General features: G+C 73.2%; 108 protein-coding genes, 2 tRNA genes, 1 other RNA gene, 1 pseudogene and 1 riboswitch (1 of these 113 only partly in view). Of the genes and pseudogenes, 38 read left to right on the top strand and 74 right to left on the bottom strand.

The features are described from left to right. A protein-coding gene (locus ACFV04_RS07100; RefSeq protein ID WP_360253264.1) for a YidC/Oxa1 family membrane protein insertase crosses the window boundary here: on the top strand, window positions 1–238 show its 3' portion. The gene continues 455 nt to the left of window position 1, outside the view; 238 of the gene's 693 nt are visible here — the last part of the coding sequence; its start codon lies beyond the left edge, outside the window; it ends in the stop codon at window positions 236–238. 93 nt (window positions 239–331) lie between these two features. On the opposite strand, the gene ACFV04_RS07095 is transcribed toward ACFV04_RS07100, so the two are convergent. Beyond that, the gene (locus ACFV04_RS07095; protein WP_380339264.1) at window positions 332–1,018 is read right to left on the bottom strand and encodes an HAD family hydrolase; all 687 of its coding nucleotides are present in this window, start codon (window positions 1,016–1,018) and stop codon (window positions 332–334) included. A 100-nt stretch (window positions 1,019–1,118) separates the two neighbouring features. Continuing rightward, window positions 1,119–1,694, bottom strand: a complete 576-nt coding sequence (locus tag ACFV04_RS07090; protein WP_380339267.1) for an NUDIX hydrolase — start codon at window positions 1,692–1,694, stop codon at window positions 1,119–1,121. A 381-nt stretch (window positions 1,695–2,075) separates the two neighbouring features. Here ACFV04_RS07090 and ACFV04_RS07085 point away from each other — a divergent pair, with 381 nt between their 5' ends. From ACFV04_RS07085 to ACFV04_RS07065, 5 genes are all read left to right on the top strand, one after another. Continuing rightward, on the top strand, window positions 2,076–2,843 hold the full coding sequence (locus tag ACFV04_RS07085; protein ID WP_380339268.1) for a CDP-alcohol phosphatidyltransferase family protein: 768 nt from the start codon (window positions 2,076–2,078) through the stop codon (window positions 2,841–2,843). 219 nt (window positions 2,844–3,062) lie between these two features. After that, entirely contained in the window at window positions 3,063–3,686 is a 624-nt protein-coding gene (locus tag ACFV04_RS07080) for a hypothetical protein (protein WP_380527344.1), read from the top strand. Between the two features lie 104 nt (window positions 3,687–3,790). After that, a complete protein-coding gene (locus tag ACFV04_RS07075; protein WP_380527342.1) occupies window positions 3,791–4,444 on the top strand; it encodes an RNA polymerase sigma factor in 654 nt (217 codons plus the stop codon). Continuing rightward, entirely contained in the window at window positions 4,441–5,178 is a 738-nt protein-coding gene (locus ACFV04_RS07070; RefSeq protein ID WP_380339277.1) for a hypothetical protein, read from the top strand. The genes ACFV04_RS07075 and ACFV04_RS07070 overlap by 4 nt, the downstream gene beginning before the upstream one ends. A 101-nt stretch (window positions 5,179–5,279) precedes the next feature. Then, window positions 5,280–7,097: a phospholipid carrier-dependent glycosyltransferase gene (locus ACFV04_RS07065; RefSeq protein ID WP_380527340.1), complete on the top strand. Its 1,818-nt coding sequence runs from the start codon at window positions 5,280–5,282 to the stop codon at window positions 7,095–7,097. Window positions 7,098–7,102: 5 nt separating this feature from the next. On the opposite strand, the gene ACFV04_RS07060 is transcribed toward ACFV04_RS07065, so the two are convergent. Next, on the bottom strand, window positions 7,103–7,510 hold the full coding sequence (locus tag ACFV04_RS07060; protein WP_380527337.1) for an ArsR/SmtB family transcription factor: 408 nt from the start codon (window positions 7,508–7,510) through the stop codon (window positions 7,103–7,105). A 121-nt stretch (window positions 7,511–7,631) separates the two neighbouring features. Between ACFV04_RS07060 and ACFV04_RS07055 the strand changes: the two genes are divergently transcribed. Beyond that, window positions 7,632–8,618, top strand: coding sequence for a zinc-binding alcohol dehydrogenase family protein (locus ACFV04_RS07055; RefSeq protein WP_380527335.1), 987 nt, complete (start codon window positions 7,632–7,634; stop codon window positions 8,616–8,618). 4 nt (window positions 8,619–8,622) lie between these two features. Here the strand turns inward: ACFV04_RS07055 and ACFV04_RS07050 are convergent, their stop codons facing one another. Continuing rightward, window positions 8,623–9,414 carry an MBL fold metallo-hydrolase gene (locus tag ACFV04_RS07050; RefSeq protein ID WP_380527332.1) on the bottom strand — a complete coding sequence of 264 codons (792 nt, stop codon included), beginning with the start codon at window positions 9,412–9,414 and terminating at the stop codon, window positions 8,623–8,625. A 293-nt stretch (window positions 9,415–9,707) separates the two neighbouring features. Between ACFV04_RS07050 and ACFV04_RS07045 the strand changes: the two genes are divergently transcribed. Next, entirely contained in the window at window positions 9,708–10,292 is a 585-nt protein-coding gene (locus ACFV04_RS07045) for a hypothetical protein (RefSeq protein WP_380527330.1), read from the top strand. A 41-nt stretch (window positions 10,293–10,333) separates the two neighbouring features. Then, a complete protein-coding gene (locus ACFV04_RS07040) occupies window positions 10,334–11,170 on the top strand; it encodes an SDR family oxidoreductase (RefSeq protein WP_380339295.1) in 837 nt (278 codons plus the stop codon). Between the two features lie 67 nt (window positions 11,171–11,237). On the opposite strand, the gene ACFV04_RS07035 is transcribed toward ACFV04_RS07040, so the two are convergent. Next, window positions 11,238–11,825 (bottom strand): TetR/AcrR family transcriptional regulator, encoded by a 588-nt coding sequence (locus ACFV04_RS07035; RefSeq protein ID WP_380527357.1) that lies wholly within the window; start codon window positions 11,823–11,825, stop codon window positions 11,238–11,240. Window positions 11,826–11,922: 97 nt separating this feature from the next. On the opposite strand from ACFV04_RS07035, the gene ACFV04_RS07030 reads away from it, so the two are divergent. Next, on the top strand, window positions 11,923–12,768 hold the full coding sequence (locus ACFV04_RS07030; protein ID WP_380339298.1) for an SDR family oxidoreductase: 846 nt from the start codon (window positions 11,923–11,925) through the stop codon (window positions 12,766–12,768). A gap of 55 nt (window positions 12,769–12,823) precedes the next feature. Here the strand turns inward: ACFV04_RS07030 and ACFV04_RS07025 are convergent, their stop codons facing one another. Continuing rightward, the gene (locus tag ACFV04_RS07025) at window positions 12,824–14,299 is read right to left on the bottom strand and encodes an MFS transporter (RefSeq protein ID WP_380527327.1); all 1,476 of its coding nucleotides are present in this window, start codon (window positions 14,297–14,299) and stop codon (window positions 12,824–12,826) included. On the opposite strand from ACFV04_RS07025, the pseudogene ACFV04_RS07020 reads away from it, so the two are divergent. After that, window positions 14,298–14,639, top strand: a pseudogene (locus tag ACFV04_RS07020) (MarR family winged helix-turn-helix transcriptional regulator); the annotation flags it as partial. The gene ACFV04_RS07025 and the pseudogene ACFV04_RS07020 sit on opposite strands and share 2 nt — an antisense overlap. Window positions 14,640–14,696: 57 nt before the next feature. On the opposite strand, the gene ACFV04_RS07015 reads toward ACFV04_RS07020, so the two are convergent. From ACFV04_RS07015 to ACFV04_RS07005, 3 genes are all read right to left on the bottom strand, one after another. Beyond that, the gene (locus ACFV04_RS07015; protein WP_380527324.1) at window positions 14,697–15,032 is read right to left on the bottom strand and encodes an NIPSNAP family protein; all 336 of its coding nucleotides are present in this window, start codon (window positions 15,030–15,032) and stop codon (window positions 14,697–14,699) included. Between the two features lie 106 nt (window positions 15,033–15,138). Next, window positions 15,139–15,393, bottom strand: coding sequence for a hypothetical protein (locus ACFV04_RS07010; protein WP_380527322.1), 255 nt, complete (start codon window positions 15,391–15,393; stop codon window positions 15,139–15,141). Then, window positions 15,390–15,758 carry an ATP-binding protein gene (locus ACFV04_RS07005; RefSeq protein ID WP_380339310.1) on the bottom strand — a complete coding sequence of 123 codons (369 nt, stop codon included), beginning with the start codon at window positions 15,756–15,758 and terminating at the stop codon, window positions 15,390–15,392. Before ACFV04_RS07005 ends, ACFV04_RS07010 begins: the two co-directional genes overlap by 4 nt. 226 nt (window positions 15,759–15,984) lie before the next feature. On the opposite strand from ACFV04_RS07005, the gene ACFV04_RS07000 reads away from it, so the two are divergent. From ACFV04_RS07000 to ACFV04_RS06985, 4 genes are all read left to right on the top strand, one after another. Then, a complete protein-coding gene (locus tag ACFV04_RS07000) occupies window positions 15,985–16,836 on the top strand; it encodes a DUF5753 domain-containing protein (protein WP_380527319.1) in 852 nt (283 codons plus the stop codon). 3 nt (window positions 16,837–16,839) lie between these two features. After that, window positions 16,840–17,025: a DUF397 domain-containing protein gene (locus tag ACFV04_RS06995; protein ID WP_380527317.1), complete on the top strand. Its 186-nt coding sequence runs from the start codon at window positions 16,840–16,842 to the stop codon at window positions 17,023–17,025. Window positions 17,026–17,130: 105 nt separating this feature from the next. Then, complete coding sequence (locus ACFV04_RS06990; RefSeq protein ID WP_360253302.1) at window positions 17,131–17,511, top strand: PadR family transcriptional regulator; 381 nt, start codon at window positions 17,131–17,133, stop codon at window positions 17,509–17,511. After that, entirely contained in the window at window positions 17,508–18,113 is a 606-nt protein-coding gene (locus tag ACFV04_RS06985) for an HAAS signaling domain-containing protein (protein ID WP_380527315.1), read from the top strand. Before ACFV04_RS06990 ends, ACFV04_RS06985 begins: the two co-directional genes overlap by 4 nt. Before the next feature lie 44 nt (window positions 18,114–18,157). On the opposite strand, the gene ACFV04_RS06980 is transcribed toward ACFV04_RS06985, so the two are convergent. After that, window positions 18,158–18,454 carry a hypothetical protein gene (locus ACFV04_RS06980; protein ID WP_380527313.1) on the bottom strand — a complete coding sequence of 99 codons (297 nt, stop codon included), beginning with the start codon at window positions 18,452–18,454 and terminating at the stop codon, window positions 18,158–18,160. Then, entirely contained in the window at window positions 18,451–19,179 is a 729-nt protein-coding gene (locus ACFV04_RS06975) for a DUF6193 family natural product biosynthesis protein (protein ID WP_380527311.1), read from the bottom strand. Before ACFV04_RS06975 ends, ACFV04_RS06980 begins: the two co-directional genes overlap by 4 nt. A 190-nt stretch (window positions 19,180–19,369) precedes the next feature. Here ACFV04_RS06975 and ACFV04_RS06970 point away from each other — a divergent pair, with 190 nt between their 5' ends. Continuing rightward, the gene (locus ACFV04_RS06970) at window positions 19,370–19,765 is read left to right on the top strand and encodes a hypothetical protein (RefSeq protein WP_380527310.1); all 396 of its coding nucleotides are present in this window, start codon (window positions 19,370–19,372) and stop codon (window positions 19,763–19,765) included. Window positions 19,766–19,846: 81 nt separating this feature from the next. Here the strand turns inward: ACFV04_RS06970 and ACFV04_RS06965 are convergent, their stop codons facing one another. The 12 genes from ACFV04_RS06965 to ACFV04_RS06910 all read right to left on the bottom strand — a co-directional run bounded on the left by ACFV04_RS06965 (window position 19,847) and on the right by ACFV04_RS06910 (window position 31,394). Continuing rightward, window positions 19,847–20,335 carry a hypothetical protein gene (locus tag ACFV04_RS06965; protein ID WP_380527308.1) on the bottom strand — a complete coding sequence of 163 codons (489 nt, stop codon included), beginning with the start codon at window positions 20,333–20,335 and terminating at the stop codon, window positions 19,847–19,849. Between the two features lie 124 nt (window positions 20,336–20,459). Next, window positions 20,460–21,047, bottom strand: coding sequence for a hypothetical protein (locus ACFV04_RS06960; protein WP_380527306.1), 588 nt, complete (start codon window positions 21,045–21,047; stop codon window positions 20,460–20,462). Between the two features lie 155 nt (window positions 21,048–21,202). After that, window positions 21,203–22,009 carry an ABC transporter permease gene (locus ACFV04_RS06955; RefSeq protein ID WP_380527305.1) on the bottom strand — a complete coding sequence of 269 codons (807 nt, stop codon included), beginning with the start codon at window positions 22,007–22,009 and terminating at the stop codon, window positions 21,203–21,205. Continuing rightward, the gene (locus ACFV04_RS06950) at window positions 22,006–22,932 is read right to left on the bottom strand and encodes an ATP-binding cassette domain-containing protein (RefSeq protein ID WP_380527303.1); all 927 of its coding nucleotides are present in this window, start codon (window positions 22,930–22,932) and stop codon (window positions 22,006–22,008) included. The genes ACFV04_RS06955 and ACFV04_RS06950 overlap by 4 nt, the downstream gene beginning before the upstream one ends. Continuing rightward, the gene (locus ACFV04_RS06945; RefSeq protein ID WP_380339343.1) at window positions 22,932–23,771 is read right to left on the bottom strand and encodes a DUF4097 domain-containing protein; all 840 of its coding nucleotides are present in this window, start codon (window positions 23,769–23,771) and stop codon (window positions 22,932–22,934) included. Before ACFV04_RS06945 ends, ACFV04_RS06950 begins: the two co-directional genes overlap by 1 nt. A gap of 137 nt (window positions 23,772–23,908) precedes the next feature. After that, window positions 23,909–24,466: a toxin-antitoxin system HicB family antitoxin gene (locus ACFV04_RS06940; RefSeq protein ID WP_380339346.1), complete on the bottom strand. Its 558-nt coding sequence runs from the start codon at window positions 24,464–24,466 to the stop codon at window positions 23,909–23,911. 162 nt (window positions 24,467–24,628) lie between these two features. After that, on the bottom strand, window positions 24,629–25,684 hold the full coding sequence (locus tag ACFV04_RS06935; RefSeq protein ID WP_380339507.1) for an adenosine deaminase: 1,056 nt from the start codon (window positions 25,682–25,684) through the stop codon (window positions 24,629–24,631). A 117-nt stretch (window positions 25,685–25,801) separates the two neighbouring features. Next, the gene (locus ACFV04_RS06930; RefSeq protein ID WP_380527300.1) at window positions 25,802–27,097 is read right to left on the bottom strand and encodes a DUF445 domain-containing protein; all 1,296 of its coding nucleotides are present in this window, start codon (window positions 27,095–27,097) and stop codon (window positions 25,802–25,804) included. Window positions 27,098–27,145: 48 nt separating this feature from the next. Then, a complete protein-coding gene (locus tag ACFV04_RS06925; RefSeq protein ID WP_380527298.1) occupies window positions 27,146–28,384 on the bottom strand; it encodes a glycosyltransferase family 2 protein in 1,239 nt (412 codons plus the stop codon). Window positions 28,385–28,661: 277 nt separating this feature from the next. After that, window positions 28,662–29,621, bottom strand: coding sequence for an ATP-binding cassette domain-containing protein (locus ACFV04_RS06920; RefSeq protein WP_380339354.1), 960 nt, complete (start codon window positions 29,619–29,621; stop codon window positions 28,662–28,664). Between the two features lie 26 nt (window positions 29,622–29,647). Then, entirely contained in the window at window positions 29,648–30,538 is an 891-nt protein-coding gene (locus ACFV04_RS06915) for an ABC transporter permease (RefSeq protein ID WP_380527296.1), read from the bottom strand. Next, entirely contained in the window at window positions 30,531–31,394 is an 864-nt protein-coding gene (locus ACFV04_RS06910; RefSeq protein ID WP_380339359.1) for an ABC transporter permease, read from the bottom strand. The genes ACFV04_RS06915 and ACFV04_RS06910 overlap by 8 nt, the downstream gene beginning before the upstream one ends. 301 nt (window positions 31,395–31,695) lie before the next feature. Between ACFV04_RS06910 and ACFV04_RS06905 the strand changes: the two genes are divergently transcribed. Next, the gene (locus tag ACFV04_RS06905) at window positions 31,696–34,035 is read left to right on the top strand and encodes a transglycosylase domain-containing protein (protein ID WP_380527293.1); all 2,340 of its coding nucleotides are present in this window, start codon (window positions 31,696–31,698) and stop codon (window positions 34,033–34,035) included. 34 nt (window positions 34,036–34,069) lie between these two features. On the opposite strand, the gene ACFV04_RS06900 is transcribed toward ACFV04_RS06905, so the two are convergent. The 4 genes from ACFV04_RS06900 to ACFV04_RS06885 all read right to left on the bottom strand — a co-directional run bounded on the left by ACFV04_RS06900 (window position 34,070) and on the right by ACFV04_RS06885 (window position 36,585). Continuing rightward, window positions 34,070–35,251, bottom strand: a complete 1,182-nt coding sequence (locus tag ACFV04_RS06900; protein ID WP_380527291.1) for a winged helix DNA-binding domain-containing protein — start codon at window positions 35,249–35,251, stop codon at window positions 34,070–34,072. Between the two features lie 130 nt (window positions 35,252–35,381). Continuing rightward, window positions 35,382–35,708: a hypothetical protein gene (locus ACFV04_RS06895; protein WP_380527289.1), complete on the bottom strand. Its 327-nt coding sequence runs from the start codon at window positions 35,706–35,708 to the stop codon at window positions 35,382–35,384. Continuing rightward, window positions 35,705–36,007, bottom strand: a complete 303-nt coding sequence (locus tag ACFV04_RS06890; protein ID WP_049655715.1) for a co-chaperone GroES — start codon at window positions 36,005–36,007, stop codon at window positions 35,705–35,707. The genes ACFV04_RS06895 and ACFV04_RS06890 overlap by 4 nt, the downstream gene beginning before the upstream one ends. Before the next feature lie 236 nt (window positions 36,008–36,243). Next, the gene (locus tag ACFV04_RS06885) at window positions 36,244–36,585 is read right to left on the bottom strand and encodes a DUF3618 domain-containing protein (protein WP_360253340.1); all 342 of its coding nucleotides are present in this window, start codon (window positions 36,583–36,585) and stop codon (window positions 36,244–36,246) included. A gap of 172 nt (window positions 36,586–36,757) precedes the next feature. Here ACFV04_RS06885 and bcp point away from each other — a divergent pair, with 172 nt between their 5' ends. Next, window positions 36,758–37,231 (top strand): thioredoxin-dependent thiol peroxidase, encoded by a 474-nt coding sequence (bcp, locus tag ACFV04_RS06880; protein ID WP_360253342.1) that lies wholly within the window; start codon window positions 36,758–36,760, stop codon window positions 37,229–37,231. A gap of 92 nt (window positions 37,232–37,323) precedes the next feature. On the opposite strand, the gene ACFV04_RS06875 is transcribed toward bcp, so the two are convergent. Next, a complete protein-coding gene (locus ACFV04_RS06875; RefSeq protein ID WP_380527355.1) occupies window positions 37,324–39,648 on the bottom strand; it encodes a chitinase C-terminal domain-containing protein in 2,325 nt (774 codons plus the stop codon). A gap of 381 nt (window positions 39,649–40,029) precedes the next feature. Between ACFV04_RS06875 and ACFV04_RS06870 the strand changes: the two genes are divergently transcribed. From ACFV04_RS06870 to ACFV04_RS06860, 3 genes are all read left to right on the top strand, one after another. Next, the gene (locus ACFV04_RS06870) at window positions 40,030–40,176 is read left to right on the top strand and encodes a hypothetical protein (protein ID WP_380527286.1); all 147 of its coding nucleotides are present in this window, start codon (window positions 40,030–40,032) and stop codon (window positions 40,174–40,176) included. Continuing rightward, complete coding sequence (locus ACFV04_RS06865; RefSeq protein ID WP_380339376.1) at window positions 40,173–40,346, top strand: HNH endonuclease; 174 nt, start codon at window positions 40,173–40,175, stop codon at window positions 40,344–40,346. The genes ACFV04_RS06870 and ACFV04_RS06865 overlap by 4 nt, the downstream gene beginning before the upstream one ends. Window positions 40,347–40,358: 12 nt before the next feature. Further along, window positions 40,359–40,444: transfer RNA gene (locus tag ACFV04_RS06860), tRNA-Leu, on the top strand. Between the two features lie 76 nt (window positions 40,445–40,520). Here the strand turns inward: ACFV04_RS06860 and rdgB are convergent. The 4 genes from rdgB to ACFV04_RS06840 form a co-directional block, all read right to left on the bottom strand. After that, a complete protein-coding gene (gene rdgB, locus ACFV04_RS06855) occupies window positions 40,521–41,126 on the bottom strand; it encodes an RdgB/HAM1 family non-canonical purine NTP pyrophosphatase (RefSeq protein WP_380339379.1) in 606 nt (201 codons plus the stop codon). A gap of 31 nt (window positions 41,127–41,157) precedes the next feature. Then, window positions 41,158–41,547, bottom strand: a complete 390-nt coding sequence (locus tag ACFV04_RS06850; RefSeq protein ID WP_380339382.1) for a hypothetical protein — start codon at window positions 41,545–41,547, stop codon at window positions 41,158–41,160. Between the two features lie 170 nt (window positions 41,548–41,717). Next, complete coding sequence (rph, locus tag ACFV04_RS06845) at window positions 41,718–42,443, bottom strand: ribonuclease PH (protein WP_360253375.1); 726 nt, start codon at window positions 42,441–42,443, stop codon at window positions 41,718–41,720. Window positions 42,444–42,682: 239 nt separating this feature from the next. Beyond that, a complete protein-coding gene (locus ACFV04_RS06840) occupies window positions 42,683–42,916 on the bottom strand; it encodes a glucose PTS transporter subunit EIIB (RefSeq protein ID WP_030060521.1) in 234 nt (77 codons plus the stop codon). Between the two features lie 411 nt (window positions 42,917–43,327). Here ACFV04_RS06840 and ACFV04_RS06835 point away from each other — a divergent pair, with 411 nt between their 5' ends. From ACFV04_RS06835 to ACFV04_RS06820, 4 genes are all read left to right on the top strand, one after another. After that, complete coding sequence (locus ACFV04_RS06835) at window positions 43,328–44,617, top strand: PTS transporter subunit EIIC (RefSeq protein WP_360253377.1); 1,290 nt, start codon at window positions 43,328–43,330, stop codon at window positions 44,615–44,617. Between the two features lie 718 nt (window positions 44,618–45,335). Continuing rightward, on the top strand, window positions 45,336–46,607 hold the full coding sequence (locus ACFV04_RS06830) for a PTS transporter subunit EIIC (RefSeq protein ID WP_360253379.1): 1,272 nt from the start codon (window positions 45,336–45,338) through the stop codon (window positions 46,605–46,607). Between the two features lie 395 nt (window positions 46,608–47,002). Next, entirely contained in the window at window positions 47,003–48,145 is a 1,143-nt protein-coding gene (locus ACFV04_RS06825) for an LLM class flavin-dependent oxidoreductase (protein WP_380527280.1), read from the top strand. Then, complete coding sequence (locus ACFV04_RS06820) at window positions 48,142–49,428, top strand: LLM class flavin-dependent oxidoreductase (RefSeq protein ID WP_380527277.1); 1,287 nt, start codon at window positions 48,142–48,144, stop codon at window positions 49,426–49,428. The genes ACFV04_RS06825 and ACFV04_RS06820 overlap by 4 nt, the downstream gene beginning before the upstream one ends. Window positions 49,429–49,824: 396 nt before the next feature. On the opposite strand, the gene ACFV04_RS06815 is transcribed toward ACFV04_RS06820, so the two are convergent. Continuing rightward, a complete protein-coding gene (locus tag ACFV04_RS06815; protein ID WP_360253385.1) occupies window positions 49,825–50,571 on the bottom strand; it encodes an MBL fold metallo-hydrolase in 747 nt (248 codons plus the stop codon). 207 nt (window positions 50,572–50,778) lie between these two features. After that, window positions 50,779–50,970 carry a MarR family transcriptional regulator gene (locus ACFV04_RS06810; RefSeq protein WP_380339392.1) on the bottom strand — a complete coding sequence of 64 codons (192 nt, stop codon included), beginning with the start codon at window positions 50,968–50,970 and terminating at the stop codon, window positions 50,779–50,781. A gap of 220 nt (window positions 50,971–51,190) precedes the next feature. Between ACFV04_RS06810 and ACFV04_RS06805 the strand changes: the two genes are divergently transcribed. After that, complete coding sequence (locus ACFV04_RS06805) at window positions 51,191–51,640, top strand: type II toxin-antitoxin system PemK/MazF family toxin (protein WP_380339513.1); 450 nt, start codon at window positions 51,191–51,193, stop codon at window positions 51,638–51,640. Between the two features lie 69 nt (window positions 51,641–51,709). On the opposite strand, the gene ACFV04_RS06800 is transcribed toward ACFV04_RS06805, so the two are convergent. The 7 genes from ACFV04_RS06800 to clpS all read right to left on the bottom strand — a co-directional run bounded on the left by ACFV04_RS06800 (window position 51,710) and on the right by clpS (window position 56,758). Next, window positions 51,710–52,678, bottom strand: a complete 969-nt coding sequence (locus ACFV04_RS06800) for a PLP-dependent cysteine synthase family protein (protein WP_380527274.1) — start codon at window positions 52,676–52,678, stop codon at window positions 51,710–51,712. 89 nt (window positions 52,679–52,767) lie between these two features. Continuing rightward, window positions 52,768–53,046, bottom strand: a complete 279-nt coding sequence (locus ACFV04_RS06795) for a MoaD/ThiS family protein (protein WP_350514862.1) — start codon at window positions 53,044–53,046, stop codon at window positions 52,768–52,770. 118 nt (window positions 53,047–53,164) lie between these two features. Next, the gene (locus ACFV04_RS06790; RefSeq protein WP_317621128.1) at window positions 53,165–53,284 is read right to left on the bottom strand and encodes a putative leader peptide; all 120 of its coding nucleotides are present in this window, start codon (window positions 53,282–53,284) and stop codon (window positions 53,165–53,167) included. A 138-nt stretch (window positions 53,285–53,422) separates the two neighbouring features. Continuing rightward, window positions 53,423–53,854, bottom strand: a complete 432-nt coding sequence (locus tag ACFV04_RS06785) for a M67 family metallopeptidase (RefSeq protein WP_360253391.1) — start codon at window positions 53,852–53,854, stop codon at window positions 53,423–53,425. Window positions 53,855–54,010: 156 nt separating this feature from the next. Beyond that, a complete protein-coding gene (locus ACFV04_RS06780; RefSeq protein WP_380527272.1) occupies window positions 54,011–55,453 on the bottom strand; it encodes an amino acid permease in 1,443 nt (480 codons plus the stop codon). Between the two features lie 380 nt (window positions 55,454–55,833). Further along, a complete protein-coding gene (locus tag ACFV04_RS06775; protein ID WP_380527269.1) occupies window positions 55,834–56,409 on the bottom strand; it encodes a DUF2017 domain-containing protein in 576 nt (191 codons plus the stop codon). Window positions 56,410–56,464: 55 nt separating this feature from the next. Beyond that, on the bottom strand, window positions 56,465–56,758 hold the full coding sequence (gene clpS / locus ACFV04_RS06770; RefSeq protein ID WP_360253397.1) for an ATP-dependent Clp protease adapter ClpS: 294 nt from the start codon (window positions 56,756–56,758) through the stop codon (window positions 56,465–56,467). Window positions 56,759–56,898: 140 nt separating this feature from the next. Between clpS and ACFV04_RS06765 the strand changes: the two genes are divergently transcribed. Together ACFV04_RS06765 and ACFV04_RS06760 are read left to right on the top strand one after the other, a co-directional pair. Then, entirely contained in the window at window positions 56,899–58,233 is a 1,335-nt protein-coding gene (locus ACFV04_RS06765; RefSeq protein ID WP_380527267.1) for a nicotinate phosphoribosyltransferase, read from the top strand. A gap of 219 nt (window positions 58,234–58,452) precedes the next feature. Then, window positions 58,453–59,043 carry an isochorismatase family protein gene (locus tag ACFV04_RS06760; protein WP_360253401.1) on the top strand — a complete coding sequence of 197 codons (591 nt, stop codon included), beginning with the start codon at window positions 58,453–58,455 and terminating at the stop codon, window positions 59,041–59,043. Between the two features lie 116 nt (window positions 59,044–59,159). On the opposite strand, the gene ACFV04_RS06755 is transcribed toward ACFV04_RS06760, so the two are convergent. After that, window positions 59,160–60,164: a hypothetical protein gene (locus tag ACFV04_RS06755; protein WP_380339405.1), complete on the bottom strand. Its 1,005-nt coding sequence runs from the start codon at window positions 60,162–60,164 to the stop codon at window positions 59,160–59,162. Between the two features lie 256 nt (window positions 60,165–60,420). Between ACFV04_RS06755 and ACFV04_RS06750 the strand changes: the two genes are divergently transcribed. After that, window positions 60,421–61,059 (top strand): hypothetical protein, encoded by a 639-nt coding sequence (locus tag ACFV04_RS06750; RefSeq protein WP_380527264.1) that lies wholly within the window; start codon window positions 60,421–60,423, stop codon window positions 61,057–61,059. Between the two features lie 642 nt (window positions 61,060–61,701). Continuing rightward, a complete protein-coding gene (locus ACFV04_RS06745) occupies window positions 61,702–62,154 on the top strand; it encodes a hypothetical protein (protein ID WP_380339408.1) in 453 nt (150 codons plus the stop codon). Window positions 62,155–62,228: 74 nt separating this feature from the next. Here ACFV04_RS06745 and ACFV04_RS06740 read toward each other — a convergent pair whose 3' ends face one another. From ACFV04_RS06740 to nfi, 5 genes are all read right to left on the bottom strand, one after another. Further along, window positions 62,229–62,843: a DinB family protein gene (locus tag ACFV04_RS06740; protein ID WP_380527262.1), complete on the bottom strand. Its 615-nt coding sequence runs from the start codon at window positions 62,841–62,843 to the stop codon at window positions 62,229–62,231. Between the two features lie 125 nt (window positions 62,844–62,968). Beyond that, a complete protein-coding gene (gene mycP, locus ACFV04_RS06735; RefSeq protein WP_380527260.1) occupies window positions 62,969–64,117 on the bottom strand; it encodes a type VII secretion-associated serine protease mycosin in 1,149 nt (382 codons plus the stop codon). Window positions 64,118–64,319: 202 nt separating this feature from the next. Then, window positions 64,320–65,774, bottom strand: a complete 1,455-nt coding sequence (locus ACFV04_RS06730; protein WP_380527258.1) for a hypothetical protein — start codon at window positions 65,772–65,774, stop codon at window positions 64,320–64,322. Window positions 65,775–65,812: 38 nt separating this feature from the next. Next, window positions 65,813–66,259, bottom strand: coding sequence for a type VII secretion target (locus tag ACFV04_RS06725; protein ID WP_380527255.1), 447 nt, complete (start codon window positions 66,257–66,259; stop codon window positions 65,813–65,815). A gap of 93 nt (window positions 66,260–66,352) precedes the next feature. After that, entirely contained in the window at window positions 66,353–67,054 is a 702-nt protein-coding gene (gene nfi / locus ACFV04_RS06720; protein WP_380527253.1) for a deoxyribonuclease V, read from the bottom strand. A 247-nt stretch (window positions 67,055–67,301) separates the two neighbouring features. Between nfi and ACFV04_RS06715 the strand changes: the two genes are divergently transcribed. Further along, a complete protein-coding gene (locus ACFV04_RS06715; protein ID WP_380527251.1) occupies window positions 67,302–67,652 on the top strand; it encodes a hypothetical protein in 351 nt (116 codons plus the stop codon). Window positions 67,653–67,688: 36 nt separating this feature from the next. Here the strand turns inward: ACFV04_RS06715 and ACFV04_RS06710 are convergent, their stop codons facing one another. Beyond that, complete coding sequence (locus tag ACFV04_RS06710; protein ID WP_380527249.1) at window positions 67,689–68,450, bottom strand: RDD family protein; 762 nt, start codon at window positions 68,448–68,450, stop codon at window positions 67,689–67,691. A gap of 98 nt (window positions 68,451–68,548) precedes the next feature. Further along, window positions 68,549–70,276 (bottom strand): RDD family protein, encoded by a 1,728-nt coding sequence (locus ACFV04_RS06705; RefSeq protein WP_380527247.1) that lies wholly within the window; start codon window positions 70,274–70,276, stop codon window positions 68,549–68,551. 619 nt (window positions 70,277–70,895) lie between these two features. Here ACFV04_RS06705 and ACFV04_RS06700 point away from each other — a divergent pair. After that, window positions 70,896–71,339 carry an SsgA family sporulation/cell division regulator gene (locus tag ACFV04_RS06700; RefSeq protein ID WP_380527245.1) on the top strand — a complete coding sequence of 148 codons (444 nt, stop codon included), beginning with the start codon at window positions 70,896–70,898 and terminating at the stop codon, window positions 71,337–71,339. Window positions 71,340–71,476: 137 nt separating this feature from the next. On the opposite strand, the gene ACFV04_RS06695 is transcribed toward ACFV04_RS06700, so the two are convergent. The 4 genes from ACFV04_RS06695 to ACFV04_RS06680 all read right to left on the bottom strand — a co-directional run bounded on the left by ACFV04_RS06695 (window position 71,477) and on the right by ACFV04_RS06680 (window position 76,958). After that, window positions 71,477–72,877, bottom strand: a complete 1,401-nt coding sequence (locus ACFV04_RS06695) for a glycosyltransferase 87 family protein (RefSeq protein ID WP_380527243.1) — start codon at window positions 72,875–72,877, stop codon at window positions 71,477–71,479. 163 nt (window positions 72,878–73,040) lie between these two features. After that, entirely contained in the window at window positions 73,041–74,618 is a 1,578-nt protein-coding gene (locus ACFV04_RS06690) for a cellulose binding domain-containing protein (RefSeq protein WP_380339435.1), read from the bottom strand. A 202-nt stretch (window positions 74,619–74,820) separates the two neighbouring features. Then, a complete protein-coding gene (locus tag ACFV04_RS06685) occupies window positions 74,821–76,257 on the bottom strand; it encodes a sensor histidine kinase (protein ID WP_380339438.1) in 1,437 nt (478 codons plus the stop codon). Further along, the gene (locus tag ACFV04_RS06680; RefSeq protein WP_380339441.1) at window positions 76,254–76,958 is read right to left on the bottom strand and encodes a response regulator transcription factor; all 705 of its coding nucleotides are present in this window, start codon (window positions 76,956–76,958) and stop codon (window positions 76,254–76,256) included. Before ACFV04_RS06680 ends, ACFV04_RS06685 begins: the two co-directional genes overlap by 4 nt. Before the next feature lie 134 nt (window positions 76,959–77,092). Here ACFV04_RS06680 and ACFV04_RS06675 point away from each other — a divergent pair, with 134 nt between their 5' ends. Continuing rightward, window positions 77,093–77,629, top strand: a complete 537-nt coding sequence (locus ACFV04_RS06675; protein WP_380527240.1) for a hypothetical protein — start codon at window positions 77,093–77,095, stop codon at window positions 77,627–77,629. Window positions 77,630–77,724: 95 nt separating this feature from the next. Here the strand turns inward: ACFV04_RS06675 and ACFV04_RS06670 are convergent, their stop codons facing one another. After that, a complete protein-coding gene (locus ACFV04_RS06670; protein WP_380339446.1) occupies window positions 77,725–78,267 on the bottom strand; it encodes a VOC family protein in 543 nt (180 codons plus the stop codon). Window positions 78,268–78,537: 270 nt separating this feature from the next. Between ACFV04_RS06670 and ACFV04_RS06665 the strand changes: the two genes are divergently transcribed. Continuing rightward, window positions 78,538–79,020, top strand: coding sequence for an Lrp/AsnC family transcriptional regulator (locus ACFV04_RS06665; RefSeq protein ID WP_360253439.1), 483 nt, complete (start codon window positions 78,538–78,540; stop codon window positions 79,018–79,020). A gap of 80 nt (window positions 79,021–79,100) precedes the next feature. Here ACFV04_RS06665 and ACFV04_RS06660 read toward each other — a convergent pair whose 3' ends face one another. From ACFV04_RS06660 to ACFV04_RS06650, 3 genes are all read right to left on the bottom strand, one after another. Continuing rightward, a complete protein-coding gene (locus ACFV04_RS06660; protein ID WP_380527238.1) occupies window positions 79,101–79,907 on the bottom strand; it encodes a S16 family serine protease in 807 nt (268 codons plus the stop codon). Window positions 79,908–79,975: 68 nt separating this feature from the next. Beyond that, complete coding sequence (locus tag ACFV04_RS06655) at window positions 79,976–80,626, bottom strand: helix-turn-helix domain-containing protein (protein ID WP_360253443.1); 651 nt, start codon at window positions 80,624–80,626, stop codon at window positions 79,976–79,978. 391 nt (window positions 80,627–81,017) lie between these two features. Further along, entirely contained in the window at window positions 81,018–82,850 is a 1,833-nt protein-coding gene (locus ACFV04_RS06650; RefSeq protein ID WP_380339515.1) for a DEAD/DEAH box helicase, read from the bottom strand. A gap of 306 nt (window positions 82,851–83,156) precedes the next feature. On the opposite strand from ACFV04_RS06650, the gene ACFV04_RS06645 reads away from it, so the two are divergent. Further along, window positions 83,157–83,582, top strand: a complete 426-nt coding sequence (locus ACFV04_RS06645; RefSeq protein WP_360253445.1) for an SsgA family sporulation/cell division regulator — start codon at window positions 83,157–83,159, stop codon at window positions 83,580–83,582. A gap of 128 nt (window positions 83,583–83,710) precedes the next feature. Here the strand turns inward: ACFV04_RS06645 and ACFV04_RS06640 are convergent, their stop codons facing one another. From ACFV04_RS06640 to ACFV04_RS06630, 3 genes are read right to left on the bottom strand one after another with little or no spacing between them, the layout of a single operon-like run. Beyond that, window positions 83,711–86,332 carry a rhomboid family intramembrane serine protease gene (locus ACFV04_RS06640; RefSeq protein WP_380339456.1) on the bottom strand — a complete coding sequence of 874 codons (2,622 nt, stop codon included), beginning with the start codon at window positions 86,330–86,332 and terminating at the stop codon, window positions 83,711–83,713. Continuing rightward, the gene (locus ACFV04_RS06635; RefSeq protein ID WP_380339458.1) at window positions 86,299–87,624 is read right to left on the bottom strand and encodes an alpha/beta hydrolase; all 1,326 of its coding nucleotides are present in this window, start codon (window positions 87,622–87,624) and stop codon (window positions 86,299–86,301) included. The genes ACFV04_RS06640 and ACFV04_RS06635 overlap by 34 nt, the downstream gene beginning before the upstream one ends. Then, a complete protein-coding gene (locus ACFV04_RS06630) occupies window positions 87,621–88,265 on the bottom strand; it encodes a class F sortase (protein WP_380339461.1) in 645 nt (214 codons plus the stop codon). The genes ACFV04_RS06635 and ACFV04_RS06630 overlap by 4 nt, the downstream gene beginning before the upstream one ends. A 404-nt stretch (window positions 88,266–88,669) precedes the next feature. On the opposite strand from ACFV04_RS06630, the gene ACFV04_RS06625 reads away from it, so the two are divergent. Then, a complete protein-coding gene (locus tag ACFV04_RS06625) occupies window positions 88,670–89,998 on the top strand; it encodes a hypothetical protein (protein WP_380527234.1) in 1,329 nt (442 codons plus the stop codon). Window positions 89,999–90,001: 3 nt separating this feature from the next. Here the strand turns inward: ACFV04_RS06625 and ACFV04_RS06620 are convergent, their stop codons facing one another. Continuing rightward, window positions 90,002–91,468: an MFS transporter gene (locus tag ACFV04_RS06620; protein ID WP_380527232.1), complete on the bottom strand. Its 1,467-nt coding sequence runs from the start codon at window positions 91,466–91,468 to the stop codon at window positions 90,002–90,004. A gap of 121 nt (window positions 91,469–91,589) precedes the next feature. Further along, complete coding sequence (locus ACFV04_RS06615; protein ID WP_360253457.1) at window positions 91,590–91,904, bottom strand: SMR family transporter; 315 nt, start codon at window positions 91,902–91,904, stop codon at window positions 91,590–91,592. 43 nt (window positions 91,905–91,947) lie between these two features. Beyond that, window positions 91,948–92,013, bottom strand: a riboswitch (guanidine-III (ykkC-III) riboswitch). An 85-nt stretch (window positions 92,014–92,098) separates the two neighbouring features. Here ACFV04_RS06615 and ACFV04_RS06610 point away from each other — a divergent pair. Next, window positions 92,099–92,170: transfer RNA gene (locus ACFV04_RS06610), tRNA-Cys, on the top strand. 186 nt (window positions 92,171–92,356) lie between these two features. Here ACFV04_RS06610 and ACFV04_RS06605 read toward each other — a convergent pair. The 6 genes from ACFV04_RS06605 to ACFV04_RS06580 all read right to left on the bottom strand — a co-directional run bounded on the left by ACFV04_RS06605 (window position 92,357) and on the right by ACFV04_RS06580 (window position 99,915). Beyond that, complete coding sequence (locus tag ACFV04_RS06605; RefSeq protein WP_380339469.1) at window positions 92,357–94,684, bottom strand: xanthine dehydrogenase family protein molybdopterin-binding subunit; 2,328 nt, start codon at window positions 94,682–94,684, stop codon at window positions 92,357–92,359. Beyond that, window positions 94,681–96,006: a 2Fe-2S iron-sulfur cluster-binding protein gene (locus ACFV04_RS06600; protein ID WP_380527230.1), complete on the bottom strand. Its 1,326-nt coding sequence runs from the start codon at window positions 96,004–96,006 to the stop codon at window positions 94,681–94,683. Before ACFV04_RS06600 ends, ACFV04_RS06605 begins: the two co-directional genes overlap by 4 nt. Continuing rightward, entirely contained in the window at window positions 96,003–96,869 is an 867-nt protein-coding gene (locus tag ACFV04_RS06595) for an FAD binding domain-containing protein (RefSeq protein WP_360253551.1), read from the bottom strand. The genes ACFV04_RS06600 and ACFV04_RS06595 overlap by 4 nt, the downstream gene beginning before the upstream one ends. Before the next feature lie 406 nt (window positions 96,870–97,275). Beyond that, entirely contained in the window at window positions 97,276–98,886 is a 1,611-nt protein-coding gene (locus tag ACFV04_RS06590) for a beta-N-acetylhexosaminidase (protein WP_380339475.1), read from the bottom strand. Window positions 98,887–98,990: 104 nt separating this feature from the next. After that, window positions 98,991–99,269 (bottom strand): DUF3039 domain-containing protein, encoded by a 279-nt coding sequence (locus tag ACFV04_RS06585; protein WP_360253463.1) that lies wholly within the window; start codon window positions 99,267–99,269, stop codon window positions 98,991–98,993. A 61-nt stretch (window positions 99,270–99,330) separates the two neighbouring features. Beyond that, window positions 99,331–99,915: a YqgE/AlgH family protein gene (locus ACFV04_RS06580; RefSeq protein ID WP_360253465.1), complete on the bottom strand. Its 585-nt coding sequence runs from the start codon at window positions 99,913–99,915 to the stop codon at window positions 99,331–99,333. A gap of 298 nt (window positions 99,916–100,213) precedes the next feature. Here ACFV04_RS06580 and murA point away from each other — a divergent pair, with 298 nt between their 5' ends. After that, the gene (murA, locus tag ACFV04_RS06575) at window positions 100,214–101,554 is read left to right on the top strand and encodes a UDP-N-acetylglucosamine 1-carboxyvinyltransferase (RefSeq protein ID WP_380339479.1); all 1,341 of its coding nucleotides are present in this window, start codon (window positions 100,214–100,216) and stop codon (window positions 101,552–101,554) included. Window positions 101,555–101,630: 76 nt separating this feature from the next. On the opposite strand, the gene ACFV04_RS06570 is transcribed toward murA, so the two are convergent. The 6 genes from ACFV04_RS06570 to ACFV04_RS06545 all read right to left on the bottom strand — a co-directional run bounded on the left by ACFV04_RS06570 (window position 101,631) and on the right by ACFV04_RS06545 (window position 108,859). Next, window positions 101,631–101,915, bottom strand: coding sequence for an HU family DNA-binding protein (locus ACFV04_RS06570; protein ID WP_030242980.1), 285 nt, complete (start codon window positions 101,913–101,915; stop codon window positions 101,631–101,633). A gap of 509 nt (window positions 101,916–102,424) precedes the next feature. Next, window positions 102,425–103,897: an NAD-dependent malic enzyme gene (locus ACFV04_RS06565; protein ID WP_380339482.1), complete on the bottom strand. Its 1,473-nt coding sequence runs from the start codon at window positions 103,895–103,897 to the stop codon at window positions 102,425–102,427. Window positions 103,898–104,255: 358 nt separating this feature from the next. Continuing rightward, complete coding sequence (locus ACFV04_RS06560) at window positions 104,256–106,559, bottom strand: HelD family protein (RefSeq protein WP_380339485.1); 2,304 nt, start codon at window positions 106,557–106,559, stop codon at window positions 104,256–104,258. Window positions 106,560–106,710: 151 nt separating this feature from the next. Beyond that, window positions 106,711–107,092: a transfer-messenger RNA gene (ssrA, locus tag ACFV04_RS06555) on the bottom strand. Window positions 107,093–107,178: 86 nt separating this feature from the next. Beyond that, window positions 107,179–107,655 (bottom strand): SsrA-binding protein SmpB, encoded by a 477-nt coding sequence (smpB, locus tag ACFV04_RS06550; protein WP_360253473.1) that lies wholly within the window; start codon window positions 107,653–107,655, stop codon window positions 107,179–107,181. 7 nt (window positions 107,656–107,662) lie between these two features. Next, entirely contained in the window at window positions 107,663–108,859 is a 1,197-nt protein-coding gene (locus ACFV04_RS06545; protein WP_360253475.1) for a S41 family peptidase, read from the bottom strand. Window positions 108,860–108,981 lie beyond the last annotated feature (122 nt).

Here is a 108,981-nt window from a genome sequence, read left to right as displayed (position 1 = left end):
GGCGGCGGTCGGGTACGTGAACTTCCGCCGGACGCGGCGTGCGGCGGCGGCGCAGCCCACCCCTCAGCCGGGGGCGGGGCTGCTGCCGTACCTGTCGTTCGGGTCGGTGCTGTTCGCGATGCTGGTGCCGGTGGCCGCCGCGCTGTACCTGCTGACGACGAGCGCGTGGTCGGCCGCCGAGCGGGCCTGGCTGTACCGGGACGGGACGCCGGCGCCGGTGGCGGTACTGCCGGTCTGAGGCCGTCGGGCCGTCCCGGTTGGGCTGTCCCGGTGGGGCCGGGGCGGTGGGGCTGAACCGGGCCGGGCCGGTCCGGGAGCCGGACCGGCCGGGTCAGAAGTGGCGCAGCAGTTCGGGGAAGGCCCCGAGCTGCAGCGTCGCCTCGTCCGGGCCGAGGTCCTCGTGCTCCAGCACCCAGGTGTGCTCGTGCGGGATGAAGACGGTGCGCAGGCCGGCCCGGCGGGCGGGGGCGATGTCGGACTTGGGCGAGTTGCCGATCATCCAGGTCCGGTCCGGGTCGAGGCCCAGGTCGGCGGTCAGTTGCCGGTAGGTGTCGACCGACTTCTCGGCCACGATGTGGACGCCCCGGAAGTGGTGGTCGATGGTGGAGGCGGTGACCTTGCCCTGCTGCTCGTCCTGGTCGCCCTTGGTGAGCAGGAGCAGGTGGTGGCGGTCGGCGAGGGCGGTGAGGGTGTCGGCGACGCCGGGGATCAGTTCGACCTGCCGGGTGTTGAGCGGCGTCAGCAGTTCGTCGATCCGGGCGTACTCGGCCGGGGTGGGGGTGCGGCCGTCGTTGAGCTGGTGCAGGCAGTCGGCGAGGCTCTGCCGGAAGACGGTGGCGCCGTAGCCGAGGCTGGCGGAGTTGGTGGCCTCGATGCCGTCCAGGAGGGACCGGGTCCGGTCGCGCTCGGCCGGGGTGGTGACCCAGTCCAGGAAGCCGTCGATGACCCGCTCGAAGAGGACGTTGTTCTCCCAGAGGGTGTCGTCGGCGTCGAAGATGAGGATCTGGTCGGTGTGCATCCGGTGGTCTCCAGGGTGGGGCGTCGAGCGATCGGGTGGGCGAACGGGCCGGGCGCGCAGGCCGGGCGAACGGGTGGGCGCGCAGGCCGGGCAGGGGCCGTCAGGCGGGTGGGAGCAGGCGGGCGGCGCGGTCGAGGGTCTCGCGGAGGTTGTCCTCGGTGGTGCGCCGCTTGGCCTCCTCGACGGTGAGCCACTCCAGCGGGGAGGCCGGGTTCTCCGGGCGGGCCCGGTCCGGGGTGGCGGTCGCCAGGAGGAAGCGCAGGTCGGCGTGGTCGTGGGCGGGTTCGGCGGGCGAGGCCGGGACGGGGACCACGGCGAGGTGGAGCAGGGCGGCGTCGGGCCACGGGGTGAGGTCGGTGAGGCCGGTCTCCTCCCGGCCCTCGCGCAGGGCGATGTCGAGTGGCCGGGTCTCTCCGGGGTCTCCGTGGCCGCCGATCTGCAGCCAGGCCTGTTGGCGGACGTGCCAGCGCAGCAGGACGCGGCGGGTCGGCGGGTGGACGACCAGCGCGGAGGCGGTGAAGTGGAGGGGGAAGGTGCTGCGGTTCCACGGGTCGGGGGTGTCGAGGAGGCTGCGGGCCCGCTCGTGGTCGGCGGTCTCGACCGGGCCCTGCGGGCGGTGGTCGTCGAGCAGTCGGGCCGGTTCGGGGCTGGGCGACGGGTTGCCCGTGGTCACCATGGCTCTGCGCTCCTCGTCCTGCTCCGGGGACCGTCCGGGTCCGCGACGGGACCGTCCGGGTCCTTGATCGGGACCATTCCGGGTCCTTGACGGGACCGCGACGGACCCGTTCCTGGGTCCGTTCCGGAGTCCGTTCCGGGTCGACTGCGGACAGTCTCGGAGCACGTCAACGGGCTTGTGGGGAAAGGGTGGTCGGGCCCGGGGCTTCCGGTTCCGGCGAACCCGCGCAGCCTAGCCCGGGGGCCGTCGGGGGGCCCACCGGTTTTCGCCCTGCCGCACGGCGGTACTGCCGTGCGGCAGGGGCCGTACCGGCTGGTCGGGGCGTTCCGGGGAGGCCGTAGCCTGTGGTGATCGTTACGGGACAGGTGGAGGGATGTCGTCATGGTGGCTGCTCCGGCGCTCGCCGAGCTGCGCGAGGTGTGCCAGCCGCAGGCCAAGCTGCAGAGCCGCAACGGTGAGCACTGGGCGGGCCGGCTGTACATGCGGCGGATCTCGCTGCTGACCACCCGGCAGCTGGTCCGCACCTCGGTGTCGCCGAACACCCTGACCTGGGTGATGGTGGTGTGCGGGGTCGGCGGCGGCGCGGCCCTGCTGATTCCGGGGCTGACCGGCGCGGTACTGGCGGCCGTGCTGTTCCAGCTGTTCCTGCTGTTCGACTGCGTGGACGGCGAAGTCGCGCGCTGGAAGCGGCAGTTCAGCATGGCCGGGGTGTACGTGGACCGGCTCGGCGCCTACCTGGCGGACGCGGCGCTGATGATCGGCGCGGGTGTCCGGGCGGCGCGCGGCGGCTCGGAGCTGTGGGTGTCGGTGGGCCTGGCGGCCGCGCTGGGCGTGGTGCTGCTCAAGGCGTCGACGGACCTGGTGGACGTGGCCCGGGCCCGCAGCGGGCAGCCGCCGGCGGACGAGGAGTCGACCCAGCCGCGGTCGCAGGGCATCGCGACGGCCCGGCGGTTCGCCTCGGTGTTCAAGATCCACCGGGTGACGAACGGCATCGAGGCCTCGCTGGTGCTGCTGGCCGCGGCCGCGGTGGACAGCGGGCTCGGCAACCTGGACGCGACGCGGGCGGCGCTCGCGGGGATCACGGTGATCACCTGGGGCATGGTGGTCGCGCACCTGGCGTCGATCCTGTCCTCCTCGCGTCTGCGCTGAGTCCGGCCGGGAGGCCGACCGGCCGCACGAAGGGCCGACCGACGAAGGGCCGACCGATCGGAACGACGACTGCCCGGAAGGACACCCGACCGGCCCTCGACCGGGGACCGGCCCCGGGCGGGAGGGTGACGCGGTCCTCCCCCGCCCGGGGGAGGACCGCCGGCGAAGCCCGTCGCCGGGTGGACGCGGCGGCCCGGGGCCGGGCGGGACCGTGGGGGCATGACGATGACCCAGCCCGCCGCCACCGCGCACGTCGCCGCCCCGGCCGCGGGTACCACCACTGCCGCCGCCCGGGCCGCTGCCGCCGCCCGGGCCGCTGCCATCCGGGCCGCCGTGCCGGCCCCGCCCCGGTGGGCCGTGCGGGCCGCGCACGTCGCGGCCGCCACCGCGCTGCCGGCCGGGCTGTGGCGGCTCGGCCTGGTCGCGGGCTGGCACGGCGGTTACACCGACGCGGGTTACCAGGCGATGGGGTTCACCGGCTGGGGCGCGGTGTGGCTGGTCTTCCTGAGTCTGTTCACCGAGGCGCTGGCGCTGCTCACCCTCGGGCTGGTCCGGCCCTGGGGCACGGTGCCGCCGCGCTGGGTCCCGTTCGTCGGCGGTCGCCCGGTCGCCCCCCGCGTGGTGGTTCGCGCGGCGCTGCTCGGTGCCGCCGGGCTGGCCGTGCTCTGGACGCCGTTCGCCGGGTGGTGGGCCATGCCGGGCACGGGCATGACCCCGCCGGGCCACTTCCTGGTCGGCTTCCTCTACCTGCCCACCGTCGCCTGGGCACCGCTGCTCGCCGCCGTGGCCGTGTCGTACCACCGCCGCCACCGGGCAGCGGCGGCGCTCTCCCGCACGGCCTGAGGCGCGTCCCGCACGGCCCGGCGGGGCGTCACGCGCCGGAGCGGGAGCGGCCCGATGTGACGCGGATCACCGCAGCGGGCGGGGTCCGCCGGACAGGACCGGGTGTGGAGCAATCGATACGGGCGCGGATCCGCGCCGGGGACGCCGAGGCGTTCGGGCAGGTCTTCGAGGACCATGCCCGGACGGTGTACCGGCACGCGGTACGGATGACCGGGGACCGGACCGTCGCCGAGGACGTGGTCTCACTGACCTTCCTGGAGGCCTGGCGGGTGCGCGCGCGGATCGCGCCCGAGGGCGACAGCCTGGCGCCGTGGCTGCTGGGGATCGCGGGGAACGTCATCCGCAACACCCGCCGGGCGGCGCGCCGGCACCAGAAGGCACTGGCGAAGCTTCCGCCGCGCGAGGTCGTGCCGGACTTCTCCGGCGAGCTGGCGGGGCGGATCGCCGATGCCGAGGAACTGGCCGCCGCGAAGGCCGCGTTGGAGCAGCTGCGGCCGACCGAGCGGGAGGTCTTCGCGCTCTGCGTGTGGGAGGGGCTGGATCACTCGGCGGTCGCGGAGGCGCTCGGCAGACCGGTGGGCACGATCCGTTCCCGGCTGTCGCGCGCCCGGACCCGGCTGCGCGAGCTGACGGCGCGGGAGGTGGCCTCGGCGGCCGCGGCGCGTTCCGCGCGCGCGGCGCAGCGCCCGGGCAGCACCGGACAGGTACCAGGTGACCGCACGTCCGCGGTCCGGCCGACCAAGGAGACGATCCGATGAGCGCCACCCCCCGGGACCGGTCCGACCGGGCCGATCGGGAGGAGATGGCCCGGCTGCTGCCGGCCGCGGCCGCCCCGGAACTCGACCAGGGCCGCTTCCTCCTGATGAAGGACCACCTGATGGACAGCATCGCCGACACCGCCGCCCCCCGGCGGGCCTCCCGCCGACGCACCCTGCTCCTGCGGGCGGCCCTCCCGCTGGGACTGGCCGCCGCGGTGGCCGGGGCCCTCCTCACCTTCGCGACCGACGACCCGGGGGCCATGAACGACGACACCGGCCGGTCCCTGGGCAACGCCAGCACGGTCGCGTACACCCTGGAGAGCGCCGAGGACGTCGTCCGGCTCAGCATCCTGGAGCAGAACAAACCGGTGGACACGGTCCAGTTGCAGCACGACCTGGACCGGTTCGGGATCCGCGCCCGGGTCTACGCGGGCGAGCCCGGCTGCCGGACCAAGCGGCCGAAGCAGCCGGAGCACGTGGATCTCAACGCCGGGTGGGACATCGAGCTGCGGCCCGGGAACAGCCCGATGGTGCTGACCGTCCACCCGCGCCTGCTCCCGAAGAACACGGAGATCTTCATCTACCTGCCACTGGCCAAGACCGATCCGGCCAACAGCTTCCGCGAGTTGGAGGCCGGGCTGATGCAGTCCCCGGGCCCCGCCTGCCTGGAGTCCAGGGAGTTCGTCAACCCGCTGGCGAGCCTGTTCCCGACCAGCCCGCCGCCCTCCCGGTGATCCGGGCCTGATCCGAATGCCGCACCCCTTCTCCGGAACCAATCGGACTACATATACAGTCCAACGACATATACAGTCGTCCGACAGAAGGGGTGCGGCCCATGCCGCCACTCACCACCACCCGGCCCGCCGGCACCGACCCGGCCACCGGACCCACGGCCGTCCGCCCGGCCGCCGCCACCCGGCCCACGGCCGCAGGGCGGGCCGCACGGGCCCTCACCACCCGGGCCCTCGCGCTCCACCCCGGGGTCGTCCTGGTCGCCGGATACGTCGCCGAGCTGCTGTTCCGGCTCGTCCTGGTCCGGCACATGAGCTTCCCGTCCGTCCACCCCGACGAGGACTCCTACCTCGTCCTGGCACGCGTCCTCGCGGGCCGCCCGACGACCGAGATCCCGGTCGGCGTGGTCATCCCCGGCGGCTACCCCCTGCTGATCTCCCCCGCGCTGCGCCTGGCCGACGACCCGGTCACCGCCTACCGGCTGATCATGGTCATCAACGCCGCGGTCAACGCGCTGGTGCTGCCGCTCGCCTACGTCGCCCTGCGCCGGCTCGGTCTGCGCCGGCGGCTCGCGTACGTCTTCGGCGGCGTGACCGCCCTGCTGCCGCCGGTGATCTTCTACTCGCAGTTCGCGCTGACCGACGCCGTCCTGCCCGTGCTGATCCTCGCCTGGCTGCTCTGCCTCCACGGCTGGCTCGCCGACGGCACCGGGCGGCGCCGCACCTGGCACGCCGTCGGGGCCGGTGCGGCGGCCGGTTACGCGATGGCCACGCACGACCGCGGCGGCGTGGTGGTCGCACTGACCGCCGCCGTCCTCCTCGGCGTCCTGCTGCTGCGCCGCGCGCCGTGGCGCGCCACGGTCGCCGGGCTGGCCGCGCTCGGCCTCGGCGTGCTCGGCGCGCAGCTGCTGTCGGCCTGGCTGCACGCGCAGTTCACCGTCGCGAACAGCGATGTCGGCGGGTTCCTCTGGCGGGGGCTGACCGATCCGGGGGCCGCCCAGCGGACGCTCACCCGCACCGCCGGGCAGATCTGGTACTTCACCGCCTCCACCTGGGGCATCGGCGGGCTGGCCGTCGTCGCCTGCCTGTGCGCGGTGGCCGACCGCCGCCTCCCGCGGGAGCTCCGGGTCACCGGCGGCGTGCTGGTGGCACTGCTGTTCGGCACCGCCCTGGCCTCCGCCGCCGCGCTGCCGGCCGACGGCCGGATCGACGACTGGGTGTACGCCCGCTACACCTCCTACCTCGTCCCGGCGGCCTTCGTCATCGGCATCGCGCTGCTCGCCGGACGCGGACGCCGCGCGCTGGGCCGGACGGCGGCCGTGACGGCGGGGCTCATGGTGCTGCTCGCCGGGACGGTGGTCGAGTCGGCCGGTTCCAAGCTGCGCACCGAGGTCTTCATTCTCTGGGGCATGCCGGACAGCTCGTTCCTGGCCGGTGACTGGGGCCGGCTCGACATGTTCCGGGCCACCGCCGCCGCGCTGGTCGTGCTCACCGCGGTGGTCCTGGTGCGCCTGTCCGGCGGGCGGCGGGTGCTCCCGGCGATCGGCGTCTCACTGGCCCTGTTCGCCGCCTTCGCGACCACGACGATCACCGCGCAGGTCGCCGCGCCGCACGCGAAGTGGCGCGAGGGCCTGGCGACGGGTTTCACCCGTGACTCGGGGGTCGGGGCGGGCGACAACGTGGTCTTCGCCTGGGACCTCGACTGGTCGCTGCGCGGCACCCAGGCCTTCGAGGTCTACCGGGGCCGGGTCTGGTTCCTCGACCCCCGCTGGCAGCCCCTGCCGGCGGAGGCGAGCGCCCTGGTCACCCCGCTGCCCCCGGCGGGGCAGCCGGCGGAGGCCTACTGGCCGGACCACCCCGCCGCCTGGTACGTCGAGCGGGCCGACGCACGGCAGAACTGGGCGGTCTGGCGGCACCGTTGAGCCGGCTACCCGGCCTCGCCGCCGCGCACCCCGGGGCCGCCGCCGCACACCCCGTCCTCGCCGCCACGGTCCCCGGGCTCGCCCCCGGGTCGCCCGTAGGCGGCGAGGACGGTGTCGAGGAGGCCGGGGAAGCGCCGCTCCAGGTCGACGGTCCGCAGCGTGGAGAAGCGGCGGTTGGCCTCCTCCCGCTGACTGATCAGGCCGGACTCGCGCAGCACCTTGAAGTGGTGGCTGAGCGTGGAGGGCGCGACGTCCACCGGGAAGGTGCCGCAGGCCCGTTCGGGTTCGGCGCGCAGCACCCCGACGATGGTCATCCGGGTGGGGTCGGAGAGTGCGTGCAGGACGTCGAGGAGGTCGATCTCCTCGGTCGCGGGGTGTGCGAGCGCTGGTCGGCGGCGGGTGCTGCGGGGCACGGTCAGACCTCCCTGATCTGCGATCTGATCTGCGATGTTCGACATCCATGGAAACTGCGTGGTACCACTGTCCCGCGTCAATTTCGTAGTTCGTCGAACATCGTAGTCGAGGGGGACCGACATGCGCGCACTGGTGATGACCGCACCCGGTGGGGCCGAGAACTCGCAGATCCGGGAGATCGGGGCACCGACCCCGGGGCCCGGCGAGGTGGCGATCGACGTCGCCTACGCCGGACTGAACTTCGTCGACGTGATGGCCCGCCGCGGCGACGGCGGCTACACCTCGGAGTGGCCGTACCGGCCCGGCAAGGAGGTCGCCGGCACGGTCCGGGAGATCGGCGAGGGCGTCACCGGCCTCGCCGTCGGCGACCGGGTCGTGGCCGCGCCCGTCGGCGCGGGCCTCGCGGAGGTGGCGGTCGCCGAAGCCGCGCTCACCGTGCCGCTCCCGGACGGCGTGGCCCTGCGCGAGGCCGCCGCCGTCCCGCTCGGCCTGGCCACCGCGATGCTGCTGCTGACCGACGCTGGCCGGTTCGACGCCGGCGACACCGTGCTGGTCCACTCGGCGGGCGGCGGCATCGGCAACGCCGTCGCCCAGCTCGTCCCGCTGCTCGGCGGCGGCCGGCTGATCGGCACCGTCGGCCGCCCGGAGAAGGCCGCCGCCACGGTCGCCTCCGGCTACGACCACGCCTTCGCCCGCGACGAGGCGCTGTCCGAAGCCGTCCGGAACGCCACCGACGGCCGGGGCGTCGACCTCGTCCTCGACCCGCTGGGCACCGAGGCCCTCGAACTCGACCTCGCCGTGGCGGCACCCGGCGCCCGTATCGTCCTGTTCGGCAACGCGGGCGGCGGCGCCGTCGCCGACCTGCCCCCGCTCGGCCGCCTGATGGCGGGCAACCTGACCGTCACCGGCTTCAGCCACCGCGGCCTGGCCGCCACCGCCCCCGACCGGCTGGCCCGCGCCATCCGCCGGGTCCTCGACCTCCTCGCCGACGGCGGCCTGAAGCTCCCCGTCACCGAAGTGCCCGACCTGACCGCCGTCGCGGCCGCGCACGACGCGATGGAGCAGCGCCGGGCCACGGGCAAGTACGTGGTACGGGTGGGTGGTTGACCCCTCATGAGGACCCGGCCGCCGGTCGGACCGGGAAGACCGCGCCCGGGTCGGCGTGGGCGACCGGACCGGCGAAACGGGCCGCCGCCCGGCCGACGGCCTCGGCCGGGGTCATGGCGCGGCCGACGTGGGTGACGAGCAGGCGCGAGGCGCGGGCCGCCGCGGCGGTGGTGCCGGCCTGCTCGGGGGTGTGGTGCACCGGGGCCCCGTCGCCCGGCTCCGGCTCGGAGCTCTCCGCCTCGCAGAGCAACAGGTCGCAGCCGTCGGCGAGTTCGGTGAGCGCGTCGCACGGGGCGGTGTCACCGGAGTAGACGAGGGAGCGGCCGCCGGCCTCCACCCGGAGGGCGAAGGCCGGCATGCCGTGCTCCACCGCCCGGCTCACCAGCGTCAGACCACCGACCCGCACCCGGTGGCCGTCGGACAGCTCGGTGACGGCGAAGGCGGATTCGACCGGGCTGCGCCGCGCCGTGTTGGTCAGGAAGGCCGCCAGCCGGTCGGCGGTTCCGCGCGGGCCGTACAGCGGGATCGGCGCGGCGAGCCGGACGTCCGCGTAGAGCGCGCCGTAGTAGGCGGTGAGCAGGTCGGCGCAGTGGTCGGCGTGCAGGTGCGAGATCCAGATCGCGTCCAGCTCGTCGAGCCGGGCGTGGCGCTGCAGCGGACCGAGGGTGCCGCTGCCGGCGTCCACCCACACCCGGGCGCCCGCTCCGGACACCAGGTAGCCGGAGCAGGGGTTGTCGGCGCTCGGGTAGGGCGTCGCGCTCCCCAGGACGGTGAGGCGCAGGGGTTCGTCGGACATCCGGCGAGGGTAGCGCCGGCGGCCGGCCCCCGTGATCATTTTCCGACCGGGCGGGGCCGGGAGGAAACACCGTCGTTGCCCCCGCGTGGGAAGTCGGCGGGGTCGACTTTCCGTGCCGGGTCGGCTTCCCGCGCGCGACGAGGCTCCGGGCCGCCGGTGCGAGCAGGCGAGGCGGCGGGCTGCCGGGCCGTCGGGCGGCGGCTGTCGGGCGTCGGGCCGTCGGCCGTCGGCCGTCGGCCGTCGGGCCGAATATCGGCGTGCCGCGCCCTGCCCGGGCTGGTTGACTCCGTGCCATGAGCACCTCCCGGGCCCTTCCGGTCCTGCGCACGCCCGACCGGCAGGCCCTCCACGACACCGCCCGCCTCCTGCTGGACTTCACCGAGCCGTGGGGCCGCGTCTCGGTGGACTGCCACGCGCTGGGGATGACGTCGGCGGAGGCGCGGCAGGTGCTCGAAGCCTTCCCCGGCAGCTGGGTGTCGCCCTCCGACCGGACGCATCCCGAGAGCAGCGCCGAGGTCCGCGCCCTGTTCGAAACGGGGGATCCGCGGGTGGACGAGCTGGCCCCGTTCGACGTCGACGTCTTCGAGCGGCCCCCGGGGTCGGTCGAGGAGCGCTTCCTCGGCATCGTCGGGTCCGGGCCCGCCGCGCTGTACTGGGGCGGCTTCGCCTGGCCCGCCGTCCCGGAGCTCGACCTGAAGCCGCGGGCCAAGGACGCCCACCTGCAGATCGTGCTCAACAGCCGCAACGCGGACTTCGACCGGCCGTCCGAGGACCACACGCTGTTCATCCACTTCCGCAGCGGCGACCTCGAACGCGCCGAATGGCTGGCCCGGCAGGCCGGGCTGACGCCCGTCGGCCCGGACGAGTCCGGTTGCTGACCGTCCGGGCATAGCCTCCGCTCGAACGGCGTTGGCCGGGCATGACCAAGATTCTGGTGATCGGCGCGAACGGCAGTGTGGGCAGGCACGTCGTGGCCTCGCTGGCCGAAGACGGCCACGAGGTAAGGGCGTTGGTCCGCGGCACCGCGAAGGACGCGCTGCCCGCGGGGGTCGAGGCGGTGCGGGGCGATCTGACGGTGCCGGAGAGCCTGGAGCCCGCGCTGGCCGGCGGGGTGGAGGCGGTCTACCTGATGTGGCCCGGGCTGCCCGTGGAACCCGGGGTCGTCGAGCTGATCGCCCGCCACGCGAAGCGCGTCGTCTACCTGTCGGCGGACGTGGCCGACCTCGCGGACGACGAACCGGCCGTGGTCTTCCACCAGGAGATCGAGCGGCTGGTCCGGCGGTCCGGCCTGGACTGGACCTTCGTGCGGGCGATCGACTTCGCGGGCAACCTGCTCGCCTGGGCCGACCAGGTGCGGGCGGGTGTGGTCCGGTGGCCGTACGGGCGGGCGCGCCGTTCGCTGGTGCACGAGAAGGACATCGCGGACGTCGCGGTGCGGGCGCTCACCGAGGACGGGCACCACGGCTGCCGGTACGTGGTCACCGGGCCGGAGTCGCTGTCGCACGCCGAGCTGGCGGGGATCATCGGCGAGGAACTGGGCGTCGGCCTGCGGTGGGAGGAGCTGGCGCCGGAGCCGGCCCGCGAGCAGCTGACGGCGGCCTGGGGGAACGCCGCGTTCGTCGACTCCCGGCTGCGGGCCTGGGAGTCGTTCACGCGCGAGCCGGAGCGGGTGACCGACACCGTGGAGCGGGTGCTGGGGCGGCCGCCGCGCGACGTCCGCAGCTGGGTGCGGGACCACGCGGCGGACTTCCGGTAGGCGTCAGGCCCCCCGGCACCGGGACCCCGGTCCCGGCCCCGCTCCGCCGCGCCGCGCCGCGCCGGGGTCAGCTCCCCTCCGGCGCCTCCAGCGAGTCGAGCCAGCCCAGCAGCCGGGCGCCTTCGCGGGTCATCACGTCCGGGTCGCGCAGGGCGTTGGCCAGCAGCGACATGCCCTGGTAGCCGGCGACCAGGGTGAGGGCCAGGCCGTCCGGGTCGGGCAGGCCCAGCTCACGGAACTGCCGCCCGGCCCAGTCGAGCAGGCGCCGGATCACTGCGCCGGCCTCCGCGTCGAGGACTCCGTCGTCCCGCTTGTCGAGTTCGGCGGCCAGGGTGCCGGTCGGGCAGCCGAACCGGGCGGCGATGTCGCGCTGCCCGATCCAGGCTTCGACCAGTGCCTTGAGGCGGTCCCGGGGGTCGGCGGTGCGCTCCAGCGCTTCGGTGAGTTCGTCCAGGTGGGCGCCGTGCTCGGTCAGCGCCGCCCGGACCAGCTCGTCCTTGGTCTTGAAGTAGTAGTAGACGTTGCCGACCGGGACGTCCGCCTCGCGCGCGATGTCGGCGAGGGTGGTGCGCTCGACGCCCTGTTCGTGGAGGACCCGGGCCGCGGCGGCCGCGAGCCGCCGACGCTTCTGCGACGCCTGGACGCGCCGATTCACTGAGTCAGTCACCCGACTGACTATAGACAGCCTCCCGTGGACGTGTGCTACGGTCTTTCTGAGTCAGCCAACTAACTCACAACGGGAGGGGATCTCGATGATCACAGTGACGGGCGCCACCGGCAACATCGGCCGGACGCTGGTGGAACTGCTGGCCGGAGCGGGCGAACAGGTGGTGGCCGTGTCCCGGCAGCCGCAGCCCGCCGCCCCCGCGACCGGCGTCCGCTGGGCGCGGGGCCACCTCGGCGACACCGCGGGCCTGCGGCCCGCCCTCGAAGGGTCCCGAGCACTGTTCCTGCTGCTGGGCGGCGAGCTCAACAGCCGGGGCGAGAGCCCGGAGGCCCTGCTGGACGCCGCCGCGGACGCCGGGGTCGAACGGATCGTCCTGGTCTCCTCACAGGTCAGCGCCACCCGCCCGGACTCGCCGTCGCACGCCCGGCTGCGGCAGTTCGAGGACGCCCTGGGCGCATCCGGACGGGACGTCACCGTCCTGCGCCCCGGCGGCTTCGCCTCCAACGCCTTCGCCTGGGCCGAGACGGTCCGCACCGAGCGCACGGTCTTCGCCCCGTTCGGCGACGTGGCGCTGCCCGTCGTCGACCCGGCGGACATCGCGGCGGTCGCCGCGGCCGTCCTGCGCGAGGACGGGCACGCCGGCCGCACCTACGAACTGACCGGCCCCGAGCTGATCAGCCCGCGCCGACAGGCCGCGGCCCTCGCCGAAGCGCTGGGCGAGGAGGTCGCCTTCGTGGAGCTGTCCCGCGAGCAGGCGCACGCCCACCTGGCCCGGTTCATGCCGGAGCAGGTCATCCCCGGAACGCTGGACGTCCTCGGGCTCCCGCTCCCGGCCGAACTGACGATCAGCCCCGACGTGGCGGCGGTCCTGGGCCGCCCGGCCGCACCCTTCGGCGCGTGGGCCGTTCGCAACCTGTCGGCGTTCCGGTAGGGGCGGTGCGGGGCCCGGCCCCGCCGGGCCGGACCCGACCGGACCCCGCGCCGGGTCAGGCGGTGGCGGGGTTCACCGCCTCACCGTCCTCGACCGCCCGGGCGGGCACCGACCGCAGCGCGGGAGCCGGCGGGGCGGGGACGACGGCGGGGATGACGGCGGCGACGGCGGCCGCGACCAGGGCGACGCCGCAGCCGATCACCAGACCGACCCGGAAGCCGCCCTCCGACGGGAGGGTGTGGCCGCCCAGGGTGACGGTCAGCTGCGACAGCACCACGCCGACGACGGCGGCGGACACCGAGGTGCCCAGCGAACGCATCAGGGTGTTGAAGCTGTTCGCCGACGCCGTCGCGGACAGCGGGACCGCGCTCATGATCAGCGCGGGCATCGCACCGTAGGCCAGACCCACACCGCCGTTGGAGACGATCCCGGCGATCAGCACGCCCCAGGTGGACCCCATCAGCGGCAGCGCCGGCCCGTACCCGGCCGCGATCGCCAGCGCCCCCATGACCAGGGTGAACTTCGGCCCGCGCGCGGCGGAGAGCCGGCCGCCCAGGGGCGAGACGACCATCATCATCAGCCCGCCCGGCGCCATCCACAGGCCCATCGCCAGCATCGACTGGCCCAGCCCGTAACCGGTGGCCGTCGGCAGCTGCAGCAGCTGCGGCAGGACCAGCGCCTGGGCGTACATGCCGAATCCGACCAGGACGGACGCGACGTTGGTCAGCAGCACCCGGGGGCAGGTGGTGACCCGCAGGTCCACCAGCGGGGCGGCGACGCGCAGCTCCCAGCGGGCCCAGAGCATCAGGACGGCGGCCGAGACGGTGAACAGGCCGAGGGTGCGGGTGCTGCCCCAGCCCCAGTCGCCGCCCTTGGAGACGGGCAGCAGCAGGCAGACCAGGCCGACGCTGAGCCCGGCGGCGCCGACGAGGTCGAAGCGCCCGCCCGGGGCGGGGCGGGTGGCGGGCGCCGGGGCGGGGACCACGGTCCGGATCATCGCGATGATGACGACGGTCAGGGCGGCGGTGCCCCAGAAGAGCACGCGCCAGCTCGCGTAGTCGGCGACACCGGCGGCGATCGGCAGGCCGAGGCCGCCGCCGATCCCCATGGACGCGCTGACCAGCGCGATCGCTGAGCCGAGCCGCTCGGGCGGCAGGACGTCGCGCAGCAGGCTGATGCCGAGCGGCACCAGGCCCATGCCCATGCCCTGCAGCGCCCGGCCGGTGATCATCGGCACCACGGACGAGGACAGGGCGCACAGCACCGAGCCGAGCAGCAGCGGGACGCAGGAGGCGATCAGCATCGTCCGCTTGCCGAGCAGGTCACCGAGGCGGCCGCTGATCGGGACGAACACGGCGGCGGAGAGCAGGGTCGCGGTGATCACCCAGGAGGCGTTGGAGGCCGTGGTGTGCAGGAGTCGGGGCAGTTCGCTGATCAGCGGGGTGACCAGGGTCTGCATGATCGCGGCGACGGTGCCGGTGAACGCGAGCGTGGCGACGATCGGACCGGTACGGGGGGCGGGGGTCGCCATCCTGCTCAGCCGGGTCGACGCCCAAGGTCCGATGTCCATCGGACAGCTGAGCGACGCCTTCGGCCTGGACGTGTCCACCCTCAACCGGCAGACGGCGGCGCTGAAGAGCGCGGGACTGCTGGAACGCATCCCCGATCCGGACGGCGGCATCGCCCGCAAGTTCCGGCTGACGGAGGCAGGACAGCAGCGGCTGGCCGACGAACGCGCGGCCCACGTCCGGGCCCTGGACCTCGTGATGGCCGACTGGCCGGAGGAGGACGTCGAGCGGTTCGCCGGGTACCTGCACCGGTTCAACAGCAGCATCGAGGACATCGACGGGCGGCCCTGGCCCCGAGGGTGACCCGGCCACGCGGCCCGAGACCTGCCGGGGTCTCGGACGGACGGGGCCAGTTGGACGTCAGGACCGCTTGAAGGCCTCGACGGCGCCCTCGGCGACCTCGATCACGATCGAGTGGAGACTCTCGATGCGCGAGACGATCGCCTCACGCGGACCCTGACGCCAGATGTCGCTGCCGTAGAAGGCGTCCTCCTGCGAACGGTGCTGCTCGACGGAGTCGAACGCCCGGATCAGGTAGGCCTCTTCGTGCCCGTCCTCGTCGACCAGTGAGGCCCCGTGGTCGACGACCCGGATGCCGGCCGCTTCGAGCAGCGGAACGGCCTCCTCGGCCATCACGCGGACGAAGTCGGCACGGGTGCCCGGCTTCAGGCGGTAGGTACGGAGTTCGAGTATCACGCTGGTTCTCCCGGTGATTGGCGCACAGTTGGCGCACCGCAGGCCGGGGGCGGATCCCCCGGCCGGGCGGAGAGCCTACGCGGGAAGCGGACAGGTGCGCAGGAGATCAGGGGCGGGCGTCACGGCTGCGCTTGTACGCGCGGAGGAGCGCGAGGAGATTGATCAGCGTGCTGGCCGGGATGTTGCCGAGGTTGATGAGGCGCAGGCCGTGCAGATTGGTCTCCCCCGGGGCGGCGGAGGGCCAGAGGAGGCCGAACTCGCGCCCCTCGGTGCGGAGTTCGATGATCAGCTCGGAAAGCTGGCGGACCGTGAGGTGGAGCAGGGCCGGATCGGTGGGGCGGATGGGGTGGTGGGCGCTCACGCGGCACCGTCCAGCTGCAGCTCGAACCAGACGCTCTTGCCGAGGTACTGGGGGTCGACGCCCCAGCGGTGGGTGAGGCCCGCGACGAGCTGCAGGCCCCGGCCCGATTCGGCCAGGACGGACAGGGGTTGCTGCTCCGGGAGGCTCGGGCTGCGGTCGGAGACCGTGACGCGGAGGGTGTCGGCGAGGAAGAGGATGAGGACGACCGGGGAGGTCGTCCCACCGTGACGCCAGGCGTTGACGATGAGTTCGACCAGGGCGAGTTCGGCGTCCGCGATGGAGGCGGGCGGCCAGCCGGCACGGGTCATGCCGTCACGCAGGGCGTCGCGGGAGAGCGTGAGGGAGGGGGAGTTGAGGTTGCGCACAGGGGTCTCCCGGAGGGGAAGGGGTGAGACCGGCGGATACGTCGCCGTGAACGAGCCCACTAGACATGGGTGTTCTTCGGTGCCCGAGCGGCGTTCTGACGATCCGTTCGGTGATCGGTGCATCACAGACTGTAGGGCATGCAGACTCACATGTGCCACCAAGTCCGGAAACATGGTCCACCCATAGCAGCTGGACTGTTGACGTGACGACATAGATGCTTGGGCCATGCCACCACGCACCACCCCAACAGCCCGGCAGGAACGGTTGGGCATTGAGCTACGGAAGATGCGAGACAGCGCCCGCCAGACGACCGCTCAGGCCGCAGCCGTCTTCGGACTGGATCGAACGAAGATCACTCAGGTCGAGAAGGGGCACTACCCGATCACGGCCGAGCGAGTCCGCACGCTCGCTACAGCCTTCGGCGAGACCGATGCCGCGTACATCGAGGCTCTCGCGGCCATGGCCGACGACAGGCGCAAGGGCTGGTGGGACGAATATCGAGGCTTCGTCCCGCAAGGCTTCCTCGACATCTGCGAGTTCGAGCACCACGCGCAGGGCATGCATTCCTACCAGATCTGCCATCCACCAGGCCCCATGCAGTCGGAGCGCTACAGCCGCGCAATCTTCCGGGACAATCAGGTGCAACTGACTCCGCGCGTCGTCGAGACGCGCGTCGAGCAACGGATGCAGCGATCCGAAATGTTGATGGCGAAGGGCACCCATCCATACACGGCGATCGTCCACGAGGCTGCCCTCCGCATGCAGTTCGGCGGCCGCGACGTAGCACGGGAACAACTTGACTGGATGCTGGAGTTGTCCCAACTGCCGCATGTCACGCTTCGAGTGATCAGCTTCGCCGCTGGAGGCTTCAAGGGACCCGGCCAGGCCATCAACTACGCAAACGGTCCCGTGCCACGGCTCGACACCGTCAGCTACGACTCCATGGAGGGGCCGATCTTCCTCCACCTGGCTGCGCACCTGGAGGAGTACCGTGCGGTCATTGAACAGATGACTGACAGGTCTCTCTCGGTTGCCGACTCCCGCGATCTGATCGCGAAAATCAAGAAGGAGATATAGCCGATGGAGAACCGCGCCTGGATTCGGCCGAGCGCCTGCTCCAATGCGAGCAACTGCCCGGAGGTGGCCATAGGCCCGGACGCCGTGTACGTCCGCAGCAGCCTTCTGCCCGAGGCCGTCGCCCAACTCACCCCCGCCGAATGGCGTGACCTCGTCTCCGCCATCCGCAACGGCGAGTTCGACGTCTGACCCGCTCCCCCACCCACGGCCCGCCGGCTCTCCGGCGGGCCGTTTCGTTCTCTCCGGCGGGTCGGTCCGTCGCGCTACCTTGTTCCGCCTGCTACCTTGTGATGCATGGTACCTGGCATCACCAACCCGGACGGGCCCGCCGAGGCCCCCGACGGGCCCGTGGCGACCCAGCTGCGCAAGGGCGTGCTGGAGTACTGCGTACTGGCCCTGCTCAAGGACGGCCCGCGCTACGGCGTCGAACTGCTCCAGGAACTCGGCCGCTTCCCGATGCTGGCCACCAGCCAGGGGACGATCTACCCCCTGCTCTCCCGGCTGCGCCGCGCCGGGCTCGCAGAGACCTTCCTCCGCGACTCGGCCAGCGGACCGTCCCGCCGCTACTACACGCTCACCGACACCGGCCGCGAAGCGCTGCGGGAGTTCACCACCCTCTGGCCCGCCTTCCGCGAAACCGTCGACCACGTCCTCGACCCGGGAGAGAACCCGTGAACAACCCCATCGAGCACCCCCTGGTCCGCGCCCACCTCGACGCGGTCAGCCGCTTCACCGCCCCTCTCCCCGAGGAGCGCCGCCGCGAACTCCTCGCCGACCTGCGCGAACACGTCGAGGTCTCGCTGGCCGAGCACGACCCCGCCGACGAGGCCGCCGTCCGCCGCGTCCTGGAACAGCTCGGCACCCCCCGGCAGATCGCCGACGCCGCGCTCGCCGAGGACGGGCTGACCCTTCCCGAGCCGGAGAGCGCCCGTCGCACCAACGTGACGCTGCTCCTCGCGGTGCTCCCGTTCCCGCTGCTCCTGCTCCCGGTCGCCGGGCCCCTGCTCGCGCTGGCGGCCGCCGTCACCGCCGCCGTCCGCGTCACCAGGTCCCGGATGTGGAGCCGCGAGCAGAAGAAGCGGGCCACCCTGCTCCTGCTCGCACCCATCCTGACCACGCCGCTGGCCGCCGCCGCCTTCGTCGCGGTCTCCTCGACGGGACTGACCGCGACCAACCTGCTCGCCGCGTACGCCCTGGGGTTCAGCCCGGTCCTGCTCGCGGCGGCACTGCTGGCCCGATCCGCCGCCCGCCTGCGCGGCGCCGCCGCCACGGCCTGAGCCCGGGCCGCCCTCACGGCCCGAGGCACGAGCCGCCCGCGCCCTCACCCGGCCCGGCGGCGCCTGAACTCGGCCAGCCACTCCCACACCTGCGCCTCGTCGTGCAGGTACGGCTCTCCGGGCCCGGTCCGCAGGTCGATGCCGTACAGCAGGTCCAGTGCCCACAGGGACAGGTCGTCCCACTGGAGTCCGTCGTCGAGGAACCACCGCCCGGCCCAGCGGTCGGCCGCGTCCCTGCTCACCCGGCCGTCCGCGACGGCGGCGAACCACCACTCGATCTCGTCGGTGCCGGCCTGCCCGGCACCGCCCGGGGCGTCCGCGCCCGTGCCGTCGCCGCTCACAGGTCGTCGGGGCCGGCGACGGCCGGACCGAGGTCGGCGGGGACGTGGGCCGCGGCGAGGGCGGCGGCTTGCGTCGCCGTCGGGACCTCGCCGAGCAGGTCGTCGTCGGTCTCCCGGTCGAGGGTGCGCTGCACCCGGTAGGGGCCGCCGTCACGGGCCGGGACGATGACCACCGCCGGCGGGTACACGTGGCCGACGCTGGGCCGGAAGCCCAGCCGGCTCACGCTGGAGAACGGGAGCAGCTGCCGCAGTCGCGGCTGCCGGTACGCCGCTTCCAGCGCCGCGCCGAACTCCCGGAACTCCGGCATCTCCGCCGCCCACTCCCGCAGCAGGCGCCACGCCACGTCGACCGCGGCGGCCGGGCTGCGGTCCGCCGCCTCCGCGAACTCGCCGTACTCCACCCACGACAGCTGCGCGCGCAGCTCCGGCAGACTCGTACCGCTCCCCCAGGCCGCGCCCGCCCGGACGACGTCACCGAGGTCGGGGGTACCGCCCCCGATCATCGCCACCCCCCGGCTCCAGCCGTCGACACCGAAGTACCGCCACCCGTCCTCCAGGTGGATGTCGAGCGGTTCCCGCCCGGGGGCGGGCGCCGCGATGCTCGCCGTCCGGTCCGAGTCGGCCGGCAGCACCGTGACGTCCAGGGCCAGGTCGGCAGCCGCCCGTTCCAGCGCGGCGGTCAGGCCGCCGGCGGCGATGACGTCGGCGTAGAACGCGGATTCCATCGCGCCAGTATGGCGACACGGCCGTCGCCGATCGAGAACGGCTTGATCGGATCGCTGCCGAACTCTCCGAGCGGAAGGCGGTTTTCCGCTGCGGAGGGCCTGGGTAGTGACGAAGGCGTTCGCACCCGCACCGTTCACACATGCGGTGCGCCGGAGCAACTTTGACGATCATTCACCGAAAGGCATTCCCATGGACCGGAACCTCCGGAACGCCCTCGCCGTCCTCGTGACCGCCAGCGCCCTCTGCGCCGCCGCGCCCGTCGCCACCGCCGCCGAACAGGCCCGGCCGGTGGCAGGGGTGCAGGCGCAGGTCCGCAACCCGAAGACGGTCAAGGCCGACGCCTACAACCAGGCCCGCAGCATCCTCGCCAACGCGGGCAGCCAGACCGCCGCCAAGTCACACCCGATCCACGGCAAGAACGACGTCCCGGTCTCCTACGGCACCAGCCTGCTCGCCTCCGCCCGGGACGAGTTCCGCGCGGCCGACAAGAACCTGCCCGCGGGCCAGAAGAAGTCCGACATGTCGATCCCGCACTACAACGCCATCCACAACGCGGCGAAGGTCATGGGCATCGACCGCTGGTAGCCGCCCGGCCGCCGGCCCCCGGCTCCCGGCTCCCGGCTCCCGGCTCCCGGCGCGGCGGTCGCACCCCGTGGGGAGCCGGGTCTACCCCTTCGGGAATCCGAAGCCCAGTGCGCGGGTGAGGTCCAGCGCCAGGTCCTCGGCGAGCGGCTCACTCCCCTGCTCCAGCACGGCCAGCACCGCGGCCTCGTCGGGCCGCAGCCCGGCGCCCTCCGCCCAGGCGGCCGCGCGGGGCGCGATCTCATCGGGCTCAGTGATCCACTTCTCGGGCACCTCGTAGTCCAGGGCCATCTCCCGGGGAAAGGTGCTGTGCCAGCTCAGGCCACCCGGCCCCCAGGCCTGCGCGAAGACGAAGTCGCTGTCGTGGACGTGCATCACGAGCACCGGGGCCCCGGTCTCGGCCACGATCCCGGTCGCCGTGTCGACCGGGCCGCCGGTCTGCAGGATCCGCCAGTCGCCGACCCCGGCGCCTTCGGCCTCCCACTCGGGCAGCACCTCGTCCACCCGGACCGACGTCAGTTCGGTCAACGACCGCGCAGAGCGCGCCACCACGAAGGCCCCGGAGAATCCCATGGCCGGTGACGATAGCGCCGCCCGCCGACAACCCACCCCCGGCGCCCGCCGACGGGCCGACGGACGCCGGGCAGACAGACGCCGGGCAGACGGGCAGACAGGCAGACAGGCAGACGGGCCCTGCCTAGCGGGGCGTGACCTCCGGCCCGCTCAGCCGGCCGTCGCCGTTGACGGTGTAGACCCTGGCCTCGTGCTCCGTGGTCACCGTGATCCGGTCCGGCCCGGACCACTCGGCCCTGCGGAAGCCGTCGCCCTCGTCCCAGGTGCCCAGATCCCAGTGGCGGGCCGTCCAGCCACTGCCGGTCAGCAGCTCCACCCGGTAGATCGGGTCGATGGAGAACGCCACGTCGGTGATGATCAGGACGTGCTCGGGGCGGCTCGGGTCGGGCTTGCGCTCGACCAGCCGGCCGTCACCGCCCAGGAAGTACGTGACGGCCCCGATCACCACCGCGACCACGATGAGCGGCGACAGGACGGCGGCGCAGCCGAGCTGCGCCCACCTCTCGCGGAACTCGAACCGGACCAGCATCGAGACCATGAGCATCACCGCTGCCGTCCCGAGCAGCAGGACGGGGTGGTTCAGCCAGCGCTCGACCTCCACCAGGCCGCCCGAGCGGGAGGCCAGGTGGCCCGGCAGGTAGGCCAGGAACGCGACCAACGCGGCGCCCCTGAACCACCATTCGATCCGTCTGTGCCACGCAGCCGCCGCCATGTACTCCCCCTGGGTGAACTTTTGCCCGGACTTTACTACGGGCACACCCCCGGGCCCGGCGCCGAACTCCCGCGGGCGGGTGGTCGACGACGAGCCCTACGGCCCGGGTGACGGGGGTTCCGTCACCCGGGCCGCGTCCACCGGCCGTACCCCCGTCACCGCCGGTGGAAGACGCTCCGCGACCAGAAGTAGCCGAGCAGCGTCAGACCGGTGCACCAGGCGAGGGCGCTCCACGCGCTGGTGCCGATCGCGGTGCCCATCAGCAGGCCGCGCAGGGTCTCGATGACGGGCGTGAAGGGCTGGTACTCGGCGAACCAGCGCAGGGCCGTCGGCATGGAGTCGGGCGGGACGATGGCGCTGCCGATGAAGGGCAGGAAGGTCAGCGGCAGCGGCGTGTTGCTGGCGCTCTCCGGCGTCTTCGAGACCAGCCCGATGCCTGCCGATATCCAGGTCAGCGCCAGCGTGACGAACAGCAGCAGCCCCGCGGCCGCGAGCCACTCCACCGGGCCCGCGTGCGACCGGAAGCCCATCGCGAAGGCCGCGCCCGTCACCAGCACCAGCGCGATCACGGTCTGGATCACACTGCCGATCACGTGGCCGGCGAGGAACGCCGACCGCGATATCGCCATCGTCCGGAACCGGTTGACGATCCCCTCGGTCATGTCGACGCAGACACCGACCGCCGTGGCGACGGACCCGGCCGTCGCCGTCATCAGCACGATCCCCGGCGTCACGTAGTCGATGTAGCTGCCGCCGCCGATGCCGAGCCCCAGCGCCCCGCCGAAGGCGTAGTTGAAGAGCGCCAGCATCATCACCGGCATCACCACGACCGAGAAGGTCATCGCCGGGTACCGCTGCGCGCGCTTGAGGTTGCGCCGCAGCATGGTCAGCGAGTCGCGGACCGCGTGGCTCACGGTCGCGTTCGTGGTCGCGCTGGTGGTCACGCTCGTGGTCGCGCTCATCGCACGCCCTCCCCGGTCAGAGTGAGGAACACGTCGTCCAGGTCGGCCGTCTCCACGACCAGCGACTCGGCCCGCACGGAGGCGTTGTCGAGCGCGTCGAGGACGGCCTTCACCGTGATGACGGAGTTGTCCCCCGGGATGTCCAGCCGCAGCGCCTCGGTGTCGACGGCGGCGTAGTCGAACAGGCCGGCGGCGGCGCCCAGTTGGGCGGCGTCGGCGAACCGGAGCCGGATCAGCCCGCCGGGGACGATCCGCTTCAGCTCCTCGGCGGTGCCCTCGGCGACGATCCGGCCGCCGTCCAGGACGGCGATCCGGTCGGCGAGCTGATCGGCCTCGTCCAGGTACTGGGTGGTGAGGAGGACCGTCACACCTTGGTCGGCGACCAGGCCCCGGATGATCTCCCACATGGTGCGGCGGCTGCGCGGGTCCAGTCCGGTGGTCGGCTCGTCGAGGAAGATCACCTCCGGGTCGCCGACCAGCGTCATCGCCAGGTCGAGCTTGCGCCGCATGCCGCCCGAGAAGGTGGTGACGGGCGTGCGCGCGGCCCCGGCGAGGTCGAAGCGGTGCAGCAGTTCCTCGGCCCGCCTCCGCCCCTCCCGACGGCGGAAGTGGTTGAGGTCGGCCATCAGCAGCAGGTTCTCCTCGGCGGTGAGCAGGTTGTCCACCGCCGAGAACTGGCCGGTGACCCCGATCGCCTTCCGCACCCCGTCGGCTTCGCGGACCACGTCGTGGCCGGCCACCCGGGCCGTGCCGCCGTCCGCCGGGATCAGGGTGGAGAGGATCTGCACGGTGGTGGTCTTGCCGGCGCCGTTCGGCCCGAGCAGGGCGAACACGGTGCCGGCGGGGATCTGCAGGTCGATGCCCGCGAGCACCGCCTTGTCGCCGTAGGACTTGGTGAGTCCGGTCGCCGAGATCGCGGTCATCAGGCCCTCCGGACGATGATGCTGCCGACCTGGGTGCTGCCGCGGACCTCGACGGTCTCCCGGGCGCCGCCCGGGCCGTCGGTCTCGCCGAGGGAGTTGCGGACGCCGCCGAACTTGCTGTGCACGTCGAGCCAGGCCGCCGTGCCCTCCGCGATGCCGACCTCCACGTCCCCGACACCGGTCCGCAGGGTGACCTTGCCCCGGACCACCCGGCCGACCCGGAGGTGGCCGTTGGCCGACTTGGCGTCCACGTCCGCCCCGGCGAGGCCGACGTGGATCCGGCCGTTGGAGGCGTTGGCGGTCAGCTCGCCGTGCACCTCGTCGATCTCGGTGTCGCCGTTGCTGTTCTTGACCGTCAGCGCGCCGCCGACGGTGCCGATCTCGATCCGGCCGGAGCCGGACACCTCGGCGTCCCCCGCGACCGCGCCGAGCCGGATGTCGCCCATGTCGGTCTTGAGCCGCACGCTGTCGGCCCGGTCGACCTGGATCCGGCCCATGGAGGTCTTCAGCCGGCAGTCGCCGAGCGGGCCCTCGGCGACGAAGTCCGCCATCGGGGAGTCGGCGTGCACCTGGGAGCCGGCCGGCAGCTCGACCAGGACCTCGATCGACCCCTTCTTGCTGGAGAACACGGTGCGCTGCTTCGGCCCCTTGACGGTGAGCCGACCGCCGGAGAAGTCGACCTGGGTCAGCTCGGCGGCCTTGACGTCGGCCTCCCTGGCCGCGTTCGCGGGCCGCACCTCGACCACGGCGTCGGTGCGCTTGCCGGCGGTGATCCACAGTGCGCCGATCTCGAAGTCGAAGGCGGCGGAGATCGGTCCGTCGGTCTCGTACGTAGGCATGGCTGTCCCGTCCTCTTGGCTCGTGTGGGTGTTCCCGCTGGTCGGAGCGGGGGTGACGTCGAAGGTGCGAAGGCTGTGGAACGTTCGGGCTGTTGCGGGTGCTACGGGTGGAGCGGGCCGTCGGTGGCGCGGGAGGGTCAGTGGACCCAGCCGGTGAAGCCCTGGCCGCCGATACTGCGCGGGGTGCGGGCGCCCGGGTCGGCGACCGGGAGGGCGACCGGACGGCCCGCCTCCAGCGCGCCGGCGACGGCTCGGGCCAGCCAGGCGTTGAGGGAGAGGCCTTCCTGTCCGGCGGCCTCCTCCGCCCGGATCTTGAGGTTGGCGGGCAGGCGCAGGTTGATCCGGGCCGTGCCGCTCTCGTCCGACTCCGGTGCCACCGGCACCACCGGTGGCACCACGACCGGGGCCGGTGGCACCACGACCGGCGCGTCCCCGTGGAAGCCGTCGGAGCCGGGCGGCGCGGTCACGACGAACTCCGGGTCGAGCCCGCGCAGGCGCACGTCAACCGACCCCGGGGCGAGGTCGCGGGTGACCTCGCCCATGGCGGCCGACAGCGCGTTGAGCAGCGTGAGCCGTACGGCCGACTCCAGCGGGAGCGTCAGCCGGTCGGCCAGCGCACGGGCTTCGTCCCCACCGGCGGCGGCGGCCACCGCGAGTTCGTTCCGGAGGTTTTCGACGTACGGCGTGAGGTCCATGGCTCAAGCATGGCACGGCAGTGGCGCCATGTCGAGGATTTATTGGCACCATTCTGGCGCCACCCGTGGCACCACCGCCGGTGCGCCCCGGCGCCGGAACGCGGACCGCCCCGCCGACCGGGGTCGACGGGGCGGTCCGAGAACGGGCGCGAGCGGGTGGCGTCAGGCCTTCCAGCCCGCCAGGTAGGCGTCGATCTCGCCGGACAGCCGCGCCTTGCCGGCCGGGTCCAGGAAGGAGGCCTCGACCGCGTTGCGGGCCAGCGCCGCCACCCCGGTCTCGTCCAGCCCCAGCAGCCGCGCCGCCACCGCGTACTCGGTGTTGAGGTCGGTGCCGAACATCGGCGGGTCGTCGCTGTTGATCGTGACCAGCAGCCCCGCGTCCACCATCTGCCTGATCGGGTGGTCCTCGATCCGCTCCACGGCCCGGGTGGCGATGTTGGAGGTCGGGCAGACCTCCAGCGGGATCCGGTGCTCGCCCAGGTGGTCGATCAGCGCCGGGTCCTTGACCGCCTGGGTGCCGTGCCCGATGCGCTCGGCGCCGAGCACCCGGATCGCGTCCCAGACCGTCTCCGGCCCGGTGGTCTCGCCCGCGTGCGGGACGCTGCGCAGGCCGGCCGCCCGCGCCCGGTCGAAGTACGGCTTGAACTGCGGGCGCGGCACGCCGATCTCCGGGCCGCCCAGGCCGAAGCTGACCAGGCCCTCGGGGGCCAGCTCGGTGGCCAGCCGGGCGGTCACCTCGGCCGACTCCAGGCCGGCCTCGCCGGGGATGTCGAAGCACCAGCGCAGCACGACGCCGAGTTCCTTCTCGGCGCGCAGCCGGGCGTCCTCGATCGCCTCCATGAAGGCGACGTCCGGGATGCCGCGCTTGACCGAGGAGTACGGGGTGATGGTCAGCTCGGCGTACCGGATGTTCTGGCGCGCCATGTCCTCGGCCACGCCGTAGGTGAGCGCCCGGACGTCCTCGGCGTCCCGGACCAGGTCCACGACGCTCAGGTAGACGTCGATGAAGTGCGCGAAGTCGGTGAAGGTGAAGTACTCGGCGAGCGCGGCCGGGTCGGTCGGCACCTTGGACTGCCCGGCGTGCCGGGCGGCCAGTTCGGCGACGACGCGCGGCGAGGCCGAGCCGACGTGGTGGACGTGCAGTTCCGCCTTGGGCATCCCGGCGATGAACGCCTCGATGCCGCCGCTGCTACCGGTGCTTCCGGTGGGGTTTCCGATCCGACTTCCGTCCGGCTGGACCACGGTGGTTCCCTTCTTTCCTTCTCCGTGTCTTCTACGCGCGTATCGCGGACACCGGCCCAGGATAGGCCCAAGCCGGCGGGCCCGGTCGGACGGTCAGCCGCCGAGCGCGACCGCCGCGGTGTGGATCAGCAGTCCGGCCAGGGCACCGACCACGGTGCCGTTGATCCGGATGAACTGCAGGTCGCGGCCGACGTTGGCCTCGATCTTGCGGGAGGCCTCGTCGGCGTCCCAGCCCGCCACCGTGTCGGAGATCAGCGAGGTGATCTCGGCCCGGTAGGTCTCGACCAGGTACTGCGCGGCGTCCTGCAGCCAGCCGTCCACCTTGGCCTGCAGCTTGGTGTCGGTGGCCAGGCGCTCGCCGAAGCGGCGCACGCCCTCGCGGATGCGCCGGCGCAGTTCGCTGTCCTCGTCCTCGGCCGCGCCCATCACCAGGGTGCGCACGGCCGCCCAGGTGGAGTTGATCAGGTCCTGCACCTCGGGGCGGGCCAGCAGTTCGCCCTTGGCCCGCTCGACCCGGGCGATGGTCTCCGGGTCGGTCTGCAGCTCGGTCGCGAAGTCGGCGAGGAAGTTGTCGATCGCGCCGCGGGCCGGGTGGTCCTGGTCGTCCCGGATGTCGGCGACGAAGCGCAGCAGTTCCTTGTAGACCCGCTCGCCGACCTGGTTGTCGATGAATTTGGGAGTCCAGCCCGGGGTCTTCTGGGTGACCTTCTGCACCACGTCCTCGTGGTTCTCGGTCAGCCAGTCGTGCGCCCGGACGGCGACCAGGTCCACCACGCCGTGGTGCCCGCCGTCGGCGACCACCTTGCCGAGCATCCGGCCCATCGGCTCGGCCACCGAGGTGGCGGCCGCCCGCCGGGTCACCGCCTCGGCGACGACCGCCCGCACGTCGTCGTCGCGGAGCACCGCGAGCAGGCCGCGCAGCGCCGCCGAGGCCTCCTTGGTGACCCGCTCGGCGCTGCCCGGCGCGGCCAGCCACTCCCCCAGCCGGCGGCCGATGCCGAGCGCCGCGAGGCGCCCGCGCACCACGTGCCCGGAGAGGAAGTTCTCGCCGACGAACTCGCCGAGCGAGCGGCCGAAGGCGTCCTTCTTGGTCGGGATGATCGCGGTGTGCGGGATCGGCAGTCCGAAGGGGCGGCGGAACAGCGCGGTCACCGCGAACCAGTCGGCCAGCGCACCCACCATGCCCGCCTCGGCGGCGGCCGCCACGTACCCGGCCCAGGCGCCCGCGCCGGCCGCCTTCGCCCAGGTGGAGAGGACGAAGACCAGGGTCGCGAAGGCCAGCAGGCCGGTCGCGATGGTCTTCATCCGGCGGACGCCGTGTCTCTTCTGCTCGTCGGCCGCGGTGAACCGGACCCCGGGGCCGGTCCCGCTGAAGGCATCGTCACTCACCCCGCCAGTCTGCCCGTTGCCCGGCGCGGACGGGGGCGTGCCCCGCGATCACGCGCCCCCAGGTCTGCGCCCCGCTCCCCGAAGCGCCCGCCGCAGCGGGTGGCGCCACAGCCGGCGCCGCAGCCGCGCCGGCACCACCCCGCGCCACAGCTGCCGCGCCAGGCCGAACCGCGGGGGGACCGCCTCGGCCGTCGGCTCCTCCCGCAACAGGAACAACTCGTCCGGCAGGCCGAGCCGGGCGTCCCGGAACGCCGGGAAGGCCGCGTAGTGCCGCCGCCCGTCCACGACCACCGGCGGCTCGCCGTGCGCGGCCTCGTAGCGGATCTGGTCGCGCAACGCCTCCGGCCCGACGACGGCCGCGAGTTCGATCCGCACCCGGGCGGCGACCGGCAGCCGGTGGTACACCTCGCGCGCCCCGAACCGCTCCACCAGCCGGTCGACCTCGACGCACACCCGCTCCTGCAGCCCGTGGTCCAGCAGCAGGAAGCCCTCCTGCAGCACGCGCGGCACGTCCCGGGCGAAGCTGCGGGCCCGGACGGCGTCCGACTCCGCGCCGGGTGCGGCGAGTTCGGCGGCCGCCTGCCGGAGCGCGGCGATCCCGCGCAGCCGGTCCGGCGCCCCGGCCGGCCCGGTGACGCCGCCCCGGTCCTCGCGCGGCACCAGGAAGGAGCAGTCGGCGTCGGCGAGGACGGACACCCTGCCCGCCCGCAGGAAGGCCTCCTGGGTGAACGGCCGGTCCGAGAGGACCGTCAGCCCCTCGTCGCGGCGCGGCCCGTGGCGCCGGACGAGGTCCAGCCGGAACAGCTCGGTGCCGGCCGGCACCCAGACCGGTGCCCACGCCGGCGCCGGGTCGGCGGAGCCCACCGGCCCCGCGCCGCCGGGGAATCTCCCCCGCGGCACCGGCCGCCCGTCCGCCCCGGCCCGTCCGGGCACCACCACGTCCGAACCCCAGGCGTCGGCGGCCGCGACCAGCCGCTCCAGCGCCTCCCCGCCGAGCCGGTCGTCCGCGCCGAGGAACAGCACGTAGCGGCCGCGGCCCGGCGCCGCACCGCGGCCGACCGGGCCCGCCGGTCCGCCCGGGCCGGGCCGGTGCACCACCCGGAACAGCCCGGGGTGGCGGGCCGCGTACTCGTCCAGCAGCTCGCCGCCGCCGTCCGTGGAGCCGTCGTCCACGGCCACCACCTCCAGCCGCCCCGGCGCCCGCCCGACCAGCGGGTCCAGCCAGGCGGTGAGGTACGGCATGGCGTCACGGACCGCGACCACCACGGTCCCGTCGGGCACGGTCATCGGGCGGCGGGCCTCCGGGTCCTGGTCTCTGCGCGCGGCGACCGGTCAACTCGGGCCGGAAGCACGGGGTCACGACCGTCACCCGCACCGGCGACGGGGACCGGAACGCGCTCCCGGCCGCCGCACGTCCGTACGACGACCGGCCGGTCCGGACGGCACGGACGCACGACGACCGGCCGGCACGGACGCACGGACGGCACGGACGCACGACGACCGGCCGGCACGGACGCACGGACGGCACGGACGCACGACGACCGGCCCGGCCCGCCCGCCCCGCTCAGCCGATCGCGACCTCCGCGTACATCCGGGCGATCACGTCCTCGATCGCCGGCTCGCGCACCGACAGGTCCACCAGCGGGTACCGCTCCGCGACCGCCGCCACGATCGGCGCGGCGCTCTGCTGCGCCGGGAAGGCCAGCCACTGGCGCGGCCCCTCGACCTTCACCACCCGGGCCCCCGCCACCTCGATCGCCGGCCGGGCGTCGGCGAGGTCCACGACCAGCGTCCGTTCGCTGCGCCCGGTGGCGTGCAGGCCGTCCAGCCCGCCGTCGTAGACCAGCCGGCCGTGGTCGATCACCATGACCCGGTCGCAGAGCTGCTCGATGTCGGTCAGGTCGTGGGTGGTGAGCAGCACCGTGGTGCCCCGGTCGCGGTTGACCTCGCGCAGGAACTCCCGCACCTTGGCCTTGCTGACCACGTCCAGGCCGATGGTCGGCTCGTCGAGGTAGAGCACCTGCGGGTCGTGCAGCAGCGCGGCCGCGAGGTCGCCGCGCATCCGCTGGCCGAGCGAGAGCTGCCGGACCGGGGTGTCCAAAAGGCCGCCCAGGTCGAGCAGTTCGACGCAGCGGTCGAGGTTCTCGCGGTACCGCCGGTCGGGGATGCGGTAGATCCGGCGGGCGAGTTCGAAGGAGTCGCGCAGCGGCAGGTCCCACCAGAGGGTGGTGCGCTGCCCGAAGACGACGCCGATCCGGCGGGCCAGCGCCACGCGTTCGCGGGCCGGGTCGACCCCGGCGACGCGCAGCCGTCCGGAGCTGGGGACGAGGATGCCGGTGAGCATCTTGATGGTGGTGGACTTGCCTGCCCCGTTGGGCCCGATGTAGCCGACGCACTCGCCGGCGTCGACGGTGAAGCCGAGCCCGTCCACGGCGCGCACCTCGCGCTTGGTCCGGCTGAACCGGCCGGTCCGGGCCCGCACGGTGAAGTTGCGGCGGACGTCCTCTAGTTCGATCAGTGCCATGGGCGTTCCTTACCGTGAGGGGGTGGTCAGCTGCCGGTGCCCCGGTAGGCGCGCAGCCCGGCCCGCCAGGCGAGCCCGGCGACGGCGACGCAGAGGGCGGCGGCGACCGGGGAGGCGTACTGGAAGGCGGTGGGCAGGCCGAGCGGGTCGGGCCGGCCGAGGATGTGCAGGGCGGGCAGCCAGTTGACGAAGGCCAGCGGGACGCCGAAGACCGCCCCGGCGACCAGTTCCTTGGCGAAGATGGTCGGCGGGTAGTGCAGCAGGGTCGCGCCGCCGTAGGTGAAGGAGTTCTGGATCTCCTTGGACTCGCCCCACCAGAACTGGACGGTGGCACCGCCGATGTAGATCGCTCCGAAGATGACGCTGCCGCAGACCAGCAGGACGGGCACCAGCAGCACCCGGTCCCAGGTCCAGTGCACGTCCAGGGCGGCCAGCGACCAGGCCAGCACCACCAGGGCCTGCAGCGGCCGGCCCAGCCTGCGCAGCGAGAAGCGTTCGGCGCACAGCTGGGAGAGCGCGGGCGCGGGGCGGATCAGCATGGTGTCCAGCGATCCGTTGACGATCCGTACGCCGAGGCCGTCGGCCGAGCCGACCAGCAGGTTGGCGACGCCGAGGGAGAAGGTCGCGGTGGCGTAGAGGAAGGCGATCTCCGGCAGGGTCCAGCCGCCCAGCCGGTCGGTGTGCCGGAACATGATCACCAGCACGACGAAGTCGAGGGAGTGGGTGACCAGGCTGGCCAGCAGGTTCAGCGCGAAGGAGGCCCGGTAGGCCATCATCGAGCGCATCCACATCCGGGCGCAGAGCCACCAGGAGCGGACCGCCCACGCGGTGCGGGGGCCGAGGCGCTCCCGCACGAACGGCCCTCCGCCGTCGGGGTCCGCGGCGGTGCGGTGCCCGGCCACGAGGTGCTCAGCCACCCTGGACCACCACCCGGCGGGTCGCCAGCCACTGTGCGCCGCGCCCGGCGGCGAGCAGCGCGGCCGCCCAGGCGAGCTGGAATCCGAACGCCCCGAGCAGCCCGCTGCCGTTCGCGCGTTCCAGGAAGACGTCCGTCGGCACCTTGACCAGGGCGGCCCAGGGCAGCACCCGGCCGAGGTCGCCGAGCCACCCGGGGAACAGCGCGATCGGCAGCAGCATCCCGGAGAAGAACATCGAGACGACCAGCATCACCGAGCGCACGCCCTCCGAGTCGTGCAGCCAGAAGCCGGTGATCGAGACCAGGAAGCGCAGCCCGAAGCTGACCACCACCGCGAGGAGCACGGAGAGCAGGAAGAACGCCCAGGTCAGTGGCTGTTCGGGCATCCGGGTGCGGAACACCAGCGCGCCGACCAGCATCGGCACGGTGCCGCGGATCAGCAGCTGGAAGGCGGCCCGGCCGAGGTCGGTGGCCAGCCACCAGCCCTGGAAGTCGACCGGCCGGTAGAGGTCGACGGCGATGTCCCCGCTGCGGAACCGGTCCTGGACGTCGTCCTGGAAGCCGCCGCCCCACACGGCGACGGTGACCAGCAGGCCCTGGCTGACCCAGATGTAGGTGACGGCCTGGCTCTGGTCGTAGCCGCCGAGGCCCGGCCGGGCCTGCCAGAGGGCGAGGAAGGAGGAGGCGAGGATGATGCCGAAGACGGTGTTGGTGAAGGTTCCGGCCAGGGTGGCGGCCCGGTAGGTGGAGTAGCGGCGGAAGGCGCCGCGGGCGACGGCGGCGTACAGCCCGAGGGAGGCGGCGAGGGCCGCCCCGGGATCGGGGGGCCGCGCCTCGGCGGGGGCAGCGTTCAGCATATTGTCTCCTTGTCGACAAATACGGGCAGAGGAGCGTCCGCACGCGTCCGCACACGCCCCAACGGCTCCGACCGGCCGCACCCGGGGGTACCGGGCCGGACCGACGGAGCTGCCGAAACGGGCGCGCTATGAAGTTCGCATCTTTCACCGTACCTCCGGCCCCCACCGCCCGCACCCGGTTTTCCGACAGCCGCAACGACCCACCCGCCCGCACACCCGGGACGGCGCCCGAAGTACCCAACCGCGCACGTCAAACGCCCAACCGCCGCTGACCGGACGTCAAATAGCACATAATCTCGCCATGACCTTGAGCACCCGACGCCAGGCCAAACGGGCCGCCCGCCGTGAGGCCCGCCGCGCCCTCCCGCTCTGGCGCCGGCTCCTGCCCACCTGGCGGGTCACCCTCGGCACGCTCACCACCGCGCTCCTGCTCGCCGTCGGCGGCTTCGCCGTGCTCTACGTCATCGTCCCGGTGCCCGACCCCAACGCCCACGCCGTCGCCCAGAACAACATCTACCTCTACGCCGACGGCACCACCGAGATCGCCCGCACCGGCGCCGTCAACCGCACCGACGTCACCATCGACCGGATCCCGCTGCACACCCAGCAGGCCGTCGTCTCCGCCGAGGACCGCACCTTCTACCAGAACCGCGGCATCGACCTGAAGGGCATGGTCCGCGCCGGCTGGAACACCCTCCTCGGCAAGGGCATGCAGGGCGGCTCCACCATCACCCAGCAGTACGTCAAGAACTACTACCTGACCCAGAGCCAGACCATCGAACGCAAGGGCCGCGAACTCCTCATCGCCCTCAAGGTCGACCAGCAGCGCGACAAGAAGGACATCCTCGCCGGATACCTCAACAGCAGCTACTACGGCCGCGGCGCCTACGGCATCCAGAGCGCCGCCCACGCCTACTACGGCGTCGACGTCTCCGGACTCACCCTCCCCCAGAGCGCCTACCTCGCCTCCCTCCTCCAGGCCCCCAGCCTCTACGACGTCAAGACCGCCACCCCCGCCAACCGCGAGAAGGCCGTCGCCCGCTGGAACTACACCCTCGACGGCATGGTCCAGCTCGGCTTCCTCACCACCGCCGACCGCACCGCCGCCACCTTCCCCGACCCGATCGACCCCCAGCCCGCCACCGGCCTCGCCGGACAGGCCGGCTACCTGGTCGGCGTCGCCGACGACTACCTCATCTCCTCCGGCACCATCGACGCCGCCACCCTCAAAGCCGGCGGCTGGCGCATCACCACCACCTTCGACAAGCCCAAGCAGGACGCCTTCGTCAAAGCCGTCCAGGACGAACTCACCGACGAACTCGACCCCAGGGCCCGCCCCACCACCGACACCGACGTCCGGGTCGCCGGCGCCTCCGTCGAACCCGCCACCGGCCGCGTCCTCGCCGTCTACGGCGGCCCCGACTACGCCAAACAGCCCTACAACGACGCCCTGCGCCAGGACAACCAGATCGGCTCCACCTTCAAACCGATCGACCTCGCCGCCGGCCTGCTCGCCCAGCACACCCTCGACGGCCACCCCATCACCACCGAAACCCACTACGACGGCACCAGCGAACGCCCCGTCACCGGCGGCCCCACCCCCTACGCACCGCCCAACGAGGACGACGTCGACTACGGCAACATCACCCTGCGCTACGCCATGGTGAAGTCCGTCAACTCCGTCTACGCGCAGGAGGGCGTCGACGCCGGACTCGCCCGCGTCCGGGACACCGCCGTCAAACTCGGCATCCCCGACACCGTCCGCGGCATGGACCCGGCCAACACCTCCATGACCCTCGGCACCGCCACCCCCAGCGCCCTCGACCTCGCCGGCACCTACGCCACCCTCGCCAACCACGGCCAGGCCCACACCCCGTGGTCCGTCCTCAAACTCGAACGCGTCAACCCCGGCGGCGCCGTCGACGTCCCCAAGACGCCCGACCACAACCCCACCGACGCCATCGGCCGCGGCATCGCCGACTCCGTCACCGACGTCCTGCGCGACGTCGTCAGCCCCCGCGGCACCGGCGCCGCCGCCCTCGACCTCGGCCGCCCCACCGCCGGCAAGACCGGCACCACCGACTCCAACCTGTCCGCCTGGTTCGCCGGCTACACCCCCGAACTCACCACCACCGTCGGCCTGTTCCGGGAGAACCCGAAGACCCACGCCAAGGAACCACTGGCCGGCACCGCCGGACTCACCCGGATCAACGGCGGCGCCATCCCCACCAAGATCTGGACCGCCTACATGACCGCCGCCCTCGGCGGCACCCCCACCCAGCAGTTCGACCTGCAGACCGGCCACGACGACCCCGGCCCCGGCTTCAGCCCCGGCCCCTGGCCCACCACCAGCACCACCTCCCCCGCCGCCGGCACCACCCCGGCCCCCGTCGGCCCGACCACCGGCGCCACCCGCACACCCGGCGGAACCCCCACCCACGCACCCAGCGCCCCCGCCGCCACCGGCGAACCCGCCCCCGGCCCGACCACCCCCACCCCGCAGGCCCCCCAGCCCACGGCCACCCAGGACCAGCCCAGCCCCGCCCCCCGGCCCACCCAGACCCGGCCGCCCCGGCCCACCGACCCGCCCACCGCCACCGGCGGCCCCGCCACCCACCCGGCGGCGACACCCACCCCCTGAACGACCCGGGCCACCGGCCCTGGAACGGCCCGGACTACCGCCCCGCCACCAACTCCCGCTCCACCGGCGTCCGGAACCGCGGCGTCACCCGCACCCCGCCCAGCCACCCCGCCAACCGCTCCGCCTCCGCCGCGACCGCCCTCCCCGCCTCCTCACCGACGTCCCGGAACAACCGCCACACCAACTCGCCGTCGGCACGCTGCGCCCAACCGCCCACCACCTCGCCGCACCACCACACCGTCGGCCCGGCGTTGCCCGCCCGGTCGAACAGCGCCGGCACGTCCTCCGGCCGCAGGTACCAGTCCCGCCCACGCCAGCCCATCACCGCCGGATCCAGGGCGGGCAGCAGCGCCGCCCACGGCTCCGGCTCCTCCACCGGGCCGTCGTCACCCGGCAGCACCAGCCCCGCCGCACCGCCAGCCAGGCCCACGCCCTGCGCACCGACGTCCGCCAGCGCCGCCCGGACGTCCCCCAGCGTCCAGCCCGTCCACCACTTCACGTCCTCGACCGTCCCCGGACCGTACGCGGCCAGCCAACGGCGCACCACCTCCGCCTTCGCCTCGCGCACCGGCACGTCCGGCCACTGCGGCACCAGCGCCCACGGGTAGCTGCTGCTCAACCACGAGCCGCGCGGACGGCAGCGCCGCACGTGCCCGTCCGAGGCCAACAGCCGCAGCAGACGGCTGCCCACGCTCTGCTTCGCCTCGTAGGCCTTGCCCGCCGACATCAGCATCGTCTCGCGCAACTGCGGTACGTCGTCGCCGAGTTCCTTGGTCGTCGCCTCGCCGCGCAGCGCCAGCGCGGCCAGCACCTCCCGCTCGGTCGCGGCCAGCCGCTGCTCGTCCCAACCCTCGGCGTGGTCCCGCAGGTGCTTGAGCAGCGTCGCCCGCTCCTTCGCCGCGATCGCCCGCGCCGCCGCCGCACTCACGTACGGGGCGAAGCCTTCCGTCACCGCGAAGATCGTCCGCCGCATCGACAGCAGCTTCACCAGCGAGACGTCCTCGTACAGCGCCCGGTCCACCTCGGCCGCCGCCGGCTCGGCCAGCCGCGCGCACGCCGACAGGTACACCGTGGCCGCGTCCGTCGCGTGCAGCCCGACCACCGCGTCGGCCACGTCCTCCACCCGCACCGCGCGCGCCGGGGGCGCCAACAGCTGCCGCCGCCCCAGCCTGGCCCGACGTTCCCCGTCACCGATCAGCGGCCCACTCCTCGTCATGGCCGGACCCTAACGCCCGCCACCGACGAATCCGGGCCGACGCCCGCAACCGCCGCCGCCACCGGGCCCGCCGACGGCCCGCGCACCCTGCCGGTCAGACCGGTCAGACCGGTCAGACCGGTCAGACCGGTCAGACCGGTCGGGCCGGCCGGAACCGGTCCACGACCGTCCACTCCGGGCCGAGCTCCCGGCGCACCGCCTCCAGCGCCGCCACGGCGCGCACCGCGAAGCGCGCCTCCTCCTCCGGCCCCCACGGCGACGGACCGCCCGGGTCGTCCCAGTCGAGCGAGGACTGGAACCACGCCGACAACTCGTCCAGCTCCGCCCGCAGGGCCGCGCCGAGCGGCAACCGGTCCAGCTCGGCCGGGTAGCCGTACGGGCTCTCCACGTCGTCCGGCCACAGCGCCGTACCGACGACCCCCGCCTCGAAGAAGTACCGCAGGCGCCGCGCGCTCACAGGTACAACCCGGTCGAGCCCTCCGTGTCACCGAAGCGGGTCGCCGCGACCGCGTGCAGGTCGCGCTCGCGCAGCAGCACGTAGGTGGCGCCGCGGACCTCCACCTCCAACTTGTCCTCCGGGTCGTACAGCACCCGGTCGCCCGGCTCCACCGAGCGGACGCTCTGGCCCACCGCGACCGCCTCGGCCCAGGTGCAGCGCTTGGACAGCTCGGCCGTCGCCGGGATCAGGATGCCGCCGGTCGAGCGGCGCTCGCCCTCGCCGCCCTCGATGCGCACCAGCACCCGGTCGTGCAGCATCCGGATCGGCAGCTTCTCGCCCAGCCGGTCGTGCCGGGCGACCTCGTGCTGGTGGTCGGAGCGGGTCTCGTCGTTCGTACTCACGGTCCCGAAGGTACCGCTCCCGGGCGCGGAGCGTGACCCTGGCCCGGCATGCGGAAGGCCGCGCGCCGGGAAGGCCGGGCACGCGGAAGGCCGGGCACGCACCGCGCCCGGCCCTCACCCGCGTCCGCGTCCGCGTCCGCGTCCGCGAACGGTCAGTCCTTGCGACGCTTGCGCGACGAGGCGACCAGCAGCACCAGACCCACACCGACCAGCGCGGCCGGCACGATCCGCTCCCGGCGCGGCTGCCCCTTCTCGTCCACGAACTGCGCCTTCACCTTGTCCACCATGCCGCTCGCGGCCACGTACGCCCGCCCGGCCCGCTCCTCGACGGCGGCCGCCGCCTTGGCCTTGACCTGGGCGGAGATCGTGCTCGGGTGAACGCGTACGGCCAGCTCGTCCAGGGTCGCCGCCAACCGGCCGCGCGCGCTCTCGATGTCCGCCTCGATCTGGGCGGTCGTCCGCGCCGACTTGTCCTGCGTGCTCGCCTCGCCCACTCGGGCCACCCCATTCACTTGCCGATGTCGATCTGTGCGATCCGTTGCGATCCGTGCGCTGACCCAGTGTGTCAGCTGCCGGGAACGGCCGCGCGGCCCCACCCACCATCGGAGGTAGGTTTGCCGTGGTACGACCGCCCGTCACAGCAGCACGCACCAGGAGAGTCCACCCATGACTGAGCGTCTCCAGCCCGGCGACACCGCGCCCGCCTTCAGCCTGTCCGACGCCGACGGCAACCAGGTGTCCCTCGCCGACCACGCGGGCCGCAAGGTCGTCGTCTACTTCTACCCCAAGGCGCTCACCCCCGGCTGCACCAAGCAGGCCTGCGACTTCACCGACAACCTGGAGGTCTTCGCGGGCGCCGGCTACGACGTCATCGGCATCTCGCCCGACCAGCCGGAGAAGCTCGGCAAGTTCCGCGAGACCGAGCACCTCAAGGTCACCCTGCTCTCCGACCCGGACAACAAGGTCCTGGAGGCGTACGGCGCCTACGGCGAGAAGCAGAACTACGGCCGCACCTACCAGGGCGTGATCCGCTCCACGATCATCGTCGACGAGCAGGGCAAGGTCGAGCGCGCGCTCTACAACGTCAAGGCCACCGGCCACGTCGCCAAGCTGCTGCGCGACCTCAAGATCGAGGCCTGAGCCCCTCACCACCGGGAACGGAGCGGTGGCGGCACACCCCCCGACCGGGTGCGCCGCCACCGCCGTCCTTCACCTCACGGACCGCTGTCGGTTCAGCAGGCCCCGAGGTCGCTCCAGACTCCCCACGCGCCGCTCGCCGCGGGGTCGTCGCCCTTGGTCCACCACTTGTTCTGGTAGTAGTGGCCCTTCCACGAGACCTTGGTCGGGGCCGCGTAGGTGGTGCCCGCGTCCCAGCCCGGCGCACCCGCGCAACCGGCCGGCGTCGTCGGCGGAGTGGTGGGCGGGGTCGTCGGCGGAGTGGTCGGCGGCGTCGTCGGAGGCGTCGTCGGCGGGGTGGTCGGCGGGGTCGTACCGCCGTCCGCCGCGCCCCGGGTCAGGTCCCCCTTGATGCCGTACGGCGTGCCACCCACGTTGACCGTCCAGTTCGACGGCGTGGACACCGGCAGGTAGTAGACGAAGTCCATGTCGACCGACGCGCCCGGCGCCAGCGACTGCCACCCCGGCAGCTTGACCGACACCCGGTTGTAGGTGCCCTTCAGGCCGCCCACGTTGCCCGGGCCCGGGTTGTCCTGCCTGATCACCTGCAGCCCGAAGCCGGACTGGTCCTTGGCGTTGCCCGGGGCCGAGTTGCCGTAGTCGAACTGGAACTCGGTGCCGCCCGGCAGGGTCAGGGTCGAGTTGTTGACGATGTGCAGCTTCGGGTTGATCGGGTAGTTCGAGTCGCCCAGCGCGAAGTTGGTGAACGACACGTCGATCGCCAGGGTCTGCTGCGGCAGCGCCACCGTCGAACGGGTCGCGCCGTACGGGGCCGCCGACTTGAACTTGTCGTACATCAGCGAGGTCAGCGTCGAACCGGGCACGTACTCGCCCTTGCCGCCGTTCGCCGCGGCGTCCCACTTGTAGTCGCCCGCGAGCTCCCAGATCATCGCGCCGCCGGCGCCCTGGTTCACGATGTAGTCCGCCTTGGCACCCACCGACTGCTCGTCCTCGGTCGAGAGGAACACCTTCTTGGTGTCGTTCCACAGCCACGGCGCCACCAGGGCGGAACTGTAGTTGCGGGCGTAGGTGCCCTGCAGCGCGGTGTCCGTCACGCCGTACTTGGCGAGGTAGTCGGGCAGGATGCCCTTCTCCAGGTTCTTGGCGTGCCACATCGGGTTCGACCCGGCCGGGGACTCCTTGCCCGCGTCGTCCTTGTCGTTCCAGATGTTGTCGATGCCGACCGCGCCGTCACCGCAGGCCGTCAGTCCGGAGCCGACCGGGCAGGTGGTCGCCGAGGCCGTGCCCCAGAGGCCGTTGGTCCCGCCCTGCACGTTCTTGAAGCCGCGGGTGTAGTACGGCAGGCCGACATTGATCCGGCCGCCCGGCATCGCACCCCGGAAGTAGTGGTACGACCAGTCGGCGTTCAGGTACCCGATGCCGCCGTACTGCCCGGTGCCGTAGACGTTCGCCGCCGCCAGCTCGCCGTCCTTGCCGTCGTCGTACAGCGAGGCGTTCGGGCCGACGTACTTGTTCCAGGCCCCGTGCAGGTCGTACGACATGATGTTGACGTAGTCCAGGTACTGCGCCACCTGGAAGGTCTCCATGCCGCGCAGCAGGTAGCCGGACGACGGGGCCGCGACCGACAGCAGGTAGTGCCTGCCGTCGGCGGCACCGGCCCGGTCCAGGTTCTCCCGCAGCGTCTTCATCAGCGCCGTGTAGCCCTTGGCCAGCGAACCGCGCTTGGAGTTGGCGAGCTGCCAGTCCAGCGGGTTGCCGGCGTCCTTCATCGAGGTCGGGTACTCGTAGTCGACGTCGACGCCGTTGAAGCCGTACGTGCGGATGAAGTCGACCGACGAGGCCGCGAAGGTGTCGATGCCCGCCTGGTTGACGCTGCCGTCCGGGTTCACGGTCATCGAGTAGAAGCCGCCGGAGTTCACCCGCTTGCCGTCGTCCCCGAAGTAGCCGCCGGTCTCGGTCCAACCGCCCACCGAGATCATGGTCTTGACGTTCGGGTACTGCTTCTTGAACTTCGTCAGCAGGTTGAAATGACCCTTGTAAGGGAGCGTCGGGTCCAGCTCGGCACCGGGCACGCCCGGGAAGGAGATCCCGGTCGCCTCGTTGGTCGGGCCGTCCGTGCCGACCGACAGCTTGTTGTCGCCGCCGACGTGCCCGAAGGCGTAGTTGAGGTGGGTGACCTTGTCCCAGGGGACGTCGCTCACCAGGTACGGCTGGTCGCCGTTCTTGCCGGTACGCCAGCCGGTGAAGTAACCGATGATGCGGCGCTGGTGGTCCGCACCCATCTTCTCGCGCCCGCCGGTGTCGTAGACGGAGCAGTACGGGACGTCGACCCCGGGGGTCTGGTACAGCCCGTCCGGCCGACAGGCCGCGTTGTCGACGGCCGCCGACGCCTGCGAGGGCGCCGCGCCCAGCGTCGCCATCAGCAGCCCGGCCAGCGAGGCGGCCGCCAACGAGGCCACGCCCGCCCTTGCCGCCGGACTCCTGCGGTGCCGAGCGGCGGTGGGACGCCGCTCCGCGGTGTTTCGGATCAACACTCGGTCCTCCAGGAGAGAGTGTCGGCGCATGCCCGTGGGGGAGCACGCACGTGGGGGATTGCAATTGGCGCAGAAGCTATGTGGTCTGAACCACATAGGTCAATAGGTCTGTACCAATTGGTAATCAAAAGCCAAACATCACAGGTCGGAACCCCTCGGCAACCAGTCAGCCGGTGGCCGAAACCCGCCGCCACCCGTGACCGAACCCCGACACCGCTCGTTGACCGACCGGGGAGGGGGCTTCATCGGCCCACAGGGGGGACATCCATGCCGGTCAAGTACACCCGCGAACTGCTCGCCACCACGGCAGCCACCGCCACCTCGCTCGACGAGATGCTCGCAGCGCTCTACTCGGCCGCCCGGAACTGTGCGAGGACTGCGGCACCGGCCCCGAGTGGCGGGGACGCCCGATGACGTTGGAAGTCGACCACGTCAACGGCGACTGGTCGGACAACCGGCCGGGCAACCTCCGACTGCTCTGCCCGAACTGCCACTCCGTCACCGACACGTACTGCGGGCGGAACAAGAACAGGCGCGGGGCGTCGCACCAATTCTCGGTGTTCTCACCTGCGGCAAAGCCCTAGACTGGAGGCCATGCGGCCTTGGCGTAACGGCAGCCGCGCCGGACTTAGGATCCGGTGGGGGAAACCCCGTGAGGGTTCGAATCCCTCAGGCCGCACCAGTCTTACACCTGAGAATCGAAGGTCCGCCCCGGGAAGCTTCCCGGGGCGGACCTTCGACATTCGACGGACGACCCGTCAGGCGATCAGGTCCTTGACGACCGGGGCGAGGGCGCGGAAGGCCTGGCCGCGGTGGCTGATGGCGTTCTTCTCGTCCGGGGTGAGCTCCGCGCAGGTGCGGGTCTCGCCGAGGGGCTGGAGGATCGGGTCGTAGCCGAAACCGCCGCCGCCGGCCGGGGTGGTGCGCAGGGTGCCGAGGAGGCGGCCCTCGACGACGCGTTCGGTGCCGTCGGGGAGGGCGAGGGCGGCGGCGCAGAAGAAGTGGGCGCCGCGGTGCGGCTCGGCGATGTCGGAGAGCTGGGCGAGCAGCAGGTCGAGGTTGGCGCGGTCGTCGCCGTGCTTGCCGGCCCAGCGGGCGGAGAAGATGCCGGGTGCGCCGTTGAGGACGTCGACGCAGAGGCCGGAGTCGTCGGCGACGGCGGGCAGGCCGGTGGCGCGGGCCAGGGCGTGGGCCTTGAGCAGGGCGTTCTCCGCGAAGGTGACGCCGGTTTCGGGGACGTCCGGGATCTCGGGGTAGGCGTCGGCGCCGACGAGTTCGACGTCCAGACCGGCGTCGGTGAGGATCGCGCGGAGTTCGGCGACCTTGTGCTGGTTGCGGGTGGCGAGGATCAGGCGGGTGGACATATCGCTCACCCTACCGAGCGTTGCCGGGCCGTCAGCCGGTGCACACCGTGGTGAGGTTGCCGGCCGCGTCGCCGAGCGGCTTGAGGTCGGGGACCTCGTTCCTGTCGGCGGCCCGCTGCACGTTCTCGACCTGCTTCCGGAGGTCGGTCACGGCCTTGGCGACGTCGGTGTTCTTGGAGTTCCTGCCGACCTGGTCGAGGTCGCCCTTGAGCTTCTGGAGGGCCTTCCCGGCGGCGGCCGAGTCGTTGCTGGCGTTGTCGTAGGCCTTGGTGACGTCGGCGATGTCGCCGGTGATCTTCACGGCGGTGTTGCCGCAGTCGATGGCCTTCTGGGCGGCGGAGCAGCTCACCATGCTGAGCGGGAGGATCGCGATGAGTCCGGCCACGGCGAGGGCGGTGGGGCGGGCGATGCTCGACGGCATCCGGTCCTCCTGTGGGGCGCGGGTTCCGTGGTGGGGGACGCGCGCCGGGGGGTGCGCGGTTCCCGCAGCGGGGCTGCTGCGGGAACCGTACGGTCTCCGGGCCCGGGCTGTACAGCAGGCCGTACGGCGGGGCGTCCGTCCTGTGTCACGGCTGCGGGGCCCGCGCCGGTTCAGCCTTCGAGGGCCTTGCGCTGGATCTCGTCGAGCTCGGCGCAGCCGAGGCTGCCGAGGTCGAGCAGCCGGTCGAGCAGGGCGCGGTCGAAGGGTGCGCCCTCGGCGGTGCCCTGGACCTCGACGAAGCGGCCGTCGGAGGTGCAGACGATGTTCATGTCGGTCTCGGCGCGCACGTCCTCCTCGTACTGGAGGTCGAGCATGGGGGTGCCGTCGATGATGCCGACGCTGACGGCGCTGACGCCGCCGGTGATGGGCTGGCCCTTGGCGCGCAGGAGCTTCTTGTCGCGGGCCCAGGCGACGGCGTCGACGAGGGCGACGTAGGCGCCGGTGATGGCGGCGGTGCGGGTGCCGCCGTCGGCCTGGAGGACGTCGCAGTCGAGGACGATGGTGTTCTCGGCGAGGGCGCGGTGGTCGACGACGGCGCGCAGCGAGCGGCCGATGAGCCGGCTGATCTCGTGGGTGCGGCCGCCGATGCGGCCCTTGACGGCCTCGCGGTCGCCGCGGGTGTTGGTGGCGCGCGGGAGCATGGAGTACTCGGCGGTGACCCAGCCTTCGCCGCTGCCCTTGCGCCAGCGGGGGACGCCTTCGGTGACGCTGGCGGTGCACAGCACCTTGGTGTCGCCGTAGGAGATGAGGACGGAGCCTTCGGCGTGCTTGCTCCAGCCCCGTTCGATGGTGATGGGGCGGAGCTGGTCGGGGGTGCGGCCGTCGATGCGTGACATAGGCACTGAGCGTAGTGGCTCGGCTCGGCGGTTCGGATACGGCTCGGCCCGTGCCCGGGCGGGGTGTGCCGTCACGTCGCGTGCGGTCACGTCGCCTGCCGTCACGTCACCTGCCGCGACGCGGTGCGGTGCGCCGTGACGCAGGTGCGCCGTTTCGCAGGTGTGCCGTGACGTGCCGCGGCCCGCCGTTCCCCTGGGCGGGGCGGCGGGCCGGGGTCGGTGAGCCCGGGTGGCTCAGCTCACATCATGTCCTCGATGTCGGCGGCGATGGGGTCGGCGTCGGTGCCGATGACGACCTGGATCGCGGTGCCCATCTTGACGACGCCGTGGGCGCCGGCGGCCTTGAGGGCGGCCTCGTCGACCAGGGAGGCGTCCTTGACCTCGGTGCGCAGGCGGGTGATGCAGCCTTCGACCTCTTCGATGTTGTCGATGCCGCCCAGACCGGCGACGATCTTCTCAGCCTTGCTGGCCATCTGATTTCTCCCTCTGTCTCGGCCCGCCGGCCGCTCTGCCGGGTGCCGTCGTGCGCTGTGCTGTGGGGGGGGGGTCGTTCCTCGGCCGTGGAGCGGCGAGGTCCGTGCCGGCGGCTGACGCGGGTTCAGCTGCGGTCGTGCTGACGAGCAGCGCGACCAGCATCACCCGCACAGGGCCGGTTTGCCACGTTAGTCCACTTTCGGCCCATTCCGGCGGGCAGCCTCCCGATCGTCGCCCGAGGATGACGATCAGCGGGGCCGGCGTCCCGGAGTGCGGCCTGTGTCCCAAAGTGGTCTACACCAATATATGTGCACTTCGGAGAACGCAGGAAGGACCCCGGGTGTTCCTGGACCCCGACCGAGGGTCCCTCAGGGGGCCACCGCCCGGCAACTGCACCCGGAAGGCGAAGGATGAGTTCGGCTGGCGCCGCTGCCCCGCGGACGACGTGGTGGCACACCTTCTACGGCGGCCTCCAGAAGATGGGGCGTTCGCTGCAGCTGCCGGTGGCGGTGCTCCCGGCGGCCGGCATCCTGAACCGCCTCGGCCAGCCGGACGTGTTCGGCAAGGACGGCCTGGGCTGGGACGACGTCGCCAGGGTCTTCGCCGCGGCCGGCGGCGCGCTGCTCGACTCCGCCTTCGGCCTGCCGATGCTGTTCTGCGTCGGCGTGGCGATCGGCATGGCGAAGAAGGCGGACGGCTCGACGGCGCTGGCGGCGGTGGTCGGCTTCCTCGTCTACTTCCGGGTGCTGCACGCCTTCCCGGAGCACTGCAAGCCGCCGACGGTACTGGTGAGCGACCAGTGCGTGGACTTCACCTCGGCGAAGGCGGCCGCCGCGACGTACCAGAACCCCGGGGTGCTGGGCGGCATCCTGATCGGCCTGATGTCGGCCTGGCTGTGGGTGCGGTTCCACCGCACCCGGCTGGTCGACTGGCTGGGCTTCTTCAACGGCCGCCGCCTGGTGCCGATGATCACCGCCCTGGTCGGCATGCTGATGGCCGTTCTCGCGCTCTGGATCTGGCCGCCGATCGGCCGCGGCCTCAATGACTTCTCGCAGGACCTGGCCGATCTCGGCGCGGGGGGCGCCGGACTCTTCGGCGTGTTCAACCGGGCGCTGCTGCTGATCGGTATGCACCAGTTGCTGAACACCTTCGTCTGGTTCCAGTTCGGAGAGTTCACCAAGTCCGACGGCACGATCGTGCACGGCGACATCCCGCGTTTCCTGGGGGGCGACCCGACGGCCGGCCAGTTCCTGTCCGGCTTCTTCCCGATCATGATGTTCGCGCTGCCCGCCGCCGCGCTCGCAATCGCGCACTCGGCCAAGCCGCACCGGCGGAAGGAGATCTACGGCCTGATGCTCTCGCTCGGCCTCACCTCCCTCGTCACCGGTGTCACCGAGCCGATCGAGTACTCCTTCGCCTACCTCGCCCCGGCCCTGTACGCCGTGCACGCCCTGCTGACCGGCGCCTCGATGGCGGTGACCTGGGGCCTCGGGGTGCACGACGGGTTCAGCTTCTCGGCGGGCCTGATCGACTACGGGCTCAACTGGGGGCTGGCCACCAAACCCTGGCTGATCATCCCGATCGGCCTCGCCTTCGCGGCGGTGTACTACGTGCTCTTCCGCTTCATCATCGTCAAATTCGACCTGAAAACACCGGGGCGGGAGGACGAGAGCGAGGTCGAGGACGTCGCCAAGGACTGACCCCGAGTACCTCGGGATTTCTGCCCGCAATGGCCTCCGGACCCGCGGGTCCGGGGCCTTCGTCATTTCCCGGGGGGACTTGCGGCCCGGCCACCGAAAGAATTCCCTCATTCGTCCGGGACATTTCCCGCAGCGCCACCCGCCGCGGCGCGACGGGTCGCCCGGCACCGCCCAGGCGGGGGGATCGGGCGCCACCGAAACGCCCGGCAGCGCGCCACCGCCGTCCCCGTTCCGGAGCATCGACGCAGCGTCGGCGGTCGGATCGCCACGGTTTGCCCGATAGGCGAGCACGGCCGGGTGGCGCCCCGCCCGCAGCCGTGAGCTTCGACACCTCCGCGGGCGCCCCTGCCGGGCCGCGGCCCGCGCGGACCCGCGCCCGGGGCGACCGCTGCGCCGCCCGTCACCGGGGCCGCCGGTGAACCTGCGGCGCCCTGCTCCCGTTCGCGCACCCCCGGCCCGCGCGGGCCGTGCCGGGCGGCGGCCGTTCTTTTGTTGCGCAAATAGCCAAAATCCCAATCCCGGCACTAATCATGATCGTCGTTCCGCAGGTAGGTTTCGATTTCATAGCGCTTCCGGGCGACGGCCCTTTCCAGGGTTCCCCCCCTTCTCCACCCGTGCTACAAAACTGGTCTACACCACCCGTGGTGTAGACCAGTTCGCGGTTCGGCCCCCTGTGCCCTCCCCCGACCGACCGCCATGCCGTAAGGAACCCACCCCCATGAGTCAGTCTGCGCAGGCACCGGCGCCCGCCACGGCTCCGGCCACGCCAAGCCCCGCCAAGAAGTTCGGCCAGAGCCTCCTCCAGGGTCTGCAGAAGATCGGCCGCAGCCTCCAGCTGCCGGTCGCCGTCCTCCCGGCCGCCGGCATCCTGCTCCGGCTCGGCCAGCCCGACGTCTTCGGCAAGGACGGGCTCGGCTGGGGGAAGGTCGCGGAGGTCTTCGCCACCGCCGGTGACGCCGTGTTCACCAACCTGCCGCTGCTGTTCTGCGTCGGCGTCGCCATCGGCTTCGCCAAGAAGGCCGACGGTTCGACCGCGCTGGCGGCCCTCGTCGGCTACCTGGTCTTCCACAACGTGCTGACCGTCTTCCCGATGGACGGCACCGTCACCGAGGCGCTGCCGGCCGGCAAGCCGCAGAACCCGGGCGTCTTCGGCGGCATCGTCGTCGGTCTGCTCAGCGCCATGATCTGGCAGCGGTTCCACCGCAAGAAGCTGGTCGACTGGCTCGGCTTCTTCAACGGCCGCCGCCTCGTGCCGATCATCATGGCCTTCGTCGGCACCCTGCTCGGCGTCGTCATGGGCCTGCTCTGGGGCCCGATCGGCACCGGCCTGACCAACGCCAGCGACTGGCTGACCGGCCTCGGCGCCGCCGGCTCCGGCATCTACGGCGTCGCCAACCGCGCGCTGATCCCGGTCGGCATGCACCAGTTCCTGAACACCTTCTTCCAGCAGCAGGTCGGCAGCTTCACGGACGCCTCGGGCCACACCTGGACCGGCGACATCCCGCGCTTCTTCCACAACGACCCGACCGCGGGCCAGTTCATGTCGGGCTTCTTCCCGATCATGATGTTCGGCCTCCCGGCCGCCGCCCTGGCCATCGCCCACGCCGCGCGCCCCGAGCGCCGCAAGGCCGTCCTCGGCATGATGATCTCCGTCGCGCTCACCAGCTTCGTCACCGGTGTCACCGAGCCGATCGAGTTCTCGTTCATGTTCATCGCCCCGGTGCTCTACCTGATCCACGCGCTGCTCACCGGCCTCTCGATGGCCGTCACCTGGGGCCTGGGCGTGCACGACGGCTTCGGCTTCTCGGCCGGTCTGATCGACTACGGCCTCAACTGGAACCTGGCCACCAAGCCGTGGCTGATCATCCCGATCGGCCTGGTCTTCGCCGCCCTGTACTACTTCCTCTTCCGCTTCGCGATCACCAAGTTCAACCTCAAGACCCCCGGTCGCGAGGACGACGACGAGATCGAGGACGTCACCAAGGCCTGACGTCCGCGCCACCCCTTCGAAGGCCCCGCCCGGCCGCCGCTCCCCCAGCGGCCGAGCGGGGCCTCCGGCGTTCCCGGGCGGGCCCGGCCCGCGGAAACGGCGGTTGACGAACCGACGGAACCCCTGGTCAACTGAAACGGTGAACGCCACCTGCCCGCTGGTCACCCGCAGCCACATCGACTTCGGTCGTGTGTGGTCTGCGGCGTGTCGCGGCTGAGCCGACCGTTCCCCCGCCGCCCGGCTGACGTCCCGCCCGGCGCCGTTCCTCCCCCGCCGCCCGTCCCGGCGCCCGCCCGCGGGCCGTCACTGCGCACCCGCAGGCCTCCGCGCACCACCGACTCCGTACGGGCCGGCCCCTGCGCGCACGCCTCCGCACGAGGAAAGTCAGGCTCACCATGCCCCGCCAGCTCCACCTGTCCGCCGCCCTCGACAGCCCCGGCCGCTTCGACGCCGGGCACTACGCCGCCCTCGCCGGCCTCGCCGAACGGGCCACCCTGGACTTCGTCACCCTCGACGACTCGTTCACCCCCGAGCCGGGCCGCCCCGACGCGCTCGCCACCCTCGCCCGGATCGCCCCGCTGACCGGCCGGGTCGGGCTGGTGCCGACCGTCACCACCACCCACACCGAACCGTTCCACACCTCGATCTCGGTCAACACCCTGGACTGGGTGAGCAAGGGCCGGGCCGGCTGGCTGGTCGGCGTCTCCGCGACCGACACCGAGGCCAAGGCCTTCGGCCGCCGCCCGGTCGCCCCCGCCGACGAGCTGTGGGCCGAGGCCGCCGACGCCGTCGAGGTCGCCGCCCGGCTCTGGGACAGCTGGGAGGACGACGCGGAGATCCGCGACACCGCCACCGGACGGTTCGTCGACCGCGACAAGCTGCACTACGTCGACTTCGAGGGCCGCCACTTCTCGGTCCGCGGCCCGTCCATCACCCCGCGCCCGCCGCAGGGCCGCCCGGTGGTCGTGCTGCCGGTGTCCGCGTCCGACCTCGCACCGGACGCCTCCCCTGGCGGGCGCGCCCGGGTCGCCGCCGCGATCCGGCACGCCGACGTCGTCCTGCTCGACGCCCCCGACCGGGCGACCCGGCTCAGCGCCGCCACCGAGCTGCGGCTGCGCGCCGGCGAGAGCCTGCGGATCCTCGCCCGGCTCGACGCCGCCCTGCCCGTCGGCACCACCGGAATCACCGGCACCACCGACACCACCGACAGCGACGGCAGCGACGGCGGGACGGCCGGGACCGACCGCGCCGCCGAGGAGCGACTGCTCGCCGAACTCACCGCGACCGGGACCGGCGTCGACGGCTTCCACCTCGTCCCCGCCGACCCGCTGCGCGACCTGACCGCCCTGGCCGACCGGATCGCCCCCGCCCTGCGCGCCGCCGGCCTGCTGCGCCCCGCGTACACCGGCCGCACCCTGCGCGACCACCTCGGACTGGACCGCCCGGCCGGCCGCTACGGCCCCCTCCCCTCCTCCCTCGCGCCCGCCGCCGCGCCCGTTCCCGCCGCTTCCCCCGCGCTCGCCGAGGTGACCCGATGACGGACCGCCCGCTCAAGCAGATCCACCTCGCCGCGCACTTCCCCGGCGTCAACAACACCACGGTGTGGAGCGACCCGGCCTCCGGCAGCCACATCGAGTTCGACTCCTTCCGCCACCTCGCCCGGACCGCCGAGCGCGGGAAGTTCGACTACTTCTTCCTCGCCGAGGGCCTGCGGCTGCGCGAGCACAAGGGACTCGTCCACGACCTGGACGTGGTCGGCCGCCCCGAGTCGATCACCGTGCTGAACGCGCTCGCCGCCGTCACCGAGCGGATCGGGCTGGCCGCCACCGTCAACGCGACCTTCAACGAACCGTACGAACTGGCCCGCCGCTTCGCCTCCTTGGACCACCTCTCCGGCGGCCGCGCGGCCTGGAACGTGGTCACCTCCTCGGACGCCTTCACCGGGGAGAACTTCCGCCGCGGCGGCTACCTGGACCGCGCCGACCGCTACACCAGGGCCGCCGAGTTCGTGCAGCTGGCAAGGGAGTTCTGGGACGCCGGGGCGGAGGGCGTCCGGCACCGCGGCCCGCAGTTCGAGGTCGAGGGCCGACTCTCGCTGCCGCGGCCGCCGCAGGGCCACCCGGTGGTGATCGAGGCCGGGGACTCCGCCGAGGGCAGGGAGTTCGCCGCCGCCACCGCCGACGTGGTCTTCACCGTGCACTCCACCCTCGCCGCCGGCCAGGCCTTCCACACGGACGTCAAGCGTCGGCTCGCCGCGTACGGGCGCAAGCCGGACGAACTGAAGATCATGCCCGGGGCCACCTTCGTCCTCGGCGACACCGACGCCGAGGCGGCCGAACGCGCCGCCGAGGTCCGGCTGGCCCAGGTCGGACCGCAGACCGCGATCGCCTTCCTGGAGCAGGCCTGGGGCGTCGACCTGTCCGGCCACGACCCGGACGGACCGCTGCCGGACGTCGACCCCGACCCGGACAGCGCGCTGGTCCAGGGCCGGGTCCGGTTCGGCGACCCGCTGGCCGTCGCCCGACGCTGGCGGGCGATCGCGGCGGAGAAGCGGCTGACCAGCCGCGAACTGGTGATCGAGGTGACCGGCCGGCAGTCCTTCGTCGGCTCCCCGGCCACCGTCGCCGCACGGATCGACCACTTCGTGCAGAACGACGCGGCCGACGGCTTCATCCTCGTCCCGCACCTCACCCCGGGCGGCCTGGACGAGTTCGTCGACCGGGTGGTGCCACTGCTCCAGGAACGCGGGGTCTTCCGCACCGACTACACCGGCCCGACCCTGCGCGACCACCTCGGACTGCCCGTCCCCGGGCAGCGCTGAGCCCCGCCCCCGGCCCCGGCGCCCGGTCCCCGGCTCCACCCGCGCCGCGTGCACGCCGGCCCGGAAGCGGCTCCCCGCGCCAGGGGCGGGCGCCGCGGCACGGTGGGTCGACGCTCCGTCATACCGCTGTCCGCCGATCCGGGTTCGGGTGGCGTCCGGGCCGCCGGCCGGACGGGCCGCGCCCTGCCCGCGCCGCCCTGGCCGCGCCTCCGTGCCCGGTCACCGCCCGGCTGCGGGAGGCCTACCGGGCGGCCGTGACGGACGTCGATCCGCAGCACCGGCACCGGCGGACGCCGGTGGCGTGCCCCTGCGGACCGCGCCCGGCCGCCGGGCGCAGGCCCGACGGGGCGCTCCGTACCCGACGGGGCTCCGTGCCCGGGGCGGTCCCGTGCCCGGTCAGACCTCGTACACCGCACCCGCGCGGGCGATCTCGACCGGCCCGGCGTAGGCGGCGGCCGCGTCGCGGCGGTTGTGCTCGGCGTCGGTCCACGGGGGGATGTGGGTGAGGACGAGTCGGCGGGCACCGGCGGCGGTGGCGTGCTCGCCGGCTTCGCGTCCGTTGAGGTGGACGGCCCGGTAGGTGTCACGGCCGTCGATGTACGCGGCCTCGCAGAGGAAGAGGTCGGCGTCGCGGGCGAGTTCGACGAGTGCGGCGCTCTCGCCGGTGTCGCCGCTGTACACGATCGAGCGACCGTCGTGTTCGAGCCGGAAGGCGAAGGCGTCGACCGGGTGGTTGACCTGGGCGACCTCGACCCGGAAGGGGCCGAGGTCGAAGCTGCCGGGGGTGAGGGTGCGGAACTCGAAGACCTCCTTCATGCCGGGGTTCTCCGGCATGTCGTAGGCGCGGGCGAGTCGCTCGGCGGTGCCGGCCGGGCCGTACACGGGGAGCAGTTCGGGGCAGCCACCGGCGCGGTAGTTGCGGGCCACCCAGTAGGCGCACAGGTCGACGCAGTGGTCGGCGTGCAGGTGGCTGAGCAGGACGGCGTCGACGTCGTAGAGGCCGGTGTACTTCTGCAGGGCGCCGAGGGCTCCGTTGCCGAGGTCGAGGACGAGGCGGTAGCCGTCGGCCTCGACGAGGTAGCTGGAGCAGGGCGAGTCGGCGGACGGGAAGCTCCCCGAGCACCCCACCACGGTCAGTTTCATCCGAGCCCCTCCGCCCCGACACGTCCTGGCTGCTGCTGGAAAACGGCATGGAAAACGGCAGGCCGGGCCGGTGAACCGGCCGGTAGCACTGCATTGGTGTGTCGAGGGTAAGGGTGGAGCGGCACTTTGCCCCCGTCCCCGTGCCGGGCTGTGGCTGGAATCACCAGAACGCCGGGGACGGGAGCGGGGGCCGGGGCCGGGGTGGGCTCAGCGGTGCCCGGGGCGGTTGCGGGCCCAGGCGCGGATGGTGTCGGGGTACCAGCGGGGGTGGCCGGCGGCGTCGGTCGCGTCGGGGCCGGGCAGCAGCCCGTGGCGCCGGTAGCTGCGGACGGTCTCGGGGCGGACGTCGATGTGGCGGGCGATCTCGGCGTAGGACCACAGTTCGGCGCTACGGCTCATGCACCCACCTCGCTTCGCTCACGCACGGGGCACCTCCGGGGGACGGGGCGGACGTTCGTGACGCAGCCTTCCGGGGTGCGGCCGGACATCCGGCGCGGAACGGGCACGGTGGCGGTTCCGTGACGAACCGGGAGCAAAGCGCGGACACGTGCTCAACCGTCACAGCCGTCACGGTGGTGGCGCGCACCCCCGGCCCGGTACGGTTCGCCGCATGAACGGCATGACTGGTACCTGGGTCGTCCTGGCGCTGGCCGGCATCGCGCTGCTGGCGGCCGTCGCGGCGGTGCTGGTGCGGCGGACCCGCCCGGCCCCCCGCCCGGCGGGGCCGACCGGCCCGCGGCCGCGCCCGAGCACCCGGTCCCGCCCCGAGCCGCAGGAGATCTGGTGGGCGGAGGTGCCGTTCGAGGACGGCCCCGGGTCGAAGGACCGCCCGTGCCTGGTGCTGCGGGTGCGGGGCCGGACCGCGACCGTCGCGAAGATCACCAGCAAGCACCACGCCGAGCGCCCGGGCGTGCTGCCGCTGCCGCCCGGTTCGGTGGGCGACCGGCAGGGCCGGACCAGCTGGCTGGAGACCGACGAGCTGCGGGAGGTCCCGCTGTCGGCGTTCCGCCGCCGGGCGGGCACGGTGGACCGGCAGGTGTGGTCCCGGGCCCGGCAGGTGCTGAACTAGGGCCGGACAGGGCCGAGGGCCCGGCCGGACCCGCCGACCGTCAGCCGGCTACTGGGTCCGGCATCGGGCCTAGGCCCAGAGCTGGCCCTGCAGCGCCTCGACGGCCGCCTCGGTGGACTCGGCGGTGTAGATGCCGGTGGACAGGTACTTCCAGCCGCCGTCGGCGACCACGAAGACGATGTCCGCGCGCTCTCCCGCGGCCGCCGCCTTGCGGCCGACGCCGATCGCCGCGTGCAGGATGGCGCCGGTGGAGACGCCCGCGAAGATGCCTTCCTGCTTCAGGAGTTCGCGGGTGCGGCGGACGGCGTCCGCGGAGCCGACCGAGAAGCGGGTGGTGAGCACCTCGGCGTCGTACAGCTCGGGGACGAAGCCCTCGTCGAGGTTGCGCAGCCCGTACACCAGGTCGTCGTAGCGCGGTTCGGCGGCGACGATCTTCACGCCGGGGACCTTCTCACGCAGGTAGCGGCCGACGCCCATCAGGGTGCCGGTGGTGCCGAGGCCGGCCACGAAGTGGGTGACGGTCGGCAGGTCGGCGAGGATCTCGGGGCCGGTGCCGGTGTAGTGGGCGCCCGCGTTGTCGGGGTTGCCGTACTGGTAGAGCATCACCCAGTCGGGGTGCTCGGCGGCGATCTCCTTGGCGATCCGGACGGCGGTGTTGGAGCCGCCGGCGGCCGGGGAGGGGATGATCTCGGCGCCCCACATGCGGAGCAGCTCGCGCCGTTCCTCGCTGGTGTTCTCGGGCATCACGCAGACCATCCGGTAGCCCTTGAGCTTGGCGGCCATGGCGAGCGAGATGCCGGTGTTGCCACTGGTGGGTTCCAGGATGGTGCAGCCCGGGGTGAGCCGGCCCTCGGCCTCGGCGCGCTCGATCATGTGCAGCGCCGGGCGGTCCTTGATCGAGCCGGTCGGGTTGCGGTCCTCCAGCTTGGCCCAGAGGGTGACCAGGCCCTCGGTGTTGCCGGGGACCGCGGCGGACAGCCGGGGCAGGCGGACCAGCGGGGTGTTGCCGACGGCTTCGAGCGGACTGTCGTAACGCAAGGGAGGCCTCCGGCCACGGCGGTGAGGGGTCACACGGCGGTGAGGGTCGCGGGGGTGGTTCCCCCGCCGGTGGCGGGGGAACCGGGAGGTCAGCGGGCGCCGCCGGCCACGGCGGGCAGGATGGTGACGCTGTCGCCGTCGGCGAGGGCGGTGGAGATGCCCTCCAGGAACCGGACGTCCTCGTCGTTCAGGTAGACGTTGACGAAGCGGCGCAGCTCGCCGCCGTCGACGAGGCGGGCGGCGATGCCCGGGTGGCGGGCGTCGAGGTCGGTGAAGAGTTCCCCGAGGTTGCTGCCGTTGCCCTCGACGGCCTTGGCGCCGTCGGTGTAGGTGCGGAGGATGGTCGGGATGCGGACCTCGATGGCCATGGGTGCGCTCCTGTGCAAGTCGTGGAGTGGTGGGCCGCAGCGGACGCGGCAGGGCGGACGGGTGCCCGGGCGCGGCGGCGCCGGAGGGGCGGCGGGCCCGGGCGGGGTGCGGCGGCTCTCAGCGCGAGCGCGCGGGCGTGCCTGGACAGATCGCGCCGGCGTGCCGGCACAGGTCGATGTGCAGGCGCGCCACGAGGCGGGTGCCCGGGGCCTGGTTGCTCACATCGACGGAACGCATGGGCTCATCGTATAGATTCCCGGGCCCGCTCCGACATGCCCGTCTCGGGATCCGGATGTTCTCGTCCCCAGTGCTGAGACGCGGCGGGCCCGCCGTCCCTTCGCCGGGGTCGGCGGGCCGCGTCCGGGCGGGTGCCGGTCAGGCCGGGTGGGCCTCGACGACCTCGACGTCTTCCTCTGTGATCTCGCCGTCCACGATGCGGAACGAGCGGAACTGGTAGGCGTCGTCCTCGCCGTTGCCGTCGGCGGTGGAGACCAGGACGTAGTGGGCGAACGGTTCGGAGGCGTAGCTCACGTCGGTCCGCGACGGGTAGGCCTCGGTCGCGGTGTGCGAGTGGTACACGATCACCGGCTCCTCGTCGCGGTCGTCCATCTCGCGGTAGAGCTTGAGCAGGTCGCCCGAGTCGAACTCGTAGAAGGTGGGCGAGCGGGCGGCGTTGAGCATCGGGACGAACCGCTCGGGCCGTCCGGTGCCGGCCGGTCCGGCGACCACGCCGCAGGCCTCGTCCGGGTGGTCGGCGCGGGCGTGGGCCACGATCCGGTCGCGGATTTCTCGGGTGATGGTCAGCATGCGGTCAGGATAGCCACGCCCCGGCGGGTGTCCGCCGGGGCGTCCGAGGCGCGGTCGACGGGTGTCCGAGGCGCGGTCGACGGCCGTCCGCGGGCCGGTCCCGGTGCACGTGCGGTCCCGCCGTGCGTCCGGTCCCGGGCCCTGCGGAGCCCGGGCTCAGGCGGCGTCCTCCGCGTGCGGGTGGTCGTGGGCGGGGCCGTTGACGGCCTGCGGGTTGCGGCGCTGGAGGAAGCGGTAGCCGATGACCAGCACCACGGCCCAGCCGGGGAAGACGTAGAGCGAGATCCGGTTGTCCTCGTCCAGGCCGATCAGCACCACGACGAGGGCGAGGAAGGCGAGCGCGGCCCAGCTGACCCAGGCGCCGCCGGGCGACTTGAAGCCGGGCGCGGGCAGGCGGCCGGCCTTCCAGGCCCGGCGGTAGCGGATCTGGGAGATCAGGATCATCGCCCAGGTCCACAGGCCGCAGACGGTGGCGACCGAGGTGATGTACTCGAACGCCCGCGCGGGGACGAGGTAGTTGAGCACCACGCCGGCGCCCATCAGCAGACAGGAGACGGTGATCGCGAAGGCGGGGGTGCGGCGGGAGTTGAGCGCGGTGAGCCGCCCCGGGGCCTGGCCGCGCAGGGCGAGGTCGCGCAGCATGCGACCGGTGGAGTACATCCCGGAGTTGCAGGAGGAGAGCGCGGCGGTGAGCACCACGAAGTTGATGATGCCGGCCGCGGCCGGGATGCCGATCTTGCCGAAGGCGGCGACGAACGGGCTGACGCCGGGCTGGAATTCGGTCCACGGCACGAGCGAGAGGATGACGACCAGGGCGCCGATGTAGAACAGCGCGATGCGCCAGGGCAGCGTGTTGATGGCGCGCGGGAGGGTCTTCTCGGGGTTCTCGCTCTCGCCCGCGGTGACGCCGACGAGTTCGACGCCGAGGTAGGCGAACATGACGATCTGGAGGGTCATCACGGTGGAGCCGATGCCCTTGGGGAAGAAGCCGCCGTCCTGCCACAGGTGGGAGATCGACGCGGTGTCACCGGCCTTGCTGAAGCCCAGGGTGAGCACCCCGACGCCGATGAGGATCATGCCGATGATGGCGGTGACCTTGACCATGGAGAACCAGAACTCGATCTCGCCGAACAGCTTCACCGAGATCAGGTTGGCCGCGTAGAGGACGACCAGGAAGGTCAGAGCGCTGGCCCACTGGGGTATACCGGGCGCCCAGAACTTCACGTACACGGCGGCCGCGGTGGTCTCGGCCATGCCGGTGACGACCCAGAACAACCAGTACGTCCAGCCGGTCACGTAGCCGGCGAAGGGGCCGAGGAACTCCCGCGCGTACTCGGCGAAGCTGCCGGACACCGGGCGGTAGGTGAGGAGTTCACCGAGGGCGCGCATGATCGCGAAGATCACCACACCGGCGACGGCGTAGGAGAGGATCAGGCTCGGGCCGGACTTGGAGATCGCGGTGCCGGCGCCGAGGAAGAGCCCGGTGCCGATCGCTCCGCCGATCGCGATCATCTGGATCTGGCGGCTGCCGAGTCCCCGCTCGTAGCCCTCCTCGTCCGGCTTGGTGTCGACCACGTGGTCGTACAACTTCTCGGCCATGGTGCACCGTCCTGGTCGGTCTCGGGAGTGGAGAAGTCGTACCACGGGCCGTCCGGACAGCGGTGTTCATCTGAGCGATATTTGAGCATGACCTGGTATGATCTGCCCCATTTTGCACGGAAAAGCCCCGGCGAATCGTCCACATCCTGGACGAAATCGCCGGGGCCTGCCCGAAACCGGGCACGATCGCCCCGGAAACGCGAACGGGAGCGGGCCGGCCGCTCCACGTTCATCCGGTGATACGCCCGGGTTCGGGCTCCGTTCACCGGGTCGGAGCCGCCTACCGGACCGGCCGCCCGACCCGCGACACCCGGCCCGCACCGCCCGGCCGACACCGTTCAGTCGGCGCCGTTCAGTCGACACCGTTCAGTCGGCGCCGTTCAGTCGACCATCGCCTCCAGTAGCGACTCCTGCAGCGCCCCCAGCCACAGGTACGCCATCACCAGCGGCTTGCGCTCGTCGCTGTCCGGCAGCTCGTAGAGGCCCTCCTCGTCGTCCTCGGTGACCTCCAGCCGGACGCCGAGGGCCAGCCGCAGGTCGTTCAACGCGCCCAGCCAGCGCGGGCAGTCGGGGGTGCCCAGCTTGAGCACCCCGTCGCCGCCGAGGCCGTCCAGCGCCCGGACGACGAACAGTGCGTCGTCCCGCTTGCGGGCCCGCAGGTCCAGCTCGGTGAAGCGGCGGAACTCGCCGGACGAGGCCGCGGCCTCGTCGTCGTCATCCGGCTTCTCCGGGTCCCCGTAGGCGTCCGGGAAGAACCGGGCCAGCACCGGGTCGGCGGGCGCCTCGGTCGGCCCCTCGGCGAACAGCGCGGCCAGCGGGTCGCCGTCGCCACCGCCCGGGCCGGGGCCGATCAGCTCCAGCAACTGCACTTCCAGCGAGCGGAGGATGGAGGCCTCCCACTCGTCCAGCGCGATCGTCGCGCCGCCACCGCCGGTGCTCTCGAACAACCCAGCCATCTGTATCGGTCAGCCCGTCTTCGTCGTCTTCGGTCATACGGCCGGCGGTCCGGCGTCAGTCGTGCTGGAGCGTCGCCCAGAGGCCGTAGCCGTGCATCGCCTGGACGTCGCGCTCCATCTCCTCGCGGGAACCGCTGGAGACCACCGCCCGCCCCTTGGTGTGGACGTCCATCATCAGCTTCCGGGCCTTGTCCTTCGGGTAGCCGAAGTAGGCCTGGAAGACGTACTGGACATAGCTCATCAGGTTGACCGCGTCGTTGTGCACGATGGTCACCCAGGGCGTGTCCGGCTCTGCCACCGGCAGACCTTCGACCTCGGGGCGCTCGATCTCCGCGGGCGCGACACTCACGCCGGGTCCTCCTCGCTGCACGTTCGTCCGTTGCTCCTCACGCCCCATGCTGCCATCCGGGGGACACCCGGGCGATTCCGCCCCGGCCCGCTCGGCGAGAAATCGTCACTCTGACGCTAAGTGGTAGTAGCATCATCCCCATGGACGCCACTTCAGTGCGCGCGGCCGGGTCGACCGCGCTGCTCACCGACCGCTACGAGCTCACCATGCTGCAGGCCGCCCTGCGCAGCGGGGCCGCGCACCGCCACTCCGTCTTCGAGGTGTTCACCCGCCACCTGCCGAGCGGCCGCCGCTACGGCGTCATGGCCGGCACCGGCCGGGTCCTCGACGCCGTCGAGAACTTCCGCTTCACCACCGCCCAGCTGGACTGGCTGGCCGACCAGGGCGTGGTCGACGAGGACACCCTGCGCTTCCTCGCCGACTACCGCTTCCGCGGCGACATCCACGGCTACCCCGAGGGCGAGGTCTACTTCCCCGGCTCCCCGCTGCTCACCGTCGAGGGCAGCTTCGCCGAGGCGGTGATCCTGGAGACGGTGATCCTCTCGATCCTCAACCACGACTCGGCGATCGCGGCCGCCGCCTCCCGGATGACCGCCGCCGCCGGCGGCCGCCCGGTGATCGAGATGGGCGCCCGCCGGGCCCACGAGCACGCCGCCGTCTCCGCCGCGCGGGCCGCGTACGTGGCCGGGTTCGCCGCCACCTCGGACCTGGAGGCCGGCTTCACCCACGGCATCCCCACCACCGGCACCGCCGCGCACGCCTTCACCCTGGTGCACGACAGCGAGCGGGACGCCTTCCGCGCCCAGATCGCCTCGATGGGCAAGGGCACCACGCTGCTGGTCGACACCTTCGACCTGCGCGAGGCCGTGCGCACCGCGGTCGAGGTGGCCGGCCCCGAGCTGGGCGCCGTCCGGATCGACTCCGGCGACCTCACCCTGCTGGCCCACCGGGTCCGCCGCCAGCTGGACGAGCTGGGCGCCACCGACACCCGGATCATCGTCACCTCGGACCTGGACGAGTACGCGATCGCCGCCCTGGCCGCCGCCCCGGTGGACGGCTACGGCGTCGGCACCAGCCTGGTCACCGGCAGCGGGCACCCGACCTGCGCGATGGTCTACAAGCTGGTCGCCAGGGCCGGGGACGACGGCGGGCCGCTGGTGCCGGTGGCCAAGCGCGCGGCGGGCGGCAAGACCAGCACCGGCGGCCGCAAGTGGGCGGCCCGGCGGCCCGACGCCGACGGCGTGGCCGAGGCCGAGGTGGTCGGCACCGGGCCCGTCCCCGACGAGCTGCGGCCGCACCTGGTGCAGGTACCGCTGGTACGGGCCGGTGAGACGGTCGGCCGGGAGCCACTGAGCGCCGCCCGCGAACGGCACGTCCGCGCCCGGGCCGCGCTGCCGCTGTCGGCCACCCAGCTCTCCAAGGGCGACCCGGTGCTGCCGACCGAACTGGTCCTGACCGCCGACGCGGTCCTCTGACCGACGCCGCCCTCCGGGCCGCGCAGGCCGCGGTCCGGCCCACCCGGACCGCCCCCGGGGGCTTCCGCCCCCGCGCGGCACTCCCTAGAGTCAGCCGTAGAGTTCCCCGGAGCTCCCCGAGAACCCCCCGAGCCCCGCACCGCCGGGCCGAGTACTCCCGAGGGCTCCCCCACCGGGGCGCCGCCTGCAGCGGGCCCCCGACATCCGAGGATGCGAGCCATGCACCGGGCACTGATCGTCGTCGACGTTCAGAACGACTTCTGCGAGGGCGGCAGCCTGGCCGTCGCCGGCGGCGCCGAGGTGGCCGCCGCCATCACCGATCTGATCGCCGAATCCTCCCCCGGCTACCAGCACATCCTCGCCACCCGCGACCACCACATCGACCCGGGTGCGCACTTCTCCGCCGAGCCGGACTACGTCGACAGCTGGCCGGTGCACTGCGTGGCCGGCACCGAGGGCGTGGGGTTCCACCCCAACTTCGCACCCGCGGTGATCTCCGGTGCGGTCGAGGCGGTCTTCGACAAGGGCGCCCACTCGGCGGCGTACAGCGGCTTCGAGGGACTGGACGAGAACGAGCGCGGCCCGCTGGAGTGGCTGCGCGAACGGCAGGTCGACGAGATCGACGTGGTGGGCCTCGCCATCGACCACTGCGTGCGGGCGACCGCGCTGGACGCCGTCCGGGCGGGCTTCGCCACCCGCGTCCTGCTGGACCTCACCGCCGGGGTGGCCCCGGAGACCACCGCCGCCGCGCTGGAGGAACTGCGGGCGGCCGGGGTCGAGTTGGTCGGCACGCCGGTGGTCCGTCCCTGACGTCTCCCGGCGTCCCCTGACGTCCCTCTGAGGTCCCTCTGAGGTCCCCCTGGCGTCTCCCGGCGCACCGTCGCACCTCCCCGCGCCCCCGGGGTCGTGCCGACGGCGCCGCCGGCTCAGACCACCAGCAGCTCCACCACGTCCGTGCCACCGGCCCGGTGGGCCTCGCGCAACTCGCCGCCCACCGCGTCCGGGTCGGCGGCCAGCCGGGCGCCGGAGACGTACACCACGCGGATGCCCAGGTACTCCATCCGGTGCTGGCCGCCGCGCACCCAGGCGGCCTCGCCCTCGCTGACGCAGCGCAGGTCCGAGTCCACCTCGACCGCGACGCCGCGCTCCGGCCAGTAGAGGTCCGGGACGGCGATGTACGTGCCGCCGCGCATCCGCAGCTCGGGGGCGTTCAGCGGGACGGGCAGCAACCACTCGTCCACCAGGTGACCGAGCCGCTCCAGCACCGAGTCCCGCTCGGCGGCGAGGAGTTCGTCCAGCGCGGCGCGCACCCGGGGTTCGTCGGTCAGCCCGGACTCGATCAGCTCGACGGCCAACTCCCGGACCGTGCAGCCGTCCTCGTGGCGCGAGACGGCCTCGCGCAGCACCTCGCGCACCGGCGCCGGGGCCTGCGGGTCCGCCGTCCACTCGCCGAGCGCGTCCGCGACCGCCCGGGCCACCGGCGCACAGGCCAGTCCGTGCACCGAGCGGGCCACCAACTCCCTTTCGGTGCGCCGGATCCGGACCTCGCCGACGTCCTTCAGCCGGCGCTGACGGGGCACCAGGACGTCCACCCCGGTCATCGCGGGAAGCCGCGGCACGGCCGCGAAGCCGTACAGCGCCAGGGCCGCCGCGCCGGTGATCACCGCGCCCTCGCGGCGGCCCTCCTCGCGGCCGTTCTGCTCGGCGTACAGCAGCGCGGCCCAGATCCGCTGCTCCGGGGTGGGCTCGGCGGGCTGCAGCAGGTAGACCCGCGGCAGCAGCCGCTGCCAGGGGCCTCCCCGACGGCAGTGCCCGGTGATGACGCGGGCCGGCACGCCCCGGGCGCGCAGCTGACTCGCGGTGACGACGTTCTGCTGACGCTTCGCCAGCTCCTCCAGTGACGGCGGCGGCGTGGGAATCCGGTAGCTCATGCGGACACCATCCCCAACCACCCCGACCCGTGACCGGGAGCCTGACGCACTGTTACGCAACCGTCGCGAAACCGGGATCAGCCCGCACTAAAGTCCTCATACCCTCACTCATTTGGAGTAATTGACGCCCATCCGGTTGTCACACTTGATCGAAAACGATCGCCGACCTGGTCGTCTGACCCAGAGTGATCAAAGGCATACGGCGAGGGACCCTCCAGGCGTCAATCCCACCCCGGAGATTGCCTAGGCTTACGTCATGTCACGTGACGAGACCGCCGGCCTCCGCGCGGCCCAGCTCCGCCTCGGCCGCCTGCCCGGATACGTCCGCCGCCCGGACCCCGCCCGCCGCAGCGGCGAGAAGGGCCATACGTACAAGAAGGGCTGGGAGGTCCGCTTCACCGCCCGCAGTGAAGCCGAGATAGCAGAGATCCGCGACCTGGTCGTCGCCGCCGGATTCGCCCCGGCCAGGCCGTTCTTCAAGGGCCACCAGCTCATCCAGCCGGTCTACGGCATGGCGGCCGTGCAGGCCTACCTGGCCGCTAGACAGGCGGCCGAGGAACACGCCGCCCGGACCGCGGTCGGCCGCCGCCGACGGCCCCCCGGCGGGCACGGCACCACCGGCGGGCACACCACCCCCGGACACGGCACCACCGGACACGGCACCGCCGGACACGGCACCACCGGCGGACACGCTCCGGCGGCGCACCCCGCCCAGGCGGCGCACCGGTGCGAGCGCGAGGAGGCCGCCGCCGGAGCGGCCGCAGCGGCTGCGGCAGCGGCAGCCACCGCCGCGCAGGCGGCCCGGCGCCGGGCCGTCGAGTCCTTCCCCACCCAGACCGAACGGGACACCGCCGCCGACCGGATCTCCCCGTCGGAGGCCCGCACGACCTCCTGACGGACGACCACCGACGGGTGACCGCACCGCCCGTCCGCACCGCCCCGGCCGCCGAGGCCAGCTTCAGGCCGCCGGGGCACCGACGAACCGCGCAGCCGCCCACCACAGGGCCGGACCACCCGCACCGGCACCGCCCCGCCGCCCGGGCCTCACCCTCGGCCCCACCCTCGGCCCACCCCGGCCCCGGCCCCTGATACGTCCATGCGTGTGGTTGTCCCGGCGCCCGTACCAGCGTCCGCGCCCCTCGACGCAGTGATCTTCGCTGTGATCGCGAGCACGGTTGCGCGGGTGGTTGTGCGGGCCCGGGTTCGCGCCGCGGGCGTGGACGTCAGCCGCCGCAGGGCCTACGGTGGCACATCAACTGCCTTGCAGTCACAGTCGTCCTACACCCTCTGACCAGCTGCGACGCGCTCGCACCTACGCCTCCCACGCCACTGCGCAGCACCACCCGCCGGCCCCGCGCCGGCACCCCGCCCGGCCGTTCCGCCGCCCTGCCGCACCCGGTCGCCACCGGAACCGGCCGGGCGGCGACGGGTTCCGGGCATTCCATCGGATTGGTCACCCAGCGCACCGAGGGCCTACCGTAGAGTGAGCACAGATGATCGACCGTCAGAAACCCATCTCCCTTTCCGAGAAGACGAGATGACCAACCGTCAAGCGACTTCTGCCGAGCCACCCCCGGGGCCCGGCGAGCCGGAGGACGTACCGCTGGAGTTCACCGCGTTCTGCGAACTCCACCGCCCCCGGTACCTCAGCTACGCCCGCGTGTGGCTGACCGAGCACAGCGACGCGGCCACCGCCGTCCAACAGGCGTTCGCCGAAATCGCGGTGCACTGGCGCGAGTTGATGGGAAGCTCCAACCCGACCGCGCACGCCTGGGAGATCCTGCGCGGCACCGTCGCCGAGCACACCCGGCTGGAACCGCCCGATCCGGGCCCGGACCCGGACCGCCGCCCGGCCGACGACGACCTGGCCATCCTGCACTACGTCGTCGGCCTGGCCGCCCCCGAAATCGCCGACGTCATCGGCACCGACGCCGCCAGCGTGGCCGGCCGACTGCGCCGCACCATGCTGCGCGAGGCCTCCGGCTGGTGACCTCGCGCCCCGCGCGCCCCTCCCGGACCACGCACACCCCGCGCGCGCCCCGACACCCTGCCCCGGAGGCGGTCTCAGACCCGCTCGCCCGTCACGTCGAACAAGTGGTGCACCGGGTCGTGGATCAGATACCGGGAGAACGACTCCACCGTGAACCGCGCCCCGTCACTGCGGCTCCCCGTCCGCCGCCACTGCTCGCCGGCCACCCGCTCGAACGCGGCCGCCAACGCCTCCGCGGCCTCCGCCAGCTCCCCCGCCACCACCCCCGGCACCTGCTCCCCGTAGCGCTCGGCGACAGCCGTCTCGTCCTGGTCCCAGTTCGGGAACAGCGGGTCGTCCCGGTCGAGCATGAGACCCAGCCGCACCAGGAACAACCGGAAGACGTCCCGGACGTGGCACGCGTACTCCAGGTCCGACCAGACCCCCGGCTCCGGCCGCCGACCCAGCCCGTCCCCGCCCCCCGCCAGCACCGCCAGCCAGCCCTCCGCGTTCGCCCGGACCATCCCGGCAACGTCCTCGCGCACCACCCGCGGCGTGTCCAACCCGCACTCGGGGCAAGGACGTTCGAGCACCCAGGTCCAGTCCTTGGTGTCCGGGACGACCTCCCCGGCAACGGGGCTCACGACATCCACAGGGCTCACGGCGTTCACGGGATCCACCGCGCTCGCGGCGCTCTCAGAAGTGCTCATGGGCCCAGCATGGCCGCCACCGCGGACGCCCCACCAGCAGCAGGAACGCCAGCCGCCGCCGAAATGCTGCCAGCCCCCGGCCCCCTACCCCGCCCCCGGCACGACACCGGACCGAGCAATCACCGCTACGACCCACCGTACGGAGGCTGCTGGAACGGCAGCTGCTGGAACGCCCCGGCAGCCGCCACCCGCCTCCGCCGCCGCGCCCGCACCACGAGGGCGACCACCACACCCACCACGAGCGCCACCCCACCGGCCGCCGCCCCCACGACGAGCCCCATCCCGTTCCCGCGGCTCCCCCCACCATCCGCCCCGGGCGCGACCGCCACGTCCGAAGCCCCATCCGTCGGATCATCCGCCGGCGGCGCCCCCCGCGACTCCGGCCGCTTCACCAACGGGTTCTCCCGCGACCCGTTGTCCACGGCCGGATTCGCCTCCAGTGCCTTCGCCGGCGCCAGGATCCCGTAGCCGTAATGGTTGTTGGGCACCACCGTCCCGTCGGCCGGCGGCGCGGCCGACTTGATCATCCGATTGATGACCTGCCCGGCGGAAAGAGCGGGGTACTTCGAGCGGATGAGCGCAGCGGTGGCGGAAACGTAGGCTGCAGCGTCCGAGGTCCCATTGGCGACTCCGTAGCCCGCCGAGGACTTCGCACTCGCTCGGTAGATCTCCGCTCCGGGCCCAGCCAGCGTAGTCTCAGGCCCGTACGTCGACTTCTCCCACAAACGCCCCTGCCGATTCACCGCTCCGACCGCCACCACGCCGGGAAACGCAGCCGGGTACTCGACAGATGCTGTCTCCTGCCCGCTGTTTCCAGTCGACGCGACGAGGACCACATCGTGGTCGACGGCGTATTTGACCGCCGTCCTGGTCTCCTGATCGGACCCCGAATACCCGCCGATCGACATGTTGACCACCGTGGCTCCGTGATCGACGGCGAACCGAATGCCATTCGCCAGGCCGATCTGCGCCACGGAACCGTCAGTGCTCCAACTCACCCGGATCGGGAGGATCTTGACCTTCGGTGCCAGTCCCATGATCCCGGCATCGTCCCCGTGGCCGTGGCCGGCGATGAGGCTCGCCATCCCGGTTCCGTGACCGTCCTTGTCGACCGTTCCGTCACTGCCCTCACCGGTGAAGTCGGCACCGGCAAGAACCTGACCTTCAAGGTCATGATGGTCCTTCATGACACCGCTGTCGATGACGGCGACCGTGACACCAGCCCCCTGCGACACCGGCCACAGCGTGCTGCCTGCGCCGTAGTCGGTCAGCACCCACTGCGCATCGCGGGTGCTGTCCGCGTGAGCGGGAGCGGCGCCGATCGCGGCAACCAGTCCCCCCGCCACCAGCGCAGTCGCCCCACGCCGAAGCTGCCAGTCTCCCAAGGCCGGTCACCCCACTCAGCACAGCGACAGCCCCGTGGTTCACGAACCACGGGGGCCTCGATCGGATCACCTGGTCTCCTGATGACCAGGGTCATTTCACCACGTCGGGATTGGCGGGCTCGTCCGACGCCCACGTCTCCTCGTCCTCCACCAGGTAGTCCGGCCGCCTACGGCCCTTCTCCCTGTCCGTGGCCCGTCCGTGAGCCCCGCCGACCGGAAACGCGGAGCCCGAGGTGGCACCGGAGGTAGCTGCCGACTCCCCCCGAAGCCGCCCGCGCTGCCCGAGTCCGGTGCCTCCCTCAGTGAAGGACCGCTTGCCGCCCGGCATCGCTTCGCCCGCAGGCGCCTTGCTTCCCGGCACCGCTCGCTCGCCCGTACCGACCACCGTGCCGCCTGCACGGCGGCTTCCGGGGCCTACCGCGCCGAGGTCGCCACCGTGGATTCCCTCCACCCCGCGCGCAGACCCGCCGCGCGATACTCCCGGACCGGTCGGCCGGTCACCTCGACCAGCAGCGCCTCCCTCGACGAACGCCTGCTTCGCTCGGCCGCTGTCGAAAAGCCCGAGTCCCGGCTCTCCCTTGCCCGGCTGGAGCCAGGTGGGGCCAGCGCCTGTTTGCGGCCCCGATCCGGCGGGGATCGGCGTGCCCGTCACCCCGGCCGGTGACGGTCCGGCCGCTGTCGGCTTCGAAACGGTGCTCACACCGTCGACGGTGGTTCCCGCACCGAAATTGACCGTTTCGGGCTTCCCTTGCGCCTTGGCTGTTCCACCCTTGATCCCGGGCTCCGATGGAATCTGCGCATTTCGTACGGCCGTCGACGAATTCGGCGCAACGCCACCGCCACCCCTGCTCACACTGCGGTTTCGTGGCTCCGTCGGGACATTCGTAGACCCACGGTAGGAGCCTCCTGCCGAGTTCAAGCCACCAACACTCATGCCGGTCATCACACCGCCCACTGCGGCGGCCGCACTCGGGTCTCCAGCAGTCTGGTCGGAGAAATCGTCCCGACCCCCGGGAATCCCCGGCGGCTTCTTGGGGTCGTAGGGCGGCGGAGCCTTCAGTGCCGGGGTCGCGATGCGGTAGTGCATGGCGAGGGTTTGCATGATGGCGGCGGCTTCGGCCTTCTTGCGGTCGGCGATGGGGATGTGTTCGTCGTCGCCGCTGCCGAAGAGGGCGGAGACGCCGTCGCTGACGTTGTCCTTGAACTCGTCCCAGTTGCCGGGTTCTTCGGGCATTTCGCGTTTGGCCTTGGCCATGGCGTCGGAGACGTTGTGGAGGATGTTGGCCGCGTCGTTGGCGTAGGCGGCGGCGTTGTTGATGCTGGCGGCCAGGTTGAGCATGCGGGTGTGGAAGGCGTCGCTGGTGCTGCCTTCCCAGGTGGTGGTGGCTTCGGTGCTGGCTTTGGTGAGGGTGAGGCGGATCTGTTTGAGGGTGTCGGAGGCGGTGCGCCAGGGGTCTCCGGCGGCCATGACCGCGCCGGGGTCGAGGGCTTGTGCCATGGCGCGGAGCTGGGCGTGGCTGTATTTGGTGAAGTCGGTGTAGACCACGGCCGGTTCGCCTCCGTTCGTGTCCGGGCGGGCGGTGGCTAGATGGTGGCGTTGCCGCGGTTGGAGGGGGTGAGGTTCTTCTCCTGCGCGGCCCGGCTGGTTGCGGAGGGCTGGTCGACGGACCAGCCGTCGCCGCCGAGTTTGAGTTTCTTCGCGGTGTGCTGGTCGTGTTCTTCGTAGTTGGTGGCGGTGAGGTCGGCTTTCCGCTGGGCTTCCTCGACGGCTTCCTGGAGTTGGTTGAGGAGGTCGCGGAGGGCGTCCCGCATGGTGCTGTAGCGGCCGTGGATCTCGGTGGCTTCGGCGAAGGTGCCGAAGGCGTTCTTGCCGACGCCGCTGCGGCCGTGGGTGCCGGTGCCGTCGGCGTGTTTCTGGAAGTCGGCGAGCAGGAGCCGCACTTGGCCGGCGAAGCTGCGGAGTTGTTCGATTTCGACGCGGTAGCCCTGTCCGGCTCCGCCGGTCGAGCCGGTGCCCGTGCCTGATCCCATGTCGGCGCCTCCCCCGTGCGTCCGTCCCTGGTCGTCGGGGCCGGGCCTCGGTGTCTCATGTCTAACACGCCGGGCACGAATCCCGGGGCTTGGTCAGTTCGTGGTCGTCCCGTTGTGCTGGGCTTGGCTGAGGGCGCGACGGCAGAGGGCGTCGGCGTGCCGGGTGGTCTCGGGGAGGCGGTACCGGCGGGCGAGGTCGAGGGTGGTGCTGACGGCGGTGTCGAGGCTGATCCGGTGGCCGACGGAGACGAAGACGGGTTTGACGCCGGGCCGGGTCCGCAGGGCGCGGCCGACCTCTTCGCCGGTGGCGGGGTCGGTGAGCGGGGTGGAGGAGCCGCGGGGTGCGTCGGGTTGGTGGTGGTCGAAGGTGAAGGGGGTCTTGGCGACGCCGAGGGTGCGCAGTCCGGTGAGGACGCCGAGGTGGCTGGCGAGGCCGAGGCGGCGGGGGTGGGCGAGGCCGTAGCCGTCGCAGACGACGGTGTCGGGGGTGCGGGTGAGGGCGGCGAGTGCGTCGAGGACGGCGGGGATCTCGCGGAAGGCGAGGAGTCCGGGGACGTAGGGGAAGGCGATGCGGCCGACGGCGGTGGCTTGTTCGACGACGTCGAGGGTGTCCCGGCGGAGGAGGACGGCTGCGGCGGCGACGAGGTCGTGCTCGTCGTCGTAGGCGACGTCCACGCCGGCGATGAGTTCGACCGGGGTGTCCTGGTCGTCGTGGGCCCGGACGAGCGGGCGCAGCCGTTCTTGTTCGGCGCGTGCTTGGGCTTCGGTGGTGGGCCAGTCGGCGGGCACGGGCACGGTCGGTTCCCCCGGGGTGTGGTGACGGGTGCCTGGTGGCGCCCGGTGGTGCTGGGTGGTGCGTGGTGTCGGCACGTACCGGTTCACCGTACAGACCGGGGCGGACGACCCCGGGGTGAGCCCGTGCGCCCCCTGTGCCCCCGGGCGGGGGGACTAGCCTGGAGGTGGTGAACTCCCTTGCCGGGTAGGACTTCTGGCACCGGCTTCATTCCCGCCCGTTTCCCCCGACGTGCGAAGGACCCCCGCCATGCCGCGTCCCTCCGCTGCCCAGTTCTGCCTCGGTTCGTTCACCGTCGTCGCCAGTACGGTGGCGCTGCTGGCTGTCTCGGGTGCCTCGGGCGTCCTGGCGGTCGCGGTGCTGGTGGTGTTCGCGCTGGTGCTCGGCACCACGGTGACGGTGCTCGCGCGGTCCGCCTCGGCCTCGTCCGCCGCTGCGGAGCCGAACCCGGCCGAGGGCGCCGCGTCCACCCCGGCCACCCCAGCCACCCCGGCGGACCCTGCCACCCCTGCAGACCCGGCCGCCCCGGCGACCCCGACCGCCCCGACCGCCCCGGCCACCCCGACCGCCGCCGAGCACGCGTACGCCCGGCAGCGCTGATCCGCCGCCGGGCGTGGACGCGTTCCGCGCCGCCGCTCAGAGCTTCGTGGTGACGACCACGGTCTTCGCGGCCTTGTCGTGGATGCACTGGCGGTACGGCTTGTCGAAGGCGCCGAAGAAGCCGTCGATGATCCACCAGAACGCGGCGCAGCAGAGCACGGCCGGGAGGATGAAGACGGCCGAGCGGGTCCAGGCGGCGGCCTGGGGCGGGGTGTTGCCGTCGATGAGCATGGCGACGCGGATGTCCATCGCCTTCTTGCCGAGGGTCTGGCCGTCCCGGCTGGTCATCAGGGCCTCGTAGACGAGCCAGATGAGGCAGGCGAGCCAGAACGCTTCGGCGGAGCCGGTGCGGTTGCCGAGGGTGACGAAGGGGGCCACGATGACGATCGCGACGGCCTGGACGAGCAGGTAGTCGATCAGCCGGGCGGTGATCCGCTTGGGCCAGGTGCCGATCGGGGGCATGCCGGGGACGGGTCCGGCGCCGGGGGTTCCGTACGCGCCGGGGCCGTAGCCGGTGCCGTAGCCGGGCGGGGGCTGGTCGTAGGGGTTCTGACCGCGGGCCGGTCCGCCGTACGGGCTCCCGCCGTAGGTGCCCTGGTACGCGCCGGGGCCCTCGGCTCCACCGCCGGCGGGGCCTTCGGGCGGGCTTTCCGGTGTGCCTCCGGCCGGGCTGTCGGACGGGGTCGGGCCCGGCGGCCGGCCTTCCGGCGTGCCGCCGCCCGGTTGCGGGGACTGCTTGTCGAAGGAGGGCTTGCCGCCCCCCTCCGGCTGGGGGCCCGAGGGGTCGTGGGTGCTCATGCCCCGAGTAGAACATCACACATTCTCAAGGTTCGGGATATTCCGCCCGTTTTGTCGCTGCGGCCGTGGAACGGGTTGGGGCCCCGGGACCCGTCGCCTCAGGCCCGCACCACCCGCGTCCGGGCGGCACGGTCCTGCCATCCGCGTCGGGCCGGGCGGTCGAAGACCGGCCAGACCAGACCTAGCAGCAGCACCGTGCCCGTCTGCCGGACGATCCACCGGAGCAGCGAGCGGCCGAGGCTCAGCCTGGTCCGGGCGGGGGCGGCGGCGTCGACCACGCGGATCCGGGTGAGCCGTTTGCCGAAGGTCTGGCCGGTCCGGGCGGTCGGCAGCACCTCGTAGAGCAGGCTCGCGAAGAGCAGGATGCCGATCAGCACGGCGATCTTCCCCAGCACCACGTCGTCCACCAGCCAGACCTGGACCTGACGGCGGGTAAGGGCGCTGGCCATCTTGGCCTGGTCGAGCTTCTCCTGGAGGTGGTCGGAGACCGAGCGGCCGAGCGGGATGCCGGCGGCGACGGCGACCACCAGCAGCACGGCGGTGTCGACCGTGCGGGCGGCGAGTCGGCGCCCCAGCCCGGCCGGTACGGCGGCGGGCGCGGCGGATCGACGCCGGGCGGCGCTCTGCCGGGCCGGTCGGGCCGGTCGCACGGCGGGCATCGGCGTGGTGCGGGCGGCCGCGGCGGACGCGACGGGCCGCCCGGACGTACCGGACGCGGCAGGCGCGCCGGTCGCACCTGCGGCACCGGAGGCAGCAGGCGCACCCCGGCCTTGCCCCGGAGGCGCCGGCGCGCCGACGCCCTGCTCCTCCGCTCCTTCGACCACCGGCACGACGACGGCCGGCACCACCACCGGCACCGCGCCCGAGGCCTCGACGGACGTCGCGAGGGCCTCCCGCACCGCCACGGCCACGGCGGGCGCGGCCGCACCGGTCGTCGACTCCCCGGCAACTGGAGCGCGTTCCTCATCCGCGCGCTCCTCATCCACCTCGGGCGCTCCCGGAAGCACCCCCCAGGAGACCCAACGCTGTGCGTCGCCCGTCCCCATCAGTCCCCGCTGCTCCCGCGGATGGGTCTGCCGGCCCGAGTCCCCGGGCAGCGACCCGGGCACGGCCTCGGCCGGCTCGGACACCGCACCGGCCACCGCACCGGCCGGCGGCCCGTCGACGCCGCCGACCGGGGCCCCCGCGCTCACCGGGATCCCCGCCCCCACTCCCGGGAGCACGGAAGCCCCGGGCCCTGCGAACGCCCCGGCACCGACGGCGTTCCCGGCCTCGGCAGCGGCCCCCACCGCCGGCCCGACCGTCCGGAACACCGGCCCGCCGATCACCTCCGCGACCCGCGGCCCGATCACGAAGGACGCCCCACCCGTGGTCTGGTCGAAGTACACCGGCCCGGTGTCACCCCCACCCGCGGGCGCCTCACGCTCCGGAGTCGTTCCGGCAGTCGGCACCGCCCCCGACGGCGGCACCTGCACCGGCGCGGCAGCGGCCACGGGTGTCTGCGCCGAAGCCCCCGGAACCCCGGCCGACGGAACCCCGGCCGACGGAACCACCCCCGCCGGGACCGGGCCCTCGGGAAGCCCGCTCTCCGGGACCGCCGGTGGCGGCACCGCCCGGGCCGGCGGCCCGCCCGGGGCGGGCCGCCGGGTCGCGTACCGGGGCGGTTCCAGCACCTCACCCGCGGCGGGCGCGGGCCGGCTGGTCCCGGGCACCCAGGCGGAGCCGCCCCAGTACCGGACGAAGCCGGGGATGGAGGGGTCGGGGTAGTAGCCCGGCTGGGGTGCGACGGCCGGGTCGCCGCCGCCGGCGAAGGGGCGGTCCGTCATGGGGGTCTTCTTTCCTGGCAGGTCCTGACGAGGGCAAGGAAGGACGAGGGAACCGGTGGTGCCGGGTGGAGCCTTGAACCAGTGGAGCCTTGAGCCGGTGGAGCCGGGTGAAGCCTTGAACCGGTGATGCCTTGAACCAGTGGAGCCGGGTGAAGCCTTGAACCGGTGGCACGCGCGGAACCGTCGGCGCCGAAGTGGCGCCGGGTGGAACCGTGCGTGGGGCCGGGTGGCGCCGGGGTGGATCCGGTGGATCGACGACGGCGGCGCGGAACCGGCCGCGCCGCGTCCGCCCGGGCGCACGAACCGGCGCGCGCCCGGCGTTCGGCGCACGTGGGGGCAGCGCCGATGGGCGGACAGTCGCCGGGTAGTCACAAAGGGTAGTACCTCGCCGGAGCCGCGACGGGAAGTTCACGAATCCCCGGACAGCGGAGGACGGCGCACGGTAAAGAACCAGGCGCACGATCGGCATCCGCACGCCGCGCGACCGCCCGTTCACCACCCCTCGCCGAACGTCCCGAAGAAATCCCGGAAACGTGTGTAAGAGCCGGTGCGGACCGCCCTCTCAAAGGTCACAGGGCCCGGAACCGGGCACACCCCCGAGGTGGAGAGGAAGACGATCATGGAACGCCCCGTCAGCGTCGTCGAACACGAGCTGGAGCTCAACCTGGTGCTCTCGCCGGAGCACAGCGTCCCCGTGCAGGCGCGGCTGTCCTACGGCAGCCACGACCCGTACGCGGTCTACATCACCTTCCACCTGGACACCGGCTCCCCGGTGACCTGGGTGTTCGCCCGCGAGCTGCTGGTCGAGGGCACCTTCCGCCCGTGCGGCCAGGGCGACGTGCGGATCTGGCCGACCCTCCCCCAGCCCTCGGCCGGGGGCAGCCGCTCGGGCCGGCGCAGCGTGCTCTGTCTGGCGCTGAGCTCGCCCGCCGGGGACGCGCTCCTGGAGGCGCCGCTGCCGGCCGTCGCGGCCTGGCTGGAGCGGGCGCACCGGCTGGTGCCGCCGGGCAGCGAGCTGGCCGCGCTGGACATGGACGGCTCGCTCGCCGAGCTGCTCGCCTAGGCGTGCGTCGCAGTGTGCATGGGCGTGCGTCGGAGTGTGCGCCGGTACGCACCCGCGCGAGGTGCGCCGGTACGCACCCGGGCGAGGTGCGCCGGTCCGTACCCGGGCGAGGTGGCAGGAGCGGCGCCCCCGCCGGCTCAGCGGGCCGCGGGGGCCTGCTGACGGCCGCGGGCGGCGTCCGGTCCGCCGCCGTCGCGCTGCACGGGCAGCCGGACCAGCGGCGCGCCGGCGGAGCGGCGGCGCGCCCTCGTCCGGATCGCGGCGGCGAGCAGGAAGCAGAGCCCGACCCACGGGTAGACCGAGGTCGGCAGCTGGCGCCACGGTGACATGTGGAGGACCGCCGGGCCGAGCGGCTTCGCCGCCCACATGGCGAAGGACAGGAAGGCGACCAGCGTGGCCCAGAAGACGGCCCGCCAGCGCAGTCGGCGGACGTCGGCCGGGCGGGCGTGTTCGACGGAGGCCTCGGCGGCGAGCAGGACGAGCAGCGGCACGCACCAGACCCAGTGGTGGGTCCAGCTGATCGGCGAGATCAGCACCGCGGTGACGGCCGCGCAGCAGACGCCCCAGGCCTCGGCCCGGGGCAGCCAGCGGCCGCTGCGGGCGGCCCAGGCGGCGACGGCGAGGCCGGCCAGCGCGACCAGGCCGGCTCCGAGGGTGGCGACGGTGCCGGGGTCGGCGGTGTGCAGCAGGCGGGCGAAGGCGCCGCGCAGCGACTGGTTGTCGACGATCTGGGTCTTGCCGACCCGGGAGGAGTCGTAGAGGTACTTGGTCCAGAAGCCCCAGGTGGCGTCGGGCAGGACGAGGGCGCCGAGCAGGAAGGTGCCGAGGAAGGTGAGGCCGGCCACGAAGGCGGCCCGGACCCGGCCGGTGATCAGCAGGTAGACGGCGAACAGGCCGGGGGTGAGCTTGATGCCGGCGGCGATGCCGATCGCCACGCCCTTGCTGCGGCGTCCGTCGGGACGCGTGAGGTCCCAGAGGATCAGGCAGGCGAGCGCGAGGTTGATCTGGCCGTAGCGGAGCGTGGTGAAGACGGGTTCGAGCCAGACGCCGAGGCCGGTCACCAGGATCACGCCGATCGGCCGCAGTTCGCGGCGCGGCCAGCCGACCAGCTTGAACGACAGGTGGGTGAGCAGGGCGAGCAGCCCGAGGTTGCCGAGAGTGATCGCGACCCGGAGGAAGGGGACCGGGAACCAGGTGGTCGGGACGAACAGCATCGCCGCGAAGGGCGGGTAGGTCGCCGGCAGGTTCCACTCGGTGACGCGCAGGCCGTACAGGTCGTCACCGTTGGCGACGGCGGCGCCCTCGGCCCGGTAGACGATCATGTCCACCATCGAGGTGTGGACGAAGTGGCGCACCACTGCGTACACGACCAGGGAGAGCAGCGCCAGCGCGGAGGCGGCCAGCAGCGGACGGCGGGGGGCCTCGCGCAGGGCCCGGGCGGGAGCGGCGAGCACTCGGCGCAGCCGGTCCGACAGGGGCTCGGGCGAGGGGTCGGGTGCGGTTCGCACCGGGCTGCGCTCGTCTTGCACCGCTGTCACTGTCCACTCCGTCCACCGCTCGGCCAACCAGCGACGATACCGGATGCCACCCGAACGGGCCCGGAGACGATCGACTACGGAACGTGACGAGAAACCCCGGCCGCCCGTACTCGGCTGCGGACTGAGCACGGACGGCCGGGGCCGACGGGGGACCCGGCGGGCGTCAGCCCGTGTACGCCCCGAGGGCCCGGGTGAAGTCCAGCGGCTGCTGGACGATGCTGCTGCAGGTGGCGTCGGCGTAGGCCTTGGCGCCGCCCTCGCAGGCCTTGTCCCGGGTGCCGGACCACATGGCCAGCCAGGCGAGGTGCTTGGTCTTGGCGAACTCGGCGAGCTGCTTGGCGTCGGCGACGGTGAAGACCTCGGTGGCCACGTCGTTGACGCCGATCATCGGGGTGACCGCGACCTTGCGCCAGGCGGCCGCGTCGTCCAGCCCCAGCACGCTCTTGACCTGGGCCTGGGTGGCGGTGGCCGCGGCGATCGCGTACTTGCCCATCTGGCCCTGCGGGTTGGGGGCGACGCCGTCGCCGAAGTCCATCGCCATGATGTTGACGGCGCCGATCGCGACGCCGCCGGCCTTGGCGCCGGCGACGAGGTCGACGCCCTCCTGGGTCAGGCCGGAGGGCAGCGCGGGCAGGGTGAAGGAGACGTCGAGGGCCTTGCCCTTGGCGGCGGCGTTCTTCTGCAGCTGGGCGACGGCCTGGGCGCGCCGGGTGTTGGCGGCGGCGTCGGCGATCGCGCCGCCCTCGACGTCGAAGTCCAGTTTGGTGGCGCCGTAGGCGTCCACGACCTTCTGGTACGCGGCGGTGAGGTCGGCGGTGGAGCCGCAGGCGAGGGCCAGCTCGCTGCCGTTGGCGCCGCCGAAGGAGATCCGGACGTCGCCGCCGATCGCCCGCAGTGCGCCGATCTGGGCGGCCACCGCGTCGGCGGACAGGTCGCTGACGCCGCCCCACTTGGGCACGCAGCCGCCGCCGGAGACCACGAAGGCGAGGTTGAAGTTCTTCACGCCGCTCGCCTTGGCGGTGGCCGCCAGGTCGTAGGGCGGGTAGAGCGAGGTGTCGACGTACGGGGCGAAGCCGGCCCCGGCGCCGACCGGGGGAACGGGCCCACCGGTCGCCGTGGGGGTGACGGTCGGGGTGGGGGTCGGTGCCGGGGTGGTCGGCTTCGTCGTGGCGGTGGGGCTGGGCTTGGCGGTGGCGGTGGCGCTCGCCGTGGGCGTCGGGGAGGCGGTCGGCGGGGCCGGGGTCGCGGTGGCGGTCGGCCGCCCCGAGGGGGTGGGCGCGGGACCGTCGCCGGCCTTGCAGGAGGTGTTGTTGATCAGGCACTTCTCCGGCTCGGCCTGCGCCGCGCCCGCGCCCTGGGCGACGAAGCCGACCACCACGCTCCTGCCGGGCTCCAGCCGCTTGCTCCAGGCCTCGGGCTTGACCGTGACGTGCCGGCCGTCGGCGGTGAAGGTGGCGTTCCAGAGCGAGTCGATCTTCGCGCCGGCCGGCAGGTCGAAGCTGAGCGTCCAGTCCTCGATCGGGCTGCTGTCCGGGTTGGTGACCAGGTACTGGCCGGTGTAGCCGGTGTCCCAGGCGCTGGTGCGGCTGTAGACGGCACCGAGCGAGGCGGCGCTGGCCGAGCCGGCGAGGACGACCGTCCCGCCCGTGACCAGGGCGGCGGCGACCGCGGCGGCCCCGATGATCGCGCCCTTGCGGCTGCGCCTGCGGTGGCCGGAGCGGCGGGTGGGCTGGGTGGTCATGGCGCGTTACCTCCGCGGGTGCCTTCGGTCGGCCGCCGTCCCGGCACGGAGTGCCTGCGGACGTCCGGGCGGCCGGCCCGGCTCGGTCGGGTGACCGGCGCGACCGACGCTAGCGGCGGTCCGGGGCTCGAACCGGCGGGCTGAGCAAGGGGTAGAACTCCCTTAGGCCACACTTAAGGAAGTCGTCCTCCCCGGCGCCGTCTCACCGGGGGAAGAGCACTCCGCGGCTGCGTCGCCGTCCGGTCCGCGCGGGCCTCGCCGTCTCCGGCCGGGTGCGCAGCCGCAGCCGGGTCTCGGCGCCGCCGAGGACGGCGGAGCGGCCGAGTGCGAGGTCCCCGCCGATGGACTCGGCGAGCTTGCGGACGATGTCGAGGCCGAGGCCGGTCGAGCCCTCCCCGCCGTGGCCCTCACCGCGCTTGAGGGCGGCGGCCGGGTCGTCGTACCCCGGTCCGGCGTCGCCGACCAGCACGATCACCGAGCTGTCGGTGGCCAGCACGTCCACGGAGAAGGCGGTGCCGACGGCGGTGTGCCGGAAGACGTTGCCGAGCAGGGCGTCGACGGCGGCCGCCAGGTCGCCGCGCTGGACGGGGACGGGTGCCGCCCGTTCGGCGCCGGCCAGCTGCCAGCGGCGTCCTTCGTCCTCGGCCAGCGCGGACCAGAAGCCGACCCGCTCGCGGATCACCTCGGCGGCGTCGCAGCCGACCGTGACGGTGGGCGCGTCCTCGGGGGCGCGGCGGGCCGAGCGGATGATCTGGTCGACCTCGCGCTCGAGTTGGGCGACCGCGTGGCGGGTGGCGTCGGCGGCGTCGCCGTCGCCGAGCGAGGCGGCGTTGAGCCGCAGCACGGTCAGCGGGGTGCGCAGCCGGTGGGACAGGTCGGCGGCCAGTTCCCGCTCGGCGGCGAGGAGTTGGACCACCCGGTCGGCCATGGTGTTGAACGCGTGGGACGCTTCGCGCAGTTCTTCGGGGCTGCCGTCGACCTGCTTGCCCTCGACCGGGACGCGTACCGCGAGGTCGCCGGCGCCGAGTGAGCGGGCGGCGCCGGCGAGCCGCCGGGCGGAGGCGACGATCCGGTTGCCCATCCGGTCGGCGACCAGCACCGAGATGGCGACCAGGGCGAGCGCGACGGCGGAGAGCACCAGCCAGGCGGTGGAGACGCCCCGGGTGAGGTCGTCCTCGGCCACGAAGACCTCGACCACGGCGGTCCGCCCGGTGTCCACCGCGACGGGCTGGAGCAGCGCGTAGCCGCCGGGCACCTCCACGGTGAAGGACCGGCCCTTGCCGCCGGCCGTGGCCACGTCGTCGGCGGCGGCCCGGCCCTGGCCGAGCGTCGGTCCGCCGGGGCCGCCGGTCCCGGGGGCCTCCGGCTGTCCCGCCGCGGGCAGGTGGACGGCCATCCGTCCCTGCCCGCCCGCGTCCGTGCTGGCCAGGGCCCGGGTGACGGCGTCCTGGTCGGTGGTGATCGCCAGCGCGGGTCCGAGGGCCGCCGCCTGGCGTTCGGCGGCGGTGAACGCCCGGTCCCGCGCGGTCTGCTGGACCATCAGGCCGAGCGGGATGAGGAAGGCCAGCGCGACCATGGTGGTCCCGGCCACGGCGGCCTTGATCAGGGCCCAGCGCAGCGAGTGCCCGAACCTCCTCATGTCCGGTGCCCCGCCTGGTCCCCGGTGGCCTCCAGCCGCACGCCGACGCCCCGGACGGTGTGCAGGTAGCGGGGGTTGGAGGCGGTCTCGCCGAGCTTGCGGCGCAGCCAGGAGAGGTGGACGTCGATGGTCTGGTCGCCGCCGTAGGTCTGTTGCCAGACCTCGGCGAGGATCTCCTTGCGCGGCACCACGACGCCGGGCCGGGCGGCGAGGAAGGCCAGCAGGTCGAACTCACGGCGGGTCAGGTCGAGCGGGCGCCCGTCCAGGGAGGCCTCGCGCCGCTGCAGGTCGATGGCCAGTCCGCCGACCCGCAGCACCTGGGCGACGGGGGCGGCGCCGCTGCCGAGCCGGCGCAGCACGGCGGCCATCCGGGCGCTGAGGTGCTCACCGGAGAAAGGTTTCACCAAGTAGTCGTCAGCACCGTCGTTGAGCAGCCGGACGATCTCGGCCTCGTCGTCCCGGGCGGTGGAGATGATCACCGGCACGTTGGTCAGGCCGCGGATCATCTTGAGTGCCTCGCTGCCGTCCAGGTCGGGCAGGCCCAGGTCGAGGATCACCAGGTCGCAGCCGACCTGGGCGACCTCCCGGAGCGCTTCGAGAGCGGTGCCCACGCTGCGGACCGCGTGACCCGTGTCGGTCAGGTGGCGGATGAGGGCGGAACGTACGAAGGGGTCGTCCTCGACCACGAGCACTGTTGCCATGGGCCTGCACGGTACGCCATCAGCAGGGAGTGGTCTGTACCTCGGGGCCCGGTCCGGACATTGTGCAACTGCCCTGAGGAATGGCGAGGGTGCCGGTCTCCGGCGCGGTGGAAATACGGCAGGATGTGCGGACGATGCGGAACGGACTGGTACAGCTCGGCGCCTGGGCGGCGGCCACCGGGGCGGCGGTGGCGCTGTCCTGGCTCGGCGTGCACGCGGTGCTGACCGGCGCCGCGTTCGAACGGCCCACGGCGCTGCCGCTGCCCTCCCCGAAGGCCGACGGCACGTCGTCCTCCCCGGCCGCCGCCCCCGAACCGCCGGTCCCGGCCGCGCAGTCCACGGCCCCGACCCAGCCGGCCTCCCCGACCGCCACCGCGACGCACGGACCGACCCCCGCCGCGACCACCCCGCCGCCGACCCGGCGGCCCACGCCGACGCCCACCGCGACGTCCACCGTGAAGAGCTACCCGATCCCGGGCGGCAAGGTCGCGCTGGACCTGAAGCCCGACCGGGCCTCGCTGGTCTCCGCCACCCCGGACCCGGGCTGGCAGATGCAGGTGTGGAACGGCCCCCAGTGGATGCGGATCGACTTCACCAAGGACGACCAGGCCAACTCGGTCTTCGTCTACTGGAACGGGCACCCGCCGATCGTGGAAACGGCCGTCCGGTAGGGCCCGTCGAACCCCCGTCGCAGACGCCCGCGACCGGACTCGCGCCACCGGACTCCCGCCACCGGTCCCGCCATCGGGCTTCCGCCGTCCGCCCGTCAGAACCCTGCGTGCGGAACGAACCCCGGCAGGTACGGCCCGGCGTAGCCGGCCCGGTCGACCAGGGTGTGCCTGGTCCCGCCGGGCACCCCGATGGCGGCCAGCACCACCGCACCGTACGCGTCCCGGGTCCCGTACGGCTCGGCCAGCGACAGCGCACCCCGGTCGACCGCGTAGTCGTAGGCGTAGTAGACGTCCGGCACGCTCACCGCGACGTCGACGACCCCGTCCCCGAACCGGTCCAGGTGCGCGGCCAGCTCCCGGCCGCGCGGGCCGATCACCTGCACCAGCGAGGTGAGCACGATCCGCGTCCCCGGCGCGGCGAGCACGTACGAGACGGTCTCCGGCTCGCCGGTCTCCGGTCCCGCGTACGCGGTGCACCGCAGCCCCAGCGCGGCGCAGTAGCGGCGGGCGGCCCGCTCGGCGTCGGCGACCGCGAAGACCACCGCGTCGGCGCGGCCCGTCGGCAGCGGGCCCGGTTCGCCCGCGTCCGGTAGGGGGCCTGCCCCGAGCAGGACGGGTTCGGCGGCGGTGTCGGTCATGACGGCCCTCCCGGTAGGCGTACGGACCACGCTGGGCCCCGGCGCCGGGGTGGGGGACCCGGGGCACGGGGTCGTGGCTGGAGGGTGGCGCCGAGCCGACCTGCGCGCAACTGTTCCGTTTCCTCCTGGTCAAGCTGTGCCCCGGGGCGGGAGAATCGGCCGCGCAGCTGTACAGAATGCCCACCGGAGGACGGTGCCGCGATGCCCCCCGCCCACTCCCCGAGTTCGCCCGACTCGACCAACCCCGCTGCCCCGCAAGGCACTTCGATCGTGAGCAGCACGAACGACACGATCGACACCCTGGACGGCCGGCTGATCCGGCTGCTCGCCGAGGAGCCCCGGATCGGGGTGCTGGAGTGCTCGCGGCGGCTGCAGGTCGCCCGCGGCACCGTGCAGGCCCGGCTGGACCGGCTGCAGGCCAAGGGGGTGATCGGCGGCTTCGGCCCGGAGGTGGACCCGGCCGCGATCGGCTACCCGGTGACGGCCTTCGCGACCCTGGAGATCTCCCAGGGCCAGGGCGCGGACGTGCGGGCGCACCTGGCGGGTGTGCCGGAGGTGCTGGAGCTGCACACCATCACCGGGATCGGGGACATGATGGTGCGGATCGTGGCCCGGTCCAACGCCGATCTGCAGCGGGTGATCGACCGGGTGGTGGGCTTCGACGGGATCGTCCGCTCGTCCACCGCGATCGTGCTGGAGAACCCGGTGCCGTACCGGATCCTGCCGCTGGTGGACCAGGCCGCCGCCGAGTAGCCCGCCGGATCACCCCCGGCCCGGGCCCGCCGGGCCGCCCCGCACCGGGCTCCGCCGCCGCGCCCCGTCGCCGCGCCCGGTCAGCAGGAGGGGACGCTGCCGCCGGTCTTGAGCGCCTTCAGGGCCGAGACCGCCTCGTCGAGGGTGGCGACCGGCACCAGCCGCAGCGACGCGGGCGTGTTCACCTTGGCGTCCGTGCACTCGTCCCTGGGCAGCAGGAACACGGTGGCGCCGTCCCGGGCGGCCGCCTGGGTCTTCAGCGGGACGCCGCCCACCGGGCCGACCGTGCCGTCGTGGTCGATGGTGCCGGTGCCCGCGATGGTGCGCCCGCCGGTGAGGTCGCCGCCGTTGCCGTCGCCGGCGAGCTTGTCGACGATGCCCAGCGCCAGCATCTGGCCGGCGCTCGGGCCGCCGACGTCCCCCAGGTCGACCTTGACCTTCACCTGGTCCGGCGAGAGGTGGAGGTAGTTCAGCGCGGCCACGGTGGCGTTGTCCTGCGACTCGGCCATCTGCTGGGCGGTCACCTCCTCGGCCTTGGCCGGGTTGCCCTGCGGGTAGACGGTGTCCGTCGGACGCACCGCCTCCTTCGGGTCGAACCAGGCCTGCATCGACCGCAGGAAGGTGCTCCGCTGGTCCGGGTTGGTCGCCGTGATGGTGACCATCCGCAGCTCGCCCTCGGTGGTGCGCAGCGGTGCCCCGGTGATGGTGAGCACCGGCTTGTCCTGGTAGGTGCCCAGGGTGTCCGCGGTCAGGCCCGGCCAGGTGATCGTGTACGGCAGCGGGACGAAGGCGGCCACGCCGAACAGTGCGGTGACCAGCGCTCCGCACAGCGCGAGCGCGCGGGTCCGCGGGGCGGTGAGGGCCTTGGGCAGCTTGGTGTCGGACACAAGGGGAATCCAAACACACCCGGCGCCCCGGTGTGGTCCGCCCGCCCGGGGGCGGGCGGCGGGGGGCGCTACCTCAGCGCGTCGGCGACCTCGGTCGCCGCCTCCACCACCCGGGGGCCGACCCGCTCGGGCACCATGCCGTTCAGCATCACGACGCCGACGCTGCCCTCGATGCCGCTCAGTCCGAGCAGCGCGGCGGCGGCGCCGCACGCCCCGGACTGCTCCTCCGCGCGGGTGATGACGAAGCCCTGGTCGGGGCGGCGCTGGCTGGGGAAGGTGCGTGCCTCCAGGATCGCCCGGCCGGCCGCGCTCTCGCCGAGCGGGTGGCGCAGGCCGGTCCGGTAGGCGACGTGGAAGTCGGTCCAGCTCGGCTCCACCACGGCGACGGCCAAGGCCTCGCTGCCGTCCACCAGGGTCAGGTGGGCGGTGGCGCCGAGGTCCTCGGCGAGGCTGCGCAGGGCGGGCAGCGCGGCCTCGCGCAGCAGCGGGTGCACCCGGTGGGCGAGCCGCAGCACGCCGAGGCCGACCCGGGCGCGGCCGCCGATGTCCCGGCGGACCAGGCCGTGCTGCTCCAGGGTGGCCAGCAACCGGTAGACGACGGTGCGGTTGACGGCGAGCCGTGCGGCGAGCTCGGTGACGGTCAGCCCCCGCTCGGAGTCGGCGAGGAGCTTGAGGACCCGGACGCCTCGGTCCAGGGTCTGGGAGGTCTCGGCTGTCACGACGGGCAATCCTTTCCGCGGCGCTCGCGGGGCGGGCGGCACCGGTCCAAGGGCGGTGTCGCGCGCAGGTGGGGGTGGCCGCGCTAGGGCCGTGCGCGGTGTCCTCCTTGACGCCCGCACGGTCCTGCGGCGCCGTCCCGCGAGGGGTTGCCCGGCGGAAGAGCGTGGGGGAAAGGTAGTGAAGGAAATGTCGCGGGGGAAGTGGTTGTCCAAAATTCGGGCGTGATCGACTTCAACGGCGCCGCAAATTCCGGACAAACCATCCCCATCCGCAGGGTGCATCAGCGCAGGAGTTCGACCCGGGTCCGGAGTCCGGACACACCGGGGCGGGGGCGCCTCCCGCCCGGCACCGGGCGGGAGGAGGGGCGGCCCGGCCGGGCCCGCCGGACCGCTACTTCGCCCACTCCCGGATCCGGACGATCCGCGCCTTGAGCTGGTTGGCGGTGGCCTGCGCGGTGAGCGGCCCGCCGCACTGGCGGCGCAGCTCGTTGTGGATGGTGCCGTGGGGCTGGCTGGTGCGGTGGTGCCAGGCGGCCACCAGCGCGTTGAGCTCCTTGCGCAGCTCGCGGAGCTCCTGGTGGGTGACGACCGGCCGCTGCTCGGCCGGCAGCTCCAGCAGGTCGGCCTCCTCGGCGGGCTTGGTCTTGCTGCGCTGGATCTGCCGGTGCTGGCGCTTCTGCAGCAGCATCTGCACCTGGTCCGGCTCCAGCAGGCCCGGGATGCCGAGGTAGTCGTCCTCCTCCTCGCTCCCCGGGTGGGCCTGCATGCCGAACTCCATGGCGTTGTACAGCACCCGGTCGAAGACCGCGTCGGAGCCCAGCGCCTCGTAGGAGAACTCATCGCCGCCGGCGCCGTCGGGGCCGTCGTTGGCCCGCTCGGCCTCGGCGAGCAGCCGGTCCTCCTCGTCGAAGAGGCCCTCGCCCTCCTTCTTCGGCCGGTCCAGCACGTGGTCGCGCTGGACCTCCATCTCGTTGGCGAAGCCCAGCAGCATCGGGATGGTCGGCAGGAACACCGAGGCCGTCTCGCCGCGCTTGCGGGCGCGCACGAAGCGGCCGACGGCCTGGGCGAAGAACAGCGGGGTGGAGATCGAGGTCGCGTACACCCCGACGCACAGCCGGGGCACGTCGACGCCCTCGGACACCATGCGGACGGCGACCATCCAGCGCGAGGTCCCGGCCGCGTAGTCGGAGATCCGCTGGGAGGCCTCGGTCTCGTCGGAGAGCACCAGGGTGACCTTCTCGCCGCTGATCTCGCGCAGCAGCTTGGCGTACGCGCGGGCGACGGTCTGGTCGGTGGCGATCACCAGGCCGCCGGCGTCCGGGATCGCCTTGCGGACCTCGCTCAGCCGCCGGTCGGCGGCCTGCAGCACGGACGGGATCCACTCGCCCTGCGGGGCCAGCGCGGTGCGCCAGGCCTGGGCGATCAGGTCCTTGGTCATCGGCTCGCCGAGCCGGGCCTCCAGCTCGTCGCCGGACTTGGTGCGCCAGCGCATGTTGCCGCTGTAGCTGAGGAAGATCACCGGGCGGACGACGTGGTCGGCGAGCGCGTGCCCGTAGCCGTAGGTGTAGTCGGCCACGGACTTGCGGATGCCGTCGCCCCCCGCCTCGTACGCCACGAAGGGGATCGGGTTGGTGTCGGAGCGGAACGGCGTACCGGTCAGCGCCAGCCGGCGGGCCGCGGGCTCGAAGGCCTCGAAGCAGGCCTCGCCCCAGGACTTGGAGTCACCGGCGTGGTGGATCTCGTCCATGATCACGAGGGTCTTGCGGGACTCGGTCCGGTTGCGGTGCAGCATCGGGTTGACCCCGACGCCCGCGTAGGTGACCACGATGCCGTGGTACTCGCGGGACAGCGGCCCGGAGGAGTACGCCGGGTCCAGCTTGATGCCTATCCGTGCGGCGGCCTCGGCCCACTGCTTCTTGAGGTGCTCGGTCGGCGCGACCACGGTCACCTGCTGCACCAGGTGGTTGTGCAGCAGGTACGAGGCCAGGGTGAGCGCGAAGGTGGTCTTGCCTGCGCCCGGGGTCGCGACCGCGAGGAAGTCGCGCGGCTGCGTCTCGATGTACTTGTCCAGCGCACCCTGCTGCCAGGCCCGCAGCTTGCCGGCGGTGCCCCAGGGGGCACGGCCGGGGAAGGCCGGGGAGAGGTGGTGCGAGCCGGCGGACGCGGCGTGGCCGGCGGGTCGGGCGGGGGCCTGGGTCTCCGGTACGTCGGAGAACAGCGGCATCGAGGAGGCGGCGGCAGTACTCACGGTCTCCGAGGGGGATCATCGCAGGTCAGAGGCGGTTTTTCGGCCCCGTCCCGCGGTCGGGCGGCGATCGGACAACCCGCCCAGCCTACCGGCCCGGCGCCGTTCGGGCCTCCAGGCGAGGCTCCGCGCCGGGCCCGTACGGCCGGAAATCGATGTGGCGCGGATCACGTCCGATCGCTTCCGGAACCGGGTAATCACGGCGGCCGGCGGGACTCTCACCGGGGTGAGGCCGCAGCGACCCCCGTCGTGGCGCGGCCCCGCACCGAACCGAAGGGACCCCCCGTGCGCACCGTCGAAGAGACCGTCCAGGCCCGCCTGATCCTCTCCCCCCACCGCTCCGTCCGGCTGCGGGTCGTCCTGTCCTACCTGCCGGACGACCCGCTGGCCGTCCGGATGGCCTTCCCCGCCGAGTTCTCACTGGACGAGGACGCGGAGGACCGGGACGCCGGGGACATCGTCTGGGTCTTCGCGCGCCGGCTGCTCTCGGCCGGCGTCGAGCTGCCGGCCGGCGTCGGCGACGTCCACGTCCGGCCCGCGCCCGGCCGGTGCACCATGGTCGAGCTGCGGGCCCCGGAGGGCATCGCACTGGTCCGGTTCGACAGCGGCGACCTGCGCCGCTTCCTGTGGCGCAGCCGGCTGCTCGTCCCCGAGGGCGAGGAGCACCTCCACCTGGACGCCGACCGCGCCCTCGCCCAGCTGCTCGGCTGACGGGCCGCGACGTGCCCGCCCGCCTCCGGGGCACCGCGGTCCCGGTGCCGGCCGGTCGGCACTCCCCCGTCGCTCCCGTCCCGCTCCCCCGTCGCTCCCCCGCCCCTGCCCTCCGGCGCGGGGGCCGGTCAGCCGGACAGCTTGCGCATCAGCCGGACGCCCTGCGCCGCCGTCAGGTGCGGCAGGTACGCCTTGCCGATCGCCCGGGTGATGCCGGGCAGCGCGGCCGGGTCGGGGTAGGCCATGTACATCGGCCGGTACTCCGGCTGGAACTTCGCCTTGAACGCGAGCAGCGAGCGGAAGCCGTAGACCGGCTCCAGCACCTTGCCCATCCAGTCCAGCATCCGCTGCAGCCCGGTGGGCTCCTCGCCCTGCCCGGTGCGGGCCAGTGGCGCGCCGGACAGCGACAGGAAGCGCGCGCCCTCCTCCTTGAAGCCGAGCGCGGCCGAGGCGATCAGGAACTCGTTGACGCCGCGGAAGCCGTCCGAGCGCCGGCGCATGAAGTCCAGCGTCCAGCCGACCGGCACGCCGTCCTCGTACACCGGCATCCAGCTGGTCAGCCCGTGCACCACCCGCTGCTCGTCCACGGCGACCAGCACCCGGACGTCGGGGTCGTCGAGTTCGTCCAGCCCGCCGAGCGTGAAGCCCATCTCCGGCAGGCCCTTCTCGGAGACCCACTCCTCGGAGATCGCCCGGATCTGGTCCCGCAGCGCGAGCGGCGCCTCGTGGTAGGCCCACCACTCCGCGGTGATGCCCTGCTTGCCGGCCTTGTTGAGGGCGGTGCGGATGTCCTGCCACTTGCGGCCGGTGAAGGCCAGCTCGGGGAGCGCGACCACGGTGTCCTCGGCGACCTGCACCGAGCGCCAGCCGAGCTGGGTGGCGGCGTCCCTGGTCTGGCCGCAGACGCTGTAGAAGCACGGCGTCCAGCCGCGGGCGTCGCAGTAGCGGGCGAAGCCGGCCACCGCCCGGGCCCGGTCCTCCGGCGCGCCGAACGGGTCGCCGGTGGTCAGCGCGATGGTGCCGACCACCCGGTAGGCGACGCCCGCCCGGCCCTGCTCGTCGAACCAGTAGTGGTTGCCGTCCCAGGTGGTGATGAACGACAGCGTCCCGCCGCCGTACCGGGTCAGCAGCGCCCTGGCACGGGCGACCGCCTCGGCGTCGGTGTGGAGCACGGGCCGGCGGAAGGCCGTCAGCAGGGTGACCAGCGCCACCACCCAGAACGCCAGGCCGCAGTACGTCTCCAGGAAGCGCGCCAGCGACCCGACGGCGATCGGGTAGTCCGGCGTCAGGTCGTTGTACGCGGGCGGCAGGAACTGCGCGGGCAGCCCGTGCAGCAGCCGCCGCACGGTCGCCCCCGGTTCGAACTGGTCGGCCACCAGCCGCCCGAGCCCGACGTACGCGGCCGAGGAGAGCAGCGCGGCGCCGCCCAGCACCAGGGCCAGCCGGCGCACCGACCGGCCTGCCAGCCGCAGCCGGAACCGCTTGCGGGTGGCCAGCAGCAGACCGGTGGTCAGCAACGGCAGCAGCATCGCCTCGACGAAGTACTGCACCACGTCCTGGCTGTCCGGCCCGGCGTCCAGGTAGAGCCAGCCCAGCAGACCCGCCCACAGCAGCTCGGTGGCGATGGTCACCAGCCAGGCGAACCGCAGCCCCCGGCGCAGCCCCTCGGCCAGTACCAGCAGCAGCGCCGGGAACAGCGCGGCCATCAGCCGGCCCGGGGTGTCGAAGATCCGGACGACGGCGTGCGCGCGGGCGCAGTCGTGCGCCGAGAGCGCGCACAGGTCGGCGACCTCGTCCGGGCCGAGCCGGTGCGAGAAGTACAGCTCGGAGAAGGTGTTGAAGGGCCCGCTGGCGTTGTCGTACAGCGAGGCGATCAGCGGCCCGAAGGCGGCAGCGACCAGGCAGAGCGCGACCAGCACCCGGGTCTCGGAGTGCGAGGAGCCGAGCGAGCGCAGGTACGGGCGGCCGCGGCTGAGCAGCGCGCCGACGCCGAGCCCGGCCAGCGCGGCGGCGCACCGCTGAACGCTCTGCAGGTGGCCGACGTACAGCGTCATGACCAGCGGGACGAGCAGCACCAGCAGGTGCAGCCGGCGCCGCCAGAGCACCGTGAGCCGGTACCCGAGCACCCCGGCCAGCGCGAACAGGCCGACGGCGGGGCCGACCGAGACCTGGTCGGCGACCGAGGCGGTCCACTGCTCCCCGGCCGAGGAGCCGAAGGCGATCAGCCCGGTGCCCAGCAGGGTGCCGACGACCTGCCCGCCGACCAGCACCGCGAGGGTGCGCAGCCGGCCGAGCCGGTGCTCGGCGGCCGGGCCGACCAGGAGCAGCAGCAGGCTGGTGAACACGTAGGAGCCGATGCCGGAGCACCAGAACGCCGAGGTGAACGGCGTCCACCAGTGGCCCTCGGCGAACGTGGGCAGGCCGACCCCGGCCCGGTCCAGCAGCCGCTCGGACGGCCCGTGGCGCAGGCTGCCGGTGGCCGCGCCGATCAGCCAGAGTCCGGCCAGCAGCGCCAGCGTCAGCGGCGCCGCGCGCAGCCGGCCGCCGAGCACCCGGGCGGCCCGCCGCACCCGCTGCGGGCGGGGCTCCGGCGTCCGGGTGACCGGCGCGCGGTCCGCGCCCTGCTCGGAGCCGCCCTGCGCGCCGCGCTGGGGGACGACCCGCGCCGCCCCCTTCCCCTTCTCGTCGACGGCGGCGACCGCCGTGCCCGCCCCGGTCACCGGGTCAACCCGGTCTGGCTTGCGAGCCACGGGATCTGCTGGACGATGCCGGGTCGGAAGACGACCCAGCCGTGACCGCCCGGCATCAGTTCGAACTTCGCCTTCATCCCAGCCCCCTGTACGGCCCGGTAGATCTTCTCCATCTGCGGCTTGAACTCGTCGTCGGTCTCACCGACGAGCAGGGCGACGTTGGTGTCCGGGAACCGCTTCCGGGCCATCACCTGCACCGGGTCGACCGCGTCGAACTTCTTTCCGTCACCGCCGAACGCGACCCTGACGGTGTCGTCCCGGGTGCCGAGGGTCGGCTCCTCCTGCCCGGACATGTCGAGGACGGTGCCGTACACGTCGGGCGCGTTGACACCGAGTTGGAGCGCGCAGGTGCCGCCCATCGAGGCGCCGCCGATCGCCCAGGACTTCCGGCCGGTCGCGGTCTGCAGGTTCTGGTGGATCCAGAACGGGACGTCCGACGCCAGGTAGGTCTGCATCTTGGCGAGCTTGGAGTCCATGCAGAGCGTGTTGGCCCAGGTGGCACCGAGCTGGTCGGGCATCACCACGATCGGCGCGAGGCCGCCGTGCTGCGCGGCGAACGCGTCCATCCGCTCGTTCAGCTGCCCCCGGAGGACCCAGTCGCCGGGTTCGCCCGGCTGGCCGGTCAACATCACGACCACCGGCAGCAGCGGCCGCGGGTTGGCCTGGTAGGCGGGCGGGAGGTAGACGTACGCGTCGCGGCCCTTGAAGCCCGACCGGAGGCCGGGGATCGGCACCACCGAGACGGTCCCCTTCGCGGGCAGGTCCGCCGGGGCCTTCCAGACCTCGTCGAGCACCTTGTCCGGCGGGGCGGCCACGGTCTCCCCGGTCTTCGCCGGCACCAGCCCGTCGGTCTTGGTCAGCCACGGCGCCAGCATCACGCGCCCGCTCGGGAACTGTCCGAAGCCGATGTTGATCTCGGAGGCGGACATCAGCAGCACCAGCCCGCTCAGGCCGAGCGCGATGCCGCGGCGGCCCCAGGTGAGCCGGCGGATCCGGTAGCCCACCAGGCAGAACCCGAGCAGGGCGACGGCTATCCACCAGGTGACGTACTCCGGTGTGCCCTCCGGGAAGGGGTGCCACCAGCCGTCGACCACGACGTCGAGCAGCAGGCTGAGGGCGGCCGCGGTGAACAGCGCGGCGGGCAGGCGGACGCGCCACCAGCTGCGGCCGCGGCCGACGGCGAGCGCGAACAGCGCCGCCCAGCCGATCACGAAGACGGCGTGCGGGATCCGGCCCTCGGTGAGGTGCCAGTCGATCGGGTTCCAGCGGGAAGCGAGTGTGAGCGTGGTCATGCGGCTTTGCCCGGCTGGGTGGTGTCCGCCAGGAACCCGTAGGCGACGACGTTGCTGTCGTAGCCGTGTTCCGCGCTGTAGGCACCGCCGCAGGTGATCACCCGCAGCTGTGCGTCAGCGGCCTGACGGTAGACCCGGTCGTCCGGGAAGTCCTTTCGGTCGTGCACTTCGATGGCGTACAGCTGGTAGACGGCGATGGCACCGTCCGCCCTTGCGATCTCGATCCGGTCCCCCCGACGGAGCGCACCCAGATCGTAGAAGACGGCCGGACCCGACTTGTTGTCGACGTGCCCCGCAAGGATCGCGGTGCCCCGCTGGCCGGGGCTGGCGCCGCCCCGGTACCACCCCGCGAGGTTGCGGTCCGCCTCCGGCGGGGCCTGCAGGTGGCCCTCGGCGTCCAGCCCGAGCGCGGTGACCGGGGCGTCCAGACGGACGGCCGGGATGCGGATCCGGGTCGGCGCGGACGGGCCCAGCGGCGGGACGACGGAGACCGGCGCGATGCCGGCCTGGGCCTGGCCCGTACCAGGGGCGGGGGGCAGCACCGCCGAGCCGCCGTCGCGCAGCAGCCAGGCGCCGAGCACCAGCGCGGCTCCCGCCGCCAGGGTGCCCGGCCAGGGGCTCCTGCTCTGCTGGACGCCCACGGGCGCTCCCCTCTGCCGACGGAACTCCTCTTCCTGGGAGTTTCCTGGGAACAATTGAACCGGATGGGACTGTAAGGCACGTCCATACGACGGTCGTACCGGCACCCGCCGATCGGCAGGGTTGCAGGCCCCTTTCCTGCACCGCGTGGGCGTCCGGTCGCGGAGCGCGACGGCCTGCCCCCACCAGCGCCCCCCGCGGGGCCACGACCCGACACGACCTACCGACGGTTATACGGACCGGATCGGTTGCGGCGTTCGAGCGATCGCTTGCGACCGCGCGCTGCGCCTCTTCGACCGTCTCCGCACGCATGGCATGCTGACGCGGTCACGGGTTCGATACCCCGGGTGTCCGGCCGGACCCGGCACTCCCGCACGCCGCCGAACGCCCCCTGAACGGAGTGACCATGGACGCTCTCTCCCGCCGCACCCTGCTGGCGGCCGGCGCCGCCACCGCCGCCACCCTGGCGGCCGGCTGCGGCAGCAACCACGCCACCGGCGGGGAGCGGGCGACCGGTTCCGCCACCGGCGCGGACGCCGAGCAGAGCGCCACCCCCGCCCCCGTTCCCGCCCCGGCCCCCGAGCCGCAGACCGTCCTGATCGGCGACGGCTCCACCTCCGACACCGGCTCCCAGCCGCACCAGCCCGTCCCCGACCGGCTGCAGCCCGGGCAGCGCCCGCCGCAGTTCGTGGTCTTCTCCTGGGACGGCGCCGGCGAGCTCGACAACGGCCTGTTCGCCCGCTTCCGCCGGCTGGCGCAGGAGCACGACGCGAAGATGACCTTCTTCCTCAGCGGCCTCTACCTGCTGCCCGAGTCCAAGAAGGACCTCTACCGCCCGCCGCAGCACAAGGCCGGCGCCTCCGACATCGGCTACCTGAGCGACCAGCACATCCGCGCCACCCTGGAGAACGTGCACGCCGCCTGGCTGGAGGGCCACGAGATCGGCACCCACTTCAACGGCCACTTCTGCGGCGCCACCGGCGTCGGCAGGTGGTCCCCCGAGGAGTGGGACAGCGAGATCCAGCAGGCGATGGACTTCGTGACGAACTGGCGCACCAACACCGGCTTCACCGACCTGCCCTCGCTGCCCTTCGACTACCGCAAGGAGCTGATCGGCAGCCGCACCCCCTGCCTGGAGGGCCAGCGCAACCTGCTGCCCACCGCGGTCAAGCGCGGCTGGCGCTACGACAGCAGCGGCAACGGCACCCAGGTGTGGCCGCAGAAGATCCAGGGCGGCGCGCTGTGGGACCTCCCGCTGCAGTCCATCCCCTTCCCCGGGCACACCTTCCAGGTGCTCTCGATGGACTACAACATCATGTACAACCAGTGCGGCCCCAACACCAAGGCCGACCCGGCGCTCCACCCGGGCTTCCAGACCCAGGCCCGCGACTCCTACCTGATGGGCTTCGACCGCACCTACCGCGGCAACCGGGCGCCGTACGTCATCGGCAACCACTTCGAGGAGTGGAACGGCGGCATCTACATGAACGCCGTCGAGGACGTGCTCAAGGCCATCGCGGGCAAGCCGGAGGTCCGGCTGGTCTCCTTCCGCCAGCTGGTCGACTGGCTGGACGCCCAGGACCCGGCGGTGCTGCGCAAGCTGCAGACCCTCGCCCCGGGCCAGTCCCCGACGGGCGGCTGGGAGGCCTTCCTCGGCACCCCGGCGGCGGCGCCGGCCCCCTCCCCGTCCCCCTCCGCCAGCGCCACCGCCACCGCCACCGCCACCGCCGGCTGACCGTCAGGACCGGGTGCGGACCCGGCCGGCGAGCAGCGCACCCAGCAGCGCCACCCCGGCCATCACCAGCAGGATCACCGCGAAGGCGCCGGGCGACCCGGCGCCTTCGGCCCGTCCGTGGGCGGCCGCCAGGGCTCCGCCGCCCAGTGCGGCGAACAGCACCCCGGCCAGGCCGGTGAGCAGCACGTTGCCCAGCGCGTCGCTCATCTGCAGCGCGGCCGAGTTGGCCCCGGCGTCCTCCGGCGCGGAGAGCTTCATCATCAGCACGCTGACGCTCGCGACGGCCAGTCCCATCCCGACGCCGCCGATCCCCCAGGCCACCGAGGCGACCCAGGCCGGCGCCCCCGGGACCAGCACCAGCGCGGCGCCCGCGATCGCCAGCGCGGTCAGCACGAAGCCGCCCCGGATCATCGCCTCGCGGTAGCGCTCGGCCCCCGGCCGGCCCTGCAGCCAGGAACCCAGCGCCCAGGAGAGCCCGCCACTGGTCAGGGTGAGCCCGGCCAGCGTGGGCGACAGGCCGCGCTGGGTGGTCATCATCAGCGGGATGAAGGCCTCCGCCGCGAAGAACGCCCCCGCGGCCAGCCCGCGCAGCAGGATCACCGTCGGCAGCCCGCGCCCGGCCCGCAGGGTCCCCTTCGGCAGCAGCCCCAGGACGGCCGGCACCAGCAGCGCCGCCCCGGCGATCCCGGGGAGCAGCCCGACCAGGTCACGGCGCTGCCCCGCGTACTGCAGCAGGCCGGCGCCGAGCGCCGCCATCGCGGCCAGCAGGGTGCGCCGGCGGTCGAAGTCGGTGCCCCCGGGCACCGGGTGCTCGCCCCCCTCGCCTGCGGCCGGGGAGACCCCCATGGAGCGGCGCAGCGCCGGGCCCATCACGACCAGCGGCAGCAGGATCAGCACCGGCACGGCCAGGAACACCCAACGCCAGCCGAGGTGCTGGGTGACCGCCCCGGCGACCAGCGGGCCCACGATCGAGGGCAGCACCCAGGCCGAGGAGAAGGCCGCGAACACCGACGGCCGCAGCCGCTCCGGATAGGCCCGGCCGACCACCACGTACAGCGCGACGATCACCAGCCCGCCGCCCAGGCCCTGGATCGCCCGCCCGGCCACGAACACCCACATCCCGGGCGCCGTCCCGGCCACCAGCAGGCCGACGCCGAACACCGCGATGCCGGTGAACAGCGGCTGCAGCGGCCCGCGCCGGTCGCACCACTGGCCGGAGACGACCAGGGCGAACAGCGTGGTGGTGAAGTAGCCGGAGAAGGCGAAGGCGTACAGCCCGAGCCCGTCCAGCTGGCGGGCCGCCGTCGGCATCGCGGTGTTGACGGCCGTCGCCTCGAAGGCGATCACCAGGACCACCGAGACGATCCCCAGCGTCAAGGCTCGGAAGCGGCCGCTGAGCACCCCGCCGCCGGGGTCGTCGTCGAGGGGTATCGGTACGGGGTCGACCGAGGTGGGGGAGGCTGTGGTCATACGTGACATCGTAAGAGCCGTCCGCCCGGATGACCCCTGACCAGGGTCGGTGATCGACTCGGTCCCGAGGCCTAGGACGGGGCCGGCACCCCCGCCGGGGCGGGCCGGTGCTCCCGTGCGGTCAGTGCAGCACCTTGAGGCCCACCACGCCGGAGACGATCAGCAGCAGGCAGGCGATCCGGGCCGCGGTCACCGCGTCCCCCAGGACGGCCATGCCGTAGAGCGCGGTGCCGACCGCGCCGATGCCGACCCAGACCGCGTACCCGGTGCCGATCGGGATCGTGCGCATCGCGTACGCCAGACCGCCCATGCTGAACAGCAAGGCGACGCCGAAGACGACGGTGGGAACGAGCCGGGAGAAGCCCTTGGACGATTCCAGGGCGACTGCCCAGACGGTCTCCAGGAGACCGGAGACGATCAGAACGAGCCAGGCCATGACGACGAGCCTCCGCAGTCCACAGCGGCCGGGTTGCCGCTGAACTGCGCCGTCTTGTCGTCACCGGGTACGACGCGCTCGTCCGGGGTGGCGGGAATTCCGCCACCGGTCTTCGACGGTAGCACACATTGCCATACAGAATTTACAAAACTTCGTTGACCCTCCTCCCCCGGATCCGCCACCATGAATTCACTGGCCGTGTGCCCGAGTGGCTCAGGGGACCGTCTGCAAAGCGGTGTACGCGGGTTCAATTCCCGCCACGGCCTCCGGAAGAGGAATTGCCGGTCGACTCCCGAAGTCGACCGGCAATTCCTTTCGCCTTTTCCTGCGGCTTTCCGCGGGAGTTCCCCGCGTGCTCCGCGGCGGTTCCGTTCGGGCCACGAAAGGGCCCCGTCGGACCGGGGCGGCCACGAAAGGCCACGAAAGGCCGGGTCGGACCGGGTCGGGCCGCGTCAGGCCGTGACGGCGTCCTCCGCCCGGATCGGCAGCCGGCCGATCGGCAGGCCGGTCGCGGCACGGACCGCCGCCGCGACGGCCGCCGGGGCGACCACCGCGGGCGCGGCGCCGACCGCCTTGGCGCCGAAGGGGGCGACCACGTCGCGCTCCTCCAGCAGCGCGGCGATCCGCACCTCCGGGGTGTCCAGGGCGGTGGGCAGCCGGTAGCCGGTGAGCGAGGGGTTCTGCAGCACGCCGCCCTCGGTCCGCAGGTCCTCCAGCAGCGCCAGGCCGACGCCCTGCGCCACGCCCGCCTCGATCCGGTCCTCGATCTGGCGCGGGTTCAGCGCCCGGCCCACGTCCTGGGCGACGGTCATCTCGACCACCCGCACGGCGCCCAGCTCGATGTCCACGTCCACCACCGCGCGCATCGCGCAGAACGAGATGGAGACGAAGGCGTCGCCGTGCCCGGCCTCGTCCAGCGGCTCGGTGGGGTGCGGGCGGCACTGCGCGGTGGCCCAGAGCTCCTTGCCCTCCAGCGCCTCGGCAACGGGCATCCCGAGCACCCCGTCGTACGAGGTGATCTTGCCGTCGGCGATCTGCAGCAGCTCCGCCGACATCCCGAAGTTGGCCGCGATCGGCTGCAGCAGCTGGTGGCGGACCATCAGCGCGGCCCGCTCGACGGCGCCGCCGGAGACCCAGGTGTGCCGGCCGCGGGCCGAGGGCCCGGCGATCGACTGGTCGCTGTCGGCCGGCGCGATGTAGACCTCGCTGACGCCCAGCACGGTCTGCACGATCTGCCGGGCCAGCGTGGCGAAGCCCTGACCGGCGTCGACGGCCGCGCAGATCACCGTGGCGTGGTCGCCGCTGACCCGCACGGTCGCGGTGGACACCTCGTCCTCACCCTCGGCGCCCAGCATGTGCACCATGCCGACGGCGTAGCCGATGCCGCGCCGCACCGCCGCCGGGTCACCGGCGCCGCCGGGGCCCCCGGGCAGCAGCCACTCGGCGTCCGGGTCGTCCACCGGCAGGGCCGGCAGCGGTTCGTCCGCGACGGCGTCCAGCAGCGCGCGCACCGGCGCCGGGCAGGTGACGGCCTGTCCGGTGGGCAGCGGGTCGCCGGTGGACATCGCGTTGCGCCGACGGATCTCCACCGGGTCCACGCCGACCCGGGCGGCCAGCTGGTCCAGCTGCGACTCGTACGCGAAGCAGGCCTGGAGGGCGCCCTCGCCGCGCATCCGCCCGGCCGGCGGGTTGTTGGTGCGCACCGCCCAGGCGTCCACGAAGACGTTGGGGCAGACGTACGGGCCGGCCGAGAACGCCGTCGCGGCGGCCAGCGCCTCGGCGGAGACGTCCGCGTAGGCGCCGCCGTCCAGCAGGATCTGGGCCTCGACCTTCACCAGCGTGCCCTCGGCGTCGGCGTGGTGCCGGTAGCGCAGGAGCGCGGGGTGGCGCGAGGTGTGGGTGTGGAAGGACTCCTCGCGGGTGAGGGTCATCTTCACCGGCCGGCCGGTGCGCAGCGCCAGCAGCGCCAGGGTGACCTGGAAGGAGAGGTCCTCGCGGTCGGTGGTGGCGCCGGGCACGCCGGTGACCACCAGCCGGACCCGGTCGGGTTCCAGGCCGAGGCAGGCGGCGGTGCGGTCGCGGTCGCCGTGCGGGTCGGTGGAGGACAGGTGCAGCTCGACGCCGCCGTCCGGGCGCGGCACGGCCAGGCCGGCCTCGGCACCGAGCGGGGCCGGGTCCTGCCGGCCGACCTGGTAGAGGCCCTCGACGACGATCTCGCCGGCCGCGTCCGGGTCCCCGGTGCGCAGCGGCAGGTGGCGGAAGAGGTTGCCGTCGGGGTGCAGCGGCGGCGCGGTGAAGGCCTGCTCGGGGTCGGTCACGGCCTCCATCGGCTCGTAGTCGACCGCGATCAGCCCGACCGCCAGCCGGGCGGTGTCCGGGTGGTCGGCGGCCACCGCGGCGATCGGTTCGCCGTGGTGGCGCACCACGCCGGCGGCCAGCACCGGGCGGTCGGCGACGACCGGACCGGCCGGGGCGCCGTCGGGGGTGCCGTCCGGGCCGGGCGGCAGGTCCGCGGCGGTGACCACGGCGTGCACTCCGGGCAGCGCGAGCGCGGCAGAGGTGTCGATGCCGCGGATCCGGGCGTGCGGGTGCGGCGAGCGCAGCACCGCGCCCCACAGCAGCCCCTCGGCCCACAGGTCGGCCGCGTACGGGTAGATGCCGAGGGCCTTCGGCAGCGCGTCGCTGCGCAGCGGGGAGCTGCCCAGGCCGAACGGCTCCGGTGCGCCGCCCTCGCCGCCGTCCTGCTGGAGTGCTGCGCCGATGTCGGTAGGCGACGTCATGATGCGTGGTCGTCCTCGGGGAGCCGGATGCCGTGGGCGGGGGTGGCACCGTACGGGACGCCGGCCGGGGCACCGCCCTCGACCGGGGCGCCGTGCGGGTGCGGGGCGACGTACGGGGTGCCGTGCGGCGGCGTGCCGTCGAAGGCGGCGCCGGGCAGCGGGGTGCCGTGCGCGGGGGTCGGCTCGTAGACCGGGGCGTCGTACCCGGTGTCGTAGCCGTTCTGCTGCTGGTGGCCGTCCGGGTAGGGCAGGTAGGTGCCGTGGGCGGGGGTGCCCTGGTACGGCTGCTCGGGGTAGCCCTGCGGCGGGTAGTAGACGTGCTCGTCGGTGGCCTGGGCGGGGATGCCGCCCTGGACCGGGGCCAGCACGGTGGTGTCGTACACGCCGGTGTCGTAGCCGCCCGACGGGTCGCCGTAGGGCGCCGGGGCCGGGGCGTGGGTCTGTTCGACGGGCTGCGGGCCGGCGGGGTGCTGCTCGGCGGGGTACTGGCCGTCGGGGTACGGGGCGTCGGGGTACCGGCCGTCGGGGTACGGGGCGACCGGCTGGACCGCGGGGTGCGCCTCGGCCGCGTGCGGGCCGACGGCCTGCTGCGGGACGTGCTCGATCCAGGCGTCGGCATCGGTGTAGACCGGCGGCTCGACGGCGGCCTCGGGTTCGGCGGACGGCTCGGCCGCGGCCCCCGCGGCCGGGTCGACCGGTGCCCCGGCGGCCGGGTCGGCGGACTGCGCGGCGGCGTCCTCGCCGAGCGCGGCCGTCTCCTCCGCCTCCTCGGCCTCCACCGCGCGGGCCTCCGCGACGGTCTGGACGGCGGCCAGCACGCCCTTGTAGCCGGTGCAGCGGCACAGGTTGCCGCAGAGCGCCTGCCGGGCCTCGACCTCGGTGGGCCGGTGGTTGCGCTGGAGCAGATCGTGCACCGCCATCGCCATGCCGGGGGTGCAGTAGCCGCACTGCACGGCGCCGGAGGCGGCCAGTGCCTGCTGGACGTCGCTCGCGCCGCCGCCGGCCGACAGGCCCTCGACGGTGTTGATCTCGCTGTCGGCGGCCAGTGCGGCGGGCACCAGGCAGCCGGCCACCAGCTGGCCGTCCACCTGTACCGAGCAGGCCCCGCACTCCCCCTGCTCGCAGCCGTCCTTGGCGCCGGCCAGGCCGAGCCGCTCGCGCAGCACGTAGAGCAGGCTCTCGCCGATCCAGGCGTCGGTGACGGGCCGTTCGAAACCGTTGACCCGCAGCGTGTACGAGGCGCACGGGCGCAGCTCGCGGCTGACCTGCGGGGAGAGACCGAGCGGGTCGGCGTCGAGGGTCTCGATGGGGTCTGTGGTCACTTCAGCGCCCTTCCCAGTGCCCGTCGGGCCAGCACCGCTACGGTACGCCGCAACCGAACGGCCGCGGCGGTCGGCCCCTCGGTCACGGCCTCCCAGGAGCCTTCGGCGCCGTAGTTGTCGGGGACGCAGGCGGTGGCCACGTACTCGCCGAAGGCGGCGTTCGCGGCCGGGTCGATCTCCCGGCTGCCGTCCCAGTCGATGCAGCCGGCCACCCAGGCCTCGGCCTCCAGCGGCCGCAGCGGCACCGGGGCGACGGCGCCGACGGCGCAGCGCACCGAGCGCCGGGCCGGGTCGAGGACGAGGGCGACGGAGGCGGTGGCGCGGGCCGGGCCGCTGCGGCCGGTGGCCTTGAGGAAGACCTGCGGGGCGTGCAGCAGGGGGACCCGCACCCAGGTGAGCAGTTCGCCGGGGCGCACCGGGTCGAGGCCGGTGAGCAGGTGACTGACCGGCACCTCGCGGGTGGCCCCGGCCCGGGCGAGGGTGACGGTGGCCTCCAGCGCGGCGAGCACCGGGAGGGTGTCGCCGGCCGGGGCGGCGGTGACGATGTTGCCGCCGAGGGTGCCGACGTTGCGGACCTGCGGCGGGCCGGCGGTGCGGGCCGCGTCGGCGAGCGCGGGGATGAGCGCGGCGAAGTCGGGGCGGTCCATCCGGGCGTGGGTGAGTCCGGCCCCGAGCACCGCGGTGCCGCCGTCCTCGTAGCGCCAGCCGCGCAGTTCGGTGATCCGGCCGAGGCCGACCAGGGCGGCGGGGCGCAGCCGTCCGGCGTTGACGGCTTCCATCAGGTCGGTGGCTCCGGCCACCGGTACCGCGGCCGGGGCGGCGGCCAGCGCGTCGACGGCCTCGTCGAGCGAGGCCGGCAGCATGATCGTCCGGTTCACCTGGGTCCCACCGTGCTCCACTTGCTCATCGATCGCCTGCCGCCCGCGGCCTTGGGCCGTAGTGTCCGCGTCAGCAGCCCGGCCTGGCCCGTAGGGTACGGGCGATCGGGCCGGGTTGGGCAACTCTGGCACACAATGCTCGATGATCATTTCGGGGCCGGTGAACGGGACTGCCCGATTGGGACGGATACCGGGCGGTATCTGCCCCGACCCGAGTCAGGCCAGGGCAGATGTTCATCTGTTCTTGACGTCCGATGACCACTCAGAAGTTCCCGGCGGGTAGCACCGGACCGCCGTCGCGCCGCGGACGGGCGTTCGACGACGAGCCCCACCGCACCGCCCGCGGCCCCCACCGCACCGCCCGCGGCCCCTACCGGACCGGCGGCGCGCCCTACCGGACCGGCGGCGGGCCCTCGATCGGCCGGCCGGCCACCCCGGGCCGGCGCTGCCAGGGCAGCGGCCCGTCGGCCGGGCGGTACTCGACGCCCAGCGCGTCCAGCGCCCGCAGGTGCGTCGACAGCCGCTGCTCGAAACCGGCGAAGTCGCGCGCGGCCGGCTCGGCGGGCAGCTGGGACCAGGCGACCTCGGCGAAGGCGACCAGCCGGGGGAAGGCCCGGTAGTCGATGTCCCGGGCGCTGTCCATGAACTCGCTCCACAGGTTGGCCTGGGTGCCGATCACGCGCCGCGCCGCGGCCTCGTCCAGCTGCTCCGGCACGGGCTCGAAGCGGTAGACGTCCTCCAGCGTGCGCACGAACCCGACCGGGATCGGCTCGTCCGGCCCGTCGGCCTGCCGGTGGTCGAAGTAGACGTGCTGCTCGGGGCACATCACCACGTCGTGCCCGGCCCTCGCGGCGGCGATCCCGCCGCCGAAGCCGCGCCAGGAGGAGACGGCGGCGCCCGGGGCGAGCCCGCCCTCCAGGATCTCGTCCCAGCCGATCAGCCGGCGGCCGCGCTCGGCCAGCCAACGGTCGAAGTGCCGGATGACGTGGCTCTGCAGCTCGTCCTCGTTGGCCAGGCCCAGCTCGCGTATCCGGGCCTGGGCGGCGGCGCTGTCCTTCCACTGCTCCTTGGGGCACTCGTCGCCGCCGAGGTGGACGAACTCGGACGGGAAGAGCTCCAGGACCTCCTCCAGCACCCCCTCGAAGAAACGCAGGGTCTCCTCGGAGGCGTTGAGCACGTGGTGGCTCACCCCCCAGTCCGTCCAGACGCCGAGCGCGGCGGTGTCCACCACGTCGGTGTTGCCCAGCTCGGGGTAGGCGGCGACGGCAGCCTGGGTGTGGCCGGGCAGGTCGATCTCGGGGACGACGGTCACCCCGCGCGCGGCCGCGTACGCGACGATCTCGCGCAGGTCGTCCTGGGTGTAGTAGCCGCCGTGCGGGCGGTCGTCCCGGCGCTGACCGGAGCGGTAGCCGACCATCGAGCGCTCCCGCCAGGCGCCGTGCGCGGTCAGCCTCGGGTAGCGCTTGATCTCCACCCGCCAGCCCTGGTCGTCGGTCAGGTGCAGGTGCAGCACGTTGAGCTTGTGCGCGGCCAGCAGGTCGACGAAGCGCAGCACGTCCGCCTTGGGCAGGAAGTGCCGGGCCACGTCGAGCAGCGCGCCGCGCCAGCCGAACCGGGGGGCGTCCTCGATGTCGGTGCCGGGCAGCACCCAGCCCTCGCGGCGCAGCGGCGAGCGCCGGTAGGCGTCCGGCCCGAGCAGCTGCCGCAGGGTCTGCGCCGCCCACAGCGCGCCGGCCGGACCGCCCGCGGCGAGCAGGGCGTGGCCGGGGCGCACCGTGATCCGGTACGCCTCGGCGGCCAGCGCGTCGTCCAGGACCAGTTCGACGCCCGTGCCCGGCCGGCCCGGGCCCAACGGCAGCCCGGTGGCGGCGGACAGCGTCGCGCGCAGCCAGCGCTCGGCGTCGGCCAGCGCGGGCGGTGCAGTCAGCGTGGTGGCGGCGTCGAGCGGGAAGTCCTCGTCCGGGCGGCGGACGGCACGCGAAGGTGCGGGAATGAGGTCCATTCCGACATCCTGCCCACGCCCGGAACGAATGGCATAGACCACTGCACGATCGCGGTGCTATGCAAAACGACGACGCGCGGGGTCACCGGGAGCGGGACGCCGGCCTACTTCTTGTCGCCGTCGCCGTCCTGCGGCTTGCCGATGCCGTCGTAGATCTCCTTGCACATCGGGCAGACCGGGTACTTCTTCGGGTCGCGTCCGGGCACCCACACCTTGCCGCAGAGCGCCACCACGGGGGACCCGGAGAGCGCGCTCTCCATGATCTTGTCCTTCTGGACGTAGTGCGCGAAGCGCTCGTGGTCGCCGTCCCCGTGGGACACCTGCGGGACGGGCTCGACCAGGGTGCCGGTGCCGAGGCCGCGCTCGGGCTCAAGAGTGCTCATGAGTGCCAAGTCTATGGGCGCCCCGGGAAACCGGGCCAGTGTCGCGCGGCGGGCCCCCGGTTCAGTTCATCGTCGGATCGTCCGGGTAGGTCGCCAGCAGGGCCAGCGGACCGCGCTGGCGGCGCAGCACCGAACGCCACAGCCGCTCCGGTTCGGGGCTGGAGACGTCCCCGGGCTCGCAGTCCACCAGGTACCAGGCGCCGCTCTCCAGCTCGGTCTCCAGCTGCCCCGGCGACCAGCCCGCGTACCCGGCGAAGATCCGCAGGCTGCCCAGTTCGCCGGCCAGCACCTCGGGCGGCGCCTCCAGGTCCACCAGCCCGATCGCGCCGTGCACCCGCCGCCAGCCCAGCGGCTCGCCGGTGCCGGGGTCCCCCGGTGCCACCGCGAGGCCGAGCGCCGAGTCCAGCGCCACCGGCCCGCCCTGGAACACCACGGCCGGCTGTCCGACGAGCCGCCCCCAGCCGTCCAGCACGCTGCCCACCTCGACCGGCGTCGGCCGGTTGAGGACCACACCGAGCGCCCCCTCGGCGTCGTGGTCGAGGAGGAGCACCACCGCCCGCGCGAAGTTCGGGTCGGTGAGCAGGGGCGTCGCGACGAGCAGACGGCCGGTGTGGGACCGGCCTCCGTGCGAATGGGCCGCCGTCATGCCTCACATGATCCCGCAGAACGGCCCCGGCGGGACACCGCAACGCGCGAAACCGCCACGCCGGACGAACACCCGTACGGCCCCATCGGCGGGCGCCCGCGACCCCGGAGAGAGCACCATCACGGGAGAGGCTCACGGGAACCGCCGGAGCGCCCACTACCATCTACGTCTGGTGGACGCCCTTATACGTGCCGACTCGGTTTCGCCGGGGGCCCGAACGCGCCCGTACGACCGGTCCACCGCCGGCTCTCTCCCGGAGCCTTCCCCAACTCCTCTGGCACCCCGGATTGCGAGAACGATGACCGACGACGTCCTGCTGGTCCACGGCGGAAACCCACTCGAAGGCGAGATCCGCGTCCGCGGTGCGAAGAACCTGGTCCCCAAGGCCATGGTCGCCGCCCTCCTCGGCCAGGGCCCCAGCAGACTGCGCAACGTCCCGGACATCCGCGACGTCAAGGTGGTTCGCGGCCTGCTGCAGCTGCACGGCGTGACCGTGCGCAGCGGTGACGAGGAGGGCGAGCTGATCCTCGACCCCTCGCACGTCGAGAGCGCCAATGTGGCCGACATCGACGCGCACGCGGGCTCCTCGCGGATCCCGATCCTGTTCTGCGGCCCGCTGCTGCACCGCCTCGGCCACGCCTTCATCCCGGGCCTCGGCGGCTGCGACATCGGCGGCCGTCCCGTCGACTTCCACTTCGAGGTGCTCCGCCAGTTCGGCGCCACCATCGAGAAGCACCCGCAGGGCACCTACCTGGTCGCCCAGCAGCGCCTGCGCGGCACCAAGATCGAGCTGCCCTACCCCTCGGTCGGCGCGACCGAGCAGGTGCTGCTGACCGCCGTCCTCGCGGAGGGCGTCACCGAGCTGCGCAACGCGGCCATCGAGCCGGAGATCGTCGACCTGATCTGCGTGCTGCAGAAGATGGGCGCGATCATCACCCTGGGCACCGACCGCACCATCCTGATCACCGGTGTGGACGAGCTGAACGGCTACAACCACCGCGCGCTGCCGGACCGCCTGGAGTCCGCCTCCTGGGCCTGCGCCGCGCTGGCGACCAAGGGCGACATCTACGTCCGCGGCGCGCGCCAGCTGGAGATGATGACCTTCCTCAACACCTTCCGGAAGGTCGGCGGCGCCTTCGAGGTGGACGACGAGGGCATCCGCTTCTGGCACCCGGGCGGCGAGCTCAAGGCGATCGCCCTGGAGACCGACGTGCACCCGGGCTTCCAGACGGACTGGCAGCAGCCGCTGGTCGTCGCGCTGACCCAGGCCACCGGCCTGTCCATCGTCCACGAGACGGTGTACGAGTCGCGGCTCGGCTTCACCGGCGCGCTGAACCAGATGGGTGCGCACATCCAGCTGTACCGCGAGTGCCTGGGCGGCACCCCGTGCCGCTTCGGCGCCCGCAACTTCCTGCACTCCGCGGTCGTCTCCGGCCCGTCCAAGCTGATGGGCTCCGAGCTGGTCATCCCGGACCTGCGCGGCGGCTTCTCGTACCTGATCGCGGCGCTGGCGGCCGAGGGCACCTCGACCGTGCACGGCATCGACCTGATCAACCGCGGCTACGAGAACTTCATGGACAAGCTGCGCGACCTGGGCGCCCACGTCGAGCTGCCCAGCGAGCAGCTGGTCGACGCCTGATCACCGGCCCGGCGTACGGCGAGAGGCCGGGCTCCCCACGTGGGGAGCCCGGCCTCTCGGGCGTTCAAGGGGTGGCTCAGGCAGCGCCCTTGGCGGCTTCCTTCAGCTTGGAGCCGGCGCTCACCTTGGCGCTGTAGCCCGCGGCGATCTGGATCGGCTCGCCGGTCTGCGGGTTGCGGGCGGTGCGGGCCGCGCGGTGGGTGCGCTCGAAGGTCAGGAAACCGGGGATGGTGACCTTCTCGTCGCCCTTGGCGACGACCTCGCCGACGATCTCGGCGAAGGCGGCCAGAACGGCGTCGGCGTCCTTGCGGGTCACCTCGGCGCGCTCGGACAGCGCGGCCACCAGCTCACTGCGGTTCATGTGTACTCCTGTGGTCTGTTCGCTTGCGGTGTGCGGGGGCCCATCGGTGCTCCCACCGGGGGGCACCCGGATGGGCCGCAGGTCCGCACACTGTGCTCATGCAGGCAATGCGTGGTCGCGGGCCGGGTCCGTACCCGGTGCCGAGCGCCGGAGCCCTTCGAAGGCCCGCCCGCCTGCCTGGATACGAATCCTGCCCCGACCGGCCCCGAGAAAGCCAATCGGGCCTCGGCCGGGCCACCCGAACATCGCCCGCCCGTTGGAGGTGTGACGCTCCGTCGGCTCCGGCGGACCGGGCGCGGACGGCGGTCGGGACGACTCGCCGGAAGACCAGGGGGACGTTCCGTACTTGTCGGACACGCCTGCCCCGTGCAGGGCTACCGTACGCCCTAGGACTGACAAGCCCAAACACGCCCCTCGCCCTTGTGTCGCAAGGGTTCGGGGCGAGCGGGGCGGGTATGACCGCTATTCGCACATTTGAGCGACCGGTGACGCCTCCACCGGTCCCTCCGTCAGAGCTTGACGGTGGGGAAGGCGGAGGTGTCCAGGGTGCCGACGATGCCCGGGGTCGGACGGGCCTGCACGGGGGCGTCCTGACTGTCGGCCAGGGCCGCCTCGCGCACGGCGGAGGCGACGGTCTTGGCGACGTCCTTGTGGAACACGCTCGGGATGATGTAGTTCGCGTTCAGCTCGTCGTCGGCGACGGTGGTGGCCAGCGCCCGCGCGGCCGCGATCATCATCTCGGTGTTGACCGTGCGGCTCTGGGCGTCCAACAGGCCGCGGAAGACGCCCGGGAAGACCAGCACGTTGTTGATCTGGTTCGGGAAGTCGCTGCGGCCGGTGGCGACCACGGCGGCGGTCTGCCGGGCGATGGCCGGGTCGACCTCCGGGTCCGGGTTGGCCAGCGCGAAGACGATCGCGTCGTCGGCCATGGTCGCCAGGTCGTCTCCGTCCAGGACGTTCGGGGCCGAGACGCCGATGAAGACGTCGGCGTCCGCCACGGCCTCCTTGAGGCTGCCGGTACGGCCCGAGCGGTTGGTGTGCTCGGCGATCCAGCGCAGGCTCTCGTTGAGGTCCTCACGGCCCTGGTGGACCACGCCGCGCACGTCCGCCACGGTGGCGTGCTCGACGCCGGCCGCCATCAGCAGCTTGAGGATCGCGGTGCCGGCGGCGCCGGCACCCGACATCACCACGCGGATCTCGGAGATCTCCTTGCCGACCACCTTCAGCGCGTTGGTGAGGGCGGCCAGCACCACGATCGCGGTGCCGTGCTGGTCGTCGTGGAAGACCGGGATGTCCAGGGCCTCGCGCAGCCGGGCCTCGATCTCGAAGCAGCGCGGCGCGGAGATGTCCTCCAGGTTGATCCCCGCGAAGCCCGGGGCGATCGCCTTGACGATGGCGACGATCTCGTCGGTGTCCTGGGTGTCCAGGCAGATCGGCCAGGCGTCGATCCCGGCGAAGCGCTTGAACAGGGCCGCCTTGCCCTCCATGACGGGCAGCGCGGCCTCCGGGCCGATGTTGCCCAGGCCCAGCACCGCCGAGCCGTCGGTGACCACGGCGACGCTGTTGCGCTTGATGGTGAGGCGGCGGGCGTCCTCGGGGTTCTCGGCGATCGCCATGCAGACCCGGGCGACACCCGGGGTGTAGATCATGCTGAGGTCGTCGCGGTTGCGGATCGGCAGCTTGGACGACATCTCGATCTTGCCGCCGAGGTGCATCAGGAAGGTGCGGTCCGAGACCTTGCCGATCGACACGCCGTCGATCGCGCGCAGCTTCTCGACGATCTCCTCACCGTGCGCGACCGAGGAGGCCGCCACCGTGACGTCGATGCGCAGTGCCTCCAGGCCGGAGGCGGTGACGTCGAGACCGGTCACCGACCCGCCGGAGGACTCCACGGCCGTGGTGATCGCACTGACGGCGTTGCCCCGGGCCGGGACCTCCAGCCGTACCGTGATCGAGTTGGAGACACTGGGCACCGTCGCCATCGACGCTTCCTTCTTCCGTCTGTCCCGCAGGCTCAACATTTTGTTGAAGGCATCGCCTGCGCATGCTAGACCTCGATCGTCGCACCTTCCAAGGGGTAGCCAGAAATAACGTTCATTGAGTGTGCGGATCCGACAATCCGGTCGGCGCCCCCCGGACTCCTGACGCCCACTCCTTGCCTCTCCGGGCCGATGCGTTACATTGGACGGGACACCGGCTCGATCCAAGCCCCCGGGCCCAACCTTCGTCCCTTCGAGGGACCACTTGCCGCGAGGCGAGCATGGCGGGTCGGTGTCGTAGACGTCTGAAGGCCCCTCACCACCCGGTGAGGGGCCTTCTTCCGTACGGCCCTACGGCCCGTCAGCCGTGCAGCAGAGCGGGCACGCCGGCCGCGTCCGGCAGGTCGTCCGGACCGGACAGCACGGTCAGCCGCTGCGTCGCACGGGTCAGCGCGACGTAGAGCACCCGCAGCCCGGCCTCCGACTCGCCGGCGATGCCGGTCGGGTCGGCGACCACGGTCGCGTCGTACTCCAGGCCCTTGGCCTCCAGACTGCCCAGCGCCACCACGCGCTCGCCCAGGCTCTCCGCCCACCCGGCCGCCTCGGCCCGGCGGTCCATCGGCACCACGATCGCCACGGTGCCGTCCACCTCGGCCAGCAGCCGCTCCAGCTCGGCCCGGGCGGCCTTGCCGAAGGCCTCCGGCGACGGGTCGGAGACGGCCGCGAAGCGCGGCTCCACGCCCACGTGGCGGACCGCGCTCGGCGAGGGCGTGCCCGGTGCGGCCAGTGCCAGCACCCTGGCCGCGACCTCGGCGATCTCGGCCGGGTTGCGGTAGTTCACGGTCAGCGTGAACCGGCGGCGCGGCTTGCCGGCCAGCACCTCGTCCAGCGCGGCCTGGGCCTCCTGCGGGAACGGCCAGGAGGACTGCGCCGGATCGCCGACGATCGTCCAGGTGGCCATCCGGGAGCGGCGGCCGATCATCCGCCACTGCATCGGGGTGAGGTCCTGCGCCTCGTCCACGATGACGTGGGCGTACTCCTTGCGCTCCACCGGCTGGCGCTCGCGCTGGCGGGTGTTGCGGTCGGCGAAGGTGGTGACCTCCTCCAGGCCGGTCAGCAGGTCCATCGCGTCCACCTCGCGGACCTTCGGACGGGCCGGCTCGCCGAGCAGCACCTGGAGCTCGTCCACCAGGGCGACGTCGTGCGCGGACAGCGCCCCCTCGCCCTCCGCGGACAGGTGGCGCCAGGAGGCGGCCAGCAGCCTCGCCTCGTCCGGGGTGACGGCGCGGCGGGCGATCCGGTTGGTGTGGCGGTGCTGCTTGAGCGTGCCGAGCACCCGGCGCGGGGTCAGGGCCGGCCACCAGGCATCCAGGAAGTCCAGGAACGGCGCCTCGTCCGAGACGTACTCGTCGAAGCTCTCCTTCTCCTCCTGGCGCTGCTCCCTGGCGTAGTGGTCGGTGGGCTTCGGCAGGTGCTTGACGACCTCCTGCCACAGGGCGTCCAGCAGCAGCCGGCGGGCGCGCGGGCGCAGCAGGTTCAGCGGCGTGCCGCCGGAGCCCACCACGTTGCCGCGCACGGCCCTCAGGCGCCCCGCGTCCAGCTTGAGCACCTCGCCCCGGGCGACCACCTTCAGCTCCTGCGGCGCGCCCAGCTCGAGCGCGGCGCGGGCGGCCCGGCGCAGCAGCTGGGTCATCCGGGCCGAGCCCTTGACCCGGGCGGCCTCGGGGCTGTCGTAGCCGCCCGCCTCGATGCCGTCCACCAGCGAGCCGATCGCCCGGATGGCGACCTGCCCCTCCTCGCCGAGCGCGGGCAGCACGCCCTCGGTGTACGAGACCAGCAGCGCGGTCGGGGAGACGACCAGGATGCCCCCGGCGTAGCGGCGACGGTCCTGGTAGAGCAGGTACGCGGCGCGGTGCAGGGCGACGGCGGTCTTGCCGGTGCCGGGGCCGCCGGTGACCAGGGTGGCGCCCGCGGCAGGGGCGCGGATCACCTCGTCCTGCTCCTTCTGGATCGAGGAGACGATGTCGCGCATCGAGTGGCTGCGGGCACGCCCCAGCGACGCCATCAGCGCGCCGTCGCCGACCACGGCCAGCTCCCGGCCGGCCAGGGTCGGGGTGAGGTCGGGGCGCAGCAGGTCGTCCTCGACGCCGATCACCTTGCGCCCCTTGGAACGGATCACCCGGCGGCGGATGACCCGGCCGGGCTCGACCGGGGTGGCACGGTAGAACGGGGCCGCGGCGGGCGCGCGCCAGTCGATCACCAGCGGGCCGTACTCGGCGTCCAGCACGCCCAGGCGGCCGATGTGGAGGGTCTCGGCGACGGCCGGGTCGGCCGGGTCGAGCGGGGTGTTCGACGGGATGCCGTGCTCCTCCGGGGCGTCCGCCCGCTGGAGGTCGATACGGCCGAAGAGGAAGTCCTCGAACTCGTTGTTGAGGCGTTGGAGGTGCGCGCCGGCCCGGTAGACCTGGGCGTCGCGCTCGGCGAGCGCGCCGGGGGTGCCGACCTGGACCCGCTTGGCGGCGTCCTCCAGGATGTACTCGGCCTCGGCGAGCTTCTCCTCCAACCGGTGGTAGACGGTGTCGAGGTGCTGCTGCTCACCGGCGATCTCACGTTCGCGGACGGTCTCGTGATCGGCGGCGGGGGTGGTGTCCGTGTTGCTCTGCATGGCCTCGGTGGTTGCGGCGGAATCCGGCTCCGGAAAACGAGCGGACGGATGATCCTACGCCGCGACCCCCCGGCCGCGCTGCTCCGAAGCGTACAAAATCCGAAGGCCGTCCTCCGCGGAGCGGTGGACGGCCTTCGGTGTGAACATGGGGTGGTGGAGATGCCGGGAATCGAACCCGGGTCCAGTGGAGTTAATTCAGGGCTTCTCCGAGCGCAGTCCGCTGTGATTTTCTCGGCCCTGGCAGTCACACGGACAAGCCGCCAACAGGCCCAGCTGCTGTTTGATTTCCCATCCGCCCTCGCAGCCCGGGCGGACGGTTGAGTTCCCTAGATTATGCCAGGGTCCGGGTCGGGAACCCCCCGGTCTGACACCCAAGCGCTATCGGTGCTTATTAGGCAGCGAGAGCGAACTGCTGGGAATCGCGCTTAGAGTTGGCGATTATTTTTTTGCGACACGTGGTTAACGAGATCATTGCCGCGTTCCTCGGCTCGCTTCCCCTGTTTCAACATCCCCTGTCGAAACCGATCATCCCCATGTTTTTTTGAGAAACAGCTCGGACGATGACCGTCCGTGTTGCTTGCGCCATAGTACGCGAGGCGACGGGCGAGGGTCCAGCGGATTAACCCTGGCGGCGTCGGGCCGCCGCCACGGCGCGGGCCGTCTCGCGGGTGTCCTGCTTCTCGCGGAGCGTCTGGCGCTTGTCGTAGAGCTTCTTGCCGACCGCGAGCGCCAGTTCCAGCTTGACCCGGCCGTCCTTGAAGTACAGCGAGAGCGGGACCAGGGTGTGGCCCGCGTCGCGGACCTTGGTCTCGATCTTGCTGATCTCCAGCCTGTGCAGCAGCAGCTTGCGCTTGCGGCGCGCCGCGTGATTGGTCCACGTCCCCTGGGCGTACTCGGGGATGAAGACGTTGTCGATCCACGCCTCGTGGTTCTGGATGTAGGCGTAGCCGTCGACCAGGTTGGCCCGCCCCTCGCGCAGTGACTTGACCTCGGTGCCGGTGAGTACGAGGCCGCACTCGTAGGTGTCGAGGATCGTGTACTCGTGTCGCGCCTTCTTGTTCTGCGCGATCAGCTTGTGTCCCGTTTCCTTTGCCATAGCGCCGTCATTCTCGCACTTCGGAGCCCGGACGGGCAGCTGTTTTGGGCGCGGGTGCCGACGTCCGGGCGCGGGTGCCCAGCCCGGCGAGGACGCGCAGGGCCAGCGCGTCGGCGTCCTCGCCGGTGGTCGCCGGGACGTCGGGGGCGAGGCCGGTGCCGTCCGGGGACCGTCCGGCGGGGGTGAAGTAGCGGCCGACGGTCATCTCCAGCACCGCGCCGTCGGCGAGCCGGCTGGGCTGCTGGACGGTGCCCTTGCCGAAGGTCCGCGCGCCCACCACCACGGCGCGGCTGCGGTCCTGCAGGGCGCCGGCGAGCAGTTCGGCGGCGCTCATCGTGCCGCCGTCGACCAGGACCACCAGCGGGGTGCGCTGGTCCCCGCCGGGCGGGGCGGTCAACTCCCTGGTCCCGCCGCGCTCCTGGTACGAGCCGACCGGGCCGCCGTCCAGGAAGATCCCGGCGGTGTCGGCCGCCTCGTCGACCAACCCGCCGGAGTTGCCGCGCAGATCGAGCACGACGCCGCCGTGCGGGGCGCGCAGCGCGGTGCGGACCAGGTCGGCCACCCCGCTGGTGAAGGCCCGCACGGTGATCCTCAGGACGCCCTGGTCCAGGTGCTCGACGGCGACCTGCTGGCTGTCCAGCAGCGCGCGGTGCAGCTGCAGTTCGCGCACCTGGCCCTCGCCGCGGCGGACCTCCAGGGTGACTTCGGAGCCGGCCCGGCTCTCGTCGCCCCGGCCGCGCAGCCGCGCCACCACCTCGGTGACCGGCAGGTGGTCGGCCTGGTCCGGGCCGACCCGCAGCAGTCGGTCGCCGGCGGCGATCCCGGCGGCGGCGGCCGGGCCGCCGGGCGCGACCCGGGAGACCTCCGTCACGCCGTCCTCGCCGCGGCCCACCGAGAGGCCGACGCCCAGGTACCGGCCGTCCAGGCCCTGGCTGAACTCCGCGTACTCCTGCGCGCTGTAGTACGCGCCCCAGCGGTCCCCGGTGGCCCCGAGCAGGTGCTCGGCCTGCTGCTCGGACAGGGCGGTGCCGGCCGGGTCCGCCGGGAGCCCGGTGCCCGCGGGCCGGGCGGCGTCGACGGAGGGGTGCGGCGGCAGGTCGCCCGGGCCGCCCCAGGCCCCGGTGGCCGCTCCGGCGAGCAGGACGGCACCGAACACCAGGCTGAGGGCGGCCGCCTGACGTGCCCTGCGCGGAGTTTGCAGCATGGCATCGGAGTGTAGACACCGTGCCTCGCGGGACGGGCCGGAACGGCGGAGTGCGGAACGGCGGCGGGGCCCGGCGGCGGCCGGGGCGGCCGGGGCCGCGCGGGGGGGGGGGGTGGTTGGAG

This window comes from Kitasatospora sp. NPDC059599 (assembly GCF_042735125.1).
In the GTDB taxonomy this organism is placed as follows: domain Bacteria; phylum Actinomycetota; class Actinomycetes; order Streptomycetales; family Streptomycetaceae; genus Kitasatospora.
The sequence above is the reverse complement of the archived record's forward strand: the minus strand, read 5'-3'. Positions and strand labels throughout refer to the sequence as shown.

What these genes read in the sequence shown, in the direction of transcription:
- ACFV04_RS07095 (WP_380339264.1), bottom strand. Translation starts at nt 1,018, where the DNA reads ATGCACACCGACCAGATCCTCATCTTCGACGCCGACGACACCCTCTGG.
- ACFV04_RS07090 (WP_380339267.1), bottom strand. Translation starts at nt 1,694, where the DNA reads ATGGTGACCACGGGCAACCCGTCGCCCAGCCCCGAACCGGCCCGACTG.
- ACFV04_RS07085 (WP_380339268.1), top strand. Translation starts at nt 2,076, where the DNA reads ATGGTGGCTGCTCCGGCGCTCGCCGAGCTGCGCGAGGTGTGCCAGCCG.
- ACFV04_RS07080 (WP_380527344.1), top strand. Translation starts at nt 3,063, where the DNA reads ATGACGATGACCCAGCCCGCCGCCACCGCGCACGTCGCCGCCCCGGCC.
- ACFV04_RS07070 (WP_380339277.1), top strand. Translation starts at nt 4,441, where the DNA reads ATGAGCGCCACCCCCCGGGACCGGTCCGACCGGGCCGATCGGGAGGAG.
- ACFV04_RS07065 (WP_380527340.1), top strand. Translation starts at nt 5,280, where the DNA reads ATGCCGCCACTCACCACCACCCGGCCCGCCGGCACCGACCCGGCCACC.
- ACFV04_RS07055 (WP_380527335.1), top strand. Translation starts at nt 7,632, where the DNA reads ATGCGCGCACTGGTGATGACCGCACCCGGTGGGGCCGAGAACTCGCAG.
- ACFV04_RS07050 (WP_380527332.1), bottom strand. Translation starts at nt 9,414, where the DNA reads ATGTCCGACGAACCCCTGCGCCTCACCGTCCTGGGGAGCGCGACGCCC.
- ACFV04_RS07045 (WP_380527330.1), top strand. Translation starts at nt 9,708, where the DNA reads ATGAGCACCTCCCGGGCCCTTCCGGTCCTGCGCACGCCCGACCGGCAG.
- ACFV04_RS07040 (WP_380339295.1), top strand. Translation starts at nt 10,334, where the DNA reads ATGACCAAGATTCTGGTGATCGGCGCGAACGGCAGTGTGGGCAGGCAC.
- ACFV04_RS07030 (WP_380339298.1), top strand. Translation starts at nt 11,923, where the DNA reads ATGATCACAGTGACGGGCGCCACCGGCAACATCGGCCGGACGCTGGTG.
- ACFV04_RS07025 (WP_380527327.1), bottom strand. Translation starts at nt 14,299, where the DNA reads ATGGCGACCCCCGCCCCCCGTACCGGTCCGATCGTCGCCACGCTCGCG.
- ACFV04_RS07000 (WP_380527319.1), top strand. Translation starts at nt 15,985, where the DNA reads ATGCCACCACGCACCACCCCAACAGCCCGGCAGGAACGGTTGGGCATT.
- ACFV04_RS06995 (WP_380527317.1), top strand. Translation starts at nt 16,840, where the DNA reads ATGGAGAACCGCGCCTGGATTCGGCCGAGCGCCTGCTCCAATGCGAGC.
- ACFV04_RS06990 (WP_360253302.1), top strand. Translation starts at nt 17,131, where the DNA reads ATGGTACCTGGCATCACCAACCCGGACGGGCCCGCCGAGGCCCCCGAC.
- ACFV04_RS06975 (WP_380527311.1), bottom strand. Translation starts at nt 19,179, where the DNA reads ATGGAATCCGCGTTCTACGCCGACGTCATCGCCGCCGGCGGCCTGACC.
- ACFV04_RS06970 (WP_380527310.1), top strand. Translation starts at nt 19,370, where the DNA reads ATGGACCGGAACCTCCGGAACGCCCTCGCCGTCCTCGTGACCGCCAGC.
- ACFV04_RS06965 (WP_380527308.1), bottom strand. Translation starts at nt 20,335, where the DNA reads ATGGGATTCTCCGGGGCCTTCGTGGTGGCGCGCTCTGCGCGGTCGTTG.
- ACFV04_RS06960 (WP_380527306.1), bottom strand. Translation starts at nt 21,047, where the DNA reads ATGGCGGCGGCTGCGTGGCACAGACGGATCGAATGGTGGTTCAGGGGC.
- ACFV04_RS06955 (WP_380527305.1), bottom strand. Translation starts at nt 22,009, where the DNA reads ATGAGCGCGACCACGAGCGTGACCACCAGCGCGACCACGAACGCGACC.
- ACFV04_RS06950 (WP_380527303.1), bottom strand. Translation starts at nt 22,932, where the DNA reads ATGACCGCGATCTCGGCGACCGGACTCACCAAGTCCTACGGCGACAAG.
- ACFV04_RS06945 (WP_380339343.1), bottom strand. Translation starts at nt 23,771, where the DNA reads ATGCCTACGTACGAGACCGACGGACCGATCTCCGCCGCCTTCGACTTC.
- ACFV04_RS06940 (WP_380339346.1), bottom strand. Translation starts at nt 24,466, where the DNA reads ATGGACCTCACGCCGTACGTCGAAAACCTCCGGAACGAACTCGCGGTG.
- ACFV04_RS06925 (WP_380527298.1), bottom strand. Translation starts at nt 28,384, where the DNA reads ATGACCGTGCCCGACGGGACCGTGGTGGTCGCGGTCCGTGACGCCATG.
- ACFV04_RS06920 (WP_380339354.1), bottom strand. Translation starts at nt 29,621, where the DNA reads ATGGCACTGATCGAACTAGAGGACGTCCGCCGCAACTTCACCGTGCGG.
- ACFV04_RS06910 (WP_380339359.1), bottom strand. Translation starts at nt 31,394, where the DNA reads ATGCTGAACGCTGCCCCCGCCGAGGCGCGGCCCCCCGATCCCGGGGCG.
- ACFV04_RS06905 (WP_380527293.1), top strand. Translation starts at nt 31,696, where the DNA reads ATGACCTTGAGCACCCGACGCCAGGCCAAACGGGCCGCCCGCCGTGAG.
- ACFV04_RS06900 (WP_380527291.1), bottom strand. Translation starts at nt 35,251, where the DNA reads ATGACGAGGAGTGGGCCGCTGATCGGTGACGGGGAACGTCGGGCCAGG.
- ACFV04_RS06890 (WP_049655715.1), bottom strand. Translation starts at nt 36,007, where the DNA reads ATGCTGCACGACCGGGTGCTGGTGCGCATCGAGGGCGGCGAGGGCGAG.
- bcp (WP_360253342.1), top strand. Translation starts at nt 36,758, where the DNA reads ATGACTGAGCGTCTCCAGCCCGGCGACACCGCGCCCGCCTTCAGCCTG.
- ACFV04_RS06875 (WP_380527355.1), bottom strand. Translation starts at nt 39,648, where the DNA reads ATGGCGACGCTGGGCGCGGCGCCCTCGCAGGCGTCGGCGGCCGTCGAC.
- ACFV04_RS06870 (WP_380527286.1), top strand. Translation starts at nt 40,030, where the DNA reads ATGCCGGTCAAGTACACCCGCGAACTGCTCGCCACCACGGCAGCCACC.
- ACFV04_RS06865 (WP_380339376.1), top strand. Translation starts at nt 40,173, where the DNA reads ATGACGTTGGAAGTCGACCACGTCAACGGCGACTGGTCGGACAACCGG.
- rdgB (WP_380339379.1), bottom strand. Translation starts at nt 41,126, where the DNA reads ATGTCCACCCGCCTGATCCTCGCCACCCGCAACCAGCACAAGGTCGCC.
- ACFV04_RS06850 (WP_380339382.1), bottom strand. Translation starts at nt 41,547, where the DNA reads ATGCCGTCGAGCATCGCCCGCCCCACCGCCCTCGCCGTGGCCGGACTC.
- rph (WP_360253375.1), bottom strand. Translation starts at nt 42,443, where the DNA reads ATGTCACGCATCGACGGCCGCACCCCCGACCAGCTCCGCCCCATCACC.
- ACFV04_RS06840 (WP_030060521.1), bottom strand. Translation starts at nt 42,916, where the DNA reads ATGGCCAGCAAGGCTGAGAAGATCGTCGCCGGTCTGGGCGGCATCGAC.
- ACFV04_RS06835 (WP_360253377.1), top strand. Translation starts at nt 43,328, where the DNA reads ATGAGTTCGGCTGGCGCCGCTGCCCCGCGGACGACGTGGTGGCACACC.
- ACFV04_RS06830 (WP_360253379.1), top strand. Translation starts at nt 45,336, where the DNA reads ATGAGTCAGTCTGCGCAGGCACCGGCGCCCGCCACGGCTCCGGCCACG.
- ACFV04_RS06825 (WP_380527280.1), top strand. Translation starts at nt 47,003, where the DNA reads ATGCCCCGCCAGCTCCACCTGTCCGCCGCCCTCGACAGCCCCGGCCGC.
- ACFV04_RS06820 (WP_380527277.1), top strand. Translation starts at nt 48,142, where the DNA reads ATGACGGACCGCCCGCTCAAGCAGATCCACCTCGCCGCGCACTTCCCC.
- ACFV04_RS06815 (WP_360253385.1), bottom strand. Translation starts at nt 50,571, where the DNA reads ATGAAACTGACCGTGGTGGGGTGCTCGGGGAGCTTCCCGTCCGCCGAC.
- ACFV04_RS06810 (WP_380339392.1), bottom strand. Translation starts at nt 50,970, where the DNA reads ATGAGCCGTAGCGCCGAACTGTGGTCCTACGCCGAGATCGCCCGCCAC.
- ACFV04_RS06805 (WP_380339513.1), top strand. Translation starts at nt 51,191, where the DNA reads ATGACTGGTACCTGGGTCGTCCTGGCGCTGGCCGGCATCGCGCTGCTG.
- ACFV04_RS06795 (WP_350514862.1), bottom strand. Translation starts at nt 53,046, where the DNA reads ATGGCCATCGAGGTCCGCATCCCGACCATCCTCCGCACCTACACCGAC.
- ACFV04_RS06790 (WP_317621128.1), bottom strand. Translation starts at nt 53,284, where the DNA reads ATGCGTTCCGTCGATGTGAGCAACCAGGCCCCGGGCACCCGCCTCGTG.
- ACFV04_RS06785 (WP_360253391.1), bottom strand. Translation starts at nt 53,854, where the DNA reads ATGCTGACCATCACCCGAGAAATCCGCGACCGGATCGTGGCCCACGCC.
- ACFV04_RS06780 (WP_380527272.1), bottom strand. Translation starts at nt 55,453, where the DNA reads ATGGCCGAGAAGTTGTACGACCACGTGGTCGACACCAAGCCGGACGAG.
- ACFV04_RS06775 (WP_380527269.1), bottom strand. Translation starts at nt 56,409, where the DNA reads ATGGCTGGGTTGTTCGAGAGCACCGGCGGTGGCGGCGCGACGATCGCG.
- ACFV04_RS06765 (WP_380527267.1), top strand. Translation starts at nt 56,899, where the DNA reads ATGGACGCCACTTCAGTGCGCGCGGCCGGGTCGACCGCGCTGCTCACC.
- ACFV04_RS06760 (WP_360253401.1), top strand. Translation starts at nt 58,453, where the DNA reads ATGCACCGGGCACTGATCGTCGTCGACGTTCAGAACGACTTCTGCGAG.
- ACFV04_RS06755 (WP_380339405.1), bottom strand. Translation starts at nt 60,164, where the DNA reads ATGAGCTACCGGATTCCCACGCCGCCGCCGTCACTGGAGGAGCTGGCG.
- ACFV04_RS06750 (WP_380527264.1), top strand. Translation starts at nt 60,421, where the DNA reads ATGTCACGTGACGAGACCGCCGGCCTCCGCGCGGCCCAGCTCCGCCTC.
- ACFV04_RS06745 (WP_380339408.1), top strand. Translation starts at nt 61,702, where the DNA reads ATGACCAACCGTCAAGCGACTTCTGCCGAGCCACCCCCGGGGCCCGGC.
- ACFV04_RS06740 (WP_380527262.1), bottom strand. Translation starts at nt 62,843, where the DNA reads ATGAGCACTTCTGAGAGCGCCGCGAGCGCGGTGGATCCCGTGAACGCC.
- ACFV04_RS06725 (WP_380527255.1), bottom strand. Translation starts at nt 66,259, where the DNA reads ATGGGATCAGGCACGGGCACCGGCTCGACCGGCGGAGCCGGACAGGGC.
- ACFV04_RS06715 (WP_380527251.1), top strand. Translation starts at nt 67,302, where the DNA reads ATGCCGCGTCCCTCCGCTGCCCAGTTCTGCCTCGGTTCGTTCACCGTC.
- ACFV04_RS06710 (WP_380527249.1), bottom strand. Translation starts at nt 68,450, where the DNA reads ATGAGCACCCACGACCCCTCGGGCCCCCAGCCGGAGGGGGGCGGCAAG.
- ACFV04_RS06705 (WP_380527247.1), bottom strand. Translation starts at nt 70,276, where the DNA reads ATGACGGACCGCCCCTTCGCCGGCGGCGGCGACCCGGCCGTCGCACCC.
- ACFV04_RS06700 (WP_380527245.1), top strand. Translation starts at nt 70,896, where the DNA reads ATGGAACGCCCCGTCAGCGTCGTCGAACACGAGCTGGAGCTCAACCTG.
- ACFV04_RS06690 (WP_380339435.1), bottom strand. Translation starts at nt 74,618, where the DNA reads ATGACCACCCAGCCCACCCGCCGCTCCGGCCACCGCAGGCGCAGCCGC.
- ACFV04_RS06685 (WP_380339438.1), bottom strand. Translation starts at nt 76,257, where the DNA reads ATGAGGAGGTTCGGGCACTCGCTGCGCTGGGCCCTGATCAAGGCCGCC.
- ACFV04_RS06680 (WP_380339441.1), bottom strand. Translation starts at nt 76,958, where the DNA reads ATGGCAACAGTGCTCGTGGTCGAGGACGACCCCTTCGTACGTTCCGCC.
- ACFV04_RS06675 (WP_380527240.1), top strand. Translation starts at nt 77,093, where the DNA reads ATGCGGAACGGACTGGTACAGCTCGGCGCCTGGGCGGCGGCCACCGGG.
- ACFV04_RS06670 (WP_380339446.1), bottom strand. Translation starts at nt 78,267, where the DNA reads ATGACCGACACCGCCGCCGAACCCGTCCTGCTCGGGGCAGGCCCCCTA.
- ACFV04_RS06650 (WP_380339515.1), bottom strand. Translation starts at nt 82,850, where the DNA reads ATGCCGCTGTTCTCCGACGTACCGGAGACCCAGGCCCCCGCCCGACCC.
- ACFV04_RS06635 (WP_380339458.1), bottom strand. Translation starts at nt 87,624, where the DNA reads ATGACCACGCTCACACTCGCTTCCCGCTGGAACCCGATCGACTGGCAC.
- ACFV04_RS06625 (WP_380527234.1), top strand. Translation starts at nt 88,670, where the DNA reads ATGGACGCTCTCTCCCGCCGCACCCTGCTGGCGGCCGGCGCCGCCACC.
- ACFV04_RS06620 (WP_380527232.1), bottom strand. Translation starts at nt 91,468, where the DNA reads ATGACCACAGCCTCCCCCACCTCGGTCGACCCCGTACCGATACCCCTC.
- ACFV04_RS06615 (WP_360253457.1), bottom strand. Translation starts at nt 91,904, where the DNA reads ATGGCCTGGCTCGTTCTGATCGTCTCCGGTCTCCTGGAGACCGTCTGG.
- ACFV04_RS06605 (WP_380339469.1), bottom strand. Translation starts at nt 94,684, where the DNA reads ATGACGTCGCCTACCGACATCGGCGCAGCACTCCAGCAGGACGGCGGC.
- ACFV04_RS06595 (WP_360253551.1), bottom strand. Translation starts at nt 96,869, where the DNA reads ATGCTGCCGGCCTCGCTCGACGAGGCCGTCGACGCGCTGGCCGCCGCC.
- ACFV04_RS06590 (WP_380339475.1), bottom strand. Translation starts at nt 98,886, where the DNA reads ATGGACCTCATTCCCGCACCTTCGCGTGCCGTCCGCCGCCCGGACGAG.
- ACFV04_RS06585 (WP_360253463.1), bottom strand. Translation starts at nt 99,269, where the DNA reads ATGAGCACTCTTGAGCCCGAGCGCGGCCTCGGCACCGGCACCCTGGTC.
- ACFV04_RS06580 (WP_360253465.1), bottom strand. Translation starts at nt 99,915, where the DNA reads ATGACGGCGGCCCATTCGCACGGAGGCCGGTCCCACACCGGCCGTCTG.
- murA (WP_380339479.1), top strand. Translation starts at nt 100,214, where the DNA reads ATGACCGACGACGTCCTGCTGGTCCACGGCGGAAACCCACTCGAAGGC.
- ACFV04_RS06570 (WP_030242980.1), bottom strand. Translation starts at nt 101,915, where the DNA reads ATGAACCGCAGTGAGCTGGTGGCCGCGCTGTCCGAGCGCGCCGAGGTG.
- ACFV04_RS06565 (WP_380339482.1), bottom strand. Translation starts at nt 103,897, where the DNA reads ATGGCGACGGTGCCCAGTGTCTCCAACTCGATCACGGTACGGCTGGAG.
- ACFV04_RS06560 (WP_380339485.1), bottom strand. Translation starts at nt 106,559, where the DNA reads ATGCAGAGCAACACGGACACCACCCCCGCCGCCGATCACGAGACCGTC.
- smpB (WP_360253473.1), bottom strand. Translation starts at nt 107,655, where the DNA reads ATGGCAAAGGAAACGGGACACAAGCTGATCGCGCAGAACAAGAAGGCG.
- ACFV04_RS06545 (WP_360253475.1), bottom strand. Translation starts at nt 108,859, where the DNA reads ATGCTGCAAACTCCGCGCAGGGCACGTCAGGCGGCCGCCCTCAGCCTG.